The sequence below is a fragment of the Hydrogenophaga sp. L99 genome (assembly GCF_058731905.1).
Genome location: NZ_CM178972.1, coordinates 2,283,872 through 2,397,325 on the forward strand (window position 1 = coordinate 2,283,872; position 113,454 = coordinate 2,397,325).

Annotated in this window: 102 protein-coding genes and 1 pseudogene (2 of these 103 only partly in view); 66 read left to right on the plus strand and 37 right to left on the minus strand. The window is 64.9% G+C overall.

Annotated features, from left to right (window positions below; translation table 11 throughout):
* The 4 genes in view from eno to AC4QBL_RS10970 are tightly spaced (at most 29 nt apart) and all read left to right on the plus strand, a layout consistent with a single transcriptional unit that may run on beyond the window.
* Window positions 1-439 carry the end of a phosphopyruvate hydratase gene (eno, locus tag AC4QBL_RS10955; protein WP_472906909.1) on the plus strand. Its footprint begins 848 nt before the window's first position, so the window shows 439 of its 1,287 coding nt (coding positions 849-1,287); its start codon lies beyond the left edge, outside the window; it ends in the stop codon at window positions 437-439.
* A 29-nt stretch (window positions 440-468) separates the two neighbouring features.
* A complete protein-coding gene (locus AC4QBL_RS10960; RefSeq protein WP_472906910.1) occupies window positions 469-753 on the plus strand; it encodes an FtsB family cell division protein in 285 nt (94 codons plus the stop codon).
* Between the two features lie 5 nt (window positions 754-758).
* The gene (locus AC4QBL_RS10965) at window positions 759-1,430 is read left to right on the plus strand and encodes an AAA family ATPase (protein WP_472906911.1); all 672 of its coding nucleotides are present in this window, start codon (window positions 759-761) and stop codon (window positions 1,428-1,430) included.
* Window positions 1,373-2,644, plus strand: a complete 1,272-nt coding sequence (locus tag AC4QBL_RS10970; RefSeq protein ID WP_472906912.1) for an AGE family epimerase/isomerase — start codon at window positions 1,373-1,375, stop codon at window positions 2,642-2,644. The genes AC4QBL_RS10965 and AC4QBL_RS10970 overlap by 58 nt, the downstream gene beginning before the upstream one ends.
* A gap of 186 nt (window positions 2,645-2,830) precedes the next feature.
* On the opposite strand, the gene hslO is transcribed toward AC4QBL_RS10970, so the two are convergent.
* Both hslO and AC4QBL_RS10980 read right to left on the minus strand, forming a co-directional pair.
* Window positions 2,831-3,811, minus strand: coding sequence for an Hsp33 family molecular chaperone HslO (gene hslO / locus AC4QBL_RS10975; protein ID WP_472906913.1), 981 nt, complete (start codon window positions 3,809-3,811; stop codon window positions 2,831-2,833).
* 51 nt (window positions 3,812-3,862) lie between these two features.
* Window positions 3,863-4,387: a gamma carbonic anhydrase family protein gene (locus AC4QBL_RS10980; RefSeq protein ID WP_472906914.1), complete on the minus strand. Its 525-nt coding sequence runs from the start codon at window positions 4,385-4,387 to the stop codon at window positions 3,863-3,865.
* A 71-nt stretch (window positions 4,388-4,458) separates the two neighbouring features.
* On the opposite strand from AC4QBL_RS10980, the gene AC4QBL_RS10985 reads away from it, so the two are divergent.
* Window positions 4,459-5,334, plus strand: coding sequence for a ferritin-like domain-containing protein (locus AC4QBL_RS10985; RefSeq protein ID WP_472906915.1), 876 nt, complete (start codon window positions 4,459-4,461; stop codon window positions 5,332-5,334).
* A 39-nt stretch (window positions 5,335-5,373) separates the two neighbouring features.
* Here AC4QBL_RS10985 and AC4QBL_RS10990 read toward each other — a convergent pair whose 3' ends face one another.
* The 3 genes from AC4QBL_RS10990 to AC4QBL_RS11000 form a co-directional block, all read right to left on the minus strand.
* A complete protein-coding gene (locus tag AC4QBL_RS10990) occupies window positions 5,374-5,805 on the minus strand; it encodes a CBS domain-containing protein (protein ID WP_472902218.1) in 432 nt (143 codons plus the stop codon).
* A gap of 250 nt (window positions 5,806-6,055) precedes the next feature.
* On the minus strand, window positions 6,056-6,865 hold the full coding sequence (locus AC4QBL_RS10995; RefSeq protein WP_472906916.1) for an HTH domain-containing protein: 810 nt from the start codon (window positions 6,863-6,865) through the stop codon (window positions 6,056-6,058).
* A gap of 78 nt (window positions 6,866-6,943) precedes the next feature.
* A complete protein-coding gene (locus AC4QBL_RS11000) occupies window positions 6,944-7,447 on the minus strand; it encodes a hypothetical protein (RefSeq protein ID WP_472906917.1) in 504 nt (167 codons plus the stop codon).
* A gap of 215 nt (window positions 7,448-7,662) precedes the next feature.
* Here AC4QBL_RS11000 and AC4QBL_RS11005 point away from each other — a divergent pair.
* Window positions 7,663-7,917 (plus strand): annotated as a pseudogene (locus AC4QBL_RS11005) (site-specific integrase).
* Window positions 7,918-7,923: 6 nt separating this feature from the next.
* Entirely contained in the window at window positions 7,924-9,345 is a 1,422-nt protein-coding gene (gene dbpA, locus AC4QBL_RS11010) for an ATP-dependent RNA helicase DbpA (RefSeq protein ID WP_472906918.1), read from the plus strand.
* A 37-nt stretch (window positions 9,346-9,382) separates the two neighbouring features.
* Here dbpA and AC4QBL_RS11015 read toward each other — a convergent pair whose 3' ends face one another.
* On the minus strand, window positions 9,383-9,598 hold the full coding sequence (locus AC4QBL_RS11015; RefSeq protein WP_472901150.1) for a heavy-metal-associated domain-containing protein: 216 nt from the start codon (window positions 9,596-9,598) through the stop codon (window positions 9,383-9,385).
* A gap of 285 nt (window positions 9,599-9,883) precedes the next feature.
* Here AC4QBL_RS11015 and AC4QBL_RS11020 point away from each other — a divergent pair, with 285 nt between their 5' ends.
* The 4 genes from AC4QBL_RS11020 to msrA all read left to right on the plus strand — a co-directional run bounded on the left by AC4QBL_RS11020 (window position 9,884) and on the right by msrA (window position 12,206).
* Entirely contained in the window at window positions 9,884-10,135 is a 252-nt protein-coding gene (locus AC4QBL_RS11020; RefSeq protein ID WP_472906919.1) for a hypothetical protein, read from the plus strand.
* Window positions 10,136-10,151: 16 nt separating this feature from the next.
* Entirely contained in the window at window positions 10,152-11,030 is an 879-nt protein-coding gene (locus AC4QBL_RS11025) for a PA4780 family RIO1-like protein kinase (RefSeq protein WP_472906920.1), read from the plus strand.
* 70 nt (window positions 11,031-11,100) lie between these two features.
* Complete coding sequence (gene msrB, locus AC4QBL_RS11030) at window positions 11,101-11,598, plus strand: peptide-methionine (R)-S-oxide reductase MsrB (protein WP_472906921.1); 498 nt, start codon at window positions 11,101-11,103, stop codon at window positions 11,596-11,598.
* On the plus strand, window positions 11,595-12,206 hold the full coding sequence (gene msrA / locus AC4QBL_RS11035; protein WP_492131585.1) for a peptide-methionine (S)-S-oxide reductase MsrA: 612 nt from the start codon (window positions 11,595-11,597) through the stop codon (window positions 12,204-12,206). Before msrB ends, msrA begins: the two co-directional genes overlap by 4 nt.
* A 111-nt stretch (window positions 12,207-12,317) precedes the next feature.
* Here the strand turns inward: msrA and AC4QBL_RS11040 are convergent, their stop codons facing one another.
* From AC4QBL_RS11040 to xerD, 4 genes are all read right to left on the minus strand, one after another.
* Window positions 12,318-15,338 carry a DEAD/DEAH box helicase family protein gene (locus AC4QBL_RS11040; protein WP_472906923.1) on the minus strand — a complete coding sequence of 1,007 codons (3,021 nt, stop codon included), beginning with the start codon at window positions 15,336-15,338 and terminating at the stop codon, window positions 12,318-12,320.
* Entirely contained in the window at window positions 15,338-15,730 is a 393-nt protein-coding gene (locus tag AC4QBL_RS11045; protein ID WP_472906924.1) for an HI0074 family nucleotidyltransferase substrate-binding subunit, read from the minus strand. The genes AC4QBL_RS11040 and AC4QBL_RS11045 overlap by 1 nt, the downstream gene beginning before the upstream one ends.
* Window positions 15,731-15,741: 11 nt before the next feature.
* Entirely contained in the window at window positions 15,742-17,667 is a 1,926-nt protein-coding gene (locus AC4QBL_RS11050; protein WP_472906925.1) for a site-specific DNA-methyltransferase, read from the minus strand.
* Window positions 17,668-17,733: 66 nt separating this feature from the next.
* A complete protein-coding gene (gene xerD / locus AC4QBL_RS11055; RefSeq protein WP_472906926.1) occupies window positions 17,734-18,684 on the minus strand; it encodes a site-specific tyrosine recombinase XerD in 951 nt (316 codons plus the stop codon).
* 173 nt (window positions 18,685-18,857) lie between these two features.
* Between xerD and AC4QBL_RS11060 the strand changes: the two genes are divergently transcribed.
* From AC4QBL_RS11060 to AC4QBL_RS11075, 4 genes are all read left to right on the plus strand, one after another.
* Window positions 18,858-19,814, plus strand: a complete 957-nt coding sequence (locus AC4QBL_RS11060) for a TAXI family TRAP transporter solute-binding subunit (RefSeq protein ID WP_472901154.1) — start codon at window positions 18,858-18,860, stop codon at window positions 19,812-19,814.
* Between the two features lie 94 nt (window positions 19,815-19,908).
* Complete coding sequence (locus tag AC4QBL_RS11065) at window positions 19,909-21,969, plus strand: TRAP transporter permease (protein WP_472906927.1); 2,061 nt, start codon at window positions 19,909-19,911, stop codon at window positions 21,967-21,969.
* A gap of 9 nt (window positions 21,970-21,978) precedes the next feature.
* Window positions 21,979-22,377, plus strand: a complete 399-nt coding sequence (locus AC4QBL_RS11070; RefSeq protein WP_472906928.1) for a DUF1850 domain-containing protein — start codon at window positions 21,979-21,981, stop codon at window positions 22,375-22,377.
* A gap of 37 nt (window positions 22,378-22,414) precedes the next feature.
* A complete protein-coding gene (locus AC4QBL_RS11075) occupies window positions 22,415-23,332 on the plus strand; it encodes an AEC family transporter (RefSeq protein WP_472906929.1) in 918 nt (305 codons plus the stop codon).
* Between the two features lie 51 nt (window positions 23,333-23,383).
* Here the strand turns inward: AC4QBL_RS11075 and AC4QBL_RS11080 are convergent, their stop codons facing one another.
* Genes AC4QBL_RS11080 through AC4QBL_RS11090 form a run of 3 tightly spaced genes read right to left on the minus strand, consistent with a single transcriptional unit; the run spans window position 23,384 to window position 25,897 of the window.
* Entirely contained in the window at window positions 23,384-24,037 is a 654-nt protein-coding gene (locus tag AC4QBL_RS11080) for a hypothetical protein (protein WP_472906930.1), read from the minus strand.
* Window positions 24,034-25,086 (minus strand): MlaD family protein, encoded by a 1,053-nt coding sequence (locus AC4QBL_RS11085; RefSeq protein ID WP_472906931.1) that lies wholly within the window; start codon window positions 25,084-25,086, stop codon window positions 24,034-24,036. The genes AC4QBL_RS11080 and AC4QBL_RS11085 overlap by 4 nt, the downstream gene beginning before the upstream one ends.
* 4 nt (window positions 25,087-25,090) lie before the next feature.
* Window positions 25,091-25,897, minus strand: a complete 807-nt coding sequence (locus AC4QBL_RS11090; RefSeq protein ID WP_472906932.1) for an MlaE family ABC transporter permease — start codon at window positions 25,895-25,897, stop codon at window positions 25,091-25,093.
* Window positions 25,898-26,118: 221 nt separating this feature from the next.
* Here AC4QBL_RS11090 and AC4QBL_RS11095 point away from each other — a divergent pair, with 221 nt between their 5' ends.
* From AC4QBL_RS11095 to AC4QBL_RS11105, 3 genes are read left to right on the plus strand one after another with little or no spacing between them, the layout of a single operon-like run.
* Window positions 26,119-27,717, plus strand: coding sequence for an acyl-CoA synthetase (locus AC4QBL_RS11095; RefSeq protein WP_472906933.1), 1,599 nt, complete (start codon window positions 26,119-26,121; stop codon window positions 27,715-27,717).
* A gap of 38 nt (window positions 27,718-27,755) precedes the next feature.
* Window positions 27,756-28,010 (plus strand): type II toxin-antitoxin system Phd/YefM family antitoxin, encoded by a 255-nt coding sequence (locus tag AC4QBL_RS11100; protein WP_472901163.1) that lies wholly within the window; start codon window positions 27,756-27,758, stop codon window positions 28,008-28,010.
* A 13-nt stretch (window positions 28,011-28,023) separates the two neighbouring features.
* Window positions 28,024-28,290, plus strand: a complete 267-nt coding sequence (locus AC4QBL_RS11105) for a Txe/YoeB family addiction module toxin (protein ID WP_472906934.1) — start codon at window positions 28,024-28,026, stop codon at window positions 28,288-28,290.
* Between the two features lie 122 nt (window positions 28,291-28,412).
* On the opposite strand, the gene queG is transcribed toward AC4QBL_RS11105, so the two are convergent.
* Window positions 28,413-29,510, minus strand: coding sequence for a tRNA epoxyqueuosine(34) reductase QueG (gene queG, locus AC4QBL_RS11110; RefSeq protein ID WP_472906935.1), 1,098 nt, complete (start codon window positions 29,508-29,510; stop codon window positions 28,413-28,415).
* Here queG and tsaE point away from each other — a divergent pair.
* On the plus strand, window positions 29,493-30,071 hold the full coding sequence (gene tsaE, locus AC4QBL_RS11115; protein WP_472906999.1) for a tRNA (adenosine(37)-N6)-threonylcarbamoyltransferase complex ATPase subunit type 1 TsaE: 579 nt from the start codon (window positions 29,493-29,495) through the stop codon (window positions 30,069-30,071). The genes queG and tsaE overlap by 18 nt on opposite strands.
* Window positions 30,068-31,552 (plus strand): N-acetylmuramoyl-L-alanine amidase, encoded by a 1,485-nt coding sequence (locus tag AC4QBL_RS11120; RefSeq protein WP_472906936.1) that lies wholly within the window; start codon window positions 30,068-30,070, stop codon window positions 31,550-31,552. The genes tsaE and AC4QBL_RS11120 overlap by 4 nt, the downstream gene beginning before the upstream one ends.
* Window positions 31,553-31,842: 290 nt before the next feature.
* On the opposite strand, the gene AC4QBL_RS11125 is transcribed toward AC4QBL_RS11120, so the two are convergent.
* The 3 genes from AC4QBL_RS11125 to AC4QBL_RS11135 form a co-directional block, all read right to left on the minus strand.
* Window positions 31,843-32,361 (minus strand): aromatic-ring-hydroxylating dioxygenase subunit beta, encoded by a 519-nt coding sequence (locus AC4QBL_RS11125; RefSeq protein WP_472901167.1) that lies wholly within the window; start codon window positions 32,359-32,361, stop codon window positions 31,843-31,845.
* Window positions 32,358-33,701: an aromatic ring-hydroxylating dioxygenase subunit alpha gene (locus AC4QBL_RS11130; RefSeq protein WP_472906937.1), complete on the minus strand. Its 1,344-nt coding sequence runs from the start codon at window positions 33,699-33,701 to the stop codon at window positions 32,358-32,360. The genes AC4QBL_RS11125 and AC4QBL_RS11130 overlap by 4 nt, the downstream gene beginning before the upstream one ends.
* 90 nt (window positions 33,702-33,791) lie before the next feature.
* Entirely contained in the window at window positions 33,792-34,367 is a 576-nt protein-coding gene (locus AC4QBL_RS11135) for a YqaA family protein (protein WP_472901169.1), read from the minus strand.
* Between the two features lie 117 nt (window positions 34,368-34,484).
* Here AC4QBL_RS11135 and mutL point away from each other — a divergent pair, with 117 nt between their 5' ends.
* Both mutL and gdhA read left to right on the plus strand, forming a co-directional pair.
* A complete protein-coding gene (gene mutL / locus AC4QBL_RS11140; protein WP_472906938.1) occupies window positions 34,485-36,416 on the plus strand; it encodes a DNA mismatch repair endonuclease MutL in 1,932 nt (643 codons plus the stop codon).
* 143 nt (window positions 36,417-36,559) lie between these two features.
* Window positions 36,560-37,903, plus strand: coding sequence for an NADP-specific glutamate dehydrogenase (gene gdhA, locus AC4QBL_RS11145; RefSeq protein ID WP_472901171.1), 1,344 nt, complete (start codon window positions 36,560-36,562; stop codon window positions 37,901-37,903).
* A gap of 249 nt (window positions 37,904-38,152) precedes the next feature.
* On the opposite strand, the gene AC4QBL_RS11150 is transcribed toward gdhA, so the two are convergent.
* Complete coding sequence (locus AC4QBL_RS11150; protein ID WP_472906939.1) at window positions 38,153-38,560, minus strand: HIT family protein; 408 nt, start codon at window positions 38,558-38,560, stop codon at window positions 38,153-38,155.
* 74 nt (window positions 38,561-38,634) lie between these two features.
* On the opposite strand from AC4QBL_RS11150, the gene AC4QBL_RS11155 reads away from it, so the two are divergent.
* The 17 genes from AC4QBL_RS11155 (at window position 38,635) to AC4QBL_RS11235 (ending at window position 62,619) form a co-directional block, all read left to right on the plus strand.
* Window positions 38,635-39,477: an alpha/beta hydrolase gene (locus AC4QBL_RS11155; protein ID WP_472906940.1), complete on the plus strand. Its 843-nt coding sequence runs from the start codon at window positions 38,635-38,637 to the stop codon at window positions 39,475-39,477.
* A gap of 157 nt (window positions 39,478-39,634) precedes the next feature.
* Window positions 39,635-40,894 (plus strand): multidrug effflux MFS transporter, encoded by a 1,260-nt coding sequence (locus AC4QBL_RS11160; RefSeq protein WP_472906941.1) that lies wholly within the window; start codon window positions 39,635-39,637, stop codon window positions 40,892-40,894.
* Entirely contained in the window at window positions 40,891-41,871 is a 981-nt protein-coding gene (miaA, locus tag AC4QBL_RS11165; protein ID WP_472901175.1) for a tRNA (adenosine(37)-N6)-dimethylallyltransferase MiaA, read from the plus strand. The genes AC4QBL_RS11160 and miaA overlap by 4 nt, the downstream gene beginning before the upstream one ends.
* Window positions 41,868-42,578 (plus strand): ABC transporter ATP-binding protein, encoded by a 711-nt coding sequence (locus tag AC4QBL_RS11170; RefSeq protein WP_472906942.1) that lies wholly within the window; start codon window positions 41,868-41,870, stop codon window positions 42,576-42,578. Before miaA ends, AC4QBL_RS11170 begins: the two co-directional genes overlap by 4 nt.
* 386 nt (window positions 42,579-42,964) lie before the next feature.
* Window positions 42,965-43,882, plus strand: coding sequence for a carbohydrate porin (locus AC4QBL_RS11175; RefSeq protein WP_472906943.1), 918 nt, complete (start codon window positions 42,965-42,967; stop codon window positions 43,880-43,882).
* Window positions 43,883-44,133: 251 nt separating this feature from the next.
* A complete protein-coding gene (locus tag AC4QBL_RS11180; protein WP_472901178.1) occupies window positions 44,134-45,117 on the plus strand; it encodes a LacI family DNA-binding transcriptional regulator in 984 nt (327 codons plus the stop codon).
* 209 nt (window positions 45,118-45,326) lie between these two features.
* Window positions 45,327-46,607, plus strand: coding sequence for an ABC transporter substrate-binding protein (locus AC4QBL_RS11185; RefSeq protein ID WP_472906944.1), 1,281 nt, complete (start codon window positions 45,327-45,329; stop codon window positions 46,605-46,607).
* 81 nt (window positions 46,608-46,688) lie between these two features.
* Window positions 46,689-47,597, plus strand: a complete 909-nt coding sequence (locus AC4QBL_RS11190; protein WP_472901180.1) for a carbohydrate ABC transporter permease — start codon at window positions 46,689-46,691, stop codon at window positions 47,595-47,597.
* A gap of 2 nt (window positions 47,598-47,599) precedes the next feature.
* On the plus strand, window positions 47,600-48,436 hold the full coding sequence (locus AC4QBL_RS11195; RefSeq protein ID WP_472906945.1) for a carbohydrate ABC transporter permease: 837 nt from the start codon (window positions 47,600-47,602) through the stop codon (window positions 48,434-48,436).
* Between the two features lie 70 nt (window positions 48,437-48,506).
* Window positions 48,507-50,150 carry an alpha-glucosidase gene (locus AC4QBL_RS11200; RefSeq protein ID WP_472906946.1) on the plus strand — a complete coding sequence of 548 codons (1,644 nt, stop codon included), beginning with the start codon at window positions 48,507-48,509 and terminating at the stop codon, window positions 50,148-50,150.
* A 27-nt stretch (window positions 50,151-50,177) separates the two neighbouring features.
* Window positions 50,178-51,317 carry an ABC transporter ATP-binding protein gene (locus AC4QBL_RS11205; RefSeq protein ID WP_472906947.1) on the plus strand — a complete coding sequence of 380 codons (1,140 nt, stop codon included), beginning with the start codon at window positions 50,178-50,180 and terminating at the stop codon, window positions 51,315-51,317.
* A gap of 53 nt (window positions 51,318-51,370) precedes the next feature.
* On the plus strand, window positions 51,371-53,578 hold the full coding sequence (gene glgB, locus AC4QBL_RS11210; protein ID WP_472906948.1) for a 1,4-alpha-glucan branching protein GlgB: 2,208 nt from the start codon (window positions 51,371-51,373) through the stop codon (window positions 53,576-53,578).
* Window positions 53,575-55,620 (plus strand): glycogen debranching protein GlgX, encoded by a 2,046-nt coding sequence (gene glgX / locus AC4QBL_RS11215; RefSeq protein WP_472906949.1) that lies wholly within the window; start codon window positions 53,575-53,577, stop codon window positions 55,618-55,620. Before glgB ends, glgX begins: the two co-directional genes overlap by 4 nt.
* A complete protein-coding gene (locus AC4QBL_RS11220) occupies window positions 55,617-57,260 on the plus strand; it encodes an alpha-D-glucose phosphate-specific phosphoglucomutase (protein WP_472906950.1) in 1,644 nt (547 codons plus the stop codon). Before glgX ends, AC4QBL_RS11220 begins: the two co-directional genes overlap by 4 nt.
* A 63-nt stretch (window positions 57,261-57,323) precedes the next feature.
* Window positions 57,324-58,631: a glucose-1-phosphate adenylyltransferase gene (gene glgC, locus AC4QBL_RS11225; RefSeq protein WP_472906951.1), complete on the plus strand. Its 1,308-nt coding sequence runs from the start codon at window positions 57,324-57,326 to the stop codon at window positions 58,629-58,631.
* 25 nt (window positions 58,632-58,656) lie between these two features.
* Window positions 58,657-60,111 carry a glycogen synthase GlgA gene (gene glgA / locus AC4QBL_RS11230; protein ID WP_472901188.1) on the plus strand — a complete coding sequence of 485 codons (1,455 nt, stop codon included), beginning with the start codon at window positions 58,657-58,659 and terminating at the stop codon, window positions 60,109-60,111.
* A 24-nt stretch (window positions 60,112-60,135) separates the two neighbouring features.
* The gene (locus tag AC4QBL_RS11235) at window positions 60,136-62,619 is read left to right on the plus strand and encodes a glycogen/starch/alpha-glucan phosphorylase (protein WP_472906952.1); all 2,484 of its coding nucleotides are present in this window, start codon (window positions 60,136-60,138) and stop codon (window positions 62,617-62,619) included.
* Window positions 62,620-62,637: 18 nt separating this feature from the next.
* Here the strand turns inward: AC4QBL_RS11235 and AC4QBL_RS11240 are convergent, their stop codons facing one another.
* The 5 genes from AC4QBL_RS11240 to AC4QBL_RS11260 form a co-directional block, all read right to left on the minus strand.
* On the minus strand, window positions 62,638-63,789 hold the full coding sequence (locus AC4QBL_RS11240) for an ROK family protein (RefSeq protein WP_472901224.1): 1,152 nt from the start codon (window positions 63,787-63,789) through the stop codon (window positions 62,638-62,640).
* 140 nt (window positions 63,790-63,929) lie between these two features.
* Window positions 63,930-64,382, minus strand: a complete 453-nt coding sequence (locus tag AC4QBL_RS11245) for an RbsD/FucU family protein (RefSeq protein ID WP_472901190.1) — start codon at window positions 64,380-64,382, stop codon at window positions 63,930-63,932.
* Between the two features lie 150 nt (window positions 64,383-64,532).
* Window positions 64,533-65,336 carry an ATP-binding cassette domain-containing protein gene (locus tag AC4QBL_RS11250; RefSeq protein ID WP_472906953.1) on the minus strand — a complete coding sequence of 268 codons (804 nt, stop codon included), beginning with the start codon at window positions 65,334-65,336 and terminating at the stop codon, window positions 64,533-64,535.
* Window position 65,337: 1 nt separating this feature from the next.
* Window positions 65,338-66,267 carry an ABC transporter permease gene (locus AC4QBL_RS11255; RefSeq protein ID WP_472901225.1) on the minus strand — a complete coding sequence of 310 codons (930 nt, stop codon included), beginning with the start codon at window positions 66,265-66,267 and terminating at the stop codon, window positions 65,338-65,340.
* Window positions 66,268-66,554: 287 nt separating this feature from the next.
* Window positions 66,555-67,502 (minus strand): sugar ABC transporter substrate-binding protein, encoded by a 948-nt coding sequence (locus AC4QBL_RS11260; RefSeq protein WP_472901226.1) that lies wholly within the window; start codon window positions 67,500-67,502, stop codon window positions 66,555-66,557.
* Window positions 67,503-67,704: 202 nt separating this feature from the next.
* Between AC4QBL_RS11260 and AC4QBL_RS11265 the strand changes: the two genes are divergently transcribed.
* The 8 genes from AC4QBL_RS11265 to AC4QBL_RS11300 all read left to right on the plus strand — a co-directional run bounded on the left by AC4QBL_RS11265 (window position 67,705) and on the right by AC4QBL_RS11300 (window position 76,589).
* Window positions 67,705-68,730 (plus strand): PfkB family carbohydrate kinase, encoded by a 1,026-nt coding sequence (locus AC4QBL_RS11265; protein WP_472906954.1) that lies wholly within the window; start codon window positions 67,705-67,707, stop codon window positions 68,728-68,730.
* A gap of 113 nt (window positions 68,731-68,843) precedes the next feature.
* Window positions 68,844-70,319 (plus strand): glucose-6-phosphate dehydrogenase, encoded by a 1,476-nt coding sequence (zwf, locus tag AC4QBL_RS11270; protein ID WP_472906955.1) that lies wholly within the window; start codon window positions 68,844-68,846, stop codon window positions 70,317-70,319.
* Window positions 70,320-70,430: 111 nt separating this feature from the next.
* Entirely contained in the window at window positions 70,431-71,120 is a 690-nt protein-coding gene (gene pgl, locus AC4QBL_RS11275; protein WP_472906956.1) for a 6-phosphogluconolactonase, read from the plus strand.
* Between the two features lie 14 nt (window positions 71,121-71,134).
* On the plus strand, window positions 71,135-72,961 hold the full coding sequence (gene edd / locus AC4QBL_RS11280; RefSeq protein WP_472906957.1) for a phosphogluconate dehydratase: 1,827 nt from the start codon (window positions 71,135-71,137) through the stop codon (window positions 72,959-72,961).
* Window positions 72,962-73,099: 138 nt separating this feature from the next.
* Window positions 73,100-73,735, plus strand: a complete 636-nt coding sequence (locus AC4QBL_RS11285; RefSeq protein ID WP_472906958.1) for a bifunctional 4-hydroxy-2-oxoglutarate aldolase/2-dehydro-3-deoxy-phosphogluconate aldolase — start codon at window positions 73,100-73,102, stop codon at window positions 73,733-73,735.
* Between the two features lie 129 nt (window positions 73,736-73,864).
* Window positions 73,865-75,451 (plus strand): glucose-6-phosphate isomerase, encoded by a 1,587-nt coding sequence (pgi, locus tag AC4QBL_RS11290; protein ID WP_472906959.1) that lies wholly within the window; start codon window positions 73,865-73,867, stop codon window positions 75,449-75,451.
* Between the two features lie 94 nt (window positions 75,452-75,545).
* Window positions 75,546-75,920, plus strand: a complete 375-nt coding sequence (locus tag AC4QBL_RS11295; RefSeq protein WP_472906960.1) for a methylglyoxal synthase — start codon at window positions 75,546-75,548, stop codon at window positions 75,918-75,920.
* 186 nt (window positions 75,921-76,106) lie between these two features.
* Window positions 76,107-76,589 carry a GreA/GreB family elongation factor gene (locus AC4QBL_RS11300; RefSeq protein ID WP_472906961.1) on the plus strand — a complete coding sequence of 161 codons (483 nt, stop codon included), beginning with the start codon at window positions 76,107-76,109 and terminating at the stop codon, window positions 76,587-76,589.
* Window positions 76,590-76,798: 209 nt separating this feature from the next.
* Here AC4QBL_RS11300 and AC4QBL_RS11305 read toward each other — a convergent pair whose 3' ends face one another.
* The 5 genes from AC4QBL_RS11305 to AC4QBL_RS11325 form a co-directional block, all read right to left on the minus strand.
* Complete coding sequence (locus tag AC4QBL_RS11305) at window positions 76,799-77,539, minus strand: hypothetical protein (RefSeq protein WP_472906962.1); 741 nt, start codon at window positions 77,537-77,539, stop codon at window positions 76,799-76,801.
* 52 nt (window positions 77,540-77,591) lie between these two features.
* Window positions 77,592-78,605, minus strand: coding sequence for a TRAP transporter substrate-binding protein (locus AC4QBL_RS11310; RefSeq protein ID WP_472901200.1), 1,014 nt, complete (start codon window positions 78,603-78,605; stop codon window positions 77,592-77,594).
* Window positions 78,606-78,678: 73 nt separating this feature from the next.
* The gene (locus tag AC4QBL_RS11315; protein ID WP_472901201.1) at window positions 78,679-79,956 is read right to left on the minus strand and encodes a TRAP transporter large permease; all 1,278 of its coding nucleotides are present in this window, start codon (window positions 79,954-79,956) and stop codon (window positions 78,679-78,681) included.
* Window positions 79,953-80,453, minus strand: a complete 501-nt coding sequence (locus tag AC4QBL_RS11320) for a TRAP transporter small permease (protein ID WP_472906963.1) — start codon at window positions 80,451-80,453, stop codon at window positions 79,953-79,955. Before AC4QBL_RS11320 ends, AC4QBL_RS11315 begins: the two co-directional genes overlap by 4 nt.
* A 3-nt stretch (window positions 80,454-80,456) precedes the next feature.
* On the minus strand, window positions 80,457-81,002 hold the full coding sequence (locus AC4QBL_RS11325; protein WP_472906964.1) for a gluconokinase: 546 nt from the start codon (window positions 81,000-81,002) through the stop codon (window positions 80,457-80,459).
* A 159-nt stretch (window positions 81,003-81,161) separates the two neighbouring features.
* On the opposite strand from AC4QBL_RS11325, the gene gntR reads away from it, so the two are divergent.
* The 9 genes from gntR (at window position 81,162) to xylB (ending at window position 91,517) form a co-directional block, all read left to right on the plus strand.
* The gene (gene gntR / locus AC4QBL_RS11330) at window positions 81,162-82,187 is read left to right on the plus strand and encodes an HTH-type transcriptional regulator GntR (RefSeq protein WP_472901204.1); all 1,026 of its coding nucleotides are present in this window, start codon (window positions 81,162-81,164) and stop codon (window positions 82,185-82,187) included.
* A gap of 204 nt (window positions 82,188-82,391) precedes the next feature.
* Window positions 82,392-83,741: an ABC transporter substrate-binding protein gene (locus tag AC4QBL_RS11335; protein WP_472901205.1), complete on the plus strand. Its 1,350-nt coding sequence runs from the start codon at window positions 82,392-82,394 to the stop codon at window positions 83,739-83,741.
* Window positions 83,742-83,823: 82 nt separating this feature from the next.
* Window positions 83,824-84,684, plus strand: coding sequence for a carbohydrate ABC transporter permease (locus AC4QBL_RS11340; RefSeq protein WP_472906965.1), 861 nt, complete (start codon window positions 83,824-83,826; stop codon window positions 84,682-84,684).
* Window positions 84,685-84,694: 10 nt separating this feature from the next.
* Complete coding sequence (locus AC4QBL_RS11345; RefSeq protein ID WP_472901207.1) at window positions 84,695-85,525, plus strand: carbohydrate ABC transporter permease; 831 nt, start codon at window positions 84,695-84,697, stop codon at window positions 85,523-85,525.
* 141 nt (window positions 85,526-85,666) lie between these two features.
* On the plus strand, window positions 85,667-86,710 hold the full coding sequence (locus AC4QBL_RS11350) for an ABC transporter ATP-binding protein (protein ID WP_472906966.1): 1,044 nt from the start codon (window positions 85,667-85,669) through the stop codon (window positions 86,708-86,710).
* 35 nt (window positions 86,711-86,745) lie between these two features.
* Window positions 86,746-87,480, plus strand: coding sequence for an SDR family oxidoreductase (locus AC4QBL_RS11355; RefSeq protein WP_472906967.1), 735 nt, complete (start codon window positions 86,746-86,748; stop codon window positions 87,478-87,480).
* A 25-nt stretch (window positions 87,481-87,505) separates the two neighbouring features.
* The gene (dalD, locus tag AC4QBL_RS11360; RefSeq protein ID WP_472906968.1) at window positions 87,506-88,924 is read left to right on the plus strand and encodes a D-arabinitol 4-dehydrogenase; all 1,419 of its coding nucleotides are present in this window, start codon (window positions 87,506-87,508) and stop codon (window positions 88,922-88,924) included.
* Between the two features lie 25 nt (window positions 88,925-88,949).
* Window positions 88,950-89,885 carry an AraC family transcriptional regulator gene (locus AC4QBL_RS11365; RefSeq protein WP_472901211.1) on the plus strand — a complete coding sequence of 312 codons (936 nt, stop codon included), beginning with the start codon at window positions 88,950-88,952 and terminating at the stop codon, window positions 89,883-89,885.
* A gap of 180 nt (window positions 89,886-90,065) precedes the next feature.
* Window positions 90,066-91,517 carry a xylulokinase gene (gene xylB, locus AC4QBL_RS11370; protein ID WP_472906969.1) on the plus strand — a complete coding sequence of 484 codons (1,452 nt, stop codon included), beginning with the start codon at window positions 90,066-90,068 and terminating at the stop codon, window positions 91,515-91,517.
* A 48-nt stretch (window positions 91,518-91,565) separates the two neighbouring features.
* Here xylB and AC4QBL_RS11375 read toward each other — a convergent pair whose 3' ends face one another.
* The gene (locus AC4QBL_RS11375) at window positions 91,566-92,027 is read right to left on the minus strand and encodes a MerR family transcriptional regulator (protein ID WP_472906970.1); all 462 of its coding nucleotides are present in this window, start codon (window positions 92,025-92,027) and stop codon (window positions 91,566-91,568) included.
* 179 nt (window positions 92,028-92,206) lie between these two features.
* On the opposite strand from AC4QBL_RS11375, the gene AC4QBL_RS11380 reads away from it, so the two are divergent.
* Entirely contained in the window at window positions 92,207-93,004 is a 798-nt protein-coding gene (locus tag AC4QBL_RS11380; RefSeq protein WP_472906971.1) for an SDR family NAD(P)-dependent oxidoreductase, read from the plus strand.
* A 10-nt stretch (window positions 93,005-93,014) separates the two neighbouring features.
* Window positions 93,015-93,503, plus strand: coding sequence for a hypothetical protein (locus tag AC4QBL_RS11385; protein ID WP_472906972.1), 489 nt, complete (start codon window positions 93,015-93,017; stop codon window positions 93,501-93,503).
* Between the two features lie 113 nt (window positions 93,504-93,616).
* Here the strand turns inward: AC4QBL_RS11385 and AC4QBL_RS11390 are convergent, their stop codons facing one another.
* Window positions 93,617-93,835, minus strand: coding sequence for a hypothetical protein (locus AC4QBL_RS11390; protein WP_472901216.1), 219 nt, complete (start codon window positions 93,833-93,835; stop codon window positions 93,617-93,619).
* Between the two features lie 233 nt (window positions 93,836-94,068).
* Between AC4QBL_RS11390 and AC4QBL_RS11395 the strand changes: the two genes are divergently transcribed.
* Both AC4QBL_RS11395 and AC4QBL_RS11400 read left to right on the plus strand, forming a co-directional pair.
* On the plus strand, window positions 94,069-95,841 hold the full coding sequence (locus AC4QBL_RS11395; protein ID WP_472906973.1) for a sensor domain-containing diguanylate cyclase: 1,773 nt from the start codon (window positions 94,069-94,071) through the stop codon (window positions 95,839-95,841).
* 119 nt (window positions 95,842-95,960) lie between these two features.
* Window positions 95,961-98,258, plus strand: a complete 2,298-nt coding sequence (locus AC4QBL_RS11400) for a penicillin-binding protein 1A (protein ID WP_472906974.1) — start codon at window positions 95,961-95,963, stop codon at window positions 98,256-98,258.
* Window positions 98,259-98,324: 66 nt separating this feature from the next.
* On the opposite strand, the gene AC4QBL_RS11405 is transcribed toward AC4QBL_RS11400, so the two are convergent.
* From AC4QBL_RS11405 to AC4QBL_RS11420, 4 genes are all read right to left on the minus strand, one after another.
* Complete coding sequence (locus tag AC4QBL_RS11405; protein WP_472906975.1) at window positions 98,325-99,305, minus strand: NAD(P)H-dependent flavin oxidoreductase; 981 nt, start codon at window positions 99,303-99,305, stop codon at window positions 98,325-98,327.
* Between the two features lie 109 nt (window positions 99,306-99,414).
* Window positions 99,415-101,205 carry an acyl-CoA dehydrogenase gene (locus tag AC4QBL_RS11410; protein WP_472906976.1) on the minus strand — a complete coding sequence of 597 codons (1,791 nt, stop codon included), beginning with the start codon at window positions 101,203-101,205 and terminating at the stop codon, window positions 99,415-99,417.
* Between the two features lie 76 nt (window positions 101,206-101,281).
* Window positions 101,282-102,214, minus strand: coding sequence for an electron transfer flavoprotein subunit alpha/FixB family protein (locus AC4QBL_RS11415; RefSeq protein WP_472906977.1), 933 nt, complete (start codon window positions 102,212-102,214; stop codon window positions 101,282-101,284).
* Between the two features lie 11 nt (window positions 102,215-102,225).
* Complete coding sequence (locus tag AC4QBL_RS11420; protein ID WP_472902152.1) at window positions 102,226-102,975, minus strand: electron transfer flavoprotein subunit beta/FixA family protein; 750 nt, start codon at window positions 102,973-102,975, stop codon at window positions 102,226-102,228.
* 356 nt (window positions 102,976-103,331) lie between these two features.
* Here AC4QBL_RS11420 and AC4QBL_RS11425 point away from each other — a divergent pair, with 356 nt between their 5' ends.
* The 3 genes from AC4QBL_RS11425 (at window position 103,332) to AC4QBL_RS11435 (ending at window position 106,254) form a co-directional block, all read left to right on the plus strand.
* Window positions 103,332-104,345: a TRAP transporter substrate-binding protein gene (locus tag AC4QBL_RS11425; RefSeq protein WP_472902151.1), complete on the plus strand. Its 1,014-nt coding sequence runs from the start codon at window positions 103,332-103,334 to the stop codon at window positions 104,343-104,345.
* Window positions 104,346-104,452: 107 nt separating this feature from the next.
* Window positions 104,453-104,962, plus strand: a complete 510-nt coding sequence (locus AC4QBL_RS11430; protein ID WP_472902150.1) for a TRAP transporter small permease — start codon at window positions 104,453-104,455, stop codon at window positions 104,960-104,962.
* A complete protein-coding gene (locus AC4QBL_RS11435) occupies window positions 104,959-106,254 on the plus strand; it encodes a TRAP transporter large permease (RefSeq protein ID WP_472902149.1) in 1,296 nt (431 codons plus the stop codon). The genes AC4QBL_RS11430 and AC4QBL_RS11435 overlap by 4 nt, the downstream gene beginning before the upstream one ends.
* Here the strand turns inward: AC4QBL_RS11435 and AC4QBL_RS11440 are convergent.
* The 3 genes from AC4QBL_RS11440 to AC4QBL_RS11450 form a co-directional block, all read right to left on the minus strand.
* On the minus strand, window positions 106,231-107,595 hold the full coding sequence (locus tag AC4QBL_RS11440; RefSeq protein ID WP_472906978.1) for a mechanosensitive ion channel family protein: 1,365 nt from the start codon (window positions 107,593-107,595) through the stop codon (window positions 106,231-106,233). The genes AC4QBL_RS11435 and AC4QBL_RS11440 overlap by 24 nt on opposite strands.
* 68 nt (window positions 107,596-107,663) lie before the next feature.
* Window positions 107,664-108,437: an enoyl-CoA hydratase gene (locus AC4QBL_RS11445; protein ID WP_472906979.1), complete on the minus strand. Its 774-nt coding sequence runs from the start codon at window positions 108,435-108,437 to the stop codon at window positions 107,664-107,666.
* A 132-nt stretch (window positions 108,438-108,569) separates the two neighbouring features.
* A complete protein-coding gene (locus tag AC4QBL_RS11450) occupies window positions 108,570-109,523 on the minus strand; it encodes a histone deacetylase family protein (RefSeq protein WP_472906980.1) in 954 nt (317 codons plus the stop codon).
* A gap of 26 nt (window positions 109,524-109,549) precedes the next feature.
* On the opposite strand from AC4QBL_RS11450, the gene AC4QBL_RS11455 reads away from it, so the two are divergent.
* The 3 genes from AC4QBL_RS11455 to AC4QBL_RS11465 all read left to right on the plus strand — a co-directional run.
* Window positions 109,550-110,470: an AAA family ATPase gene (locus AC4QBL_RS11455; protein WP_472906981.1), complete on the plus strand. Its 921-nt coding sequence runs from the start codon at window positions 109,550-109,552 to the stop codon at window positions 110,468-110,470.
* Window positions 110,471-110,582: 112 nt separating this feature from the next.
* Window positions 110,583-111,629: a DUF58 domain-containing protein gene (locus AC4QBL_RS11460; RefSeq protein ID WP_472906982.1), complete on the plus strand. Its 1,047-nt coding sequence runs from the start codon at window positions 110,583-110,585 to the stop codon at window positions 111,627-111,629.
* Window positions 111,630-111,756: 127 nt separating this feature from the next.
* Window positions 111,757-113,454: the 5' portion of a transglutaminase TgpA family protein gene (locus AC4QBL_RS11465; protein ID WP_472906983.1), read on the plus strand. It continues 318 nt past the right edge of the window; 1,698 of the gene's 2,016 nt are visible here — the first part of the coding sequence; its start codon is at window positions 111,757-111,759; its stop codon lies off the right edge, out of view.

A 113,454-nucleotide genomic window follows, 5' to 3' on the forward strand; every position in this document is an offset into this window, starting at 1 on the left:
TTCGATTGAAGACGGCATGGCCGAAGGCGACTGGGATGGCTGGAAGCTGATGACCGACCGCCTGGGCAAAAAGGTGCAGATCGTGGGCGACGACCTGTTCGTCACCAACACCAAGATCTTGAAGGAAGGTATCGACAAAGGCATTGCCAACTCGATCCTGATCAAGATCAACCAGATCGGCACGCTGACCGAAACGTTTGCCGCCATTGAAATGGCCAAGCGCGCCGGCTACACCGCCGTTATTTCGCACCGCTCGGGCGAAACCGAGGACAGCACCATTGCCGACATCGCCGTGGGCACCAACGCGGGCCAGATCAAGACCGGCTCGCTCTCGCGCTCAGACCGCATGGCCAAGTACAACCAGTTGCTGCGCATTGAAGAAGACCTGGGCGAAGTGGCCTACTACCCCGGCCGTGCCGCGTTTTACAACCTGAAGTAAGCACAGCCGCCTGACACGCTGGACGCACCATGGGTTCGCGCTTGATATCCCCCCTGCTGATCGGCTTGCTGCTTGTGCTGCATGCCCAGCTGTGGTTTGGGCGTGGCAGCGTGACCCAGGTGGCCAGCATGAAACAGCAGCTGGCCGAGCTGGACCGCAACAACCGCGAAGCCCAGCAGCGCAACCACAGCCTGAGCGCCGAGGTGCGCGACCTGCAAGAGGGCATGGACATGGTGGAAGAACTGGCCCGCCAGGAACTGGGCATGGTCAAGCCCAACGAAATTTTTGTTCAGATCGCCCAGGGCAAGCGCTGAGCCCCATGGTGCTGACCATCACCTTGCTGGGCGGCGAGTCCACCGGCAAGTCCACCCTGGCCCAGGCGCTGCAGCGCCACTTGAATGACACCCTGGGTATCGCCGCTGTGCGGGTGCCAGAGCACCTGCGCAGCTGGTGTGAAACCATGGGCCGCGCGCCCCAAAGCCACGAACAGGCCGAACGCGCACAAGCGCAAACCCGCCTGATCGACCAGGCCAGCGCCCAACCGGGCGTGCGCGTGGTGGTGGCCGACACCACCGCCCTCATGGTGGCGGCCTATAGCGAGCTGTATTTCAACGACCGCAGCCTGTACCCGGCCGCGCTGGCTCAGCAGCAGCGCTACAGCCTGAGCCTGCTCATGGGGCTTGACCTGCCCTGGGTGGCCGACGGCCTGTTTCGCGACAGCCCCGCCGTGCGCGAAGCGACCGACACTGTGTTGCGCCGGGAACTGCACGCGGCCGGCATTCAATTTCAAACCGTGCACGGCCAGGGCGATGCCCGGCTGCAGCAGGCGCTGCGCGCCATTGGGCCGCTGCTGGGCGAAACACTGGTGGCCAACGACCGCAGCCTGAGCGAAGGGCGCGTGGCATGGAACTGCGAAAAATGCAGCGACCCGGCTTGCGAACACCGCTTGTTCAGCCAATTGATTGCACAAAAAGCGCCCTCGCCTATATGACCCCGGCCAGCCCCACGCCTGACTTTCGCTCGCCCGCCTTTCTGCGCGCCCACGTGCAAGACACGCTGGCGTTTTACCTGCCCCGCGCCATCGACCCGGTGGGTGGCCTGTTTCACTTTTTGCGCGACGACGGCAGCGTGTATGACCGCCACACCCGCCACCTGGTGAGCAGCACACGCTACGTCGTCACGCTCGCCATGGCGGTGCGCGCCGGCCTGGGCGGCACCACAGCGCGCCAGGCGCTGCAAGTGGCGTTTGACTTTTTGCCCCACCACCTCAGCCCAGCCACCGGCGGCTACGCCTGGTTGCTGGACTGGCGCGATCGTCAGGCCCGGGTGCTGGACGGCACCAACCACGCCTACGGCCTGGCCTTTGTGCTGCTGGCCCATGCCCACGCCCACATGGCGGGCCTGAGCGAAGCCCATGCCGGCATCACCGAAACCTTCAACCTGCTGGAACAGCGCTTCTGGGAACCCGCCCACGGCCTGTATGCCGACGAAGCCACCGCCGACTGGCAGCTGCAGCCCTACCGCGGCCAAAACGCCAACATGCACCTGTGCGAAGCCCTGCTGGCCGCGTTTGACGCCACCGGCGAAGCCCGCTACCTGGACCGCGCCGCGCTGCTGGCCGAGCACATCACCGTGCGCCAGGCCGCGCTGGCCGGTGGCCTGGTGTGGGAACACCACCGCGCCGACTGGTCGGTGGACTGGGACTACAACCGCGACGACAAAACCAACATCTTTCGCCCCTGGGGCTTTCAGCCCGGCCACCTCACCGAATGGGCCAAGCTGCTGCTGTTGCTCAACGAGCGCCGCCCGCAAGCGGGCCTGGTGGAGCGCGCCCAACTTTTCTTTGACACCGCCATGGCAAAGGCCTGGGACGGCGAACACGGCGGCCTGTTTTACGGCTTCGCGCCCGACGGCAGCGTGTGCGACACCGACAAATACTTCTGGGTACAAGCCGAGTCGTTTGCCGCCGCGGCGCGCCTGGCGGTGGCCACAGGCGAAGCCCGTTACTGGGCCGACTACGACCGCCTATGGGCCTACGCCTGGACGCACTTTGTGGACCACACGCACGGCGCTTGGTGGCGCATTTTGCGGGCCGACAACAGCAAGATCAGCGACGAAAAAAGCCCCGCCGGCAAGGTGGACTACCACACCATGGGCGCTTGCCACGACGTTCTTGAACTGTTGGGATGCCCGCTGCGCCGCTGAGCGAGGGCCAGATCAGCGGCACGGCAAAGCCCCAGGAACGCTCGTTTTGGAGCGTGCGCAAAGCCCTCACCCCAACGCTCCCCCAGAGGGGAGGGGGTTCAGAAACTCCCGTTCGAAAGCGCTTCATTGGGGGCTTGGCTCCTTCCCCCACTGGGGGAAGGCTGGGATGGGGGCGCGGTTACCGGGTCAGTGCACGCCGGGTGAGCCCGGCGCTTGCTTGAGCGGCTGCAAAAACACCTGCGCTGCGTCCACCGGGTCAAACCGGTACTGCGCGCCACAAAACTCGCAGCCCACTTCCACCTGACCCTGCTCGGCCAAGATCGATTCCACCTCTTCGCGCCCCAGGCTGCGCAGCATGCTGCTCACGCGCTCTTGCGAACAGGTGCAGGCAAATTTCGGCCCCTGCTCACCGGCCATGGGCTCAAACCGGCGCACGTCTTCTTCCCAAAACAGGCGGTGCAAAATCGTTTCTGCGTCCAGCTCCAGCAGCTCTTCGCGCTTCAGGCTCGACGCCAGAATCGCAATGCGGTTGTAGTCTTCGTTACGGCCGATCTGGTCTTCGTCCGAGCGCACCACGCCGCTGCCGTCCAGATTGGCCTGGCCCTGCATGGGCAGGCGCTGAATCAGCAGGCCGGCGGCCACCTGGTCGTTCGCGGCCAGCACCAGGCAGGTGTCCAGCTGTTCGCTCTGCAGCATGTAGTGCTCAATTACCTCGCTCAGCTTTTCCAGCTTTTCGTGGCGGTCGCCAAACAGCGGCACCACGCCCTGGTAAGGCGCCTGGCCGGGCAGGCGGTCTTTCGGGTCGAGCGTGATGGCGCAGCGGCCCTGGTTGTTCACGTTGACCATGTGAGAAAGCGGCGCATCGGCTGCCACCTCGCCCACCACCGTGGCGGTGGCGCGCAAGCTCAGGTCGGGCTGCACCTCGGCCACGGCCAGCTTCACCGGCCCGTCACCCATGATCTGCATCACCAGCGCGCCGTTGAACTTGATGTTGGCCTGCATCAGCGTGGCCGCTGCGGTCATTTCGCCCAGCAACTCGGTCACGGCTGCGGGGTAGCCACCGCCCTCGCGGCGGCGCTGCAAGATGTCTTGCCAGGCGTCGGTCAGGCGCACCAGCATGCCGCGCACCGGCAGGCCTTCAAACATGAATTTGTGGAGTTCGGACAAAAGGTTCTTTCAGAAATTCAACGCTGGCAGGTCGGGGTCAAGCCAGCAAAATCAAGCAATCTTTTTCAAGCCCGCACGAAAACGCTGCGCGTTCTCGATGTAATGTTTGGCGCTCTGGCGCAGGCCTTCCATTTGCTCGGGCGACAGGCCTTTGACCACGCGCGCCGGGCTACCCATGATCATGGAGCCATCAGGAAATTCTTTGCCCTCGGTCACCAAAGAGCCCGCACCCACCAGGCAGTTTTTGCCAATCTTCGCGCCATTGAGCACGATGGCACCAATGCCGATCAGTGACTCGTCGCCCACCGTGCAGCCGTGCAGCATCACCTGGTGGCCCACGGTCACAAAGTCGCCAACGGTCAGCGGCATGCCCACGTCGGCGTGCAACACGCTGCCGTCTTGTATGTTGCTGCCGCGCCCGATGGTGATGGTTTCCGTGTCGCCGCGCACCGTGGTGCCAAACCACACGCTGCTGTCTTCCCCCATCACCACATTGCCCATCACCTGCGCGTTGTCGGCCACCCAGGCCGATGCGGCCATGCGCGGTGCGCTGCCGTCGAGTTCGTAAATTGCCATGAAACGTGTCTCCTGTTGTGGGGTTCAAGTGCGCCGAGCCAGCAGCCGGCGCAAAACCTAGAATTGTAGGGATGCAAGCCCCCGCCTCCCAGACACCGCCCGCACCACAGCCCACCGTTTCGTGGCGCCAGCAGGCCCTGCAGGTGCTGTGCCTGGCAGACCCAGCCGCCAAAGTGGCCGCCACCCACGCGCTGTTTGCCGCCGCGCAGGCCCAGCCGGCCGGGCTGCCTGACCGGTTTGACACCACCACCGACCTGCACCCCGACCCAGCCGGCCCCCTGCCCGGCCGCCCAACCAAGCCCGTGCTGCTGGCGCCCATGCAGGTGCCCCACCGCTCGCCCTTCACCCCCGAAGGCCTGGCCGCGCTGGTGCACGCGGTGTGCCACATTGAATTCAACGCCATCAACCTTGCGCTGGACGCGGTGTGGCGCTTCCCCGGCATGCCGCCCGCGTTTTACAGCGACTGGCTGCGCGTGGCCGACGAAGAAGCCACCCACTTTGGCCTGCTGCACACCCACCTGCAGAGCCTGGGCCACACCTACGGCGACTTTCCCGCCCACGACGGCCTGTGGGAAATGTGCATCAAAACGCAAGACGACATCACCTCCCGCATGGCGCTGGTGCCCCGCACTTTAGAGGCGCGCGGGCTCGACGCCACCCCGCTCATTCAAGCGCGCCTGCGCAAGGTCAACACGCCCGCAGCCCTGCGCGCCATCGAGATTCTGGACGTGATCTTGCGCGACGAAATTGGCCATGTGGCCGTGGGCAACCGCTGGTACGGCTGGCTGTGCGCCCAGCAAGGCCTGGAGCCGCTGGCCCACTACCGCGCACTGGCCCGGCAACACAACGCCCCCCGCTTAAAACCGCCGTTCAACGACGCGGCCCGGCGAGCGGCAGGGTTTACGCAGGCAGAACTGGACGCGCTGGAGAACCCGCAAGCGGTGTGAAGCGCTTGGGCTGGCAGAGGGCGCGGCCCCCGGCCCGGTCTAACCGCTCACGTAGGTTTCAAGCTGGTTGATGGTGAACTCGTGATCGGCAATCACGTCGGCCATGATGTCGCGCATGGAAATAAGACCCAACACCTTGTCGCCGTCCACCACAGGCAGGTGGCGGAAATGTTTTTCGTTCATCAGCGCCATGCAGACGCGCGTGCCGGTGGACGAAGGCACGGTGAACACCTCGGCGGTCATGATGTCCGCCACGGTGGTTTCTTTGGAGTTGCGGCCTTTCAGGGCCACCTTGCGGCAATAGTCACGCTCCGAAAAAATCCCGATCAGCCGGTCGCCATCCATCACCATCAGGGCACCCACGCCCAAGTTGGACAGCAGCTCCAGCGCACCAAACACGCTTACGTCGGGGGCAACGCGCAAAAACTTGCTCTGGTCGTTGGCTTTGAGCAATTGGGCAACGGGCTTCATGGGGACTCTCCTGGGTAAAAAGGTGGCGTCATGGGTAGCTTACAGACAAGCCTTGAGCCGCGACACCACAAGAAACCCATTTTGGCAAGTTTCAGGGAAAGTACCCATGTGTGGCAAGTACGCTGTGCTCCGCAGGTTCAACTTGGGTACGCGAGGCGATGCGGTTTCTCAAAGCGAAAACCTGCATCAAGACTGAAGCCATTCATTTGGGACTGGGAGAAATTGGGATCTGACTCCATTTTTCGATTTTTCACACACCACCCCGCATTTTTTGCTCGATTGAGCGCAGGGTGTTTTGAATTTCCCGCTCTTTAAGTTCGGGATCAATATCTTGGATATATTCGATGGCAGAGAAGTCATCTCCGCGCTTTCTGTTTTGCGGCGGTTCGAGTGCTTCAATCAGAAGCGCTTCCAGTGTTGCGACCAACGCCGCAAGCGAAGAATTGAATGGGGTTTTGCGAAGATTGCCTTCTTGAGTTACATCGAGAAGGCCAAACCAAGAAAATCGATTCCATCTGCTACCAAGCCGGTCCACCGTGTGCTCATGCAACCGTTTTCCCAATGGTCGGTCAATTGCGCGTCCAACGTAAACTACCGTGTGGTGATCATAGAGAATGTAAATTCCCTTTTGTTTTCCGAAGTCCACCGGTTTGGAAAGTGCCTGCTGCTTGCCATACATTTTCAGGTCGTTGCGCCAAACCACAAGATCTCGCTGCCAGTACATACCAAAAGAATGAATGATTGAATCAGATGCCTCAATATCCGATTCGGCAAGGGATTCAACCTTTTTCTGCATGGGCGTAGGGAGCGAAATTGCAACTGATGCAGCTGGTGAGTTTTTTAAAGCGAAAATGCCTTTACCAACTCGCATAAATGGTGATCTCTCACCATCATGCTTTATCGATGATGCCAGTTGCGCATTTACTGTTGCTGCCGGGGTTGCGCCATCAGTCTCATAATATCCATGAGATAAGATTTGTGCGGATATTTCTGTGTAATGCAACGGTGTCGATGACTCTGCAAGCACTCTTTTTATGGCTTCTTTCCATGATTTTTCCACACGATTCTCCAAAATTCTAATGTTTGACATGAGCGGAGATCACCCGGCTTGCAGGTTGATCTCCTTTCAATAGAGGGGTTAAACCTCGCCTTTGAGTCGAGCAATTTTCTCCCGGGCAAGCTTTTCTGCTTGTTCCGACGAAAAGCCATGTCCAGCGCAGAATGCCTCTGTTTCTGCCATTACTTTTCTCTTGAGGTGCAAGGTCTTTTGCATCAGGGCTTCGAGTCTGGAGAAGACTGCATTTCTTCCTTCGTCGGTGTAGAGCGAATCGCCATCTTGATGCATCGAACGATGAACAAGCCAATCTCGCTCATCTTTCAACATACGCAAATCGGCAAGCAATTCTGGTCGCAGCGCACCGTGCTTCTCGGCTGCTCCCAAAGCTGTGCCTAGACTTGCCCGCCGTTGCTTGGCTAGTAGTTGATTTGCTTCTGCTGCCGTGACGCGACCTGGCTCACAAATCTCGATTTTCATTGTGAGGAGCGTGTGCAGAACGTCTTCCAGATACTGGATGTGCCAGATGCAGCGGCCAACGCTGCTGTAGAGCGATTCAAGTTCATCGGATGTGAGTTGGCGGCGCATATGCTTTCGCGATGTCTAAAATAATGTGGGCGAGCGCCTAACTTTGCCATCCCAAGCTGGACGACAAAACAATCTGGACGGACGGATCAAGACAGCGGCGCCCCATGGGTCGCCGAACCGTTTGCCTCCCCGCCGCGCAGCTCATCATTTGTATAAATCTTCAGCATCGGCGTCCTCCATGAAACCCGCTTCCTGTATTCCCCGGTCAGCCGCTTGTGAAATCGGTTGCGTCAGGGCTACGGTGCAAACACTATAGCTTGCGCACTGAAGAGGCCTACCTGTATTGGGTGAAATACTTCGTGCGTTGGCATAGGCTCAACGGGTAAGGGCGACATCCGCGCGTCATGGGCGACGCAGAGGTTCAGCAATTTCTGTCCATGTTCACCACCAAGTGCAATGTGTCCGCGTCCACCCACCATCAGGCCCTTGGTAGCTTGCTGTTCTTGTGCCGCAGGCGGCAACCCGGATAATCCGGCATGACCACTGTTTCCCCGAACCCCACCGCTGCGGCGTCTGCCGCCCCCTCTTTCAGCCAGTTGCCGCTCAGCCCGGCCATGCTGGCCAACCTGCAGCAGCTGGGCTACCTCAGCATGACGCCCATCCAGGCGGCCAGCCTGCCGGCGGCTTTGCTGGGCAAAGACATCATTGCGCAGGCCAAAACGGGCAGCGGCAAAACGGCCGCTTTTGCCCTCACGCTGCTTTCCAACCTGAATCCGCGCCGCTTTGCGGTGCAAACGCTGGTGCTGTGCCCCACGCGCGAGTTGGCCGACCAGGTGACGACCGAAATACGCCGGCTGGCGCGGGCTGAAGACAACATCAAGGTGGTGACGCTGTGTGGCGGTGTGCCGCTGCGCGGGCAAACGGCCACGCTGGAGCACGGCGCGCACATTGTGGTGGGCACGCCCGGGCGGCTGATGGACCACCTGGAGCGCGGCAGCCTGCAGCTGGAAGCGCTGAACACGCTGGTGCTGGACGAGGCCGACCGCATGCTGGACATGGGCTTTTTTGACGACATTGTGAAAGTGGCGCGGCAGTGCCCCAAAACGCGGCAGACCCTGCTGTTTTCGGCCACCTACCCCGAAGGCATTGCCAAGCTGGGCGCGCAGTTCATGCGCGAGCCGGTCACGGTGACGGTAGAGGCGCAGCACGCGGGCGGACAGATTGAGCAGCGCTGGTACCAGGTGAGCGAAAACGAGCGGCTGGACGCGGTGAGCAAACTGCTGCTGCACTTTCGCCCGGCGAGCACGCTGGCGTTTTGCAACACCAAGGCGCAGTGCCGCGACCTGGTGGCCGTATTGCAGGCGCAGGGTTTCAGCGCGCTGGCGCTGTTTGGCGAGTTGGAGCAGCGCGAGCGCGACCAGGTGCTGGTGCGCTTTGCCAACAAAAGCTGTTCGGTGCTGGTGGCCACCGACGTGGCCGCGCGCGGGCTGGACATTGCCAGCCTGGCGGCGGTGATCAACGTGGACGTGACACCCGACGCCGAGGTGCACATTCACCGCATTGGGCGCACCGGGCGCGCAGGCGAAAGCGGCCTGGCGCTGAACCTGGCGAGCATGAACGAGATGGGTTCGGTGGGCAAAATTGAGCTGCTGCAAGGTCGCGAGTCGGAATGGCACGAGCTGAGCGAGCTGACGCCCACCGGCAAAGGCCCGCTGGTGCCGCCCATGGCAACGCTGCACATTCAGGGCGGGCGCAAAGAAAAGATTCGCCCCGGCGACGTGTTGGGCGCGCTCACCGCCGACCTGGGCTACACCCGCGAGCAGGTGGGCAAGATCAATGTGAACGAGTGGTCTACCTATGTTGCGGTGGACCGCGCCATTGCCCAGCAAGTGGCCAGCCGCCTGAACGACGGCCGCATCAAGGGCAAGAGCGTGAAGGTGCGGGTGCTGGAAGACTGAAGACGCCCGGCTTTCAGCCTTTCAGCCGATCGGCGCCTTAGCCTTCAATCAACACGGCGCTGAAGCCGGCCTCTTCCAGTTTGGCCGCAATGTCTTCGGCGGCAATCATGTTGGTGTGGCTCACCCAGGCCTGGCGCTTGGGCAGGTCCACGTCGGCCATGTTGACGCAGGGCAGGTCTTGCAGTTCAAACATGACGGCATCGGCGTCGTCTTGCGTCTGCATCTGGGCAATTTCAAACCGGGTTTCGGGCATGGGGTTCCTAAGGTGGGTGCAGGGCACGGCCGTGCTGGTTGCTTATTCTCCCGGCAATGGCCGGCCAGCGCTTATTGATCCGACCCTGTGAAGTCAGAAGACCCTCACCCCAACCCTCTCCCGCAAGCGGGAGAGGGCGTGAAGACAAAATCGGGCCGGATCAAACAAACCGAGATTGTCCAGGGGCTTGATGGGCCCGCAAACCAGCCTGGCACAGGGCGCACAATCTCCCTATTCAAAAACAGCGCGCCCCGGCGCGCGCACAGCCCCTCTAAAGCTCCCGCCATGACAACAGAAACCCAGGCCGCCACCCCATCCGAACCGACGCCGCTGTGCAAGCCTTGCCAGGGCATTCAGCGCAACTGGCGCGGCGCACCCGGCCACGCCGAACTGCAGCAAGGCAACCACCGCAAAGAACTGCGCGGCACCGTGCAGGTCACCGTGACCGGTTATTTTTGCGACCGCTGCGGCACCCACTGGCACTACACCAACGACAAGACCAACCAGCGCGCGGGCTGGTCGGTGGTGGTCGACTGAACCGGCGCCGCCCCGCATGAAAGCCCCACCCCGGCTGCAAGCGCTGGTTGAAGAAGGCCTGATCGACTCGGTGGTGCGCCAGCTCATGAGCGGCAAAGAAGCCATGGTGTTTGTGGTGCGCTGCGGTGACGAAACCCGCTGCGCCAAGATTTACAAAGAAGCCAACAACCGCAGTTTTCGGCAGGCGGTGGACTACACCGAAAACCGCAAGGTGAAAAACTCGCGCCAGGCCCGAGCCATGGCCAAGGGCACCAAGTTTGGCCGCGAAGCGCAAGAAGCAGCCTGGCAAAGCGCCGAGGTGGACGCGCTCTACCGCCTGGCCGCCGCTGGCGTGCGCGTGCCCACGCCCTACAACTTTTTTGACGGCGTGCTGCTGATGGAGCTGGTGACCGACGCGAGCGGCGACGCCGCGCCGCGGCTGAACGATGTGCGTTTCACGCCCGAGCAGGCGCGCCAGCACCACGCCACCCTGGTGGCCGAGGTGGTACGCATGCTGTGTGCGGGCGTGGTGCACGGCGACTTGTCGGAATTCAACATCTTGCTGGCGCATTCAGGCCCGGGTGAAGGCGACGGCGAGGGCGGCACCGACTTCCCGGTGATCATTGACCTGCCGCAGGCGGTGGACGCCGCCGGGAACAACCACGCCCCGCGCATGCTGCTGCGCGACGTGGCCAACCTGCGCGACTTCTTCGGCCAGTTTGCGCCCGAGCTGCGCCGCACCCAATACGGCCCCGAAATTTGGAGCCTGTACCAGAGCGGTTTGCTGAGCAACGACACCGTGCTCACCGGCCGCTACACGCCCACCCACGCCGACGTGGACCTGGCCAGCGTGATGCGGGAAATTGACGATGCGCGCGACGAAGACGCGGCGCGGCGGCTGCGCATGGCGCAGTGACCTGACCCGCCCTGCGCTCGATTCCCCGTTGGGCCGTGTAAGGAATGCAGGCTGTGTTCGACTCACAGCCATGAACATCCGTCCCAACCTCAACCGCCGCCAGACCATGAAGCTGCTGTCTCTGCTCGGCCTGGGCTCACAGGCCATCACGCCCCTTGCCCAAGCGGTGGCCGCCACCGACCCCTGGAAGCTCAGCGCTGCCGAGTGGAAAAAACGCCTGACGCCCGCCCAGTTCGACGTACTGCGCGAGGAAGGCACCGAGCGCCCCGGCAGCAGCCCGCTTAATGCCGAGAAGCGCAAGGGCACCTACCACTGCGCCGGCTGCGATCTGCCGCTGTTTTCGTCAGACACCAAGTACGAGAGCGGCACCGGCTGGCCGAGCTTTCACACGCCGCTGGCCGGCGCACTGGGCACCAAAACCGACTACAAGGCGATCTTTCCACGCACCGAATACCACTGCGTGCGCTGCGATGGCCACCAGGGCCACGTGTTCAACGACGGACCCAAGCCCAGCGGCAAGCGCTACTGCAACAACGGCGTGGCGCTCACCTTCAAGGCGGCCGCATGATGGCGCGCTGGCAAAGCAACCTGCTGGCCGTGTTCACGGGCGCGGCCCTGCTAAGCGGCGCAGCCCACACCCAGGCGGCGCCCGCCACGGCCAAAGCCACTTTCGCCGGCGGCTGCTTCTGGTGCGTGGAGGCCGACTTCGACAAGGTCCCCGGCGTCATCTCCACCACCTCGGGCTACATCGGCGGCACACTGGCCAACCCCACCTACAAGCAGGTCACCCGCAACAACACCGGCCACGCCGAGGCGGTCGAGATCGTGTTTGACCCAGCCAAGGTGAGCTACGCCAGCCTGGTGGAGAAGTTCTGGCGCACCATCGACCCGACCACCAAAGACCGCCAGTTCTGCGACTCTGGCAACCCTTACCGCTCGGCGATCTTCACCCACGACGCCGCGCAGGCAGAGGTGGTTAAACGTTCACTGGCCGCGTTGCAGACGAGCAAGCTCTTCAAGGAACCGATCGTCACCGAGGTCGCCACCGCCACCCAGTTTTATGTGGCCGAGGAATACCACCAGGACTACTACCTGAAGAACCCGATCCGGTACAACCACTACCGCACCCGTTGCGGACGCGATGCGCGGTTGGAGCAGCTGTGGGGGAAGCAATAGAGCCCCCACGCACCTGCACTGCGGCCCGCTTAACCACGACACCCCGCTCACCGTGCGCCGGCTGCTGATGGGGGATGAGCTCCCAAGAACTGGGCGCCCAGCGATTGGCGGTCAGACTGCAGCCGAAAAATAGCGGTGCTCCAGGGTCCCGCGCCAATCGCCCTCAAAAACCAGATCGCAGACAACCTCGGTGCGGTCCTGCCCCTCCAGCTTCAACTCACCTGCACGCTCAAACCGCTCGTCTTTGAACGCTTGTGTCAAGCGGGCCAGCAAAGCCTGCTTGTAACTGGTGTCGGCGTTGCCTTCAAACTGCAAGCCCTTGGTTTCCATCACCACGGTGCGCGTGTGTCCATTTTGGTTGACCACACCAAACACGAAGTCGGGGTAGACCTTGTGGCGCTTCCAGCCTTGTAGGCCATACTGAGTTCGCGCCACGTTGCGATGCCACCAGCGCAGCGCCGCCTTTTGATCCAGATAGCCCGCAAACGCCACTTCCAGTTCGTTCATGTCTGGCGTGTGCAAAGCCGGCTCCAGCAGGCTTTTTTCCACCGCTCGCGCATCAGGCCGCTGCAATACCGGCGGCTGACTCGCCAACAACAGCTCTGCCGAATCTGGAAGCTCGTAGTCCATCGCATCCGCGCGCAGGGAAAACTGCACCAAGCCCTCATCAACAAGACGGTTGAACACAACCTGAGCAAGGCGGTCACGCTCCTTCTCAATGTCGATGCGCAAACGCTCGGTCAGCGACGACACGGAACGCGCCAGCACAGACTCCGCCATGCCCTGTTTCATCAGGCGCTTCACCACCTGATCCACCCAATCCCAGACCAGCCAAGCATTGGGCGCAAGGTCCAGCAAAGACCTCACCATGCGCGCGCGGTCCAGCGTTTCCGTCTGCGCCGCATCTTGGGTTTGCTGAGCATGCCCATAGCGGGAAAGAATGGACAGATCAATCGTCAAATGCTGATCACCACCCTGCTGCAGATCGGGCGCCCAGGCCATGGCCAGTGCGTCCACATTCAATGAAGCCCAATCCAGCCGCGCTAGCACGTCGCTTTCGTACACCAGTTCGCGCCGCGGCTCGCCCGCCTCAGCCCACGTCACCTTGGGCACAAAAATGCGCAGCGCCGCCAGCTCGGCTCGGCGTTTCAGGGGGATGCGTCGCTCCGTTTTCTCCGTCGCAGTCGCATCGCCATGCACCGCAACGGCCAGGTCGCCCATGCCCTCACCTTCCAGCGATTTCTTGATGGACTTCACCACGTCCGAGGTCTTGGCATCAAAACATTGCACGTAGCAGGCGTCCAGCGCTTCGCGCCCCGTCTTGGTCACATGCGGCAAACGCAAAATGCGCCCCACCAGCTGCGTCATCGCCGCCGGGTTGCGGCCCGCTGCCAGTGCGCTGAGTACATACGCAAACGGGCAATCCCAGCCCTCTTGTAGCGCCTGTTTGGTGATGATGGCCCTGATCTCACACTGAGGCGACATCAGATCGATGTTCTCGGGTTGCTTCAGTTCGTCTTTCTCAGACGTCTTGATCGCAATCTGGCGTTCGTTCAACCCCAGTTGCAGCAAATAGGCCTTGGCGTCTTCGGCGTGGATGAAGCCCGCATCGCGCATGTCCGCACCGGTGCGCTCTACCTGCACCAGCAAAATGGGCCGGATGTAGCGCGCCGTCTCGGCCTGCAGCGTCTCGGCCTCGCGCTGCAAGGCATCCAGCTGGTGCAGAGATGCCGCCAGACAAGCCTGCCAGTCGGCCCAGCGCCGCACCTCCACATGGATCGGCAGCTTGATCATCTCGGCCTCATCCAGGTCGGTGCCGCGCACATCCACCAGAATGTTCGACCCCCGCCCCTTGGCTGACGCCACGCGTGGCGTGGCCGACAGCTCCAGCATGAAACAAGGGTTGAAACCGTCCAGGGTGGACAGCGCGTTTTCCGAATACGCGTGGTGCCCTTCGTCAATCACCACCATCGGCCGCAGCAGCCGCATCACATTGCCCAGCGAGCTTTTGACAATCGACCCCTTCTGAGCCCGGGCTTCTGCGGCGCTCTGCCAGGGGCTGCCATAGGCATCCAGATTGGGCACCTCGCGCAGCAGTTCCCAGTGCGCCTCGATGTCGTCCTCTCGCGGCAGAAAGCCCAGCACATTGCCCCGGTCGCGGAAAAAGCGCAGCGTCTCTTTGCTCTGCCGCGCGGCGGACTGCAGCATCAGCACCATCACGCACAGGTGCGATTCCACATCCAGGCGCGACAGCGGCGAGTTCTTCTCCAGAATCTTCACCCGCCCGGCCCCTGCCACGTTGAGCATCTGGCGGTAGGGGTGGTCGCGGTCGCTCAGGGTCTTGAGCGTCTGGCGGTAAATTGCTTCATTGGGTACCACCCACAGCACCAGCCCGTTGTGCTGGTTCAGGTAGGCGCTGAACACGCGCGCGACGCTGGCCGCGGCCAGCAGCGTCTTGCCGCCACCGGTGGGCACCTTCAGGCACACATTGGGAATCGCGCGGCCCGCGCCGTCGAAGCGACTGGAATACGGCTGGTCCTTGAAGGCTGGCGGCAACACATGGGCTTTGTCGAGGGCAGCCCAGGCCTTCTTGGGAAAGTCCGCCGCCTCGCGGGCCAGGTCTTCCATGCCCTCCATCGCGCGCAGCGCCGCAGCAGCCTGAACCGCCTGCGCCTGGTGCTTCCTCAACTCGTCCAGGTACCGCGCCAACTGCTGCAGCACCGTGGACTGAAAACCCTTCATCTGGGTGCCCGCCAGTTCTTCCACCTTGGCCACGTGCCGCACCGGCGACCACAGCAGCCGCTTGTGTCGCTCAATCTGCTGGCGGAACTCGTCATTTTTGACGTGCTCCAGCCGCACCAGATCCACACCGTACAACAAGCCCAGGTCGTCAATGCGTTGCCACAGCGCCGTTTCTTCGGCGGGCGACATGTCGGGCGCTTCCACAGCAATGTCCACATCCGACTGCGGGCGGTGCGTGCCTGCCGCCCTGGAACCAAACAACCACGCGGCCTCCAGGCGCGGCGTGCTCTCCAGCACCTGCAACAAGCGGGCCAGCGAAGCCGCCGCCACGCCGCTGTCCCTGCGGGTCAGCGCTTCATCCCGCCTTTGCAGCGGTGTCAGCTCCACCATCAGCGAGCCTCCAGAGTGGCCAGCAAGGCCTCAAATGCCGCCACCGCACGGGCGCGGACGAAACCCACGATTTCCAGCGCCTTGGTCTTGTCGTACTCGTGCGTCGAATCGTTGCGTGCGACGGCGATTTCGGCCCACAGGTCCGCATCGCTCACCAGCGCGGTCTTGAAGGCGGCCTCCATCACAGCCTTTTTGGTCGCCTCGTAGGGAATCTCCTCCTGGTCCACCAGCCATTGGTGCATGGCCTTGCGCGCGGTTTCAAAACTCAGCTCAAAGCGCTTGATGATCGAGTCGCGCATGAACTCGTCTTCGGGCTGCTCCAGCGCCAGTTTCAACGCGGCCAATGCGTCGCGATACTGGGCCAGCCTTTGGTCGAAACGGTCTTCACTCATGGCGGCTTCCTTCAGGCTTCGCGGTACAGCGCAAACGGCAGTGGCGCGTAGTCCACACCGTGCTCTTGCAACTGGCGGTTGCTCAGGTACTTGGCCGGTGCAAACACCAGGTGGCGCAGCGGCTTGCGCTCGCGCGCCGCATCGTGTTCTTTGCCCCAATGCTGGAACTGTTTGGCCAGGCTCAGCGTGAGCGCCGCCTCGGGGCTCTTCAAGAAATTCAACTCCGGCTTGTAGACAAGCCACACATGGCTGTCTTTCGCTTCGCCCAGGTACCAGGCCGGGGCTTTCTTGGGCGCAGGCGGCAGCACGCCGCCGGTGGCGGTGTAGAACAGCCAGGCGCCCAGCGCTTCAAACGCGGGCAGCTTCTCGCCGCTCAGCAACTTGTCCAGGTCCACCGGCTCGCCCAGCGTGCAATAGGTGAAGCTGCCGCCCAGGCCCAGCGCCATCTCGGAAATGCGGCGCACACCCTCCACGCGCAATACACCGTCGTCGATCTTGGTTTCGATCTTGTCGAAGCGTTTGCGTTTGCGTTTGCGTTTGGCAGATTTTCCCCCCTCGCCCTCAGGGAGAGGGCTGGGGTGAGGGCTCTGCGCACCCAACTCCATCTGCTCATCACCGCCCAGCAGCCCCTCGGCGCGTTTGATCGCGTCCACCTTGGCCAGCCACTCGCCCGCCTTCTTGAACTGCGTGAGCGTGATCTTTTCTTCCAGCAGCGTCTCGCGCTGCGTACCTTCCCATGCGTAACCCTTGATGGCGCGGCGCACGCGCTCGGCGGTCAACGTGTCGGCGTAGGCCTCGCCTTCGACCAGGATGAACTTGCGGTGGCCGCCGTCCTTGGCGTTGGCCTTGAGCACGGCGTGGGCCGTGGTGCCGGAGCCGGCGAAGCTGTCGAGGATGAGGGCGTTTTCGTGTGCACCGATCTCCAAAACACGCTCAACCAGAGACACCGGCTTGGGTGTGATCGTGTTGGTCTTCTCGTCACTGAGCATGCCCATTTCGATGAGCGTCTTCTTGGCATCCTGGGTGTGACCAACGTCTTCATAGAACCACAGGGTTTGGGGAACTCGTCCCTGCTTCACTTCACTCAAGAAGCGCTTCACCGAAGGCATGCTGTTGCCGTCGACGCCCCACCAAATCCTCTTGTCGGCATCGAGTTCCAACAGCTTGGATTTCTTTACGGTCCAGTACCGCCCGGGCGGGGGTCCTTCAATCACTCGTCCCCCGGGACACTCGATGGAGTAAGTGCCTTCGCTGTAAAAGTTACGCGCCGAAAGATCGCTAGGCTTCCACGCCTTCCGATGATCGTTGTCGGGGTTGCTGTACGCAGCGTCTTGTTCCGCTGTTCTTGCGAGCAAACCCGGGCGCCAAAGGCTCTTGTTCTTTGCGACCACCAGCAAATGATCGTGGTCTTCACTGAAGAACTGCGCGGTGTTTTTCGGTGAATAATTTTTCTGCCAAATCACATTCGCGATGAAAGCATCTTCCCCAAAAATCTCATCCAACACCATCCGCGCCCGATGCACCTCGTTGTCGTCCAGCGTGATCCAGATCGATCCCGACTCGCTCAGTAGCTCGCGCAGCAGCACCAGCCGCGGCCACATCATGCAGAGCCACTTGTCGTGCCGCAGCATGTCTTCACCGTCCACCGGATTGGTGTTCAGCCACTCCTTCATGATGGGCGAGTTCACACCGTCGCTGTAGCACCAGCCTTCATTGCCGGTGTTGTAAGGCGGGTCGATGAAGATCAGGTCCACGGCGCCCGCGCAACGCGGCAGCAGGCTCTTGAGCGCATGCAGGTTGTCGCCGTGGATCACCAGGTTGCCGCTCAGATCTGGCGCGCCCACTCCCTTGTCGGCCTGTGCCTGTAGCGGGCGGTAAGGCACCGTCAAGTGGTGGTTGTAAACGTATTCTTTGCCTTTGAAGACGATTTCTGGCATGGCGCTGGTGGCTTCCCTGGCCCGGGCTGGGCGAATCCGCTCATTATCAACGCGCAGCGCGCCACATCACCCGCGTGGATGGTGCTGCGCCACGATCGTCTTGAGGCGTTCGCGGGCGACGTGGGTGTAAATGGTGGTGGTGGAAATGTCGGCATGGCCCAGCAGCATTTGCACCGCGCGCAAATCCGCGCCGTGGTTGAGCAAGTGGGTGGCAAACGCGTGGCGCAGCGTGTGCGGCGACAGCGGGCTGGTTATACCCGCGAGCAACGCGTATTTTTTCACCAGCTGCCAAAACATGGCGCGCGTCATGGCCTCGCCGGCGCGGGAGCCGCGCGCGGTGACAAACAGGTCTTCGGTTTGTTGCCCGGCCAAAATGTCCACCCGCCCCTGCCCCAGGTAGCGCTGCAGCCACTGCGCGGCAAGCTGGCCAAACGGCACCAGGCGTTCTTTGTTGCCCTTGCCGGTGATGCGCAGCACGTGTTCGTTCAGCCCCACATGCCAGGTTTTCAGGCTCACCAGCTCGCTCACGCGCAGGCCGCTGGCGTACATCAGCTCCAGCATGGCGCGGTCGCGCAGGCCCAGCGGTGTGCTGGTGTCGGGCGCGTTCAGCAGCGCTTCCACCTGCGCTTCGCTCATGGTCTTGGGCACGCGCAGCGGCTGGCGTGCGGCCACCAGGCGCAGGGTGGGGTCGGCGGTGATGAAGCGTTCGCGCAGCGCCCACCGAAAGTAGCGCTTGAACACCGTGAGCCGCCGGTTGGCGGTGGTGGCCCGGGTCTGGCTGTGCTTGTCGGCAAAGTACTGGTTCAGGTCGTGCTCGCGCACGTCCACCAGGGTTTTGCCGTGCCCCGCCAGCCACTGGCCCAGCAGCACCAGGTCGCGGCGGTAGGCGTCGAGCGTGTTGCGCGAAAGGCCCTCTTCGAGCCACAGCGCGTCGGCAAAGGCGTCGGCCGCAGCGCGGCTGGCCAGCGCTTGGGGCGACAGGGCAGCGGCTGGCGGTGGTGCAAGGGTGTCGGCCATGGTTGCGCAGTGTGGTTGGTTCAGCAGTGTGAACGTTGAGAAAAAAGCCGCCCAAAAAGACAGCTACACCCGGGAAAACCCGCCCTTGGCGGTACGCGTTTCCCCCATCGAGATGCGGCCAAGTTGCTGTATTCTGCCCCTTTGATTTCATCCAACGACAGGAGACTCACAGCATGCGTTTGATTCACAAAATCGGTCTGGGTTTGAGCTTGGGCGCCGCCCTCGTGACGGGCGCCGCCAATGCCCAGCAGCAGTTCGTCAACGTGCTCACCGGCGGCCAGAGCGGCGTGTATTACCCCATGGGTGTGGCGCTGTCGCAAATCTTTGCCAAAGACATTCCCAACGCACGCTCCACCGCGCAGGTGACCAAGGCGTCGGCCGAAAACCTGAACCTGCTGCAAGCCGGCCGCGGTGAGCTGGCGCTGTCCCTGGCCGACTCCGTGTCTGACGCCTGGAAGGGCGAGGCCGAAGCGGGCTTCCCCAAAAAGCTGGACAAGCTGCGTGGCCTCTCGGGCACCTACAACAACTACATCCAGATCGTGGCCAACGCGGACTCGGGCATCAAGACCCTGGCCGACCTGAAAGGCAAACGCATTTCGGTGGGTGCCGCCAAGTCGGGTACCGAGCTGAATGCACGCGCCATTTTCAAGGCCGCCGGCCTGGCCTACAGCGACATGGCCAAGGTGGAATACCTGCCGTTTGGCGAGTCGGTGGAACTGATGAAGAACCGCCAGCTCGACGCGACCTTGCAGTCCGCCGGCTTGGGCGTGGCGTCCATCCGCGACCTGGCCACGGCTGTGAAGATTGTGGTGATTCCGGTACCCGCTGATGTGGTGGCCAAAGTGGGCGACGCAGCCTACCAGCCCGCCATGATTCCCGCCAACACCTACGGCGGCCAGACCGAAGCCGTGGCCACCGCCGCCATTCCCAACTTCCTGATCACGCACAGCGGTGTGTCGGATGATTTGGCCTACCGCATGGCCAAGGCCATGTACGAGAACATCGACACCTTGTACGCCGCACACAATGCAGCCAAGAGCATCAAGCGCGACAACGCCATCAAGGGCATGCCCGTGCCACTGCACCCCGGTGCCGAGCGTTATTACAAAGAGGTGGGCCTGATCAAGTAAGCAGGCCCTGAAAGGCGGTGCCGCACCGGCACCCGCCTTTTGCGACGCGGCCCCTACCCGGGGCCGTTTCCATTTCTGTCGATCCCAGCACCCCATGAACGACCACACCAGCACCCCAACCCACGACAACTCCGGCGATCAAGGCGGCCACGGCAGTGCCCTGACCGGCGCGATCTTCTGGGTCGCCATCGCGTTTTCGGCCTACCAGCTCTGGATGGCCTCGTTTCACCCGCTTTCCAGCCAGGTGATCCGCGCCATCCACGTCGGCTTTGTGCTGCTGATGATTTTTGCGCTGTTTCCGCCCATGGGCGGGCGCTCGGGCCTGTGGCGCGCCTTGGGCTGGGTGCTGGGCATCGCCGGCTTTGCCACCGGCTTGTACCAGTGGTTTTTTGAAGCCGACCTGACCCAGCGCGCGGGCACATTAACGCCCGCCGACTGGGTGGTGGGCGTGGCGCTGATTGCGCTGGTGTTTGAAGCCGCCCGCCGCGTGATGGGCTGGGGCCTGCCGCTGGTGTGTTTGACGTTCCTGCTTTACGCCCTGTTTGGCGAACACCTGCCGGGCAACATGGCGCACCGCGGCTACGGGCTCGACCAGATCGTGAGCACGCTGGGCTTTGGCACCGAGGGCCTGTACGGCACGCCCACGTACGTGTCGTCCACCTACATTTTTCTGTTCATTTTGTTTGGTGCGTTTCTGGAGCAGGCCGGCATGATCCGCCTGTTCAACGACTTCGCCATGGGCACCGTGGGCCACACGCGCGGCGGCCCGGCCAAGGTGTCGGTCATTTCGTCGGGCCTCATGGGCACCATCAACGGCTCGGGCGTGGCCAACGTGGTCACCACCGGGCAGTTCACCATTCCGCTGATGAAGCGTTTTGGCTACAGCCCGGCGTTTGCTGGCGGCGTGGAAGCCACGGCCAGCATGGGCGGGCAGATCATGCCGCCGGTGATGGGGGCTGTGGCCTTCATCATGGCCGAGACCATCAACGTGCCCTACATCGAGATCGTCAAGGCGGCGCTGATTCCGGCCATTTTGTATTTCGTCACCGCATTCTGGATGGTGCACCTGGAAGCCGGGCGCAAAGGCCTCATGGGCCTGCCCAAAGAAGAATGCCCTAACCCCTGGACGGCGGTGCGCGAGCGCTGGTACCTGCTGCTGCCGCTGGCGGGCCTGGTGGCGCTGCTGTTCTCAGGCTACACGCCGCTGTTTTCGGGCACCGTGGGTCTGGGGTTGACCGTCATTTTGATTTTTGGCGCGGCGGTCATCAGTGGCGTGAAACCCATGGTGCTGCGCGGCCTGGCCTGGGTGCTGCTGGGTTTTGCCTGCGCGGGTTTCTTCCAGTTCGGCGTGGGCACCTTCTTTGTGTTGAGCGCGCTGCTGGTGGCGCTCACCTTCATCTTGCGCACCGGAGGCGACGCCCGCGCGCTGGCGGTGAAGGCGCTGGTAGACGGCGCCCGCCATGCGCTGCCCGTGGCCATTGCCTGCGCGCTGGTGGGCGTGATCATTGGCGTGATCAACCTCACCGGCGTGGCCGCTGAACTGGGCGGGCACATCATCGCCATCGGCCGCGAAAGCCTGTTTCTGGCCCTGCTGCTGACCATGATCACCTGCCTGGTGCTGGGCATGGGCATTCCCACCATTCCCAACTACATCATCACCAGCTCGCTCGCCGCGCCGGTGCTGCTGGAACTGGGCGTGCCGCTGATCGTCTCGCACATGTTCGTGTTCTATTTCGGCATCATGGCCGACCTGACGCCGCCGGTGGCGCTGGCCTGTTTTGCGGCGGCGCCCATTGCCCGCGAATCGGGGTTGAAGATCAGCATGCAGGCTATCCGCGTGGCCATTGCCGGCTTCATCGTGCCCTTCATGGCCGTGTACAGCCCGGCGCTCATGCTGCAAAGCGGCGACTGGATGGACACCACCTGGATCGTTTTCAAGGCGCTGGTGGCCATTGCCATGTGGGGCGCGGCGGCCATTGGCTTCTTGTTTGGCCGCCTGAACGTGGTGGAACGCATCGTCGCCTTTGGGTCGGCCAGCTTCCTGGTGGTGGCCTTGCCGCTGACCGACGAAATTGGCTTGGGCGCCGTGGCCGTTTTCCTGGCCTGGCACTTCTGGCGCACGCGCCAGGAGCGCGCCCAGGCTGCGGCACGCTGAGGGCACGCGGTGGCACTGGTGGGCATTTGTCTGGCGCTGGCGGCCACGGCCGCCGCGCCGGTGTTTGTGCCCGCCGAGCGCTTCACGCTGGCCTGGACCCACTCCATTGAAAAAGTGCGCTGGGAAGAAGACTACGCCGTCACGCCACAGCCACCCACGCTGCAGGCGCTGGCCGCCCGGGTGCGCGGCTCGGCTGCGGGCATGGAGCCGCCCGACGACGCGCGCCTGGTGAACGGCTGGTACACCTACACCCCACACCTGCGCAACCCCTCCGAACTGCGCCTGACCCGCTCAGAGTTCACACCCGACTACGAGCTGTGTTTGAGCGGCCAGTGCCAGCCCATGTCGGCCTGGCTGCCGTCTGACGGCGGCGTCACCCGGCTGACCGCTTGCCGCGATCCCGGCTGATCGCGCTTGCCCTTGTGGCCATTGCTATGCTCCCCGCGTGAACTTCGCCCAACTCCTCTTCCCCGACTTCTCGCTCATCCTCATTGGCTACCTGCTGTGCCGCTTCACCGCGCTCAACCGCGGCGTGTGGTCGCAGGTGGAAAGCCTGGTCTATTACTTCCTGTTTCCGGTGCTGCTGTTTCACTCCATTGTGAAAAGCCCGCTGGACTTGTCTGCCGCCTCCAGCCTCATGGGGGCTGGCCTGTCGCTGGGCGTGGCGGCCATTGCGCTCAGCTACTCATTGCCCTATTGGCCGTGGCTGGGCAACAAGCTGGACGTGCGGCTGCACGCGGCCAGCGCCCAGGTGGGGTTCCGGTTCAACTCGTTCATTGCGCTGGCGCTGGCCGACAAGGTGGCCGGGCCGCAAGGGCTGCTGATGATTGCGGTGCTGATTGGCGTGTGCGTGCCGCTGTTCAACGTGGGCGCCGTGTGGCCCATGGCGCGCCACGCCGGCAAGGGCTTTGTGCGCGAGCTGGTGCGCAACCCGCTGATCATTGGCACCGCCAGCGGCCTCGTGGCCAACCTGCTCGGGTTTTCCATGCCGGTGTGGCTGGAACCCACGGTGAACCGCATTGGTCAGGCGTCGCTGGCGCTGGGCCTCATGGCCGCCGGCGCCGGCATGCAGTTTGGCACCCTCGCATCGGCCAAAACGCTGGGTGTGATGGTGCTGTCGGTGAAACACTTGGGCATGCCCCTCATGGCGTTTGGCCTGGCCCTGCTGTTCAAGCTGGACGCCACCCAGACCACCGTGTTGCTCATGTTTTCGGCCGTGCCCACCGCGTCCAGCTGCTACGTGCTGGCGGCACGTATGGGCTACAACGGCCCTTATGTGGCGGGGCTGGTCACGCTGTCCACCCTGTTGGGCATGGCCAGTCTGCCGTTTGCGCTGGGGGTGCTGGGGCCGCTGAGGGGCTGAGCCTCAGCAACCGCAGCTTTGAGCCCTTTGCGAAGTTCCCACCGTACCCGCTTACTTTTTGGCGGGCGACACCAGGTCGATACGCCGCTGAAGCCGAGCGGCTTCTTCCACCGCACCGCCCGCCTGTGCCCGCGCCTGCTGCACCTGCAGCCAGGCCAGCAGCGGTCGGCGCCAGCCTTGGGCTGAAGCGGTATCCACCGCCACCGCAACCACGGCTGGGCTGGCGGCGCCGCGCTGCAACAGCACGCCCGCAGCCACCAGGAGCGAGAGCGGGTCTTTGATGTTGGCCAGAGCGCTCTCTGGCGCGGTGGCCACCGTCAATGAGCGATGGGCATCGGGCAGCAGGGGCGCGTCAGCCGCCCGCGCTTGGCCGGCCAGGTAGCGAGCGTAGGCCTGCTCGGCGGGCGCGGCGTCGGTGGCCAACGCCTCAAAACCGGTGCAGGGTTCAAACACCAGCGAGGCCGCCCGCGTGGCGCAGCGCAGCAGCTCCACACGGGCCACCCGCTCGGGCTGGCCGGTGCGCGCCACTTCGCTGCGGGCGCGGGCAAATTCCACCGCTTCAATGGCGCTGTTGCCGCTGAGCCAGGCGTCTGCGGCGCGCTCCAGGCTGCTCTTGGCGTTCATCTGCCAGTCGGGCGGCGGCGGTGTGTTGCTGCAGGCGGCCAAACCCAGCGCCAGGCACAGAGTCAACAAACGTGTGTTCATGGCAAACGGATCTCGGTGTCGCGGGCAAACGGCCACTTGCGGTTGACTTCGTTGACCAGGCTGTCCACTTTGCGCAGGCTGGCTTCCACCTCGGCGCGCAGCGCGCCCAGGTCCACCGTGGCTTCGCGGGTGTTGCTGGCAATGGCCTGGGCTTCCACCAGCACCGCGTCCACCCGCTGCAAGCTGCCGCGGGCTTCGCCCAGCAGGCCGTTGAGCTGCTGCACCGTGGCGCGCGCGTCGGTCACCAGACCGCCCTGGCCGGGGGCGGCGCCTTCGCCAAACACCTGGCGGTCGGCGTTTTTCAACAGCCCGTCCAACCGCGCTACCAGGGTGTCGGCGCGGGCCAGCAGGGCGTTGCTGCGGGTCAGCGCCTCGCTGATCTTTTTCGCGTCAGCTTCGTTGCCCAGCAGCACACCCATGGCACCTTGCGGTCCATTAAGTTTTTCTGTGGTCTGCTGCAGGTTGGTCAGGCTCTGGGCCAGGGCGGCGTCGGACTTGGTGAGCGCATTCAGGTTGTCCAGCAGGTCTCTGATGGACGCCGTGAGCTTGGGTATTTCAGCCGCCGCGTCGCCGCGCAGCACGGTGCGCTCTGCGCCATCTTCCAGCGGCGGGTCTTCCAGCACGCCGCTGTAGGCGCGTATGCGGGTGCTGCCCACCAGGCTGCGTTCCATGGTGAAGATGCTGGACGTGCGCAGCCAGCGCGCGTCTTTGCTGGGTACGTCCACTAAGATGCGGGCGTTGCCGTCGTCGCCCAGCTCCACCCGGGCCACGCGGCCAATGGCAAAGCCGGCAAAGGTCATGTCCATACCCACCACCACGCCTTCAATATCGTCGGACACCAGCACCAGCCGCTGGGTGCGCTCAAAGGCACCGCGCGCGTACAGCACATACAGCGCCGAGCCCACCACCAGCACCAGCATGAGCAACAACAGCAGCGCCGCCTTGACCTCCAGGTTCTTCACCGGCGGTGGCGGCTCTGGTGGCTCGGGCGTCAAACGCAGCGGCGGGTCGGGCTCGGGCACGGGCACGGGTGGGTTTGTGGCGTTCATGGGGTCAGTAATAGTTGCCAACCAGCGACAGCACTTCAATCAGCAGCACCACCGAAAACAGGCGGGCAAATTCCGAAATGTCACTGCGCCGGCTGTAGCGGCCTTGTGCGTCGCGCTGGGCGCTGGCGGCCAGCGGCACCACCGCCACGGCGAGACTGAAAAACAGGGTCTTGAGGGTGAAGATGAGCGTGACGGCGGGCGTGAACACGCTGCCCACGCTGCGCGTGTAAGACGGAAAGCCCCAGGGCGAAAAACCATAGACCGTGAGGTAGGCCAGCACGAGCGCCACCACGCAGCTCACCGCCGCCAGCAACAGCACCGAAAACACCGTGGCCAGCGCGCGCGGCAGCAGCTCGGTGCGCAGCAGGGTCTGGTCGCTGGTTTCAACGCCGTTGCGCTGCTGCTCGGCCAGCAGCTTGCGTATGCGCTGCGCACCCGGCATGGCGTAGCGCACCGCCACAAACATGGCGGCGTAGAGCGGAATCAGCTCCAGCACCAGGGTGCGCACCAGCACCTCCAGCGCGTATTGCGACAGGCCGTAGCTGAAGGCGGTGGCCACCACAATGCGGATCAGCACCACGCTGATGAGCGCCGAGAGCACCAGAAACCAGGTCAGCAGCGGCGCGGTGGCCTGGTACAGGTTGCGCAACACCGCCGCACGCTGCGCGCCGCGCTGGTAGCTCGACGGCATAAACGCCAGCACCACGATTTGCGCGCCCAGCAGCAACACCTGCCACCAGTTGGTCCAGGTGGCGCGCACCCGTTGGCCCCACTGGTTGAGCGTTTTCTGGGTGGTTGAGACAGGGTCCATGGCGGCATGATAGCCCCCGCACCACACGCCCTGTTGTGGCGCGTCAATGCGTGCGCACGCACCGGCTCCGTCTGCGCGCAGGTGACAGCACGCTGGTGTAAACCAGCATGGCGGTTGGGGGCATTTCGTTTTCAATCGTGGCCTGACAACACCCCCACAAACCATTCAACCAACCACCGCCAGCGCGCGGGTGGTTGCGCCGCCCAAAGAGGACGTTTCACATGCCACACAGCCTTCACCCCGTGGTGCGCCGCCAGACCATTGCCGACGCCCTGCACCGCACCGCCGTTCGCCTGCCGGCCAAAACCGCCATCGTCTGCGGCACCACCCGCTGGACCTATGCCGAGTTTGACGCGCTGGTCACCCGGCTCGCCGCCGGGCTGCACACCATCGGTGTGATGGCCGGCGACAAGGTGGCCGTGCTGGCGCGCAACTCGCACGGCTTTGCCGCCTTGCGCTTTGCGCTGGCCCGCCGGGGCGCGGTGATGGTGCCCATCAACTTCATGCTCAAGGCCGACGAGGTGGCGTACATCTTGCGCCACGCGGGTGCCAAAACGCTGGCCACCGACAGCGGCCTGGCCGCGCTGGCACGCGAAGCCTCGGCGCTGGACACGCAGGTGCAGCAGTTCATCTGGCTGCCCAGCGAAGACCCGAGTGAGCCCGCGCCCGGCATGCACGCGTTCGACGCACTGGCCGCGTGCCATGAGCCTATGCCCGACGTGGCGCTGGGCAGCTTTGACCTGGCCCAGATTGTTTACACCAGCGGCACCGAGTCCACCCCCAAAGGCGCCATGCTTACGCACGACGCGGTGCTGTGGCAGTACGTGAGCTGCGTGATCAATGCCGAAATTGCCGAGTCCGACCGCACCCTGCACGCCCTGCCGCTGTACCACTGCGCCCAGCTCGACGTGTTCTTCGGCCCGGCCATTTACATCGGCAGCAGCAACGCGATCACCAGCAAACCGGTGCCCGACAACTTGCTGGCGCTGATTGAACAGCACCAGATCACCAGCTTTTTTGCGCCACCCACGGTGTGGATTGCGCTGTTGCGCTCACCGCTGTTTGACGCCACCAAACTGGGCAGCCTGACCAAGGGCTACTACGGCGCGTCCATCATGCCGGTGGAGGTGCTGAAAGAGCTGGCCACGCGCCTGCCGAACGTGCGGCTGTGGAACCTGTATGGCCAGACCGAAATTGCCCCGCTGGCCACCATGCTCGGCCCAGACGACCAGCTGCGCAAACCCGGCTCGTGCGGCAAGGCCGTGCTCAACGTGGAAACGCGCGTGGTGAACGACGCCATGCAGGACGTGGCTGTGGGCGAGGTCGGTGAAATCGTGCACCGCTCGCCGCACCTGATGCTGGGCTATTTCAACGACCCCGAGCGCACCGCCGCCAGTTTTGAAGGCGACTGGTTCCACAGCGGCGACCTGGCCGTGATCGACGACGAGGGCTTCATCACCGTGGTGGATCGCAAGAAGGACATGATCAAAACCGGCGGCGAAAACGTGGCCAGCCGGGAAGTGGAAGAAATGATTTACCGCCTGCCGGCCGTGAGCGAGGTGGCGGTGATTGGCCTGCCCGATCCGAAGTGGGTGGAGGCCGTGACGGCGGTGATTGTGGTGAAAGCGGGCCAGGCGCTGAGCGAAGCCGAGGTGCTGGCGCACTGCAACGCACACATGGCGCACTTCAAGTGCCCCAAACGCGTGGTGTTTACCGACACGCTGCCCAAAAACCCGAGCGGCAAGCTGCTGAAACGGGAGCTGCGTAAAAGCCATGGGCTGGAAATACAGTCACTCCACTCCACCCATAACCGCCTATAATTGCACAATTTTTTGTACAAGTGTGATGGGCTTTTATCATGAAAATCGTGACCTATTCCGAAGCACGCAGCGCATTGAAAACGGTGCTGGATCGTGTGCACGAAGACGCTGATGTGACGGTGATCAGCCGTCGGGATGGGGCCGATGCCGTGGTGATGTCGCTGGACCATTACGAGAGCATCATGGAAACCATGCACCTGCTCTCCACCCCGGCCAATGCCGCGCACTTGGCCAAATCGATTGCGCAGCACAAGGCGGGCAAAGCCAGCCGGCGCGAGCTGGCCAAAGACTGACTTGTCACCGACCATGGCGCGCTCCATTCGTTTCACCCCGGCGGCCTGGGACGATTACACCCACTGGCAAGGCCAGGACAGAAAGACGCTCAAGCGCATCAACACCTTGATTGAAGCGACTGCGCGAGACCCATTTGTTGGCATCGGCAAGCCCGAGCCTTTGCTGGGCAACCTGAGCGGGTACTGGTCCAGGCGGATTGATGAAACGCACCGGCTGGTCTATGCGGCAGACGATGCCGACCTGGACGTGATTGCGTGCCGAGGCCATTACGACGATTGAGCGCCGCACGGGCTGCGCGGATCGCTCAACGGGTTTCGCCGATCGTGCAAACAAGCGATCAGATCAGCCTGGTTTGAATCGGTCGATTTGGCTGCTAGCGTTTTTATCGAGCCGCACGGGCGTCATGCTTCAACCCGGACCGAAGCGGCCTGCGCCAGCGCCCACACCACATGTTCGCGCACCGTGGCGCTGGGGTGCTGCAGGTGCTGGGCCAGCGCAGACCGCACCGCCGGGTCGTCCGCCACCCGCAGCGCATTCCCCATCGCTACGGCCATATTTCGCAACCAGCGCTCGTGCCCGATGCGGCGAATGGGACTGCCTTCGGTGCGGCGCAGAAATTCGTCTTCGCTCCAGGCAAACAGCTCGGTGAGTGTTGAGCCCGCCAGGCCTTCGCGCGGGTCGAAGTCGGGCAAGGGGCTGCGCTGCGCGAACTTGTTCCACGGGCACACCAGCTGGCAGTCGTCGCAGCCGTAAATGCGGTTGCCGATCAGTGGGCGCAGTTCCTCGGGGATGGGCCCTGCGTGCTCGATCGTGAGATACGAAATGCAACGCCGCGCGTCCAGCCGTTGTGGGCCCAGGATGGCCTGGGTGGGGCACACGGCGATGCACGCGGTGCAGGCGCCGCAGTGGTCGGTTACCGGCTCGCTGGGCGGCAGGGCGATGTCCAGGTAGATCTCGCCCAGGAAGAACATCGAGCCGCCCTCGCGGTTGAGCACCAGCGTGTGTTTGCCGCGCCAGCCCTGGCCGCTGCGCTGCGCCAGTTCGGCTTCGAGCACGGGGGCCGAGTCGGTGAACACGCGGTGGCCCATCGGGCCCACTTCCAAAGCGATGCGCTCGGCCAGTTTTTGCAAGCGGCTGCGCAAGACCTTGTGGTAGTCGCGGCCCCGGGCGTAGAGGGACACCACCGCTTCGCCAGGGCGTTGCAGGCGCGCCAGTTCGGTGGTTTGCCAGCCTTCGGGTGTGGCTTGCGGCAGGTAGTCCATGCGGGCGGTGATCACGCTCACGGTGCCCGGCACCAGCTCGGCCGGGCGGGCCCGTTTCATGCCGTGGCTGGCCATGTAGGCCATGTCGCCATGGAAACCCGCGTCCAGCCAGGCCTGCAAACCGGGTTCGGCTGCCGAAAGGTCGACACCGGCCACGCCAATTTGGGAAAATGCGAGTTCCCGGCCCCAGGCCTGTATCTGTGAGACGAGTTGAGCAGCATCAAAACCGGACTTCATGTTCCGTCCATTGTAGAAACGCCCGAAACCCCTGGCCTGGCCTGGCAAGGGCGCTGGGCTACCGAGGCCGACACCGAGGCCTTTGCCCGCCAGCTGGCCGCCTGCCCCGCCCTGGCGCACGCCACGCTGGCGCTGCACGGTGATCTGGGCGCCGGCAAGACCACCTTTGTGCGCCACCTGCTGCGGGCGCTGGGCGTGCGCGGGCGCATCAAAAGCCCGACCTATGCGGTGGTGGAACCGCACAGCGCCATCGACTGTCCGCTGATGCCGCCGGGCGAGCCGCTGCTGATCTGGCACTTTGACTTCTACCGCTTCAACGACCCGCGAGAATGGGAAGATGCGGGTTTTCGCGAACTTTTCGCCACGCCGGGTCTCAAGCTGGTGGAGTGGCCCGAACGCGCAGGCGCCTTTCTGCCCGTGGTCGACCTCGACATCGACATCCAACCCGACGACATGAGCCACACCCACCCGACCGACGCCGAACCCGACGAAGCCCGCCTGGTGCGGCTGAGCGCACGCACGCCAGCGGGCCGTTGTTTGCTGGCCGCTGTAACAGCATGAGCAACATCGAACGCCGCACGCTGCTGCGCGCCGGCACGCTGGTGCTGCTGCTGGGCGTGCAGCACATTGCGCACGGCGCCAGCGTGGTGGCGGTGCGGCTGTGGCCGGCCGAAGACTACACCCGCGTCACCATCGAGTCGGACGGTGCGCTCAAAGTGCGCCAGACCCTGAGCAGCGACCCAAGCCGCTTGGCGGTGGACCTGGAAGGCATTGACCTGGTGGCCGGCCTGAGCGAGCTGGTGGGCCAACTGAAAACCAACGACCCCAACATTGCGGGTATCCGCGTGGCGCAGGGCGCGGGCAACACCGTGCGGCTGGTGCTGGAACTGAAACAGCCCATTCGCCCACAGGTGTTCAGCCTGGAGCCGGTAGCGGCTTACCAGCACCGCCTGGTGTTTGACCTTTACCCGCTGAACGCACCCGACCCGCTGGAACAACTGATCAGCCAGCGCGTGAAAGAACTGGACGAGGCCAGCGAACGCGCAGCGCGCTTGCTGGGCCTGGAAACGGGTGCCATGGCCAGCGCACAGGCGCCCGGCCCTGCGCCGGTGCCCGACACCACGGTGGACCCGCTGGGCGCCCTGATTGCGCTGCGCGAGCGCCCCGGTGTGGCCCCCGGCCGCATACCCGCGCCCACCGTGACGGCCAGCACCCCGCGCACACGCCCCGGCACCGACCGCGCCGGGGTGGGCGCCACCGTGAGCGCCAACCCCGGTGGCAGCCCGGCCAAACAGGCGGTGCAGACCGGCCGCACCACCGAGCGCCTGATCATCGTGGCGCTGGACCCCGGCCACGGCGGCGAAGATCCGGGCGCCATTGGGCCCGGCGGTACGTATGAAAAAGACGTGGTGCTGCAAATTGCCTTGCGCCTGCGCGACCGCATCAACGCCACCCGGGTGAACGGCAACCCCATGCGCGCCTACCTCACCCGCGACGCCGACTTCTTCGTGCCACTGCATGTGCGGGTGCAAAAGGCGCAGCGGGTGCAGGCCGACCTGTTCATCAGCTTGCATGCCGACGCTTTCTATACCCCGCGCCCACAAGGCGCCAGCGTTTACGCTCTGAGCACACGGGGTGCCAGCAGCGCCTCGGCGCGCTGGATGGCCAACAAGGAAAACGCCGCCGACCTGGTGGGCGGGCTGAACGTGAAGGCCAAAGACGCCACCGTGCAGCGCGCCATGCTCGACATGAGCACCACCGCGCAAATCAACGACAGCCTGAAGCTCGGCAGCGCCATGCTGGGCGAGGTGGGCCGCGTGGGCAAACTGCACAAGCCGCGCGTGGAACAGGCCGGGTTTGCGGTGCTGAAAGCGCCCGACATTCCCAGCGTGCTGGTGGAAACGGCGTTCATCAGCAACCCGGAAGAAGAGCTGCGCCTGAAGAGCGTGGCCTACCAGACCGAGCTGTCCGATGCCCTGTTGAAAGGCATCGTGCGCTACTTTTCGCAAAACCCGCCGCTGGCGCGCACCCGGCAGATGTGACGCTGGCACCTGCGGTAGGCCTGTGCGAGCCCTTCGACAAGCTCAGGGCGAACGGAGGTTGTTGCAGGCGCAAAGCACCCGCCCACCGTTCGGGCTGAACCTGTCGAAGCCTTTGCCCGGGCCGTTGGGCGGGCCCTTCGACAGGCTCTGGGCTAACGGAGGTTGTTGCGGGCGCAGGGCACCCGCCCACCGTTCGGGCTGAGCCTGTCGAAGCCTTTGCCCGGGCCGTTGGGCGAGCCCTTCGACAAGCTCAGGGCGAACGGATATTGAGGGGTCAGCGGGCTGCGGGCTCAGATCGGGTAGATCAGCGAGTTCAACACCATTTCGCTGTCGTACACACAGCGGCGCTCTTGCAGCTTCAGCCCCGCGCTGGTGTGCACAAAAGCGTCGATGTAGCGGCCCACGTTGTAGACCTCGCTCACACTGCCCGGTTTGGTGCGAAACACCGCGTAGTGCGCTTCGGCGCGCACCGGGTCTGCCGCTGTGCCGGCGCCCGCTGCGGTCACGCGCGCCGGGCTCACCACATGGCGCGTGTAGTAGGGGCCGTGGTAAATGGTGTGGCTGGTGCCGTAAATGCGGTCGCGCAGCATGCCCTGGCTTTCCAGCGCCAGCAGGGCCAGGGGCAAACCACGGTCGAAGTTTTCACGCGCTTGCACCCAGTACCGGGCGTCTTCCGTGAAGCACTCGGGCCAGGCGTCGAAGCGGCGCTGGTCCAGCGCGGCGGCGTAGTCGGCGTTGAAGCGGTCAATGGCGTGGTGCAGCAGCAGGCTCTGCAGGTCGGCCTGGCCGACAAGCTCGGTCGTGTTCACAGGTCCATCGCTTTCTTCCAGTAGGCGTACATGCCGCGGATCAGGGTTTCGGTCACCATGTGCTCGGTGGGCGGCTCGCCAATGCCGTTGGCGGTGCCGCCCAGCTCCACCAGCGTGGCGCCGTCTTCGCCCCATTGTTTGAAGCCGTCTTGGCTGAACTCGATCACCTCGCCGTCGTCGGCGCTCACAAAACCGGCCGGACCAAACAGGTTGGCCTGGCGCAGCCGGCGCTGGGTCATCTCGGGCGTGTCGTCGGCAAAGCCGATGTGCGTCCACACAAAGTCAAACTCGCCGGCGCCGCGCGGCACGATGTGGCGGGTGCTCAGCGAATTCACCTGCTGCTGCACGATCACGCTGGGGAACAGCGTGATCATGGTCACCGTGGGCGTGATGGTCTGGCCGGGGTTCTGCGGGTCGTCGATGGTCCACCAGGGCTCGGGCACCACGTCGAGCAGGCGCGCGTCGTGCAACGTCATGTCGGCCTTGAAGCTGGTCACGCCCTCGGTCACGGCGCTCTGGCCGCCGTCGTTGCGGCGCGAGATCATCACCGCGTGGCGGCCTTGCGCGTCCATCACCATGCGGCTTTTCTGGTCGGCGCGCCACAGGCCGAAGGTGACAAACCAGGTGTGCAGCAGCCCTGGGTGGTAGGGGTCTTTGATGTTCTCCATCATCAGCTTCCAGTTGCCCGGAATACGCTGGCGGTTGTAGCCCAGCAGCTGCAGCTGGCGGCCTTTGAACAGGCGGTCGAGCCAGGGCATGACGGCCGGGCCCAGGTAGTCCTCAAGCGGCTCGGCTTCCTCGCTGAAGGTGGCAAACACCAGCCCGTGCAGCACGGCCACACGCAGTTTGGTCAGGCCGTTTTGCTTGATGTCAAAGCCTTCGGGCATGCCGCCGTGCACGCATTCGCCTGCGGGTCCCTGCGCTTTCACGCCGTCTTTGAAGGGCAGGCCGGCGAGGTCGCCGTTGAGCTTGTAGGTCCACTGGTGGTAGGGGCACACAAAGCTGCGCGCGTTGCCCACCTGCCCGTCCATGGGCGGCTGGCAAAAGCGCACGCCGCGGTGGGCGCAGCGGTTTTCCACCACCCGAATGCCAGGATCGGTTTCGCGATCTTTGGGGGCCACGCGGTCGCGCACCATGATCACCTGGCGCTCGCCCACCCAGCTCAGCTTGTAGTCGCCGGTGTTGGGGATCTCCACCGCCAGGCCCACGTAGCACCAGTGCGGGCCGTAAAACAGGCGTTCCAGCTCGCGCTGGTACAAGGATGGGTCAGTGTAGGCCCAGAAGGGCACGCGGCTGGTGCCGGGCTCGCTCCAGCGAGCGGTTTCGTTCGATGTGTTCATGTCTCCTCACGCACAGGTGTCGAAGAGAAAATGATACGCCTACTTAGCAATAAGGCCAGCCCCGCAGCGCGGGCCCGCGCTGGGCAGGCTTCAGCGCAGCACCAGGTAAGCAATTGCTGCGAGAGCCACCGTACCCCAGCCCAACCATTCGATGGCGGGTTTGAGCTTGGCTTCAGCCGCCGGGCCAAAGCGGGCCATCAGAAACGCCACCAGAAAGAAGCGCCCGCCACGCCCAATGAACGAGGCCAGCGTGAACGGCAGCAGCGCCATGCCCAGGCCACCGGCGGTGATGGTGAAGGCTTTGTAGGGAATGGGCGAAAACCCCGCCAGCAGCACCGCCCAGAAGCCCCACTGCTCAAACCACAGCTGTGCGTGCGCCAGTTTGGGCGCGTAGCCCATGCGTTCGACCCAGGGCATGACAGCGTCCATGGCCGCCCAGCCGATCAGGTAGCCCAAGAGCCCGCCGAGCACCGACGTCAAGGTGGTGAGCAGCGCCAGCCGGAACCACGATTTCGGTCGCGCCAACGCCATCGGGGCCAGCATCACATCGGGCGGAATGGGAAAAAAGGAAGACTCCGCAAAGCTCAGAAAACCCAGAAACCAGGGCGCTTTGGGGTGGCGGCTCCAGGCGAGCACGCGGTCGTAGAGGGGGCCAAACAGTTTCATGAAGCGTGCAGTGGAGACAAAACCTGCCAATTATGGGGCTGCAGGGGTTCTGGCCTGCAGCGGCCGAAACAGCCGGTGGGGGCAAAGGTCACAGGCGCTAAACCTACAATTCCGCGCATGACCACGCCCCCACGCCGCCCCATACGGGAATTGCCCGACGAACTCATCAGCCAGATTGCTGCGGGCGAGGTGGTGGAACGCCCCGCTTCGGTGGTGCGCGAGTTGCTGGACAACGCGCTCGACGCCGGTGCCACCCAGATCACCGTGCGGCTGCAGGCCGGCGGCGTACGGCTGATCAGCGTGGAAGACAACGGTTGCGGCATTTTGCGCAGCGAACTGCCCACCGCGCTCAAGCGCCACGCCACCAGCAAAATTGCCAGCCTGGCCGACCTGGAGTCGGTGGGCACCATGGGTTTTCGGGGTGAGGCGCTGGCCGCCATTTGCTCGATTGCCGAAGTGTCGTTGCTGACCCGGGTGGACACCGCCGACGAACCCCACGGCTGGCTGCTGGACGGGCGCAGCGGTGAACTGCAACCCACAGCGCGCAACGTGGGCACCACGGTGGAAGTGCGCGAGCTGTTTTTTGCCACACCCGCCCGGCGCAAGTTTCTGAAAACCGACGCCACCGAGTTGGCCCACTGTGTGGAGGCGGTGCGCCGCCACGCGCTGGCCCACCCCGAGGTGGGCTTTGCCATCTGGCACGACGGCAAGCTGGTGGCGCAGTGGCGCGCGGTGGACGGTGGCGGCACCGGCGCCCTGCGCCAGCGCCTGGCCGATGTGCTGGGCGAAGATTTTGTAGAACAAGCCGTGCCGCTGGACTGGCCGCTGGACCTGCCCGCCGAGCCCGACGACGGAGACGGCGACATGCCGCAGCGCCTGCGCGTGTGGGGGTTTGCCGGCGTGCCCGACGCGGCCCGCTCGCGCAGCGACTGGCAGTTTGCGTATGTGAACGGCCGCTATGTGCGCGACAAGGTGATCACCCACGCCGCCCGCAGCGCATATGAGGACGTGCTGCACGGACACCGCCAGCCGGTGTATGCGCTGTTTGTGTCGCTCGACCCGACCCGGGTGGACGTGAACGTGCACCCGACCAAGATTGAGGTGCGTTTTCGCGACAGCCGCGAGGTGCACCAAGGCGTGCGCCGTGCGGTGGAGTCGGCCCTGGCCGCACCGCGCTCATCGGCTGGCGCAGTGGCCGCAACGGGCCATACGGCCCCAGCCGCACCCGCCGGTGAGCAAGCTGCCTGGCAGCCGCCCCGAGACCAGCAAGCCCTGGCATGGCAGCACCGCGAACCCGAGGTGGGTCACCGCGTGAGCGATCTCGGCGCGCTGTGGGGCGCCCAGCCAGGGCCGCTTGCAGCGCGCGGGGCAGAGGCCCCCCGCGGCACTGAGGACGCAGCGTTGACCCAAGCTGCGCCCGCTGGCGCCCCGGCACCCGCCACACCGCAAGCCCTGCCCGCCGGTGAATGGCCGCTGGGCCGGGCCATTGCGCAGTTGCAGGGCGTTTACATATTGGCCGAAAACACGCAGGGCCTGGTGGTGGTGGACATGCACGCTGCACACGAGCGCATCGTTTACGAGCGCCTGAAGCAGCAACTGGACGACGAGCAGCTGGCCAGCCAGCCGCTGCTGATACCGGCCACCTTTGCCGCCACGCCACAAGAAGTGGCCACCGCCGAGGACAGCGGCGTGGTGCTGGCCATGCTGGGCCTGGAGGTGGTGCCGTTTTCACCCAAAACACTGGCGGTGCGGGCCGTGCCCACCACGCTGGCGCAAGGCGACCCGGTGGAACTGGCGCGCAGCGTGCTGGCCGAGCTGGCCCAGCACGAAGCGAGCACCGTGGTGCAACGCGCCCGCAACGAGCTGCTGGCCACCATGGCCTGCCACGGCGCGGTGCGCGCCAACCGCCGCCTCACGCTGGACGAGATGAACGCCCTGCTGCGCCAGATGGAAACCACCGAGCGCTCAGACCAATGCAACCACGGGCGCCCGACTTGGCGCCAGGTGGGCATGAAGGAACTGGACGCGCTGTTTTTGCGCGGGCGCTGAAACCGCACCAAACCATGGCAACACCCGGGTTTACCCACCCACTTCACGCACCATAAGCAAGTCTTTCGCACCATTCGCGAGCGTTTTACTTGGCGAAATGCCAGTTTTGCATAATGTCATGCACTTATTTGGAGCACGACACTATGAAGTACGCATCGGTTCACGATTTCCTCGCCCACGTTGAGCAGCGCAACCCCGGCCAACCCGAATTCCTGCAAGCCGTCACGGAAGTGATGGAAAGCCTGTGGCCCTTCATTGCGGCCCACCCCAAATACGCAGAGCAAGGGCTGCTGGACCGCTTGGTCGAGCCCGAGCGCGTGGTGATGTTCCGCGTCTCGTGGGTCAACGACCACGGCGACGTGCAGGTCAACAAGGGCTACCGCATCCAGCACAGCATGGCCATTGGCCCGTACAAGGGCGGCCTGCGCTTTCACCCCTCGGTCAACCTGTCGGTGCTGAAGTTTCTGGCGTTTGAACAGACCTTCAAAAACGCCCTCACCACCCTGCCCATGGGCGGCGGCAAAGGCGGCTCCGACTTCGACCCCAAAGGCAAGAGCCCGGCCGAAGTGATGCGCTTCTGCCAGGCGTTTGTGAGCGAACTGTTCCGCCATGTGGGCGCCGACACCGATGTGCCCGCGGGCGACATTGGCGTGGGTGGCCGCGAAGTGGGCTACATGGCCGGCATGTACAAAAAACTGAGCAACCGCGCCGACTGTGTGTTCACCGGCAAGGGCATGAGCTTTGGCGGCTCGCTGATCCGCCCCGAAGCCACGGGCTACGGCACGGTGTATTTCGCCGACGAAATGCTCAAGGCCAAGGGCCGCTCGTTTGACGGCCTGCGCGTGAGCGTGTCGGGCTCGGGCAACGTTGCACAGTACGCGGTGGAAAAAGCCATGGCGCTGGGCGCCAAGGTCATCACCGTGTCCGACTCCAGCGGCACCATCGTGGACGAAGACGGCTTCACGCCCGAAAAGCTGGCGATCTTGATGGACGTGAAAAACCACCTGTACGGCCGCGTGGGCGATTACGCCGCCCGCACCGGTGTGAAGTTTGAAGCCGGCGTGACGCCATGGCATGTGCCGGTGGACGTGGCCTTGCCCTGCGCCACGCAGAACGAACTGAACGCGGCGGACGCTGCGCTGCTGATCAAAAACGGCGTGATCTGCGTGGCCGAAGGTGCCAACATGCCGTCCACCATTGAAGCGGCCAAAGCGTTTGAGGCAGCGGGTGTGTTGTATGCACCGGGCAAAGCGAGCAACGCCGGTGGCGTGGCCACCTCGGGCCTGGAAATGAGCCAAAACGCGCTGCGCCTGTCATGGCCGCGCGAAGAAGTGGACGCCCGCCTGCTGCAGATCATGCAAGGCATTCACGCCGCCTGCCTGAAGCACGGCACCCGCGCCGACGGCTCGGTGAGCTACATCGACGGCGCCAACATCGCTGGCTTCGTCAAGGTGGCCGACGCCATGCTGGCGCAAGGCGTTATCTAACGATCCCCCCGCGCCGCGCCTGGGGGCGCGTCACCCCCCAGGGGGCGGCACTGGCCGTCTGGCGAAGCCAGCCCGGCGGTGCCCTGGGTGGGGCACTTCACGCCGGAAATACTGGCTTCCCCCCGCGCCGCTTCGCGTCCCCCCCCAAGGGGGCGACACTGGCCGTCTGGCAAAGCCAGCCCGGCGGTGCCCTGAGGTGGGAACTCTGCACTCCGGACAGGTTTCAGGCTCCAGCCGAAGTGGCGTACTTCAAAGCTGGATGCGCGCCGCCAGCGCCTGCAGCTCCGCCAGCGGCGGGTCTTTGCGCGGCCATTCCAGGCCCACGCCGTCGTTGGCGTGGCGGGGCAACACGTGCACGTGCACATGGGGCACGGTTTGCCAGCCGTCGGGTTTGTTGGTTTGCAGCAGCGTCATGCCAGTGGGCTGAAACGCGGCCTGCACGGCTTTGGCTACCCGGGTGGCGATGGCAAACAGGTGCCCGGCCTCGGCCTCGCTCAGCTCCATCACCGTTTCAACCCGGCGCTTGGTGGCCACCAACACGTGGCCCGGGTTGACCTGGCCAGCATCCATGAAGGCAATGACCTGCTCGTCTTCAAACACGATGGCGGCGGGGATTTCTCGGCGGACGATGCGGGTAAAGACGGTATCGGTCATCATGGAATGTGTGTTGGAAAGCCCATACGGCCATTCTGCCCTGAACTTTCCCCCGCCTGATCACCTCCACCCTCCCCATGAAACGCCTGTTCCTTGCCGCCATCGTTGCCCTGGGTCTGCTCGCCGGCTGTGCCACGCTGGACGAGCGCCAGCGCGAGTGGATCTTTCAGCCGTCCGACCGAAGCTGGTCGCGCGGCGCCGAAGCCGCAGCGGGCATGGCCGATGTGTGGATCGACTTCCAGTCCGAAGAAACCGGCCAGCCGGTGAAATTGCACGGCCTGTGGGTGCCGCACGAAAACTTCGATGCCCAGGCCGACGCGCCCGTGTTGCTCTACCTGCACGGCGCGCGCTGGAACGTCACCGGCTCGGCCTTTCGCATGCGGCGCATGCAAGAGCTGGGGTTTTCGGTGCTGGGGGTGGACTACCGGGGCTTTGGCAAGAGCACCAACGAGCTGCCCTCTGAAACCCTGGCCGCCGAAGACGCGCGTGCCGCCTGGGACTGGCTGGGCCAGCAATACCCCGGGCGCCCGCGCTACATTTTTGGCCATTCGCTGGGCGGCGCCATCGCCATTGAACTGGCCGCGCAGGTGAGCGACGAAGCGGGCACCCTGGTCGAAGGCACGTTCACCTCCATCCCCGATGTGGTGAGCACCTTCAAATGGGGCTGGCTGCCGGTGTCGCCGCTGATCACCCAGCGCTTTGAAGCGGTGAAACGGGTGCCCGACATTGGCTCGCCGCTGCTGGTGGTGCACGGCGGGCAAGACCGCCTGATCAACCCCGAACTGGGGCGCCGCCTGTATGAAGCAGCCACCGGGCGCAAGGCGTTTGTGCTGGTGGAAGGTGGCTCGCACCACAACACCAACTCGGTGGGGCAGGCGCAGTACCGGGTGGCGCTGGCCGAGCTGTTTGGACTGAAATAAAACGCCCCCCGCGCCGCTTCGCGTCACCCCCCAAGGGGCGGCACTGGCCGTCTGGCAAAGCCAGCCCGGCGGTGCCCTGGGTCGGACCGCTTCATGCGTTGGGGGTGGCGCTCCGCGCAGCCCGCCCGCCCGGGGCGCTTCTGCTAACCTCGACCGGATGCCTTCCAAGCTCTCTTCCATGTCGCCCGGCTTGATCGTGCTGGTGCTGTCGCTGCTGCTGGGTTTGCAGCCCATTGCCACCGATCTGTACCTGCCCGCCCTGCCCGCCCTGACCGCCGGATTTGGCGCGCCGATGGCGCAAGCCCAGCTCACGCTCACCTCCCTGCTGCTGTCGTTTGGCCTGTCGCAGCTGGTGTGGGGCCCGCTGTCTGACCGCTTTGGTCGCCGCCCCATTTTGTTGCTGGGCATGGGCGCGTTTGTGGTGGCGTCCATCGGCAGCAGCTTTTCGCCGTCCATGGAACACCTGATTGCCTGGCGTGCACTGCAAGGCATGGCCATGGGCGCGGGTGTCATGTGCGCGCGGGCCATCGTGCGCGACCTGTACGCCCCCACCGAGGGCGCCCGCATCATGTCCAAAGGGCTCACCGGGCTGGGCGTGATCGCCTGCGGCAGTGCGCCGCTGGGCGGCCTGCTGTCCGACCTGTTTGGCTGGCGCACCGCGCTGCTGGCGCTGGCTGTGTTTGGCGCGCTCACGCTGGCGCTGCTGGTGTGGCGCTTTGAAGAAACCCTGCAACAGAAAAACCCGCGTGCCCTGCAGCCGCTCACACTGCTGCGCACCTGGGCTCAAATTGCGAAGCACCCCACTTTCATCGCGTTTGCGCTGCTGGCCACCACGTCTTACGGCGGCCTGTTCACGTTCCTGGCTGCGTCGTCGTTTGTGTTCATCCAGCTGCTGGGGCTGAGCAAAACCAGCTACGGCCTGGTGATGATGTCGATGTCGCTCAGCTACATCTTGGGCACGTTTGCCTGCCGCCGCCTGCTGCTGCGCTTTGGCGTGCGCCGCACCGTGGCCATTGCCGGCCTTTTCACGCTCACCGGCGGTACTGCCATGGGGGTCATGGCGCTCATGGGGGTTCAAAACCTGTGGGCCATCATGGTGCCGTTTTACCTGTTCATGATGGGCCACGGCGTGCACCAGCCCTGCGGCCAGAGCGGTGCGGTGAGCCCGTTCCCGCAGGCGGCGGGCGCGGCTTCGGCGCTGAGCGGTTTTCTGATGATGGTGGCGGCCTTTTTCATGGGCGGCTGGCTGGGTAAAAGTTTGGCCGCCATTGGCGAGGGCAGCGGTAGCGTGCTGCCGCTCACCAACGGCATCTGGTTCTGGAGCGTGCTGATTGCTGCCACCGCCTGGACGCTGGTGCAGCGCCACGGCGAGGTGCCCACACCGGCGGCTCGAATGACCGCGGAATCCACCCCATGATGGCCACACACGAAGCGCGGCCAGCGTGCATCGCCCTCGCAGGCCCCACGGCCAGCGGCAAAAGTGCGGCGTCGCTCGCCATTGCCCAGCGCTGGCCGGTGGAGATCATCAGCGTCGACTCGGCGCTGGTGTACCGCGGCATGGACATTGGCACCGCTAAGCCCACGCCCGCCGAGCTGGCGCAAGCACCGCACCACCTGATCGACATACGCGACCCGCTGCAGGCCTACAGCGCTGCCGAATTCGTGGCCGACGCAACCCGCCTCATGGTCGACATTCGCGCCCGTGGGCGCACCCCGCTGCTGGTGGGCGGCACCATGCTGTATTTCAAGGCGCTCATGCAAGGCATGGACGACATGCCCCGCGCCGACGCCGCCGTGCGCGAGCGCATCGAAGCCCGCGCCCGCGCGCTGGGCTGGCCCGCGCTGCACGCCGAACTGGCGCGGGTGGACGCCCCCACCGCGGCGCGGCTCTCGCCCAACGACTCGCAACGCATCCAACGCGCCCTGGAGGTGTTTGAGGTCTCAGGGCAACCCATCTCAGCGCTCCAGACCCGCCAGACCGCCACCCACCCCAACCCGATTGCACCCGGCGCGCTGCTCTCGCTGGAGCCGCTCGACCGCACCTGGCTGCACGCGCGCATTGCCCAGCGCTTTGACGCCATGCTGGCGGCCGGCTTCCTGAACGAAGTGCGCCAGCTGCGCGCCCGGGGCGACCTGCACCCCGACCTGCCTTCGATGCGCTGCGTGGGCTACCGCCAGGCCTGGGAAGCGCTGGACGCTGCGGGCGACACACCCCACGCGGCCCAGCTGGCCAACCTGCGCGACCGCGGTATTTTTGCCACCCGCCAGCTGGCCAAGCGCCAGATCACCTGGCTGCGCGCCATGCCCGAGCGTGTAGCGGTTGCCTGCGACGCACCCGACGCGCTGGCCCAGGTGCTGCGGCACACCGAAGCGCTGCTGGGGCCACCCGCATGAGCGCAGAGCCGGGCCGTTCCCAGGCCAGCTCGCATTACAGCCCGCAGGGCGAAGGTACACCCGTGAGCCTGAACATTTGCGATCTGAGCAAGCGCTACGGCAGCACGCCGGTGTTCAGCCATGTGAACCTGCAGGTGGCGCCCGGGGAATTCGTGGCCATCGTGGGTGAGTCGGGTGTGGGCAAGTCCAGCCTGCTCAACTGCATGGCGGCGCTGGACGACTGGAGCAGCGGCACCATCACCCACGACGGCGTGGACCTGGGTGCGCTGAACGAAACCCAGCGCGCCCACTGGCGGCGCGAGAAGCTGGGCTTTGTGTTTCAGGCCTTTCATGTGCTACCGCACCTGGATGTGGCCCAAAACGTGGGCCTGCCACTGCTGCTGCTGAAGCGGCCCGACCCAGCCCGCGTGGCGCACATGCTGCACGCCGTGGGCCTGGGCGAGCTGGGTGAGCGCCTGCCGGCGCAGTTGTCTGGCGGCCAGTTGCAGCGCGTGGCCATCGCCCGCGCGCTGGTGCACCGCCCGAGCCTGCTGCTGGCCGACGAGCCCACCGGCAACCTAGACCCCACCACCGCCGCGCAGGTGATGGATGTGTTGCAGCAACAGGCCAAGCAAACCGGCGCTGCCCTGGTGCTGGTCACGCACTCCGAAGCGGCCGCCGCGCGGGCCCAGCGCCAGCTGCGGCTGAGCGCCACCGGCTGCAACTGATCCGGTCAACGCGGCAGGCGCCGGCGCTCCTGCGACCCCGTGCAGCGCAACGGCGCAGCGACGTCTTGGACGTGCCGCACCCCCTCACGCCAGAGCCCGTCTTTTGCCGCGTTGAGCAGTCCGGCGCTGCTTTTAAATCAATTTTATTGATGTACCTTTATTACTTTGCAATCCTTTGCACCATATGGGTTTTCCCTGCGTGTTGCATGGGCATCAAATTTTCAGTTACGTAACCGGTACATCCGATAACTCAAGGGTTTACACCAAGAGCAAACGTTTGCACCAATGATCGAATAGCGCCACTTTCTTGCTGCCGAATTTCAGTCGCTTTGAAACTTACGCACCCTGAAGGTTCCTCAAAATCAATCCATCATTGGAGCAATCTCATGCAAAACGTCTTCAAACTGGCCGCTGTGGCCGCCCTGTGTGCCTCAGCCGCTGCCGCCCATGCCCAGTTGGCGCTGGACGCCAACCTGGAACTGGACACCACCTACATCAACAAGATCGACGCCCCCGCCACCAATGATCGCAAGAGCGATTTGTCGCTGGGTGGCCGTGTGGAATTCAACGTGGGTGCCAAGGCCACCAACGGCGACGCTTTTGTGGCCGCCCGCGCCAGCCTGCTGCTGAAAAAAGACGGCGACACCGGCATGGACGACCTGTGGGTGCAGGCTGGCAATGCCACCGCCGACGTGAAGCTGGGCCGCTTTGAAGCCATGGACCTGTTCCCGGTGGGCAAAGACACCGTGGTGGAATACGCGGGCTACACGCCCTACCAGGCCAATGCCCTGCGCGGGCGCAAGGGCAGCGACGTGTTCCATGGCGCCCTGGGCCTGAATGCAGCGCCTGGCCTGCGGGTGGAACTGGGCTTGGTTTTCAGCAAGGAGGCTGAACAGGCCAAAGGTTTCCGCCCCGCCGTGATGTACTCCGCCGGCCCACTGACGCTGCGGGCCGGTCTGGAATCGGTCAAAGTGGTGGGCACCGCCACCGACTCTGAAACCGGCCTGGGCCTCTCGGCTGGCTACCAGCTGAACAAAGACACCAACGTCAACGTGAACTTCGCCAAGAAGGAAGACGACAAGTCCTTCGGCGTGAACGCCATCATCGGCGCGGCCGGCGTGGGCCTCGTGTACGGCAAAGGCGACACCGCCGCTGAGAAAGCCACCACCGTCTACGCGGCCTACACGCTGCCATTGATGGGCGTGAAGGGTGCCAGCATCACCCCGGCCATCAGCTTCGCCAAGGGCGGCACGGGCACCAAGGGCCAGACGGCTGCCCGCGTGCGCATCAACTACGCTTTCTGATCGGTTTGATCAGGCGGGGCATCCCCTGAAAAAGGGTGCCCCCACCGTTTCTTCAAGGTTTTTCATGTTGCCCGGTATCGCAAGGTACCGGGCTTTTTTGTGTGCCGTCGCTCAGCCCCTGCCGGCTCAACACAGTGGTCTTTACCGGGTGGAATAATGGTGCGATGCAGCGCACAAAACCCGTTCAATCCGCAACACCACCCACCGACAAAAGCGCAGCGGCCCCCGCAGAGGGCCGCCGCCGGATGCAGATGACGGACATAGCCCGCCTGGCAGGCGTGTCCACCTCCACGGTTTCGCGCGCACTCAGTGGCAGCTCCCTGATTCCAGAGGCCACGCGCACCCGCATCACCGAGCTGGCGCGCTCGCTGAATTACCGTGTCAACGTGGGGGCCGCCAACCTGCGCAAGCGCGACGTGCAGTCGATTGGCGTGGTGATTCTGGGTGACAGCATGCAGGCCATTTCCGACCCCTTTTTGCTGAGCGTGGTGGGCACGGTGGCCGATGCCCTGGACGAGCGCGGCATGAGCCTGTTGCTCTCGCGCATGAAAGAAGGCGCCCCCCAGCAGCTCGCTGCCATTGTCGACAGCGGGCAGGTGGCCGGGCTGGTGGTGATTGGCCAGCTCACCTGGCACGAACGCCTGAACCAGCTGGCCAAAATGGATGTGCCCATGGCGGTGTGGGGGGCCAACCTGCCCGACGCCATGTACCCCACGGTGGGCAGCGACAACCTACAGGGCGGGTATCTGGCCACGCGCCACCTGATTGAGCGCGGCTGCCGCCACATTGCGTTTTTTGGCGATGTGAACCACCCCGAGGCCGGCCTGCGTTACCAGGGCTATCTGAAGGCCCTGCAAGAGGCCGGACTCACCCCCGATCCCCGGCTGCACCAGTCTTTTTTGTTCAGCGACTCTCGCATCCGGGCCGTGATCGACCAATGGCTTGACCAGCAACTGGAGTTCGACGCCATTTTTGCCAGCAGCGATGTGTGCGCGGTGTCCATCCTGGGCGCCCTGAGCGAGCGCGGCATTGCCGTGCCCACGCAGGTGAAGCTGGTGGGCTACGACGACATTGCGCTGGCCGAACACATGCACCCCTCGCTGAGTTCGGTGCGCCAGCCCTACGCCCTGGCCGGGCGCGCCCTGGTGGACCTGCTGTTTGAGGCCATCGCCGGCCAGCCGCGACGCAACGTGGTGCTGCCCACCGAGCTGATCGAGCGCGAAAGCAGCCGCTAAAAGCTGGCGCCAAACCCGTCCGCGCACACAGCCGCGGCTGGCGTGCAAAAGGCCCGTTACGAAATTTCGTTCGCGTTACGTTCACCTGGGTAGGTGAAAACCCCATCATGCAATCGTTTGCACCAATGATTCAATCCATGCACTGCCCCACCCTGAGCAACAGACGCTTGGCAGTTCATCGGACCAACCAACACCCAAGAGGCAAACGAATGAAACCAAACCCAACCGCCCTGATGGCCAAGGCGGCCGCCCTGGCACTGAGCGCCCCGCTGTGGATCGCGGGCGCCAACGCCGCCACCATCACCATCTCTTGCGGATCGGTGGGCCAGGACTTCGAGTTCTGCAAGCAAACCACGTCCGAGTGGGCCAAGAAAACCGGCCACGAAGTCAAGCTGTTCACCATCCCCAACAGCACCACCGACATCCTGGCGCTGTTTCGCCAGATGTTCGCTGCCAAGTCGTCCGACCTGGACGTGATCAACGTGGACGTGGTGTGGCCCGGCGTGATCAAAGACCACCTGCTGGACCTGAAGCCCTACAGCAAAGGTATCGAGAAGGAACACTTCCCAGCCATCGTGGCCAACAACACCGTGGACGGCAAACTGCTGGCCATGCCCTGGTTCACCGACGCCGGCCTGCTGTTCTACCGCAAGGACCTGGTTGAAAAATACGGTGCCAAGCCGCCCACCACCTGGGACGAAATGGCCGCTACAGCCAAGAAAATCCAGGACGGCGAGCGCGCCGCCGGCAACCGCGATTTCCAGGGGTTTGTGTTTCAGGCCAAGGCCTACGAAGGTCTTTCCTGCAATGCGGTGGAATGGATTCACAGCTTCGGCGGCGGCAACATCGTCAACGCCAAGGGCGAGGTCACCGTCAACAACCCCAATGCCGTGGCCGCGCTCAAGACCGCTGCGTCCTGGATCGGCACCATCGCGCCCCAGGGCGTGCTGAACTACGCCGAGGAAGAAGCCCGCGGCGTGTTCCAAAACGGCAACGCCGCCTTCATGCGCAACTGGCCTTACGCCTGGTCGCTGGGCAATGCCAAGGACTCCAAGATCTCCGGCAAGATCGGTGTCTCGGCCTTGCCCAAGGGCGGCGCCAATGGCCAGAACGCCGCCACCCTGGGTGGCTGGCAGCTCGCGGTGAGCAAATACTCCAAAAACCAGGCGGCAGCGGCCGATCTGGTGATGTACATGACCAGCCCCGAGGTGCAGAAAATGCGCGCCATCAAGGGCTCGTACAACCCGACGATTGCCGCCCTGTACCAGGACAAAGACGTGTTGGCCGCCAACCCCTTCTTTGGCAGCCTCTACAGCGTGTTCACCAGCGCCGTGCCGCGCCCTGCCACCGCCACCGGCGCGAAATACCCCGAGGTCAGCTCGGCGTTCTGGAACGCCACGCACGACGTGCTGTCGGGCAAGTCCACGGCCGAAGACAGCCTCAAGCGCCTGGAAGGCCGCCTGAACCAGGTCAAGCGCGGCAAGTGGTGATCTGACCCGCGGGTTACGCAGGGCCCGGGGCTTGCCGCCCCGGGGCCCCGTTCCTCGGTCTGAACCGGAGACACACCGATCATGAACAACAAGACACGCACCGCCTGGACCTTCATGGCCCCCATGCTGCTGGTGCTGGTGCTGGTGGCCCTGTGGCCGCTGGGTCGTACCATCTGGTTCAGCTTCACCGACGCCAATATCAACGACCTGTCGGTCACGAAATTTGTCGGATTTGAAAACTACTTTGGCGAATACGGGCTGTTCGCCAACCCCAACAACACCGACGGCTTTTTTGCCAGCGACTGGGGCGTTGCCATTCTGAACACGCTGAAGTTTTCCGTCGTATCGGTCACGCTCGAAACCCTGATGGGCCTGGGTGTGGCGATGCTGCTGAACCAGAACTTCAAGGGCCGCACCTTTGTGCGCACCGCCGTGCTGGTGCCCTGGGCCATCCCCACGATTGTGTCGGCCAAGATGTGGGGCTGGATGCTGCACGACCAGTTTGGCGTGATCAACCAGTGGCTGGTGGACGCCAGCATCATCACCGACAAGATCGCCTGGACAGCCCAGCCCGAGTACGCGCTGTGGACCGTGGTGGCGGTGGACGTGTGGAAGACCACACCGTTCATGGCGCTGCTGATTTTGGCCGCGCTTCAAACCCTGCCCAAAGACTGCTACGAGGCCGCCGAGGTCGATGGTGTGCACCCGCTGCGCGTGTTCTGGAAGGTGACCCTGCCGCTGATCAAGCCGGCGCTGATGGTGGCCGTGATCTTCCGCCTGCTCGACGCCCTGCGCGTGTTCGACCTGATCTATGTACTGACCTCCAACAACAACAGCACCATTTCCATGTCCGGCTTCGTGCGGCGCGAAATGATCGACAACGGCTACATGGGCTACGGCTCGGCCGCGTCCACCGCGCTGTTCCTCATCATTGGCCTGTGCACGGTTGCAGCCATCAAGCTGAGCCGCATGAAACTTGGAGAGGACTGATCATGAAATCCGCTTGGTACTGGCGCGTGGCGCTCTATTTCGCCGCCACGGTGGTGGTGATCATTTCGGTGTTCCCGTTCATTTACGCGGTGTCCACCTCGCTCAAAACCGGCTCGGCGCTGTTTGAGTCGACGCTCTGGCCCAACACGGTGACGCTGGACAACTACATCTCGCTGTTCACCCTGGCCGAACAGCCCTTTGGCCGCCACATCCTGAACTCGATCATGGTCTCGGTGCTGGTGGTTTCGCTGTCGCTGTTCATTGGCGTGACCGCGTCTTACGCGCTGGGCCGCATCAACTTCAAGGGCCGCGGCCTGCTGCTCACCGCAGTGCTGGCCGTGTCCATGTTTCCGCAGGTGGCGGTGCTGGCCGGCATGTTTGAGCTGATCCGTTTTCTGGGTCTTTACAACAAAGCCATTGGCCTGGTGCTGCCTTACATGATCTTCACCCTGCCGTTTACCGTGTGGGTGCTCACCACCTTCATGAAGCAGCTACCCAAAGAACTGGAAGAGGCCGCCATCATGGACGGCTGCGGCCCCGGCCGCATCATCTGGGACGTGTTCATGCCGCTGCTGTGGCCCGCCCTGGTGTCCACCGGCCTGCTGGCGTTCATTGCGGCCTGGAACGAGTTTTTGTTTGCCCTTACCTTTGTGCTGGACAACAACGAGCGCACGGTGCCGGTGTCCATCTCGCTGATTTCGGGCGCCAGCAAATACGACATACCCTGGGGCAACATCATGGCTGCCTCGGTACTGGTGACCATTCCCTTGCTCGGTTTGGTGCTGGCGTTCCAGAAAAAGATCGTCTCGGGCCTCACGGCAGGCGCGGTCAAGGGCTGAGCGCTGCCTGAGCACAATGGCCCAAATACTGCATATCCCTTTTGAATCCAACCCCCAAGACCCCTACACCATGACACCAAAAGCACCCAACAACGGCTGGTGGCGCGGCGGCGTGATCTACCAGATCTACCCGCGCTCTTACCAGGACAGCAACGGCGACGGCATTGGCGACCTGCCCGGCATCACCCAGCGGCTGGAACACATTGCCGCGCTCGGTGCCGACGGCGTCTGGCTCTCGCCCTTCTTCAAGAGCCCCATGAAGGACTTCGGTTACGACGTCAGCGACTACTGCGACGTGGACCCGATGTTTGGCACGCTGGACGACTTCAAGGTGCTGGTGCAACGCGCTCACGACCTGGGCCTGAAGGTCATGATCGACCAGGTGCTTTCGCACACCAGCGACCAGCACCCCTGGTTTGCCGAGAGCCGCGCCACCCGCCACAACCCCAAGGCCGACTGGTATGTGTGGGCCAACGCCCAAGACGACGGCACACCGCCCAACAACTGGCTGTCCATCTTTGGCGGCAGTGCCTGGCAGTGGGACACGCGCCGCTGCCAGTACTACCTGCACAACTTCCTGACCAGCCAGCCCGACCTGAACTTCCACAACCCGCAGGTGCAGGACGCGCTGCTGGACACGGTGAAGTTCTGGCTCGACCTGGGGGTGGACGGCTACCGCCTGGACACCGCCAACTTCTACTTTCACGATGCCGAGTTGCGCAGCAACCCCGGCCGTGGCGCCCCCGACCCGGACAAGCCCGACCCGGCGGTGAACCCTTTCAACCCCTATGGCTGGCAGTGGCACGTGTACGACAAGAGCCGCCCGGAAAACCTGGCGTTCATGCAGCGCCTGCGCGCCCTGCTTGACCAGTACCCCGACACCACCATGGTGGGTGAAATTGGCGACGACGACGGCCTGGCCCGCGTGGCCGAATACACCGCTGGCGGCGACAAGCTGCACATGGCGTATTGCTTTGACTTGCTGGGCGAGCAGCACAGCACCGCGTTTTTGCACGGCACGCTGGAGCGTTTCAACACCGTGGTGGGCGACGGCTGGCCGTGCTGGGCACTGTCCAACCACGACTGCGAGCGCTCGGCCTCGCGCTGGGGTGGCACGCCGCCCAACCCGCAGCTGCTGCGTCTGGCCGCGGCCTTTCAGGCCAGCCTGCGGGGCACGGTTTGCCTGTACCAGGGCGAAGAGCTGGGTCTGCCCGAAGCGCAGCTGGCCTTTGAAGACCTGCAAGACCCCTACGGCATCACCATGTGGCCCGAATTCAAAGGGCGCGATGGCTGCCGCACGCCCATGCCCTGGGTGGCCGACGCACCCCACGCCGGTTTCACCACCGGCGCCAAGCCCTGGCTGCCGGTGGCCGCGACCCACACCGCGCTGGCGGTGGACCAACAAGCCGGGCGGGCAGACAGCCTGCTGAGCTATTTCACCCAGCTGCTGCACTGGCGCCGCCAACAACCGGCCCTGCTGCACGGCAGCATGGCTCTGCTGCCGCTGCACCCGCAGGTGCTGGGCATCGTGCGCGAAGAAGGCCCGCAGCGCCTGCTGTGCGTGTTCAATTTCAGCGACCAGGCCGCCAGCCTGGCGCTGCCGTCGCCATGGGCTGGTGCCGCCACCCTGGCCGGCAGTGGCCTGGCCGGCGCACGGCTGGACGCCGGCACGGTCCATTTCGAGCCTTGGGGCGGTCTGTTTCTACAGGCCTGAACCCACCACCCCCCGACGGAGAAACCCATGTCCCGGATCGATTTCAAAAACGTCTGCAAGCGCTACGCGCCGCAGTCGCCGCTCACCATCAACAACGCCAACCTCACCATCGAAAACGGTGAGTTCTGCGTGTTCGTGGGTCCATCGGGCTGCGGCAAATCCACGCTGCTGCGCATGGTGGCCGGACTGGAAGACATCAGTTCGGGCGACCTCTCCATTGGCGGTGAGCGGGTAAACGACCTGCCACCGGCACGCCGCGGCGTGGCCATGGTGTTTCAAAGTTACGCGCTCTACCCGCACATGACGGTGCGCGACAACATGGGCTTTGGCCTCAAGGTGTTTGGCTCCAATGCGGCCGACATCGACAAAAAGGTGCGCGAAGCGGCCGACATATTGCAGCTCACCCACCTGCTGGACCGGCTGCCCAAAGAGCTTTCGGGCGGCCAGCGACAGCGCGTGGCCATTGGCCGCGCCATTGTGAAAGAGCCGCGGGTGTTTCTGTTTGATGAACCGCTGTCTAACCTGGACGCTGCCCTGCGCGTGCAGACCCGCCTGGAAATTGCGAAGCTGCACCGCGAAATTGGCACGGCCAGCATGATCTATGTGACGCACGACCAGGTCGAAGCCATGACCCTGGCCGACAAGATCGTGCTGCTGCGCGCCGGTGACGACGTGCAGACCAAAGGCTCCATCGCCCAGATCGGCACGCCGATGGACCTGTACCACCGGCCCAACAGCCTGTTCGTGGCCGAATTCATTGGCTCGCCCAAGATGAACATCTTGCCCGCCACCTTCCAGTCGGCAGACCAGGGCCGCGCCCACATCACGGTCGCCGGGCACGCCTTTGAGGTGGCGGTGCAGGCCGACCACCTCGCGCCCAACCAGCCGGTGAGCATGGGCCTGCGGCCCGAACACATGCGCCTGGCCGACGCGGACAACAGCCCCAACAGCCTGCCGGCCCGGGTGGCCCACATCGAAAAGCTGGGAGAAGCCTCGCTGCTGTATCTGGACCTCGGTGGCGGCGCACCCACCATCACCCTCAAGCTGGAAGGCACCACCGCCCACAAAATGGGCGATGCCATCCGGCTGCAGGTGAACGCCCAAGACCTTCACCTGTTTGACAGCACTGGCGAAGCCCTCACGCGCACCGTATCCTTGCCTACTTGAAAGGCTCAGCCGCCCATTCCATTCACACACACCTTCGGGCGGGAGTTCCGGTCATGCTGACAACCCAAGACCTTCACGCCATCCAGTCTGGCCAACACCCGGACCCTTACGCCACACTGGGCATGCACAGCGTGGGCGGCGCCCTGTGGGTGCATGCTTTTTTGCCGGGTGCGGCCCAGGTGGGCTTGCTCGAACGCAGCAGCGGCGACCACCGGGGGGCGATGCTGCGCGCGCCCGGGACCGACGTTTTTTCACTCAGCCTGGGCGCTGACACCGTGCCTTTTGCCCACCAGTTTGTGGTGCAGTGGGCCGACGGCCACACCACCCGCTTGGACGACCCGTTTGCCTTTGGTGCGGTGCTGGGCGAGCTGGACGTGTGGCTGCTGTCCGAGGGCACACACCAACGTCCCTACGAATGCCTGGGCGCCCACCCCCGCACGCTTGAAGGTGTGGAGGGCGTGAGCTTTGCCGTGTGGGCGCCTAGCGCGGCCCGCGTCTCGGTGGTGGGCGGCTTCAACCAGTGGGACGGCCGGCGGCTACCCATGCGCCTGCGCCGCGAATGCGGCATCTGGGAAACGTTTGTGCCGGGCCTGGCGGCGGGTGAGCTGTACAAGTTCGAGATCGTCACCACCAGCGGCGAGCGGCTGCTGAAAAGCGACCCCTACGCCTTTCGCTGCCAGCACCGGCCCGACACCGCCAGCGTGGTGCAGGCCCTGCCGCCGGTGCGGCCCATGGCGCCCGAGCGCCAGCGTGCCAACCGGTTTGACCAGCCCATCAGCGTCTACGAGGTGCACCTGGGCTCGTGGCGCAAGCAAGACGGCTGGCGCTGGCTGAACTACCGCGAGCTGGCCGACACGCTGGTGCCCTACGTGCGCGACATGGGCTTCACCCACATCGAGCTGCTGCCAGTGTCAGAACACCCGTTTGACGGCTCCTGGGGTTACCAGCCGGTGGGTCTGTACGCGCCCACTTCGCGCTTTGGCACACCCGAAGACTTTCAACATTTGGTGGACGCCGCGCACGCAGCCGGGCTGGGCGTGTTGCTGGACTGGGTGCCCGCCCACTTCCCCACCGACAGCCACGGCCTGGCCCAGTTTGACGGCACCCACCTGTACGAGCACGCCGACCCCAAAGAAGGTTTCCACCAGGACTGGAACACCCTCATTTACAACTACGGCCGGCGCGAGGTGCGCAACTTCCTGATTGGCAACGCGCTGTATTGGCTGGAGCGTTTCGGCATCGACGGCCTGCGCGTGGACGCGGTGGCGTCCATGCTGTACCGCGACTACAGCCGCGCCGAAGGCGAGTGGGTGCCCAACCAATACGGCGGGCGTGAAAACCTGGAAGCGATCGACTTCTTGCGCCGCCTCAACCACACGGTGGGTGTGGAGCGCGACGGCGCGCTGATGGTGGCCGAAGAGTCCACCTCGTTCCCCGGCGTGAGCCGCCCACCCAGCGATGACCTGCAAAGTGGCGGCCTGGGCTTTCACTACAAATGGAACATGGGCTGGATGCACGACAGCCTGGACTATTTCGCCCGCGACCCGATCCACCGCCGGCACCACCAGAACGAACTCACCTTTGGCCTGGTGTACGCGTTCAGCGAAAATTTCATGCTGCCGTTTTCGCACGACGAGGTGGTGCACGGCAAAGGTTCGCTGCTGCAGCGCATGCCCGGTGACGACTGGCAGCGCTTTGCTGGCCTACGCGCGCTGTACGGCTATATGTGGGCCTACCCCGGCAAAAAACTGCTGTTCATGGGCTGCGAATTCGCCCAGCCCAGCGAGTGGTCTGCCGACGGCCAGCTGCCCTGGCACCTGCTGGACGACCCGCGCCACGCGGGCGTGCAACGCCTGGTGCGCGACCTCAACCGCGTCTACCAGCACCACACGCCGCTGCACCAGCTCGACACCAGCCCGGCCGGCTTTGCCTGGATCGCGCACGACGACGCCGACCAGTCGGTGCTGTCGTGGCTGCGGCTGGACACCGAGGGCAATACCCTGGCAGTGGTGTGCAACCTCACCCCGGTACCGCGCGCCGGCTACCGCATCGGTCTGCCGCTGGCCGGCGCCTGGCAAGAACTCATCAACACCGACGACGCCGTGTACGGTGGCAGCGGCCAGCACAGTGGCGCCGGCCACACCAGCGCGTTTGCAGCGCACGGGCACGCCCAGTCGGTGGTGCTCAACCTGCCGCCGCTGGCGTGCGTGATCCTGGCCCCGGTGGCGCCCGCGCCCGTTGCACCGCCGCTCAACCCATGAACGCGCTCGGCGCCACCGTCACACAGCAAGGGGGGCATTTCGCCCTGGCGGCACCCCACGCGCACGGTGTGGAACTGTGCCTGTTTGACCACGCTGGCCTGGCCTGCACGGCGCGGCAGCCCCTGGCCATCGACGCGCAAGGCATCTGGCGCGGCTTCGTCCCAGGCCTCGCGGTCGGGGCGGTGTACGGCTACCGGGTGCATGGCCCCTGGAACCCTGCCGAGGGCCAGCGTTTCAACCCCGCCAAGCTGCTGCTGGACCCGTATGCCTGCGAGGTGCTGGGCCGCTACGACGGCCACGACATCCACAACGGCCACCGCCCCGACGACCCCACGCAACCCGACCCGCGCGACAACGCCGCCACCGCGCTCAAAGCCCTTGCGCTGGCCGGCCCGCCCGCGCTGCAAGCCCCGAGACCGCAGATCGACCCCGCCCGCCGTGTGCTGTACGAACTGCACCTGAAGGCCTTCACCGCGCTGCACCCGGGGGTGCCCGAGGCGCTGCGCGGCACCTACGCCGGCCTGGCGCACCCCGCGGCCATCGCCCACCTGAAGCGCCTGGGCATCACCACCGTGTGCCTCATGCCGCTGGCGCAGCGCGCTGACGAAACGCGCCTGCTGCAGCTGGGCCTGAGCAACCACTGGGGCTACAACACCGTGGGCTGGGCCGCGCCTGAAAACCGCTACGCCAGCGCCCCCGGGCAAGCGCGCGACGAATGCCGCGCCATGGTGGACGCGCTGCACGCGGCCGGCCTTGAAGTGGTGCTGGACGTGGTGTTCAACCACTCGGCCGAGTCCGACGAAACCGGCCCCACGCTGTCGCTGCGCGGCATCGACAACGCGCTGTATTACCACCTGCTGCCTCACGACCGCTCGCGCTACGTCAACTGGGCCGGCTGCGGCAATGTGCTCAACCTGAACCAGCCGCTGGTGTTGCGCCTGGTGATGGACAGCCTGCGCCGCTGGGTCACCGACTTTGGCATCGACGGTTTCCGCTTTGACCTCGCCCCCATCCTGGCGCGCGGCGAGCCGCCACACATGGGCTTTCAAGGGCGTGCGCCGTTTCTCATGGCCCTGGCCCAAGACCCGCTGCTGAGCGATCGCCTGATGATCGCCGAGCCCTGGGACATAGGGCACGGTGGCTACCAGCTGGGCGCCTTCCCCTCTGGCTGGCTGGAATGGAACGACCGCTACCGCGACACCCAGCGCAGCGCCTGGCTGCGCCACACCGGCACACCCGGCGCGCTGGCCCATACGCTGGCCGGCTCCAGCACGGTGTTTGGCCACCGTCCCGCCCACAGCAGCGTGAACATCCTCACCGCCCACGACGGCTTCACCCTGATGGACCTGGTGAGCTACGTGCACCGCCACAACGAAGCCAACGGCGAAGACAACCGCGACGGCCATGGCCACAACCTGAGCGTGAACCACGGCGTGGAAGGCCCCAGCGACGACCCCGCCGTGGTGGTCGCCCGCCTGCGCCAGCGCCGCGCCCTGCTGGCGGTGCTGCTGCTGTCGCTGGGCACGCCCATGCTGCTGGCCGGCGACGAGCTCGGCCACAGCCAGCGCGGCAACAACAACGCCTATTGCCAGGACAACCCCAGCACCTGGCTGCACTGGGACACCGCCGACCAAGGCCTCACCGACTTCGTGGCCCACCTGATCGGTTGGCGCCATTCGCTCACCCCGCTGCTGGCCCACTGGTGGCACAGCGGACCGGCCACAAGCCTTACAAGCCCCACGAGCGCCAGCGCCCAGTGGTTTCAAGCCAGTGGTGGCCCCCTGGGCCCCGGTGAATGGGAGCAAACCCACGCCGCGCCGCTGGTGCTTCAGCTCAGTGGGCACCGCATGGCGTGCTTGTTGCTCTTGAACCCCACAAACCAGCCCCACTGCGTAGCGCTGCCGCCCGGCCCCTGGCAGCGCCGGTTGTGCACCCACAGCGGATACACCGACCCCATGCCGCTCGCGGCTACCGCCGAACTGCCCGCCGGCAGCGTCTGGCTGGTGGTGCAACCCGGCGGCCCTTTTCAGGAATCAACATGACCCTCCACACCCTGCCCACCACCCCGTTCAGCGGCCAGCGCCCCGGCACCTCCGGCCTGCGCAAAAAGGTCGCGGTGTTCCAGCAAGCCCATTACCTGGAAAACTTTGTCCAGGCGCTGTTTGACGTGTTGCACGGCACCGACCAGCCGGCCACCGGCCTCACCCTGGTGCTGGGCGGCGACGGCCGCTTTCACAACCGCAGCGCCGTGCAAACCATCTTGCGCATGGCGGCCGCGCGGGGCTATGCCCGGGTGCTGGTGGGCCAGGGCGGCATCTTGTCCACACCCGCGGTGAGTGCGGTGATTCGCCGCCACGGCGCCAGCGGCGGCATCGTGCTTTCGGCCAGCCACAACCCGGGCGGACCCGATGGCGACTTTGGCATCAAATACAACAGCGCCAACGGCGGGCCAGCCCCCGAAAAGCTGACCGAAGCGGTGTACGCGCGCACCCAGGCGCTGCAGCACATTCGCACCAGCGACAGCGCCGACATCGCACTCGACACGCTGGGCCGGCAGAAGCTGGAGGCCACCGACGTGGAGGTGATCGACCCCGTGGCCGACCACGCCGCGCTGATGCGCGAGCTGTTTGACTTTGACGCCATCCGCGCGCTGTTTGCACGGGGTTTCCGGCTGCGCTTTGACGCCATGTGGGCCGTGGGCGGCCCCTACGCCAAAGCCATCATCGAAGGCGAGCTGGGCGCGCCAGCGGGCACGGTGGTGCACGCCGAACCGCTGGAAGACTTTGGCGGCCTGCACCCCGACCCCAACCCGGCCTACGCCGACGACCTGATCGACCACCTGATGGGCGCCGACGCGCCCGACATGGGTGCGGCCACCGACGGCGACGCCGACCGCAACATGGTGCTGGGCCGGGGGTTTCTGGTCTCGCCGTCCGACAGCCTGGCCGTGCTGGCCGCCCACGCCACGAAGGTGCCCGGCTACCGCGCCGGGCTGGCCGGCATGGCCCGCTCCATGCCCACGTCCACCGCGGTGGACCGGGTGGCCAAGGCGCTGGACATCCCGTGTTTTGAAACCCCCACCGGCTGGAAGTTTTTCGGCAACCTGCTCGACGCCGGCCAGGTCACGCTGTGCGGCGAAGAAAGCTACGGCACCGGCTCCAACCACGTGCGTGAAAAAGACGGCCTGTGGGCCATTCTGTTCTGGCTCAACCTGGTGGCCGTGACCGGCGAATCGGTGGAAGCGCTGGTGCGCCAACTGTGGCGCGAGCACGGCCGCTGCGTGTATTCGCGCCACGACTACGACGGCATTGCCACCGAACAGGCCAACACGCTCATGGCCGAGCTGCGGGCCCAGTTGCCTGCGCTGGCGGGCGCCACCGTGGCGGGTCAGCGCATTGCCTGGGCCGACGATTTCGCCTACACCGACCCGGTGGACGGCTCGCTGAGCCAGCAGCAAGGCGTGCGCGTGGTGCTGGAAGATTCGTCGCGGGTGGTGTTTCGCCTCTCAGGCACCGGCACCGAGGGCGCCACCCTGCGCGTTTACCTGGAACGCCACGAGCCCGACGCCAGCCGCCACGACCTGCCCGCCCAGGAGGCCCTGGCTCCGCTGATCGGGCTGGCCCAGGCCCTGTCCCGCATCACCCACCACACCGGCATGCACACCCCCACCGTGATCACCTGAACACCCGAGCGAAGACTCGGACGCAGGCCACCGCGACCTTCAACCCCGCAGGAGACAAACCCCATGAGCCCCAGCCGCCAATCCGCGCCCCTGAACACCGACCGCCACATGCAGCCCCACATGCTGGTGCGCCGCTCCATCGCCCTGGTGCTGGCGGGCGGGCGCGGCTCGCGCCTGAAGCAGCTCACCGACAAGCGCGCCAAGCCCGCCGTGTATTTCGGTGGCAAGTTCCGCATCGTGGATTTCGCGCTGTCCAACTGCGTGAACTCGGGCATTCGCCGCATTGGCGTGATCACGCAATACAAGTCGCATTCGCTGCTGCGGCACCTGCAGCGCGGCTGGAGCTTTCTGCGCGCCGAACTCAATGAAATGGTGGACCTGCTGCCCGCCCAGCAGCGGGTGGACGAAGAGCACTGGTACCGCGGCACGGCCGATGCGATCTACCAGAACGTGGACATCATCCAGTCCAGCAACCCCGAATACGTGGTGGTGCTGGCTGGCGACCACGTCTACAAGATGGACTACTCCATCATGTTGCAAGACCACGTGGCTTCGGGCGCGGGCTGCACCGTGGGCTGCATTGAAGTGCCGCGCGAAGAAGCCTCGGCGTTTGGCGTGATGGCGGTGGACGCCGAACGCCGCATCACCGACTTTGTGGAAAAACCCGAGCACCCGCCCACCATGCCCGGCAGCGACACGGTGTCGCTCGCCAGCATGGGCATCTACATCTTCAACGCTGCCTACCTTTACCGCCTGCTCGAAGAAGACCTGGCCAACCCCTCCTCCAGCCACGACTTCGGCAAAGACGTGATCCCCTGCGTGGTGCGTGAGGGCCGCGCCGTGGCCCACCCGTTTTCCATGTCTTGCGTGTCGTCCACCCCCGAGGCCAAGCCTTACTGGCGCGACGTGGGCACCATCGACGCCTTCTGGGAAGCCAACCTCGACCTCGCCTCGGTCACGCCCGAGCTCGACATCTACGACACCGAATGGCCCATCTGGACCAGCCAGCGCCAGCTGCCCCCGGCCAAGTTTGTGCAAGACGCCGACGGCAAACACGGCCTCACCATCAACACCATGGTCTCGGGCGGCTGCATCGTTTCGGGCTCGGTGGTCAGCAACTCGGTTCTGTTTTCCAACGTGCGCGTCCACTCCTTTTGCCAGGTCGACCAGGCGGTGCTGCTGCCCGAGGTGACCGTGGGCCGCCACTGCCGCCTGAGCCGCGTGGTGGTGGACCGCGGCTGCAAGCTGCCCGAAGGCCTGGTGATTGGTGAAGACGCCGAACAGGACGCCCAGCGCTTTGAACGCAGCCCGGGCGGCGTGGTGCTCGTTACCCGCGACATGCTCAACCGGCTCCCCGTTGCACAGCCCTGAAGCCCGCCCCAACACCACCCGCACCATGAAGATTCTGCAAGTCAGTGCCGAATACCACCCCCTGCTGAAAACCGGGGGCCTGGCCGATGTGACCGGCGCCCTGCCCCAGGCGCTGCGCGCCCACGGGTGCGACGTGCGCGTGCTGCTGCCCGGCTTTCCGGCGGTGCTGGCGGGCTTGCAGCAGCCGGCCGAGCTGCTGCGGTTCAACGCACCGTGGGGCGCCGAGCTGCGGCTGTTGCACGGCACCCTGCCCGGCACGCCCGCCGTGCACGCCTATGTGCTGGACGCGCCCGGCCTGCTGGACCGCCCCGGCAACCCCTACGAAGACGCCCACAAACAGCCCTACGCCGACAACCACCGCCGCTTTGCCGCGCTGGCCTGGGCGGCGGTGCAGCTGGCCCGAGGCGGTGACGCCGGCTGGAAACCCCAGCTCGTGCACGGCCACGACTGGCACGCCGGCCTGGTGCCCGCCTGCCTGGTGCAAGCGGGCGGCGACCAGCCGCTGCTGCCCAGCGTGTTCACGGTGCACAACCTGGCCTACCAGGGCCTGTTTGATGCCGCGCGGTTTCCCGACATCGGCCTGCCGTGGTCGTTCTTCCAGCTCGAAGGCCTGGAATTCTGGGGCCAGGTCTCGTTCATGAAAGCCGGCCTGCACTACGCCAACCGCCTCACCACCGTGAGCCCCACCTATGCGCGCGAAATACAAAGCGCCGAACACGGCTGCGGACTCGACGGCCTGCTGCGCCGCCGCCAGGCCGATCTGAGCGGCATCCTCAACGGCGTGGACGACACGCTCTGGAACCCCGCCACCGACCACCTGCTGCCCCACCCGTTCAGCAGCAACCAGCTGCTGGGCAAAGCCCGCTGCAAAGCCGCTCTGCAAATCGAAACCGGCCTGCACACCCACCCCGACGCGCCGCTGTTCACCGTGGTCAGCCGCCTGACCGAGCAAAAGGGCCTGCCCCTGGTGCTGGACGCGGTGGACACCCTGGTGGCCAGCGGCGCGCAGCTGATGCTGCTGGGCAATGGCGACGCGCACCTGGAAGCCGCCTTTGTAGCCAAAGCGCAGCAACATGCCGGGCGGGTGGCCGTGCACATTGGCTTTGACGAAGCGTTTTCCCACCGGGTGTTTGGCGGCAGCGACGTGACCCTGGTGCCCTCGCGCTTCGAGCCCTGCGGCCTGACGCAGCTGTACGCCCTGAAATACGGCAGCGTACCGCTGGTGCGCCGCGTGGGTGGCCTGGCCGATTCCGTCACCGACACCCGGCCCGACACCCTGGCCAGCGACACGGCCACCGGCATCGTGTTTGACCACATGGACTCCGCCGAATTTGCCCACGCGCTGCAGCGCGCCCTGGCCCTTTACCGGCACCCCACCCACTGGCAACGGGTGCAGCGCGCCGGCATGCGCCAACGCTTTTCCTGGGACGAGGCCGCCCGGGAATACGCCGCGCTCTACCGTGAACTCGTCGCACCCTGAAATTTCACCTGCTTGAACGCCCCCATGACACAAACCGCCGCCTTTTCCTACGACAGCCCGCGCAACGACCTCGCCTCGCTCAAACAGTCCATCGCCAACAAACTCGTGTTCACAGTGGGCAAAGACCCGTCGGCCGCCCGCCCCGAAGACTGGCTGCACGCGGCGGCCTATGCCGTGCGCGACCGCCTGGTGGAACGCTGGATGCGCACCACCCACGCCCAGTACGACCAGGACGCCAAGCGCGTGTACTACATGTCCATGGAATTCCTCATGGGCCGCGCGTTTGACAACGCCATGCTGGCGCTGGAGCTGCGCGACACCCTCAAACAAGCGCTGAGCGAGCTGGGGGCCGACATCGACGTGCTGGCATCGCTGGAGCCCGACGCCGCGCTGGGCAACGGCGGCTTGGGCCGGCTGGCGGCCTGCTTTCTCGACGCCATGGCCACGCTGGGCATTGCCGGCTACGGCTACGGCATCCGCTACGACTACGGCATGTTTCGCCAGACCATCGTGGACGGCCAGCAGGTGGAGGTGCCCGACTACTGGCTCACCCACGGCAACCCCTGGGAATTTGCGCGCCCCGAGGTGGTGTACCGCGTGCAGTTTGGGGGCCATGTGGCCCGTGAAGGCACCGGCGACGCCGCCCGCCACCGTTGGGTGGACTCGCACGACGTGCTGGCCATGGCGTACGACACCATCGTGCCCGGCTACGGCACCGACGCCACCAACACGCTGCGGCTGTGGTCGGCCAAAGCCACCGAAGAGATCGACCTCAGCGCCTTCAACCGCGGCAACTACTTTGCCGCCGTGGAAAGCAAGAACCACTCGGAAAACGTCTCGCGCGTGCTCTACCCGGACGACTCCACCCCGTCGGGCCGCGAACTGCGCTTGCACCAGGAATACTTCTTTGTCAGTGCCAGCGTGCAAGACCTGTTGCGCCGCTACCTCAAAACCCACACCGGCTTTGAAGAGCTGCCGCACAAGGTCAGCATCCACCTGAACGACACCCACCCGGTGCTGGCCATCCCTGAGCTGATGCGCCTGCTGCTGGACGAACACCACCTGCCCTGGACTGATGCCTGGCGCCTGTGCCAGGGCGTTTTTTCGTACACCAACCACACGCTCATGCACGAGGCTCTGGAAACTTGGCCGGTAGACATGATGGGCCGCGTGCTGCCGCGCCACCTGCAAATCATTTACGACATCAACAGCCACTTCCTGGCCGAACTGGCGCGCACCGGCGTGCACGACCCCGAGCGCATTCGGCGGCTCTCGCTGATCGACGAGTCGGGCGAACGCCGCGTGCGCATGGCCTACCTGGCGGTGGTCACCAGCCATTCGGTCAACGGCGTGTCGGCCCTGCATTCGGACCTGATGCAGCAGTCCATCTTTGCCGACTTCGCCCACCTGTGGCCGCAGCGCTTCAACAACAAAACCAACGGCATCACCCCGCGGCGCTGGCTGGCCCAGGCCAACCCGGCGCTGTCCAGCCTGATCGACAGCCGCCTGGGCACCGGCTGGCGGCGCGACCTGACCCAGCTCCAAGCCCTGCGCCCGCTCGCCAGCGACGCCGATTTTGCGCAAGCCTTTCGCGAAGCCAAGCAGGCCAACAAACAACGCCTGGCCGACTGGCTGCAGCAGCACATGGGCCTGCAGGTCAGCCCGCAGGCGCTGTTTGACGTGCAGGTCAAACGCATCCACGAATACAAGCGCCAGCTGCTCAACCTGCTGCACGTGGTGGGGCGCTACCAACGCATCCTGGCGCAGCCCGATGCCGAGCACACGCCCCGTGTGGTGATCTTTGCGGGCAAGGCCGCCTCGGCGTACCACACGGCCAAGCTCATCATCCGGCTCATCAACGACGTGGCCACCACCATCAACGCCGACCCGCGCGTGGGCGACCGCCTCAAGGTGGTGTTTGTGCCCAACTACAGCGTGAGCCTGGCCGAAATCATCATCCCGGCGGCCGACCTGTCGGAGCAAATTTCCACCGCCGGCACCGAAGCCTCGGGCACCGGCAACATGAAATTGGCCCTGAACGGCGCGCTCACCATCGGCACGCTGGACGGCGCCAACGTCGAGATCCGCGACAACGTGGGCGAAGACAACATCTTCATCTTCGGCCACACCACGCCCGAGGTGCAGGCGCTGCGCAGCGCGGGCTACCAGCCACGCCGCTTCCTGGAAGAACAGCCCGCGCTGCAAAGCGTGCTGGAAGCCATTCGCGACGGCACCTTCAGCCCGGGTGAGCCCGCACGCTACCAGGCGGTTTACGACATGCTGGTGAACTGGGGCGACCACTACCTGCTGCTGGCCGACTACGCCAGCTACGTGGCCACCCAAGACCGCGTGGACCAGGCCTACCGCGACACCGAAGCCTGGACGCGGCAGACCATCCACAACGTGGCGGGCATGGGACCGTTTTCAGCCGACCGCACCATCGCCGAATACGCCCAGACCATCTGGCACAGCCCACCCCTGGCCAACCTCACACCCAGCGAGCGCTGACCCCGCTGGCGCAGGCGCTCAGCTTTTCAAAAAGCTGCCATGGTCGGGCGCAAAGCAGGCGTGCAGGGGCAGCAAGGCGCCGCCCAGCGCGCGGGCGTCAGAGCCCATGCTGCCCAGCTCCAGCCGGGGCATGGGCTGCAGGCCTTCCCAGTTGTAGGTTTTTAAGGCTTCGCTGGTGCGCGCCAGCAGGTTGTGCAGCAGCTCGGGCGCCACGGCGCCGTCCATCACCACCGCTTCCACGTCCAGAAAGGCGGTGCCAGCCACGATGCAATGCGCCAGCGCCCGCGCGGCCCGCTCCAGCCATTCCTGGGTGTAAGCCAGCCAGGGCGCCTGCAGCGCCCGCGTGTCGTAAGCGGCCATCGGGTCCAGCGCGTGCTCGCGAAAGCGCTGCTCCAGGTCCCACAACGACGCCTGGCTGACCAGCTGCGGCGGAACATCACCGCCTTGCGACACCTGAAGCGGCAACGACGCCACGGCACCGGCGTTGCCGTGGACACCGCGGTGCAGGTGCGAATGGATCACCAGACCACCGCCGACGAAGGTGTCCATGAACAAATACAGAAAGCTGCCAATGTCGCGCCCGCGCCCCTGAAACAGCTCGGCCACGCAAGCGGCCGATGTGTCTTTGGCAAAGCTCACCGGCAAGTCGGTGAGCGCCTGCACTTCGGCGGCCAGATCCATGTCGTTCCAGGCCCGGGACTGCGCCTCGGTCAAGCCCAGCATGCGGTGCCAGCCGCCGAGCTGAAACGGCGCCGCCACGCCCACGCCCACCACGCGGTCGCGCAAAGGGCCCAGGTCTTCCAGCAGCCGGTTCAGGTTGGCCTTGATGGCGGGCAGCAGCACCGGAATGTCGGGAAACGGGTAGTTCAGCACCAGGCGCTGGCGCACCCGGCCGGTGAAGTCCACCAGCAACCAGTCGGCGCTGCGCCGGCCAATCTTGATGCCCACCGCAAAAGCGCCGTCGGGGTTCAGCCCGATGGGCACCGAAGGCTGGCCCACACGGCCGCGCACCGGGGCTTCACGGGTGAGCAGCTGGTCTTCGTCGAGCCGGGCCGTGATGAGGCCAATGGTCTGCGCCGTGAGGCCGGTGAGGCGGGCCAGGTCGGCCTTGGGCAAGCTGCCGTGGGCGCGCAGCGCTTGCAGCACCACCCGTTCGTTGAACTGGCGCATGCCCACCTGGTTGGAGCCTCGCGGGCGCAGCCGGGGTGCATCGTTGGCGGCATCCGGCGGTGCAGGCGCCGCCACGGGTTCGTTGGGGTGGGTGTTGGTTTCGGTCACGGTGGCCAAGTTTGACACGTCCGGCACCCCGCTCATTCGCGCAGGGCTTCGCCCACCACGCCCTTGCGCAAAATGAAGTTGGCCCAGGGCTGGCGCTCGCCCGTGACCACAATCGCGTAGGCGGTTTTTACCCGTTCGTAAAAGGCGTAGCGCTCCAGCGCCTCGGCCTGGCCTTCGGCCAGCCCCTCTTGCGCCAGCACGGCCAGGGTTTCGCGCTGCAAAGCCGAGCGGTAGCCCGGCGCGCTGCCGCACACCTGCATGTAGGCCACGGGCTGCGGCACATCGGCCGCCAGCGGCAACACACTGGCCACCGCCTGCACCGTGCGCGCCATGCCCACACCGGGCAGGCGCAACACCGGCTTGCCTGCGCCCAGGCTCATGGCGGTGAAGTTGGCGTCGGCGAGCACCAGGGCATCGTCGTGCCCCATTTCGGCCAGCAATTTCAACAGCTCGGGGCTGAGCAAGGGATCAATGCCTTTGAGCATTTTGGTCTTTCAAACAAACTAACAACGGCCCAGAACGCCACACATGCCAACCCAGAACACCGCGGAACTGGCTTTGCCAGGCCGCTGGTGTTCCCCCTTTAGGGGCGGAGCGGCTACACGCAGTGAGCAAGCGATGGGGGTGGGCACAGTTCAGGCAAGGGCTTCGGCAGGCAGATCGTCGACCGACTTCGCGCCGGTCATCACCGCCACGGTGTCGCTCATGCTGATGTGCTTGGGATCCACAATGGCAGCGCGCTTGCCCAGGCGGGCAATGTGGATGCGGTCGGCAATTTCAAACACATGCGGCATGTTGTGGCTGATCAAAATGACCGGCAGGCCCTTGTCGCGCACACGGCGAATGAGCTCCAGCACCATGTTGCCTTCCTTCACGCCCAGCGCAGCGGTGGGTTCGTCCATGATCACCACGTGCTGCGCAAACGCCGCTGCACGGGCCACGGCCACGCACTGGCGCTGTCCGCCCGACAGCGTTTCCACCGCCTGCGTCATGGAACGGATGCCAACCTTCAGGTCGTTCATGCGCGAAATGCTCTCTTCCAGCATCTTGCGTTTGTCCATCATGCGCAGCACCCGGCCCATGAAGCCGGGGCGCAGAATTTCACGGCCCAGAAACAGGTTTTCGGCAATCGTCATGGCCGGCGCCACGGCAAGGTCCTGGTACACGGTCTCAATGCCGGCACGGCGCGCGTCAATGGGGCTGCGGAATTTGGCCTCCTGGCCGTCCAGAAAAATCTCGCCTTCATCGGGAATGGTGGCGCCCGCCAGGCACTTGATGAGCGACGACTTGCCGGCGCCGTTGTCACCGATCACAGCCATGATTTCACCAGCGCGCAATTCGAAGTCGGCACCGTCGAGCGCGGTCACCTGGCCGTAGCGCTTGACAAGGCCTTTGGCCTGGATCACAAGCGGGCTTTGAGCGTTGGGAGCGGTAGACATATCAGCGGACTCCTTTGCGGGACATCTGGTCGGTCATCACCGCCAGGATCACCAGAATGCCGGTGACCAGAATCTGATAGACGGAGGACACGCCCATGAGCGTGAGACCGTTGCGGAACACGCCCACAATCAGCGCGCCCACCAGCGTGCCGATGATGATGCCGCGGCCGCCAAACAGGCTGGTGCCGCCCAGCACCACGGCGGTGATGGCGTCGAGGTTTTCGGTCTGCCCGGCGTTGGGGTCACCGGCGCCAATGCGGGCCACGCTCAGCAGCGAGGCAATGCCGTAAAACACGCCCGCCAGCACATACACGCCAATCAACACTTTGTCGGTGGAAATACCGGTGAGGCGGGTGGCTTCGGGGCTGTTGCCCACGGCGTAGATGTGGCGCCCAGGCGCGGTTTCGCGCAGGAACAGCCAAGTGATCAGGTACAGCGCCAACATCAACACCACGCCGTAGAGCACGTTGGTCTGGCCAATGCGGAACGAGTTGCCCAGCCAGGTCATGCCTTCGGACACATCGGTGATGGTCTGCGAGCCCGAATACAGTTGGGTGATGGCGAACGCGATGTTCAGCGTGCCCAGCGTGACGATGAAAGGCGGCAACTTCGCTTTGGTGACCAGCAGGCCGTTGACCAGGCCAAAGCCTGCCGTGGCGGCAATGCCCAGCGTGATGGCGACCGGGGCGCTCAGGCCAAAGTCGGCGGCCATTTTGGTCATGACGATGCTGCCCAGCGCCATGATCATGCCGCACGACAAGTCAATGCCCGCGGTGAGGATGATGAGCGTCTGGCCAATGGCGATGGTGCCCACCACCATGACCTGCTGCAAGATCAGCGAGAAGTTTTGCAGCGTCAGAAAACGGTCGCTTTGGGACGCAAAAAAGGCACAGGCCACCAGCAGGGCAATAAAAGGCCCCAGGGTGCCCATGGGCGGGAGTTTGGCTGCGAGGGTTTTCAAGGGAGTTCTCCCAACAAAGATTCAATAACTGCTCCGGAGAGCGAGATGCCCCCGACCAGGGGCACCAAGGGTCCGGCTCCGCCGACCCGAGGTGTCGTCCCTCCTCCAAGCGCCGTGGGCGCGCCAGAGAGGGGGGAAGCCGCGCAGCGGCGCAGGGGGGTGTGCCGAATGCTCGGCTTTGCCGGCCCAAGGTGCCGCCCCCCTCCAAGCCGAAGGCGCCAGAGAGGGGGAAGCCGCGCTAGCGGCGCAGGGGGGAGTTACTTATTCCCCCAGCACAGATCCATGCCGGTCTTCACGTCTTTGCTGTCCACACCCGCTACCGCTTTGGCAGCAATCAGGGTCACACCGGTGTCGGTGTAACCGCTGACTTTTTTGCCGGTCTTCGCGTATTCCACGCCAGCGGCCACGCCCATCGAGGCCATGCGCAGCGGGTACTGCTGGCTGGTGGCGGTGATCACGCCAGCGCCCACGTCCTTGATGCCCGCGCAACCGCCGTCCACCGACACAATGACCACGCCTTTTTCCTTGCCTGCGGCCTTCAGTGCCTTGTAGGCACCGGCGGCTGCGGGTTCGTTGATGGTGTACACGAGGTTGATGTTGGGGTTTTTCTGCAGGCAGTTTTCCATGCCGGTCTGGCCCTTGGCGGCGTCACCGAAGCTGTCGGCCATGCAAGCCACGCCAGCGGCGGCACCACCCAGGTTGTTGCTGGACGCGTCAGGCGCGGCCAGGCCAAAACCCTTCAGGAAACCGTTGTGGCGCTGGGCGCCCACCGGGTGGCCGGGGAACAGGTCGAGCGTGGCGATCACGGCTGGCTTGCCGCCCAGTGCCACTTTGGCGTACTGGCCAATCAGCACACCGGCCTTGTAGTTGTCGGTGGCAAACAGGCCGTCCACGGCGCTCACCGGGTCGGTGGGGCTGTCCAGGGCGATCACTTGCACACCCTGGGCCTGCGCACGCTTGATGGCGGGGATGATGGCTTTCGCGTCGCTGGGTGTGATCAGAATGGTCTTGGCGCCCGCGGCAATCATGTTTTCCATGGCGGTCACCTGGCCGGCGTTGTCACCGTCGGTCTTGCCGGCAGCGGACAACAGCTTGGCGCCCAGCTTCTTGGCCTCGGCGGTGGCACCTTCCTTCATCTTCACAAAGAAGGGGTTGGACTCGGTCTTGGTGATCAGGCCAATCACCGGCTCAGCAGCGGAGGCCATGCCCACGGCCAGGGCCAGGGCGGAAAACACAAAAGCGGGGGCGATTTTTTTCACAGAGGTCTCCTCAAAGGGGTAGATGGTGGTCAACAAAAGCAATGGAACACAAACCTCAGCAGCCCGCCTCTTGGGGTTTTCACGCTGTGCGCTGCGGAGTGGGTGAACTATATTTGAGATCTGGTTAATAAATCAATTGGATTTAATTATGGTTTTCCCTACCCAAAATCATCTTGCACAGGTTCCCGTTCAAGTCGCCACCGCTGGCGAAGCCCTGATCGACCTGATCCAGGAGGCCGACGGCCGCCTGCGCCCCTGCGACGGTGGCGCGGTCTACAACCTGACCCGCGCACTCGGCCTGCAAGGCGTGGGCACGCTCTACCTCAACCCCTTGTCAGCAGACCGCTTTGGCCGTGGGCTGGCCCACGGCATTCGCCAGGCTGGCGTGACGCTGGCGCACAGCGAGCCGGTGCACCAACCCACGTCGCTGGCGGTGGTGGCCCTTGATGCCCAGGGCAAGGCCAGCTACAGCTTTTACCGCGACGGCGTGGCCGACCGGCAGGTGAACGCCGCCGAGATGACCCGCCAATGCGCCGAGCAACCCCGGCTGTCCACCGTGGCCACCGGCTGCCTGGCGCTGGTGGCCGACGACAGCGACAAATACCTGCCGTGGCTGCAGGCGCAGCGCGCTGCGGGCCGCCTGGTGGTGGTGGACGCCAACCTGCGCCCGGCCATCGTGCCCGACATGGCGGCCTACCAGGCCAGCGTGATGGCCGCGCTGGGCGAGGCCGACATTGTGAAGGTGAGCGACGACGACCTCGCCACGCTGGGCTTCACGCACCCCGACCCGCTGGTGGCAGCCCGCGAACTGATGGCAAAAACGCCCGCGCGCTGGCTCGCGCTCACGCTGGGCGCCAAAGGCGCGGCGATTTTGAACCGCGACGGCAGCGGCTGGCACGGCGCCGAGCCGTTGCCGGTCCAGGTGGCCGACACCGTGGGGGCGGGCGACAGCTTTCTGGCCGGCATGCTGGTCGCGCTGCTCCAGCGCCCTTCCATGCAGGCCGCGCGCAACGCCAGCGAGCTGTCGCTTGACGCGGCCGACGTGCAGCACATCCTGGGCCACGCCATCGCCAGCGCCAGCCTGTGCGTGATGGAAACCGGCTGCGTGCCGCCCAGCCTGGCCCAGGCCCAGGCCCGTGTGGCGAGCGCGCAACCGGTCTTCAAGGCACTCTGAACCGACCCGCGCCAGGGCGCGCACGGCGCTAGCATGTGGCCCACGCAATTTGGGAACCCACTTGTAACTTGATTACAATAAAATACCGACCTTCAAGTAACTAAATTAGAGACATGACCGCATCAACCTCCCGCCCTGCGCCTGCTGGCCCGCTCGATCTGGTGATCTTTGGCGGGGTGGGCGACCTCTCGGTGCGCAAGCTGCTGCCCGCGCTGTACATGGCCCACCTGCACAACAACCTGCCGGCCGCCACGCGCATCCACGCGCTGGGCCGCCAGAGCTGGGACCGCGCCGCCTTTGTCGCGTTCATACAAGACAAGGTGCGGGGTTTCATTGAAGACAAAGCCTTTGCCGAAGCCACCTGGGCCAGCTTTCTGGAGCGGCTGAACTACGTCAGCGTGGACGCCACCCAGGCACAGGATTTCACCGCCCTTGCCGCCGCCATGCAAAGCGGCTCGGACCGCGTGTACTACCTGGCCACCGCACCCAGCCTGTTTGTGGGCATTTGCGCCAACCTGCACGGCGCCGGCCTGATCGACGAGCGTGCCCGCGTGGTGCTGGAGAAGCCACTGGGTCACGACCTGGCTTCCGCCCGCCAGATCAACGACGACGTGGGTCAGTACTTCCAGGAACAGCAGATCTTCCGCATCGACCATTACCTGGGCAAAGAGACGGTTCAAAACCTGATGGTGCTGCGCTTTGGCAACACCATTTTTGAGCCGCTGTGGCGCAGCCCTTACATCAAGAGCGTGCAGATCACGGTGGCTGAAGCCGTGGGCGTGGGCAGCCGCGCGGGTTTTTACGACGGCACCGGCGCCATGCGCGACATGGTGCAAAACCACCTGCTGCAGCTGCTGTGCATCGTGGCCATGGAGCCGCCGGTGTCGCTCGACCCCGACGCCGTGCGCGACGAAAAGCTCAAGGTGTTGCGCTCGCTGCGGCCCATGACCATGGCCGACGTGGCCCGCGACACGGTGCGCGGCCAGTACAGCGCCGGCGCCTCCAACGGCGACGCCGCGGCAGGCTACCTGCAAGAAGCCAACATTCCCGAAGGCAGCACCACCGAAACCTTTGTGGCGCTCAAGGCCCACATCAACAACTGGCGCTGGGCCAACGTGCCCATTTTCCTGCGCACTGGCAAGCGCATGGCCGCGCGCCAGTCCGAAATCGTGATCGAGTTTGCCGACCTGCCATTCACCATCTTCGGGGACTCGGCGCACAAGTCGGTCAACCGCCTCATGATCCGCCTGCAGCCGGAAGAACACATCCAGCTCCAGATGATGGCCAAGGAGCCCGGCAGCGGTATGAAGCTGCGCCCGGTGAACCTGAACCTGGACCTGGAAACCGCGTTTTCCGAGCGCCGCGCCGAAGCCTACGAGCGCCTGCTGATCGACGTCATCAAAGGCCGCCTCACCCACTTCATGCGCCGCGACGAACTGGAAGCCGCCTGGAGCTGGGTCGAACCGATCATCAACGGCTGGCAGCAGCTGAACGAAAAACCCAAGGCCTACACCGCCGGCAGCTGGGGGCCGGCGGCGTCGTCGGCGCTCATGGCGCGCGAGGGCAGCTCCTGGGTGGAGGAGTCTTGAATATGGCCCCCCTGCGCCGCTTCGCGTCCTCCCCCTTGGGGGACAACACCAGTGGCCCGGCAAAGCCGGTTCCACGGTGTTCTTGAACGAGGACACCACATGCCACCACCCATGATCACTGAACACACCGGCGCGACGCCGGCTGCCATCGCGGCACACGTGGCCGATGCGCTGCGCGCCGCCATCGCCGCGCGCGGCCAGGCCAGCCTGGCGGTCTCGGGCGGCAAGTCGCCCATTCCGATGTTTGAAGCCCTGCGCGAGCAAGCCCTGGACTGGGCCCAAGTGACCGTGGTGCTGGTGGACGAGCGCGTGGTGCCACGCGACCACGCCGACAGCAACACCGCTCTGGTGGCCCGCCACCTGCTGCAAGGGAAGGCGGCAGAAGCCCGCTTCCTGCCGTTCTTTCGCGAAGTCGCGCCGCAGTTCAACGCCGAGGTGCTGGACGCGCTGGTGATCGACGCCAGCGACCGCACCGCCGACCTGCCCTGGCCGCTGGACGTGGTGGTGCTCGGCATGGGCGAAGACGCCCACACCGCTTCACTGTTTCCCGGCGCGCCGGGCTACGCCCGCGCCATCGCCACCGACCAGCGCCTGGCCTGGGTGGTGCCCGACACAGCGCCCCACGCCCGCATCAGCTTCACGCTCAGCGCACTGCTCGCCGCACGCGCGCTGGTGCTGTCCATCGCGGGCACATCCAAGCTCGCTGTGTACCGCCGCGCCGCTGAAAAGGCCGACGAAACGCTCCCCATTTCTCTCGTACTGAACCAGTCCATCACGCCCATCAGCGTCTGGATTGGCTGAACCGGAACACCGCCATGTCCACACCGCTGAACGCCACCCTGGCCTCTGTCACCCAACGCATCATTGAGCGCAGCGCCGGCCCCCGCGCCGACTACCTGAATACCATGGCCGCCAACGCCAAAGCCGGCACCCAGCGCGCCGGTATGGGCTGCGCCAACATGGCCCACACCACGGCCGCGCTGCCGGCTGCCGACAAGCTGAAGATTCACGCCGAGCGCACGCCGCATGTGGGCATCGTCAGCGCCTACAACGACATGCTGTCGGCCCACCAGCCCTACGAGCACTACCCCGAGCTGTTGCGCAGCCACGCCCGCCACCTCAACGCCACCGCCCAGATGGCCGGCGGCGTGCCCGCCATGTGCGACGGCATCACCCAGGGCGCCGCCGGCATGGAACTCTCGCTGTTCTCGCGCGACGTGATCGCACTCAGCACCGCCGTGGCGCTTTCGCACAACGTGTTCGACGCGGCGCTGATGCTCGGCGTGTGCGACAAGATCGTGCCCGGGCTGTTCATGGGTGCGGTGCAGTTCGGCCACCTGTCCACGGTGTTTGTGCCCGCCGGGCCCATGACCACCGGCTTGTCCAACGACGCCAAAGCCAAAGTGCGCCAGCAATACGCGCAGGGCCTGGTGGGCCGCGACGCGCTGCTGGACAGCGAAGCCCAGGCCTACCACTCGCCCGGCACCTGCACCTTTTACGGCACCGCCAACAGCAACCAGATGCTGATGGAAATCATGGGCCTGCACCTGCCGGGCTCGTCGTTTGTGAACCCCGGTGTGGCGCTGCGTGAAGCACTCAGCAAAGCCGCGCTGGAACGCGCCCTGATCAACACCGGGCGCGTCGGGCAGCCGCACATTCGCCTGGCCGACATCGTGACCGAAAAATCGGTGGTCAACGGCATCGTGGGCCTGCTGGCCACCGGCGGCAGCACCAACCACACCATCCACCTGGTGGCCATGGCGCGCGCCGCGGGGGTGCTGATCGACTGGGACGACTTCGCCGAACTCTCGGCCGTGGTGCCGCTGCTGGCCCGCGTCTACCCCAACGGCAGCGCCGACGTGAACCACTTCCATGCCGCTGGCGGCATGGGCTTTTTGATGCGCGAGCTGCTGGCCAACGGCTTGCTGCACGGCGACGTGAACACGGTGATGGGCTTTGGCCTGAGCGCCTACACCCAGGAACCCTGGCTGGACGGCGACACCCTGGCCTGGCGCGACCTGCCCGCGCTCAGCGGCGACACCGCCGTGCTGCGCACCGTGGCCGAGCCCTTCAGCGCCGACGGCGGCCTGCGCCTGCTCAAAGGCAACCTGGGCCGCAGCGTCGTCAAGGTGTCGGCGGTGAAACCCGAGCACCGCTTTGTGCGGGCCCAAGCTGTGGTGGTGAGCGACCAGCAAGACCTGCTGGCCCTGTTCAACGCCGGCGAGCTGGAAAAAGACCTGATCGCCGTGGTGCGCTACCAGGGCCCACGCGCCAACGGCATGCCCGAGCTGCACAAGCTCACGCCGCCGCTGGCGGTATTGCAAGACAAGGGTTTCAAAGTGGCGCTGGTCACCGACGGCCGCATGAGCGGCGCGTCGGGCAAGGTGCCCGCCGCCATCCATCTCAGCCCCGAAGCCCTGGCCGACGGCCCGATTGCCCGCGTGATGGACGGCGACTGGATCACCCTGGACTGCGAGCGCGGCGTGTTGCAACTGGAGGTGGACGCCGCCACATTGGCCGCTCGCAGCGTGAGCCACCCCGACCTGAGCCACAACGCGCACGGCACCGGCCGCGAGCTGTTTGGTTTGTTTCGCGCGCAGGCGAGCACGGCAGAGTCGGGCGCCTCGCCACTGTTCACTTGATGTTCACTTGATTCCCCCCCCCGCGCCGCGCTGCGCGCGTCACCCCCCAGGGTGCGCCAGCAGCGGCCCGGCAAAGCCGGTTCCGCGCTGACCCCGGTTGGCTCCACCTCTTTCGATCCGCTCCGCACAGACGACACCATGACCACCACCTGCTTCACCCGCCCCGCCTTCACCTCCCGCGTTGTGCCCGTCATCGTGCTCACCGACCCGGCCCACGCCGTGCCGCTGGCGCATGCTCTGCTGGAAGGCGGCATCGACGTGATGGAAATCACCCTGCGTTCTGCTGCCGCGCTGGCCAGCATCGAAGCCGTGGCCAAGGCCGTGCCACAAATGCACCTGGGCGCGGGCACCGTGACCCGCGTGGCCGAGGTGCAGCGCGTGATCGACGCGGGCGCCACGTTCGCCCTGTCGCCCGGTTGCACCGACGCACTGGTGGACGCCGTGCGCGCCGCCAACCTGCCTTTTATTCCGGGTGTGATGACGCCGGGCGAAGTGATGCACCGCCGCGAACAAGGCTTCAGCCTCATGAAACTCTTTCCCGCGCAACAGGCCGGCGGCCTGGGCATGCTCAAGGCGCTGGGCGCGCCCATCCCGGACGTGATGTTTTGCCCGACCGGTGGCGTGAGCCCCGAGAACCTGAAAGACTTTTTGAAGCTGCCCAACGTGGCCATGGCCGGTGGCAGCTGGCTCACACCGGCCGACGCGCTGGCCGCCGGTGACTGGAAGCGCATCACGCAGCTGGCCAAAGAAGCCACCGAACTGGCGGCAAGCTGATTTCCCCCCGCGCCGCTGCGCGGCAGAAGACACAATACCGTTCGGGCTGAGCCTGTCGAAGCCCTCGTACAGACACACCGCGCCAGCCCTTCGACAGGCTCAGGGCGAACGGGAAGAAAGCCCCGTCACATGACCAGCCCCACCACCCTCCCCGCCTGGCAGACCCTCACCCAGTTCGCCGCCCTGCCGCAGCCCCATCTGCGCGAGCGCCTGGCACAACCGGGCCGCGATGCGATGCAGGCCAGCGCCGACGGCACCGGCATCCAGATCGACTTCACACGCCAGGCGCTGGACAGCACGGTGTGGAACGCCTTGCTGCAACTGGCCCGCGAAGCCAACGTCGAAGCCCAGCGCGACGCGATGTTTGGTGGCGAGATCATCAACACCAGCGAGCAGCGCGCGGTGCTCCACACCGCTCTGCGCGGCACACCCGGTGCCACCGGCGAGGCAGCCCCATGGGGCGACGAGATTCAGCAGCTGGTGCAGGCCGAGCTGCAACGCGTCTGCGGCTTCGCCGACCGCGTACGCTCGGGTGATGTCAAAGGCAGCACCGGCCTGGCCATCACCGACGTGGTGAACATCGGCATCGGCGGCTCCGACCTGGGGCCGCGCATGGCGGCCGACGCCCTGGCCCCGCTGTGCATCGACGGCAAAACTGGCGTGCGCGTGCACTTCGTTAGCAACCCCGACGCCTGGGCGCTGCACAGCACGCTGCGCAGCCTGAACCCGCTGACCACGCTCATCATCGTGGCCAGCAAAACCTTCACCACACAAGAAACCATGACCAACGCCGCCTCCGCTCGGCGGTGGCTGCAAGACGGCGGCATCACCGGCAGCGCGCAAAGCGCCCACCTGGTGGCCATCACCGCCGCGCCGCAGAAATCCGGAGCCGCCGGCTACCCGGCAGAGCACACTTTCACCTTCTGGGACTGGGTCGGTGGCCGCTACTCCCTCTGGTCCGCGCTCGGCCTACCGCTGGCCGTGGCCATCGGTTCACAAGCCTTCCGCGAATTTCTGGCTGGCGGCCAGGCCATGGACGCACACTTTCGCAGCGCCCCGCTGGCGCACAACCTGCCCTTCGTCCTGGCGCTGAGCGGCGTGTGGAACCGCAACTTTTTGCACTGCCCCACCCAGCTGCTGTCCACCTACCCCAGCCGCCTGGTGCGCTTTGCGCCGTTCGTGCAACAGATGGACATGGAGAGCAACGGCAAGCGCATCCGCAAAGACGGTCAGCCGTGCGACACCGACACCGGCCCCATCGTCTGGGGTGGCCTGGGTATTGACGGGCAACACGCCTACTTTCAGCTGCTGCACCAAGGCACGCACCGCGTGCCGGTGGAATTCATCGGCGTTGAAACCGAAGACACACCCCTGCCGCTGGCCGCCGAGCACCACCGCGTCGTCAACCTCAACTTGCGCGCCCAAGCCCAGGCGCTTGCACTGGGCCGCAACGAAGCCGACACCCTGCACGCGCTGATGACTGAGGGCCTGAGCGCCAAGCAAGCCGAGGTGTTTGTCAGCCAGCGCAGCTTCAAAGGCGACGTGCCCAGCAGCACCATTTGGCTCGACGCCCTCACCCCGCACCGCCTGGGCGCGCTGATTGCGCTGTACGAACACAAGGTGTTTGTGCAAGCCGCCATCTGGGGCATCAACGCCTACGACCAGTGGGGCGTGGAGCTTGGGAAAACCATGGCGAAACAGATGGAGGCCGAATGACCCCCACACTCCACTGCTGCGCGGGTCGTTGCCCCCCAAGGGGGCTGATCCGGCTTGGGGCGGCCCGGCGCCGGATCGCCGCAGGATGAACCCCATGCGCATCGCCCTCATTGCCCACGACAAGAAGAAAGACGACATGGTGGCCCTGGCCACCGAGTTCGCGCCGCTGCTGCGCCAACACTCTCTCATGGCCACCGGCACCACCGGCGGGCGGCTTCAATCCGAGGTGGGGTTGAGCGTGGAACGCCTGCTCAGCGGCCCGCTGGGCGGCGACCTTCAAATAGGCGCCCGCTTGTCCATGGGCGAGGTGGACTGCGTGATCTTCCTGCGCGACCCCATGACCGCCCAACCGCACGAACCCGACATCAGCGCCCTGCTGCGGGCGTGCGATGTTCACAACGTGCCGTGTGCCACGAATGTGGCGACGGCGCGGGTGTTGCTGGGCGAGATAGGTCTGCTGCGGTTGTAAACCAGCTGTGGCTGGAGGGGCGCCTGTGGTTGGCAAGCGCCTGCAGTTCGATGCACCGAAATGGGCGACAGGGCAGTGCCCGTAGCTGAAGTTCGCCTGCAGCCAACAGACGTGCAGAGGGCTGGTGGAGCCCTTCATAATCGAGACCCGCCCCCCCCCGCTTGTTCGAGATGCCTACCTTTGATCATGGATAAATTCTGGCTGCAGCAGCAGGTACTGAAACGGCTCGCCGAAGACCTGCTGCAAGCCGAACAGGCCGTGCGAGCGGCCCATGAAACGGCGACCCACGAAGAAAACGTCGCCGAAAACAAATACGACACGCTGGGACTTGAAGCCGCCTACCTGGCCACCGGCCAGGCCCGTCGCGCCGAAGCCATCCGCCAGGCAATGGCCCAATGGCGCCAATTTCGCCCGCGCCCCTACGACCCCAGCAAAGGCATACAGCTTGGCGCGCTGGTCTGCCTGGTCGATTCCGACGACCAGCAGCAGCAGCTCTTTCTCGGTCCAAATGGGGGCAGCATGCGGTTGGTCAGCGGCACTAAGCTCGTTCAGGTCATCAGCAGCGAAGCCCCTTTGGGCAGGGCCATGCTGGGCAAATGCGAGGGTGATGCGGTGTCGATACAGGTCGCTCCCATCCGGCAGCAGTTTGAGGTGCTGCGGGTTCATTGAGCAGCAAGCGCCGAAGGTCAGCCGTACTTTGAAACCGGCCATCGGGTCCGAGATACCAGGGGTGCCTGGATGCCCGCTAGGAAGCCAAGACCGTGAATTCACGTGACGATATCACCGGCAGCCACTGCCGCACTGCCGCCGTACAAGTCAGGGATAGAACGTCAAGACGGATCAAACCAGGCGTTGAACCCAAGCACGCACCAACCCCATCAGGACAACAACGCTTTGGCCGCGTCAATGCGCAGCGCCAGCGCAACGGCGGGATCGTTCATCACATCCCGCAAAAATTGGCGGGGGTCCTGGTAGGGGCCGGCCAGAGCGACGGGGTGCGGAGATGATTCAATTGCTGTAACTGGCGCAACAGGCTTTGAAGCGGCCAAGTGGGTGTCGGGCACCTTAACCTGTAGCTGCCGCAGCGCCGCCTGCCAGTCGTCCGGCTGTATGCAGTGCAGCCGGCTGAGCAGCTCGGCCTGCGCGTCTTCACCGGGTTGAAAGTCGAGCGACGGGTCGTCACCGCCAAACACGGCGGCCAGATCGGGTGCAACAAAGGCAGACCAGCGCTCGGGGGCGTGCTGCGCAGGAATGGTGGGTGCGGGCCACGGCGTGGCGTCTGCGGTGGGCCACAGTTTCACGCGGTCGGGCTTCAGGCCGGCCAGGTAGCGCTGGTGCAGGCCCTGGAGGAACACCACCGCTTCGGTCACCACAACGGGTTGGGCGAGCGAAAACCACAGCTCAAACGCATCAACACCGTTCACCGCAATGGCGGGCGCCGGCAAGGCCAGGTCGGCCTGCACGCCGCGCCACACAGGAGAAAGCGCTGCCCAGTCGGCAGGCTTGCCCAGCGCCAGCACCAGGGCGCGTACCTCGCCGCCAAGTCCGATGAGGCCGGCTGTGCTGTCAGTTGCAGGCAGTTGGTAAAGGCGTTGGTACTGGGTTTGCAGTCGGGTCATGCGGGCATGTTACCCGTCAGCACGGGGGCTGACGGGGCCGCACCGGCGGGGCTTACTTGCTGCGCACCTGGGCCACAGCGCCCTGCACCTCTTTCCACAGGGCCTCGCCCACGTTGGCGGAAATACTGGCGTTGATGGCGCCCAGCTTGTCGCGCATGCGGTTGGCCTCAGCGGGTGACAGCTCGTTGATCTGCATGCCTTTGCCTTTCAGGTCGGCCAGCGCTTTGTCGGCTTCTGCGCGGGTGTCTTTGCGCTCAAAGTCCCGGCTCTTCTTGGCGGCGTCGAGCAACACTTTCTGCTCGTCTTTGCTCAGGCCGTCCCAATACTTCTTGCTCACCAGCACGATCCAGGGGCTGTAGACGTGGTTGGTCACGGTCAGGTACTTTTGCACCTCGTAGAACTTGCTCGACAGGATGGTGTTGTATGGGTTTTCCTGGCCGTCAACGGTTTTGGTTTCCAGCGCGGTGAACAGCTCGGAAAACGGCAACGGCACGGCGTTGGCGCCCAGGGTCTTGAAGCTGTCGATGAACACGTTGTTCTGCATCACGCGCAGCTTGATGCCGTCCATGTCTTCCAGCTTGGTGACGGCGCGCTTGTTGTTGGTGAGGTTGCGAAAGCCGTTCTCCCAGTACACCAGACCAACCAGGCCTTTTTCCTGCAGCTTGTCCATCACCTTCTGGCCCACCGGGCCGTCGAGCACGGCGTCGGCTTCTTTGGTGTTGTTGAACAGGAAAGGCGTGTCCCAGATCGCCATTTCCTTGGTGATGCCCACCAGGGTGGCGGTGGAACCGACCATCATTTCTTGTGCGCCACCAATCAGTGCTTGCTGCATCTGCACGTCCGAGCCCAGCGCGGCAGCGCCAATGGCGCGCAGCTTCATCTTGCCGCCCGAGGCTTTTTCCACCTCGTCGGCAAACACCTTGGCGGCGCGGCCTTGGTTGGACACCTCGTTCAGGCCGTAGCCGAAGCGAATGATGCGGTTCTTGATGTCTTGTGCCTGGGCCAGGCCAGCGCCCAGTGTGGCCAAAGTGACCGCAGCGGCCACGGCAAGTTGTTTGAGTTTCATGGTTTGTCTCCTGAGGATTAAAGCGGCCGCGGCCGCGGGGGGAACGAAAAGGTGCGGTGCGTGGGCACAGCGGCTAAAACATCAACTTCAAAGGCCACAGCACGATGGCGGGGAACAGAATCAGCAGCACCAGCATGGCGAAGTAAACGGCCAGAAACGGCATCACGCCTTTGATGACCGGCTCCATGCGCAGGCCACCCACACCGGCCACCACGTTGAGCACCGTGCCCACCGGCGGGGTGAGCAGGCCGAGGCAGCCCACAAAGATGAACACGAAGCCGAAATACACCGGGTCGATACCAGCCTTGGCGGCCAGCGGCGCCAGCACCGGCGCCAAGATCAAGATGGTGGGCGTGAGGTCCATCACCATGCCCACAGCCAGCAAAAACAGGCAGACCACGGCCATGAACAGCATCGGGCTTTGCAGCAGCGGTCCCATGTTGGCGGCCAGCTGGCTGGGCAGGTCGGCCAGCGTGATCATGTAAGACGCGGCCGTGGCCGCACCACACAGAAACATCACCACGCCGGTGGTGCGCGATGCGTCCACCAGCACGCGGTACAGGCGCTGCAGGTTGAGTTCGCGGTAAATCAGCGTGGCCACCAGCAAGGCGTACACCGCAGCCACCACGGCAGCTTCGGTGGGCGTAAAGAAGCCAAAGCGCAAACCGCCAATGATGATCACCGGCATCATCAGCGCCCAGGCGCTGTCGCCCAGCACGCCGCGGCGCTCTGACCAGCTGGTTTTTTCAGCCACGGGCAATTGCTTTTTGCGGGCGATGCCGCGCCACACGAGCACCAGCGCACACGCCATCAGAATGCCCGGCACGATGCCCGCCAGAAACAGCTTGCTGATAGAGGTGTTGGTGGTCACACCGTAGATCACCATGGGCATTGACGGCGGTACGATGGGCGCGATGATGCCGCCCGAAGCGATGAGGCCGGCGCTCGACCCGTCGGGGTAGTTCTGCTTGCGCATCATGGGCAGCAGCAGTGTGGCCAGGGCTGCGGTGTCGGCAATGGCCGAGCCGCTCATGGACGCGAGCATGAGCGAAGCGGCAATGGCCACGTAACCCAGGCCGCCCGGAATGTGCCCCACCATGGAGCGGGCCAGGTCGATGATGCGGCGGCTCAGGCCGCCGGCGTTCATGAGCTCGCCCGCCAGGATGAAAAAGGGCACGGCCAGCAGCGGAAAGCTGTCAAACCCGGCTTGCACGTTTTGCGCCAGCAACTGCGCGTCAAAGAAGTCCAGGTGCACCATCAGCGCCAGCGCGGTCAGCATGAGCGCAAACGCAATGGGAACGCCCACCGTCATGGTGGCAAACAGCACGGCCAGAAAGATGGCAATGGTCATGCTTGCGCTCCTTCGCTCGGGGCCGCGTCGGGTGGCGTGTGGCCTCGCAGCTCGTTCCAGCTTTGCAGCAAGAGCAACACCGCCATGCACACACCCATCACCAGCGTGCCCGCAGCACCCACCGCCAGGGGGTAGTTCATCACCGGACTGCGGCTGTCCATGCCCACCAGCACCTGAGACCAGGAACCGTCGATCAGGTAATACAAAGCCAACGCGATCAGCCCCCGGGACAACCAGCGCAGCACCGCTGCTTTGGCACCGCTCAGGCGAGCCGTCACCAGGTCAAAGCCCAGGTGCTTGCCCTCCCCAAACGCCAGCGTGGCCGACAGACACACCAGCCACACAAACAGCAGCCGCGACAACTCTTCAGACACCACCCAGCCGGTGCCCCAAAAGTAGCGTTGCACCACGTTGCCAAACACCGCCAGCACCATGCCCAGCATGCACAAGGCCATCAGGCCTTCCACCACATTTTTCAGAAATTTGCCCAGAGCCATGGTTCACACCTCCATCGGATTGACAGGAACCGCCACCTGCGCCCAGGACACCACCTCGGGCAGCAGCTGGTCCAGCGGGCGGCAGGCATCGAGCCGCAGCACACCGGGCTCCAGACTCGGGTCTTCAAGCGCGGCGAACTGGCTGGCCACCAAGCTCACCGGGAACAGGTGCGAGGCACGGGCCGCCACGCGCTCACGCGCCTGCTCTTGCGTGAGGTCGAGAAACACAAACCGCAAACCTGGCACGGCAGTGCGCAGGCGGTTGCGGTAGCGCTGTCTCAGCGCAGAACACGTCAAAACCACCCCACCGGGGTGCTTTTGCAATTGCTGCGCCAGCAGGTCGAGCCAGACTTCGCGGTCGGCATCGTCCAGCGGGGTGCCGCTGCGCATCTTGTTGATGTTGGTAGCTGAATGGAAGTCATCCCCCTCCAACAGAGGAATGCTCAGGGCGTCAGCGCAACGCTGGCCAAGGCTGGACTTGCCACAACCGGCCACACCCATGACCACCAGAAACGGCCTTGAAGCAAGATTTTTCAACACGGAAGGCATTTGGATAGCGCTGTCCCATAAGAATCAAAAAAATCAGACATCGGCAGGTTCAAGTTTAAAAAACGGGCCTCTGTCTGATCGTTCAAACTGCGGTTGCAGGCCGAACTGGATAGCGCTATCCTATGCAAAAGACCCACCCATAAAAATCAGGGAAAACCCTTGAATTCTGCCGACCGCAAGCGCCGTCCCAGTGGCCGCACCACCCTCAGCGACGTGGCCCGTGCTGCGGAAGTGAGCCCCATCACCGCCTCGCGTGCGCTGCGCGGCGAACGCAGTGTGGCGCCCGAGTTGGTCGAGCGTGTGAAGCTGGCCGCCGATCAGCTGGGCTATGTGCCCGACCCGGCCGCCCGCGCGCTGGCATCGCAGCGCAGCAACCAGGTGCCGGTGCTGGTGCCGCTGCTGTCCAACGCCCTGTTTGTCGACGTGCTGGAGGCCGTGCACAACACCCTGCTGCCGCAGGGTTTTCAAACGCTGATTGGCGTCACGCACTACAGCCCCGAGCAAGAAGAGCAGTTGCTGCGCTCGTACCTGGCGCACCGACCCGCCGGCCTGCTGCTCACCGGCTTTGACCGCACCGAAGCGGCCCGCCAGCTGATTGCAGGCAGTGGTGTGCCCTGTGTGCACCTGATGGAACTGACCAGCGCCACGGGCGTGTATTGCGTGGGCTTTTCGCAGGTGGACGCTGGCCACGCCATCACCCAGCACCTGCTGCAGCGTGGGCGCCGGCGCATCGCGTTTGTGGCCGCACAACTGGACCCACGCACCATGCAACGCGCCGAAGGCTATCGCCGCTGCCTGCGCGAACAGGGTGTGTACGACGCCCGGCTGGAGCTGCTGAGCCCCCAACCCTCGTCCATGCGCTTGGGTGGTGAACTGCTGCAAGACCTGCTGCGCACCCGGCCCGATGTGGACGCTGTTTTCTTCTGCAACGACGACCTGGCACAAGGCGCGTTGCTGGCTGCGCTGCGGCTGGGTGTTGACGTGCCGGGCCAACTGGCCGTGGCCGGTTTCAACGACCTGTCGGGCAGCGACCAGATGGTGCCGCCACTCACCACCGTGCGCACCCCGCGCGGCACCATCGGTGAGGCCAGCGCCCGCATGCTGCTGAGCCTGATGCGTGGCGAGTTGCCCGCCCAGCACTCGCTGGACCTGGGTTTCGAGCTGGTGGTGCGCGGCAGCAGCTGAGCGCACTGCGACCCGCCTCCACGACGCGAAGTGGCCCGCACGGTGCAAAACCGCGCCTGCACCCACCCGCCACGCCGCAAAACACAAACTTTGCGCCACAAACTAGGGTAATTCCCAGCCTAGAGATGCAAGAGCGTACAAGAAATGCCATTTTCCGTACAAATGGCGCCGGGCTTCGTCTTCACAATTCCCCCACGGTCCAAGATGACCGTCGCATGGCAACACACCCCCCAACAGGAGACAACCGTGAAACTTCGCTTCGCCACCGCCCTCACCGCAGCGCTGTTCAGCGCCGGCCTGGCCCACGCCAACACAGAACTCGTGATTGCCACCGTGAACAACGGCCACATGATCGAAATGCAAAAGCTCGGCAAGAACTTTGAAGCCGCCAACCCGGACATCAAGCTGAAGTGGGTCACGCTGGAGGAAGGCGTGCTGCGCCAGCGCGTCACCACCGACATTGCCACCAAAGGCGGTCAGTTCGACGTGATGACCATCGGCATGTACGAGACGCCGATCTGGGGCAAAAAAGGCTGGCTGCAAGCACTCAAAACCGACGCCGCCTACGACGTGGACGACCTGCTGCCTGCCATGCGCAATGGCCTGAGCGTGGACGGCAAGCTGTTCGCGGCACCCTTCTACGGTGAAAGCTCCATGCTGATGTACCGCAAGGACCTGGCCGACAAAGCCGGTGTGACCGTACCCGACCGCCCTACCTGGCCTCAGATCAAAGACCTGGCTGCCAAGATGCACGACCCGAAGGCGGGCGTGTACGGCATCTGCCTGCGCGGCAAGCCGGGCTGGGGTGACAACATGGCTTTCCTGAGCACCCTGGTGAACACCTTTGGCGGCCAGTGGTTTGACATGCAGTGGAAGCCCCAGCTGGAAAGCAAGCCCTGGAAAGACGCGATCACCTTTTACGTGGACTTGCTGAAGAACTACGGCCCTCCCGGCTCGTCGGCCAACAGCTTCAACGAGATCCTGGCGCTGACCAACTCGGGCAAGTGCGGCATGTGGATCGACGCGACCATTGCGGCCTCGTTCGTGAGCGACCCCAAGCAGTCATCGGTGGCCGACAAGATGGCTTTTGCCCAGGCGCCCACGCAAGTGACACCAAAGGGTGCGAACTGGTTGTGGGCCTGGTCGCTGGCGATTCCAGCAGGCTCCAAGAAAGTGGACGCCGCGCAAAAGTTCATCAGCTGGGCCACGTCCAAGGAATACATCCAGCTGGTGGGCAAAACCAACGGCTGGGGCACCGTGCCCACGGGCACCCGCAAGAGCACCTACGCCAACGCCGACTTCCTGAAGGCTGCCCGTTTCGCCGCGGCTGAAAAGATGGCCATCGACTCGGCCAACCCGAACGACTCGACCCTGCCCAAGAGCCCGTATGTGGGCGTGCAGTTCGCGGCCATTCCCGAGTTCCAGTCGATCGGCATCGCCGTAGGCCAGCAAATGAGCGCCGCACTCGCTGGCAGGATCTCGGTCGATGCCGCGCTCAAAGCCAGCCAAGTGGCCGCTGACCGCGAAATGAAGCGGGCCGGTTACTACAAGTAAGCCAGGGAGCCGCGCCGCGGCTCTTCTCCCCCTCTCCCGCCAGCGGGAGAGGGTGTTGCCCCTCAAGCCCCCGAGGCAAGCCATGAACCGCCTTCTCCCCCGCCTGCTGCTCACGCCCGCCGTGGCCACGCTCTTCCTCTGGATGATCGTGCCGTTGGTGATGACGATTTATTTTTCGCTCATCCGCTTCAACCTGCTCGCGCCCGAGCAAACCGGCTTCATTGGGCTGGAAAACTTCGAGTATTTCGTCACCGACCCGTCCTTTGGCGCGGCGGTGCTCAACACGGTGCTCCTGCTGGGCAGCGTCATTTTGATCACCGTGGTGCTGGGCATTGCGCTGGCACTGCTGATTAACGAACCCTTTGCCGGCCGCGGGCTGGTGCGGGTGTTGCTCATCTCGCCCTTCTTCGTCATGCCCACCGTCAATGCCCTGATGTGGAAAAACATGATGATGAATCCGATCTACGGCGTGCTGGCCCAAGTCTGGATCTTCTTTGGTATGGAGCCCGTGGACTGGCTCACCGACCACCCGCTGTTCTCCATCATCATCATGGTGTCGTGGCAGTGGCTGCCCTTTGCCACGCTGATCTTCATGACCGCGCTGCAGAGCATGAACCGCGAACAGCTCGAAGCCTCGCGCATGGACGGCGCCACCTACCTACAGCAACTGCGCTACCTCTACATCCCCCACCTGGGCCGTTCGGTGGCGGTGGTGGTGATGATCGAACTGATCTTTTTGCTCAGCGTATTTGCCGAGATCTACACCACCACCGGCGGTGGCCCGGGCGACGCGAGCACCAACGTGGCCTTCCTGATCTTCAAACAGGCGCTGCTCAATTTCGACGCCGGCGTGGCTTCGGCGGGTGCGCTGTTTGCGGTCGTACTGGCCAACATTGCCGCCATTTTCATGATCCGCATGGTCGGCAAAAACCTGGACAAGTGAGGACACAAACATGGCACGTCAATCTACCTACACACCGGCCTACGCCGTGCGCACCCTGGGCGCCTGGGGCGTGGCACTGCTGCTGTTCTTTCCGCTGGGCTGGCTGCTGCTGACCGCGTTCAAAACCGAGCTGCAAGCCATTGCGGTGCCGCCCGAGCTGATCTTTGCGCCCACGCTGGAAAACTTCCACGAAGTGCAGGAGCGCAGCGACTACTTGCTCTACGCCAAGAACTCGGTCATCACCAGCGTGCTGTCCACGCTCATCGGCCTGCTGATCGCGGCACCGGCGGCCTACTCCATGGCCTTCATCAAGGGCAAGTACACCAAAGACATTTTGATGTGGATGCTCTCCACCAAGATGATGCCCGCGGTGGGTGCACTGGTGCCCATTTATGTGCTGGCACAGAAAAGCCACCTGCTGGACACCCAGCTCGCGCTGATCATCGTGTTCACGCTGTCCAACCTGCCCATCATGGTCTGGATGCTGTATTCGCACTTCAAGGACATTCCCCACGAGATCCTGGAAGCCGCCCGCATGGACGGCGCCACGCTGTGGCAAGAGGCGCGCCTGGTGCTGCTGCCGCTGGCCATGGGCGGGTTTGCGTCCACCGGTTTGCTGTGCCTGGTGCTCAGCTGGAACGAAGCCTTCTGGAGCCTGAACCTGACCGCGGCCAAGGGCGGCACGCTGGCCACCCTGATCGCCAGTTACTCCAGCCCCGAAGGGCTGTTCTGGGCCAAGCTCTCTGCCGCTTCGCTGATGGCCATTGCGCCCATTGTGATCTTCGGATGGTTCAGCCAGAAGCAGCTCGTCCAGGGCTTGACTTTCGGCGCTGTCAAGTGACGGCCACCCCCGCCGCGCTGCGCGCGACCCCCTCCAGGAGGCAACGCTGGCGGCCCGGCAGAGCCGGTTCCGCGGCGTTCTGGTCTTGTGCTTCCCATCTGACTCGTGGATTGCCTTCTATAGATTTTGAGGACAACTGAAATGGCTTACCTGCAACTCAAAGGCATCGAAAAATTCTTCGGTGAACACCGCGCCATCAAAGGCATCGACCTGGACATCCAGCCGGGCGAGTTCATCGTTTTCGTGGGCCCGTCGGGCTGCGGCAAGTCCACCTTGCTGCGGCTGATTGCCGGTCTGGAGCACATTGACGGCGGCACGCTCAGCCTGGAAGGGCGCGACATCACGCACCTGCCTTCGAGCAAGCGCGACCTGGCCATGGTGTTCCAGAGCTACGCGCTGTACCCCCACATGAGCGTGTTTGAAAACATGAGCTTCGCGCTCAAGCTCGCCAAGGAAGATCCGGCGGTCATCAAAGACAAGGTGGAGCGCGCAGCGAAGATCCTGAACCTCACGCCCTACCTGCAGCGCACGCCCAAAGACCTCTCGGGCGGCCAGCGCCAGCGCGTGGCCATTGGCCGCGCCATTGTGCGCGCGCCCAAGGTGTTCCTGTTTGACGAACCGCTGTCCAACCTGGACGCGGCGCTGCGCGGCCAGACCCGCGTGGAAATTGCCAAGCTGCACCGTGATCTGGGTGCCACCACCATCTACGTGACGCACGATCAGGTGGAAGCCATGACGCTGGCCGACCGCGTGGTGGTGCTGCGCGACGGCCTGATTGAGCAAGTGGGCACGCCACTGGAACTGTACGACCACCCGGCCAACCAGTTCGTGGCCCAGTTCATTGGCACGCCCCAAATGAACGTGGTGCCGCTCGCTCAATTGCCGGTGGCTGTGCAGCAACTGGCCCCGGCAGGTGCTGCGGGCGGCTCCATGGGTTTGCGCCCCGAAAACGTGGTGCTGCACCCCACCGGGCAAGGCGCCATTCAAGGCCAGGTGGACCTGGTGGAGGCGCTGGGCGCCGAAACACTGGTGTATGTGAGCACGACCGAAGGCGCCCAGCTGGTGGCCCGCCTGAGCGAGCGCACACACCTGGTGGCCGGCCACCCGGTCACGCTGGACGTGGCCACCGAACACGCCCACTGGTTTGACGCCAGCGGCCGCGTGGTGCGCCCTGAAGCCGCCTGAAAACACCCCCTGTCTCCACCCTAACAAGCAAGCACATGAGCGCTACACACCCCTTGAACGGCCAGGTGGCCGCCGTGACCGGCGCCGCATCGGGCATCGGTTTTGCCAGCGCCCAGGCCCTGGTGGAAGCCGGTGCACAGGTCGTGCTGATCGACCGCGATACCCAAGCCCTGGCCAAAGCCTGCGCCACCCTGGGCCCGGCCGCGATGCCGCTGACGCTGGACCTGCTGGACGCTGCGCAATGCGCCGCCATGCCCGCGCGCATTTTGGCGCTGGCTGGCCGGCTTGACATTTTTCATGCCAACGCTGGCCTTTACGTGGGCGGTGACCTGATCGACGCCCAGGACGACGCCATCGACCGCATGCTCAACCTGAACATCAACGTGGTGATGAAAAACGTGCGCGGCGTGCTGCCGCACATGATCGAGCGGGGCAGCGGCGACATCATCGTCACCAGCTCGCTCGCCGCGCACTTCCCCACGCCCTGGGAGCCGGTCTACGCGTCGAGCAAATGGGCCATCGACTGTTTTGTGCAGACCGTGCGCCGCCAGGTGTTCAAGCACGGCATCCGCGTCGGCGCTATTTCGCCTGGCCCGGTGATCACATCGCTGCTGGCCGACTGGCCGGCCGACAAGCTGGCTGAAGCCAAGGCCAGCGGCAGCCTGCTGGATGCGGCTGAGGTGGCCGACGTTGTGCTGTTCATGCTCACCCGCCCGCGCGGCATGACGATCCGCGACGTCGTGATGATGCCGACGAACTTCGACCTCTGACTCTTTTCCATCTGCCATACGAACCATGAACACCATCCTGCACCTGGGCCTGGGCTCGTTCCACCGCGCGCACCAGGCCGTTTATGTGCACCAGCTGCGCCAGCTGGGAGACACACGCTGGAGCATCGCTGCGGGCAACTTGCGCCCCGACATGCTTGACACCATCTCCGCCCTGCAGGCGCAAGGCGGTGCCTACACGCTGGAAACGGTCACCCCGCAAGGCGAGCGCAGCTACACGCGCATCACGTCCATTCAGCGCGTGCTGCCCTACCAGGACGACCTGGCCCCACTGGTGGCCGTGGGTGCAGACCCGGCCACGCGCATCATCAGTTTCACCGTCACCGAAGCCGGCTACTACCTGGACGCGGCCAACCAGCTCGACTGGGCCAGCTTCCTCGACCTGCGCGCCGACCTGGCCACGGTGCAGGCCGGCGGCGCTGGCCACACGCTTTATGGCAGCCTCGTCACGCTGCTGCGGGCCCGCATGCAGGCCGGTGCCGGCCCGGTCACGCTGATGAACTGCGACAACCTGCGCCACAACGGCGAGCGCTCACGCAGCGGCCTGCTGCAGTTCATCGAAGCGGTGGGCGACACCCCCCTACTGGCCTGGGTGCAAGCCCACACCAGCAGCCCCAACGCCATGGTGGACCGCATCACACCCCGCCCCACGCCCGACGTGGCCCAGCGCGTGAAAGCCGCCACCGGGCTGGACGACCCGACCGCTCTCATGGGCGAAAGCTTCATTCAGTGGGTGATCGAGGACAACTTCATCGCCGGGCGGCCGGAATGGGAAAAGGTCGGCGTCGAGATGGTGGGCTCGGTGGACGCCTACGAAGAGGCCAAGATCCGCTTGCTCAATGCCACACACTCTTGCATCGCCTGGGCGGGCACGCTGGTGGGCTACCGCTACATCCACGAGGGCACACAGCACGCGGTGATCCGCCGATTCGCCTACGATTACGTGACCGACGACGTGATTCCGGTGCTGGACACGCCATCCCAACCCTGCCCGATCAACCTGCCCCAATACCGCGATGTGGTGCTCGACCGCTTCAGCAACCCCGCCATTGCCGACACCAACCAGCGTGTCGCCATGGACGGATTCAGCAAGATCCCGGGGTTCATCGCGCCCACCATCCGCGAGCGGCTGGCGCGCGGCGAAACGATGGACAGCGTGGCCATGCTGCCTGCGCTGTTCCTGGCCTACCTGCAGCGCTGGCACGCCGGGCAGATTCCTTACACCTACCAGGACCAGGCCATGAACCCCGACACCGCCCACGCCCTGTGCGAAGCGCCCGATCCGGTGGCCGCCTTCTGCGCCGACGCCACGCTGTGGGGTGAGCTGGCCGCAGACCCGCGGCTGGTTGACGCCATGCGCCGAGCACGCGAGCGCGTGAGCCGCTTTGTGACGGCCCACACGGGTGTTAGCGCCGCGCTCGTCTGAGCCGACCAACTGAACAGGCAACCCCATGACCGTTCGCAGCCGCACCGTCCCGCGCCAGATCAAGCCCGAGCTGGAGCTGGAGCTGGCCCGCTCGCCCAACCTGGGCTACGAGTCGTCCACCGACGTGGGCTTTGTGCGCTGCCTGGCGCACGGTTTTCCCACGCCGCTGGCGCGCTGGCATTACCACGACGAGTACGAACTGCACCTGATCACCAGCACCAGCGGCAAGCTGTTTGTGGGCGACTGGATCGGCCCCTTCCAGGCCGGCCAGCTCGTGCTCACCGGCCCGCGCCTGCCGCACAACTGGGTCAGCATGGACATTCCTGAAGGCGGTGTGGCCCAACGCGACCTGGTGATCCAGTTTTCTCATGAGCCGCTGGTGCGCGCGAGCGACACCATCCCGGAGCTGGCCGAGGTGCTGCCGCTGCTGGAGCGCGCCAAACACGGCATCGAATTTTTCGGCATGTCCGAGTCTGCCGAAGCCCACTGGCACAAGGTCAAAAGCACGCGCGGCCTCAAGCGCTTCACCGCGTTTTGCGATTTTCTGAGCGACCTGGCCGCCTGCACCGACTACCGCCTGCTGTCCAGCGTGCAGCTACAAAGCACCGACGACGACGCCTCGCTCGACCAGATCAACGCCCTCGTCAGCCGCATCACCGAACACCTGGCCGACGAACACTCGGCCGCCGCACTCGCCGCCGAGCTGGGCATGAGCGAGAGCAAGTTCAGCCGCTTCTTTCGAAAAGCCACGGGCAACACCTTCACCGACTTCGTCAACCGCGTCCGCATCAGCCGCGCCTGCCAGCTGTTGATGGACACCGACCAGCAAGTGACCAACATCTGCTTTGACGTGGGATTCAACAACGTGGCCAACTTCAACCGCCGGTTCCTGGAAATAAAAGGCATGACGCCCAGTGAATTCCGCAAACAGTCTTTGACCCGCTTTCGTGGCGCCGCCTGACGTGACCCCCCCCGCGCCGCTTCGCGTCACCCCCCCAAGGGGGGCGGCACTGGCCGTCCGGCAAAGCCGGCCCGGCGGTGCCCTGGGTTGGACATTGCGCTCCGGTCGCACCCCAGATACGGCTGATCCACCTTCGAGCGGTCCGGAACCGGGTCGTTCTCTTCCCCCATCACCCCCACCATGTACCTCGGCCTCGACCTCGGCACCTCCGAACTCAAAGCGCTGCTGCTGTCTGACCGGCACCAGGTGATCGCCACCGCCCGCTCGCCGCTCACCGTGCAGCGCCCGCAGGCCCTGTGGTCGGAACAAGACCCTGCCGCCTGGTGGCATGCGCTGGAGGCCGTGATGGACCAATTGCAGCGCGAGCACCCACATGCGCTGAATGCATTGCGCGGCATCGGCCTTTCGGGCCAGATGCACGGTGCCACCCTGCTGGACGAAAACGATGCCGTGCTGCGCCCCGCCATGTTGTGGAACGATGGCCGCAGCGGCGCGCAGTGCGAACAACTCACGCGCGACGTGCCCAACCTCGCCGCCATCACCGGCAACCTGGCCATGCCCGGCTTCACCGCGCCCAAACTGCAATGGGTGCGCGAACACGAACCCGCCGTGTTCGCCAGAACCCGGCGCGTGCTGCTGCCCAAAGACTGGCTGCGCCTGAAGCTCACCGGCGAGGCCGTGAGCGACATGTCCGACGCCGCTGGCACCCTGTGGCTGGACGTGGGCCGGCGCGACTGGTCCGACGCGATGCTCGCCGCGACCGGCCTCGGCCGCGCACACATGCCACGTTTGGTGGAAGGCAGCGACGTGTCAGCCCAGCTGTTGCCTGCGCTGTGCAAGCGCTGGGGCCTGCCGGACCAAGTGCCGGTAGCCGGCGGCGCGGGCGACAACGCGGCGAGCGCCGTGGGCATGGGACTGGTGCGCCCGGGGCAGGGCTTCGTCTCGCTCGGCACCTCGGGCGTGGTCTTCGTCAGCGGCGCGGCCTTCGAGCCCAACCCGGCCCAGGCCCTGCACGCCTTCTGCCACGCCCTGCCCAGCCGCTGGCACGTGATGAGCGTGATGCTGAGCGCCGCCAGCGCCGTGACCTGGGCCACCCAAATGCTGGGCTTTGAAAACGAAGCCGCCCTGCTCGCCGCCGCCGCCACGCTGAGCGCTGACGAACAGCCAAGCGCCCCGATCTTCCTGCCCTACCTGAGCGGCGAACGCTCACCTCACAACAACCCGCTCGCCAGTGGCGCGTGGACCGGCCTGCGCGCCCAGCACAGCCGCGCGCACCTGGCCTACGCGGTGGCCGAAGGCGTGGGCTTCGGCCTGCTCGACGGCCTGCGCACCATCCCCGCCACCCAACCACCGCTGCACACGCTGTCGCTGGTCGGCGGCGGCTCGCGCAGCGCCTGGTGGGCACAGCAGTTGGCCGACACCTTCGGCCTAACGCTCACCGTGCACCAGGATTCAGAGAGCGGCGGCGCCATGGGCGCAGCCCGCTTGGCCTGGCTGGCCACCGGCGGCGCGCTGGACGCGGTGTGCACCACCCCACCCGTGCTGCAGAGCTTCACGCCCAATGCGGCGCGGCATGCGGCGCTGCAAGCCCGGCATGCGCACTTTGTGGCGCTGTACCCGGCACTGGCCTGAGCCCCACTGCGCTTCCAACAGCGGCCCGCTGAGCGCTCATGTGCTGTGTCAGGCGCGCCGCCTGGTTTTCTCAGCCGACAAAGCGGTCATGAATTCGACAACGAAATGGCAGTCTTCATCCTGCAACACGCTCATGTCGCCCACGGCAACCGGCGCCACGTAACCGCGAATGACTTGCAGACCGGCGATGCGCTCGTCGATTTTTGACAGGACGTCGCCAGCAATTTGCTGAATGGCGCGCTCGTCCAGTTCACCGTGATCGCGCTCGGCGAGCAGCAGTGCGATCTCGGCCAGCGTGAAGCCGAGTTCCTTCAAATGCATGATGGCCTTGAGCCGGTCCAGCGTGTCGGCGCCGTATTGCCGATAGCCGGCTTCGGTGCGGCTCTGTGGCGTGATCAACCCTTCGTCTTCATACAGGCGCAATTGGCCGCGCGTGACGTTGGCCGCTTTGCACAAGGCGCTGGTGGTCTGCAAGGAATGAAAAGCCTTGACGGTGATGACGGTTTTCATGGGGGGGTGTCCGGTGGCCAGGTGGGGTCTTCACAAAGTGATGGCCCATGCTAAACCCGGCACCCAGGTGCCAGGTCAAGCCCTTTCAACGGCCTTGCTTGAAAACAAAACCCTTGACATGGCACCTGGGTACCGGGTTTTAAATCTCTCCACCAACACAAACACTTTGGAGATCCGTCTTGCCCCTACACCCCCCACACACCAAAACAGCACTCATCACCGGCGCGTCGTCGGGCATCGGCAAAGCGCTGGCCCATCAGTTTGCGCAAGACGGCTACCAGCTCGTGCTGGCCGCCCGCAGCGTGGCCAAGATGCAGGCAGTGGCCGATGCGCTGCAAAAGCAATTCAAGGTGGTCGTCACCGTCATCGGTGCAGACCTCGAAACCAACGGGGGTGCAGCGCAACTGCAAGCCGACATCCAGGCGCGCGGCATCGTCTTGAGCGCCCTGGTCAACAACGCCGGGTACGGCGCTTTTGGCGAATTCAAAGACTCCGCGCTCCGCTCAGAGCTGGCCATGATGCAGCTCAACATGAACACGGTCGTGGTGCTGACCAAGCTCTTTTTGCCCGACCTGCTGGCCACACGCGGCAAGATTTTGAACACCGCATCGACGGCGGCATTTCAACCTGGCCCCTACATGGCGGTGTACTACGCCACCAAGTCGTTTGTGTTGAGCTTTTCGGAGGCCATTGCATCCGAACTGGAAGACACCGGCGTGACGGTGACGGCACTGTGCCCCGGCCCCACGGCCTCGGGCTTTCAAGACAAGGCCGAGCAGGGCAACTCGGCGCTGGTGAAGGGCAAAAAATTGCCCACTGCCGAAGAAGTGGCCGCATTGGGTTACCGCGCCATGCAACGCGGGCAGCGGGTCTACATACCCGGCTTCATGAATTGGGCCATGGCGCAAAGCATGCGCTTCACGCCCCGCAACCTGGCCACCAAGGTGGTCAAGACCCTGACTCGACCCATCGCCTGAGACCCACACCATGATCAACCACATGAGCAGCTACTTCAGCGCAGAGAAGCAGGAAAGCTTGATATTTCTGGCCGTTGGCCTGGCGGCCATTGGCCTCAGCGTGTGGCTCTGGATGAACGGTCATCGCCTGAAGTCCATGGCCTACCCGCTGGTGGCCATTGCGCTGATGCAGATGGTCGTGGGTGGTTCCATCTACCTGCGCACCGACACCCAGCTGTCCACCTTGAGCGCTCAGCTGCAGGCCAACCCGGCGGCACTCAAGGCCGAAGAAACCACCCGCATGCAGACGGTCATGAGCAATTTTTCGATCTACAAGGCGGTCGAAATGGTGTTGCTGATCGTCGGGGTGGGCATGATTGCTTTTTTGCAGCGCCACGACGTGGCAGCCGGTATTGGCGTGGGCCTGGTCTTGCAGGCCGCCTTCACGCTCACGCTGGACATCTTTGCCGAGGCCAGGGGTGCCGATTACCTGACGGCGCTCCATGCCATGCCCGCCTGAAGCCCTGAAGCCAGCCGCCAGTCGGTGCCTGGTGGTTCGACTCCGTGATGTTTGGAAGTCTGCAGCCCGAGCCTTGCGCAGGCAGGCGCGGCCGCCCATAAAACCGGATCAGATCACTGGAGCGCCAGGCCGTCTGCGTCCAGGGCCGGCGGCCGCACCAGGTCGTCGTCGATGCCCATGATGGCACTGGCCCGCTCGACGGCCTTCCACAGCGGGGCGGGCATTTTCAAAATCTCGTCGGGCGAGTCGGCTCGCGCAATCCACTCGCTGATTTGCTGGTGCTGATCGGGGGTCAGCAAGGCCAGGTTGAGCATCTCGTCAATGGTTTTCATGGCGTTGTCGGGTCGGTCGTGGCACAGAAGGCCCCTTGATCGAACCAAAAGGGCGCCGCTCACTGGACGTTGAAAATAGAAGCTAGGTTAAGGCATTTGCGGTGATCGGGCGGCTGGGCCCAACCGCAGAAGACCATTTGAAGCAGCGCGGGGGGTCACCCGTTCGGCCGGGCACCGCTGGCCAATAAAAAACGCGGTGCACGCCAGCGCAACACGACGCTAACATAGCGACGATGCCCTCTCAAACCGCCGTCCTTCGCGCGCTGGCGCGTACCCTGCTGCTGCTCGCGCTGGCCGCGGGCTTGCTGGGTACCGCGTGGTCGGCCACAACCCAACAAGACGTCACCACCCAATACCGTTACTGGATCGACACCACCGGCGAAGCAGGCCCGGACGATGTGGCCCAGCTGCCGGCCGACCAGTTGCAGGCCCTGGTGCAGCAGCGCAGCTTTTCGCTGGGCAGCGGCGCGCTGTGGCTGCGGCTGGAACTGCCCCCGCTGGACACGGAGCAGCGCTGGTTTCTCATGCTTGACGGCTCAGCCTTCACCGACCGGGCGAGTCTGTTCCAGCCCGATGGGGCGGGTGGCTGGCAGGCGCAGCATGCGGGCGACCGGCTGGCGGTGGCGCAGTGGTCTATACCCGACCGCTCGCCAGTGTTTGCCTTGCACGACACGGCCGCGCCGCGCACCGTGTGGCTGCGGATGGCGAACCAACCCGCGCCGCTGAGCCCGCGCACCTATTTGCTGAACGCTGAAGAGCTGCAACACAAGCGCTCCTGGACTTTTCTCCTGGTGGGCGGCTACCTGGGCTTTGGCCTGCTGGTGCTGTTTCTGGGCTGGGTCCACGCCCGGCTGTACCGCGACCGCGCCTTTACCGCCTACATGGTCTACGTGGCCTGCATGCTCGGTTTCCAGGCGGCCTTCACCGGTATCGGTGGCCTGTTTTTCTGGCCCAACTCGGCCAGCTGGAACAACGCCGCGCCCGCCGTTTTCATGCTTTGGTTGACCGGTTCGGGCATCTGGTTTGTGCGTGAGGTGTGCGCGCTTTCGCGCTACCACCGGGGGCTCGACCGTTTTGTGATGGGCTGGTCGGTGTTTGGCCTGCTGTACCCGGCGGCCTACCTGGCGCTGCAAAGTGCGCCGGCCTTGTTGGTGCTCAACCTGTATGGCCTGCTTTCGGTGCTGCTGAGCATCGCGGTGTGCGTGTGGGCCTGGCGCCAGGGTGACCGTTACGCGGGCTGGATGGCGCTGGGCTTTTTGCCGGTGCACCTGGGCTACCCGTTTGCAGCGTTGCGTGCGGCCGGCCTGGCTCCCGACAGCTGGAGCACGCAATACGCGGTGCTCATCGGGTCGGCCATCGAAATCCCGTTGCTGCTCTACATCTTGCACCAGCGTGCCAAGGAGTTCAGCGAAAACAGGGCGCGGCTGCGCGCCATTGACAGCACCGACCCGCTGACCGGGTTGACCATCACCCCGGTCTTGCACCTGCGCCTGCGCGACACCATTCGCCGCGCCCGGCGCTACCGCCAACACAGCGGCCTGCTGCTGGTGGACCTGTCCAACCACGCCGACATTGCCCTGCGCGCGGGGCGCGAAACCGCTGACCGCGCCTTGGTGGTGGCCGCCGCACGGCTCACCCGCGTGGTGCGCGAGGTGGACACGGTCTGCCGCATCGCCGACCGGCGTTTTGCCGTGCTGATTGAAGGACCGATTGAGTCCGCGCAGATCAAATTGCTGGCCCAGCACCTGGTCGCCAAAGGGCTGGAACAAGCTTCCACGCTGCCCGAAGACCTGAGCCTGCGGTTTCGTCTCGTGTCCATCTTGCTGCCGGCAGAGCAGTCTGATGGCGCTGAGGAAGACGAACGGGCGGAAGTGAGGCGCACGCTGGAGCGCTTGAACGAGGCACTGGACCAACTGGCTGACGACCCCCGCAAGGTGGTGGTGCACCTGCCCCAGCTCAGCGCACCCGCGCTGGCGACCAGCGCAACACCGCCTGCTGCCGTTTGAAATGGCCCCCGCTCAGAAGCGCCAAGGCCCTTGGGTCGCCTTGCGCCACTGACATGCCGTTACAGCCTTTGCGCACCACTTCACCCCCGGTTCACACGCGCCCCGGATAATTCGGCCCCATGTTCCTGTTATCCCTTCGCCCTGCGGTTGTCGCCCTGGCCTTGGCGCCTGCCGCCTTGTGGCTCGGCCCACCGCCAGCGGCCGCGGCCACGTTTGACCTGCCGCCCATCGACCGCATCGTCAACTACCAACCCAAACTGCCGTTGCAGGTGTTCACCGCCGATGGCGTGGAGATTGCGCAGTTTGGCGCCGAGCGGCGCGACTATGTGCCGCTGGCCCGCACGCCCAAGCTGCTGCAAGACGCCGTGCTGGCGGTGGAAGACGCGCGCTTTCGCGAGCACTCGGGTGTGGACCCCAAGGGCATGGCACGCGCCGCGTTCGCCATGTTGACCGGCGGACGCAAGCAGGGTGCCAGCACCATCACGCAGCAGCTGGTGCGCACCATGCTGCTCACGCGTGAGCTGACGGTGGAGCGCAAGGCGAAAGAAATTTTGCTGGCCTTCAAGGTAGAGGAAGCCTTGTCCAAAGACCGCATCCTGGAGATTTACCTCAACGAGATTTTTCTGGGCCAGCGGGCCTATGGCTTCGCCGCCGCAGCGCGCACCTATTTCGGCAAGCCCATGGACCAGCTCACCCTGGCCGAAGCCGCCATGCTGGCTGGCCTGCCGCAAAACCCGTACTACGCCAACCCGGTGGCCAACTTCGAGCGAGCCGTGCAGCGCCAGCGCGTGGTGCTCGAACGCATGCGCGCCACCGGCGCCATCACCGAGCAACAGCTGGCGGCTGCACGCGCTGAAAAGCTGCGCATTCGCACGCCCGGCCAGCGCAGCGTGAACGCCGAACACGTCGCCGAAATGGCCCGCCGCGCGGTGGTCGAACGCTTTGGCACCGGGGCCTACACCACGGGGTTGCGGGTCACCACCTCGCTGCGCGCGGCCGAGCAACGCGCCGCGTTTGATGCGGTGCAAAGCGGTGTGCTGGCCTTTGACCGCCGGGGCACCTGGCGCGGCCCGGAAGGCTTTGAGGCGCTGCCCGCCAGCAACGGCCCGGAGCTGGAGAGCGCCGCGGCGCTGGCACTGAAAGACCACCGCGACGACGAGACCCTGCGCGTGGCGGTGGTGCTCTCCGCGTCACCCAAAGAACTGCGCGTGCAACTCGCCAGCGGCGAACGGGTGAGCGTGAAGGGCGAAGGCCTGCGCTGGGCACAGCCCGGGCTGAGCGCCAAGGCCAAGCCCGCGCTGAAACTCACCCGGGGCGCGGTGGTGCGGATGCTCAGCAAAGGCAACGCCAAAACCGGTGAAACCTGGGCCATCGCCCAGTGGCCCGAGGCCGAAGCCGCGTTGGTGGCGCTGGACACGCAAAGTGGCCGGGTGCGTGCGCTGGTGGGCGGCTTTGACTTCACGCGCCAGCCGTTCAACCACGTCACGCAAAGCTGGCGCCAGCCCGGCTCGGCCTTCAAGCCGCTGCTGTATTCGGCGGCGCTGGAAGCCCGCGTGATGCCGGCCACGCTGGTGGACGACCTGCCCTTCACAGCGCCCAACGGCTGGAGCCCCGGCAACAGCAGCGGCGCACACAGCGGCCCTATCTCGCTGCGCACAGCGCTCACCCAATCCAGCAACCTTGCCAGCGTGCGCGTGCTGCAGCACGTGGGCACCCAGCGCGCCCGCGAATGGAGCACCCGCTTTGGCATGGACGCACAGCGCCACCCCGACAACCTCACGCTGGCGCTGGGCACCGGCCTGGTGACGCCGCTGCAAATGGCCGGTGCGTATGCCACGCTGGCCAACGGCGGCTGGCGCGTGGCGCCGGTGGTCATTGAAAAGATCACCGACGCCCAAGGCAAGGTGCTGTTTGAAGCACCCCCCGCCGCCGCCCTGACGGAAGACAACCGCGCCCTGCCCGAACGCAACGCGTATGTGATGAGCAGCCTGCTGAACGACGTGACCCGCTCGGGCACCGCCGCCCAGGCGCAAGCGCGGTTGAAGCGCACCGACATTTACGGCAAAACCGGCACCACCAACGACGCGGTGGACGCGTGGTTCACCGGCTACCACCCCAGCCTGGCCACGGCCGTGTGGATGGGCTACGACAAGCCGCGCAGCCTCGGTGGTGGGGCTTCGGGCGGTGGGCTGGCGCTGCCCATCTGGATCGACTTCATGGGTGCGGCCCTGAAAGGTGTGCCCGTGGCGCCACCACCGGCGCCACCCGCTGGCCTGAGCCGGGTCAACGACGAATGGCTCTACAGCGAATGGGTGGACGGCGGCGGCTGGGTCAGCAGCATTTCAGACGCGGGCGGCACGCAATACGCCGGCCCACCCACCCTGCTGGACGCGTTGAAAGACCTGTTCAAACCCTGAAGCTGGAAACGACCAGCGCAAAAAAGCCGACCCAAGGGTCGGCTTTTTTGATGAGCCGGCGCGGTTTCAGGCGCCGCAGATGCGGGCTTTGGCCTCGGCGTATTCGCGCTTGAAACGCGCCACCAGATCGGCCGCAGGCACCACTTCGCGGATGGCACCAATGCCCTGGCCGCAACCCCAGATGTCTTTCCAGGCCTTGGCGGCGTTGGCACCCTCGCCAGTGGAAAAGTTCATCTTGCTCGGGTCGCTCTCGGGCAGGTGGTCCGGGTCCATGCCAGCGTTTTTGATGCTGCCCTTGAGGTAATTGCCGTGGATGCCGGTGTAGAAGTTGCTGTAAACGATGTCGTCCGAATTGCTCTCGGTGATCATCTGCTTGTAGCCGTCCACCGCGCGCGCTTCTTCGGTGGCAATGAAGGCCGAACCGATGTAGGCAAAGTCGGCGCCCATGGCCTGCGCGGCCAGCACGGCACCGCCCGAAGCGATAGAACCCGACAGGGCCACCGGGCCGTCGAACCATTCGCGGATTTCCTGCACCATGGCAAATGGGCTCTTCACGCTGGCATGACCGCCGGCACCGGCCGCCACGGGAATCAGGCCATCAGCGCCCTTTTCAATCGCCTTGTGGGCAAACACGTTGTTGATCACGTCGTGCAGCACCACGCCGCCCCAGCTGTGCACGCCCTGGTTCACGTCTTCGCGCGCGCCCAGGCTGGTGATGATGATCGGCACCTTGTATTTGGCGCACAGCGCCATGTCTTGCTCCAGCCGGTCGTTGCTCTTGTGCACGATCTGGTTGATGGCAAACGGTGCCGCCGGGTTGTCCGGGTTGGCGGCGTCGTGCGCGGCCAGGGCTTCGGTGATTTCGGCCAGCCACTCGTCCAGCTGCGAGGCCGGGCGTGCGTTGAGCGCGGGCATGGAGCCCACCACGCCAGCCTTGCACTGGGCAATGACGAGCTTGGGGTTGCTGATGATGAACAGCGGCGAGCCGATCACCGGGAAGCGGATCTTCTGCAGCACCGGGGGCAGGTAGCGTTGGCGAGTGGTCATGGAGTCTCCGTTGTGGTTTTGGGTTCGCTGAAATGGACCGGTTGAATTCTGGGTCACGCCCGTGCAGCGGTCTGTAGCTGGTGCGACAGACCCCAGCCCAGCAGGTGTGTCAGAACGCGTCCACCGCCATCGCGGTCACAGCGTCCGAGCCTTCCACGATGCTGTCGCGCACGCCCGGGGCACGGCTCAGGATGTGGTCGGCATAAAAGCGCGCGGTGGTGATCTTGGCCTGCATGAACCCCGCGTCGGTGCCCGCGGCCAGCTGGTCTTCGGCCACCATCAGCGAGCGCGCCAGCTGCCAGCCGGCCATGAGGTTGCCGGCCAGCATCAAGTAGGGCACGCTGCCGGCAAAGGCGGCGTTGGGGTTGCTGCGGGTGTTGGCCGCAATGAACTCCACCACGTCCACAAAGGCTTCGCGCGCGGCCTTCAGGCGCTTGAGCACGGCCTTGGCGTTGGCGCTGTCTCGCTGGGCGAGTTCGATTTCGGTTTGTTCGATCTGCGCTGCGATCGCCTTGGCGCCGGTGCCGCCATCGCGCGCGGTCTTGCGGCCCACCAGGTCGTTGGCCTGAATGGCCGTGGTGCCTTCGTAGATGGTCAGAATCTTCGCGTCGCGGTAGTACTGCGCAGCGCCGGTTTCTTCAATGAAACCCATGCCGCCGTGCACCTGCACACCCAGGCTGGTGATTTCCAGGCTCATCTCGGTGCTGTAGCCCTTGACCAGCGGCACCAGGAATTCGTAGAAGGCTGCGTTTTGCTTGCGCGTATCGGCATCGGGGTGGTGGTGCGCGGCGTCGTAGGCCGCAGCGGCCACAGCGGCCATGGCGCGGCAGCCTTCGGTGCTGGCGCGCATGGTCATCAGCATGCGCTTCACGTCGGGGTGGTGAATGATGGGCGCGGCCGCGCTCAGCGAGCCGTCCACCGGGCGGCTTTGCACACGGTCTTTGGCGTAACCCACGGCCTTCTGGTAAGCCCGCTCGGCAATGGCGATGCCCTGCACGCCCACGGCGTAACGCGCGGCGTTCATCATGATGAACATGTATTCCAGGCCGCGGTTTTCCTGGCCCACCAGATAACCTACCGCACCGCCGTGGTCGCCATACTGCAGCACGGCGGTAGGCGATGCCTTGATGCCCATCTTGTGTTCGATGCTGACGCAGTGCACGTCGTTGCGCGCGCCCAGCGAGCCATCGGCATTCACCATGAATTTGGGCACCACGAACAGGCTGATGCCCTTCACGCCCTCGGGCGCGCCTGTGACGCGGGCGAGCACCAGATGCACGATGTTCTCGGCCATGTCGTGCTCACCGTAGGTGATGTAGATCTTGGTGCCAAACACCTTGTAGGTGCCGTCGGGCTGCGGCTCGGCGCGGCTGCGCACCGCCGCCAGATCAGACCCGGCCTGTGGCTCGGTCAGGTTCATGGTGCCGGTCCACTCGCCGCTCACCAGCTTTTCCAGGTAGGTGGCTTTCAGCTCATCGCTGCCCGCGGTCAGCAGCGCTTCAATGGCGCCGTCGGTCAGCAGCGGGCACAGCGCAAAGCTCATGTTGGCGCTGTTCAAAATTTCACCGCAGGCCGCACCAATGGTCTTGGGCAAGCCCTGACCGCCGAAGTCGGTGGGGTGCTGCAGACCCTGCCAGCCACCTTCGGCGTACTGCTTGAAAGCCTGCTTGAAACCGGGCGTCGTGGTGACTTTGCCGTCGTGGAAAGAAGACGGGTACTTGTCGCCTTCCCAGTTCAGCGGCGCGATCACACCTTCGTTGAGCTTGGCACACTCCTCCAGCACCGCCTGCGCGGTTTCCAGACCCGCGTCTTCAAACCCGGGCATTTGCGACACCGCCGCGATACCGGCGATGTGCTCCATGTTGAACAGCATGTCTTTGAGGGGTGCGGTGTAGCTCATGGGTGTGTCTCTTTGGAAATGTCAGCAGATACAACAAGGGCATCGCGAACGATGCCCTGACAGGGTTGGCAACGGTTTAGAGTTTTGAGATCAGCTCAGGCACAGCGGCGAACAAATCAGCCTCCAGGCCGTAGTCGGCCACGCTGAAGATTGGCGCCTCAGGGTCCTTGTTGATGGCCACGATCACCTTGCTGTCCTTCATGCCGGCCAGGTGCTGGATGGCGCCTGAGATACCGGCGGCAATGTACAGCTGCGGCGCCACGATCTTGCCGGTCTGGCCCACTTGCCAGTCGTTCGGGGCGTAGCCCGCGTCCACCGCAGCGCGGCTGGCACCCAGTGCAGCGCCCAGCTTGTCGGCCAGCGGCGTCATCACTTCGTTGAACTTCTCGGCGCTGCCCAGTGCCCGGCCACCGCTGACGATGATCTTGGCGGCGGTGAGTTCGGGGCGGTCGCTCTTGGCGATTTCGCTGCCCAGGAAGGTGCTCTTGCCGCTGTCGGCTTGGGCGGCGCTGGTTTCCACCGCTGCGATGCCACCGGTGGCGGCGGCTGGGTCAAAGCCCGTGGTGCGAACGGTGATGACCTTGGTCGCATCCAGGCTCTGCACCGTGGCCATGGCGTTGCCGGCGTAAATCGGGCGCTCGAAGGTGTCGGCAGCCATCACCTTGGTGATGTCGCTGATCTGGCCCACGTCGAGCTTGGCGGCCACGCGCGGGGCGATGTTTTTGCCGCTGGCCGTGGCCGGGAACAGGATGTGGCTGTAGTTGGCGGCGATGGCCAGCACCTGAGCGGCCATGTTTTCGGCCAGGCCGTGGGCCAGGTACTCGGCGTCGGCGTGGATGACCTTGGACACGCCGGCGATCTGGGCGGCTGCTGCGGCAGCGCCTGCGGCGTTGTGTCCAGCGATGAGCACGTGCACGTCACCCCCGCAGGCTGCGGCGGCGGTCACGGTGTTGAGCGTGGCGCCTTTGACGGCGGCGTTGTCGTGTTCGGCAATAACGAGTGCGGTCATGTTGTTGGTCCTCAGATCACTTTGGCTTCGTTCTTGAGCTTGTCCACCAGGGCGGCCACGTCGGCCACCTTGATACCGGCACCGCGCTTGGGCGGCTCGCTGACCGTCAGGGTCTTGATGCGTGGGCTCACGTCCACACCCAGGTCTTCGGGCTTGACGATGTCCATCTGCTTTTTCTTGGCCTTCATGATGTTGGGCAGCGTCACGTAGCGCGGCTCGTTCAGGCGCAAATCCGTGGTGACGATGGCGGGCAGGCTCAGCGCCAGCGTTTCCAGGCCACCGTCCACTTCGCGGGTCACATGCACTTTGCCGTCCACCACCTCGACCTTGCTGGCGAAGGTGCCCTGGGGCAAATCAGCCAGCGCGGCCAGCATCTGGCCGGTCTGGTTGCAGTCGTCGTCAATGGCTTGCTTGCCCAGAATCACCAGGCCGGGCTGTTCTTTGTCCATCAGCGCCTTGAGCAGCTTGGCCACGGCCAGTGGCTGCAGTTCTTCGGCGGTTTCCACCAGGATGGCGCGGTCAGCACCGATGGCCATGGCCGTGCGCAGGGTTTCCTGACACTGGGTCACGCCGCAAGACACGGCGATCACCTCGGTGGCCACGCCCTTTTCTTTCAGGCGCACCGCCTCTTCCACGGCGATCTCGTCAAACGGGTTCATGCTCATCTTGACGTTGGCAATGTCCACACCGCTGCCGTCGCTCTTGACGCGCACCTTGACGTTGTAGTCCACCACGCGTTTGACGGGGACGAGAATCTTCATGCTGGGATGCTCCTGATGGTTGTGAGTGGGTGATCTCAATTGACGTGTACGTCAACTTGCGCATTGTAAGCCGGGCCATTTGCGAACCGCCATCTGACAGGTTGTTTGCCCGACTTGGCCGGAACGTCAATAAAAACGAACGACCGTGCTTTTTATGAATTATAGGTGAAGGCTCTCAGCGCACCAAGCCAAATCCCCCAGACCGCCCAACACTGTCATTTGGGCGACCATTAACCAACCCATCGGTCGGCTAATTCGGGTAAGTCTGGAGACGCTGGCAGCGACTATTCGCCTATAGTCAGAAAGGGCATTTTATTTATATTCAGTAACCATATTTACCCGCCAGGAGATACCGCATGAAACTTCGTCACGTCTTCGCTGCCGCCCTGTCCACCACCGTGCTGTCCAGCGGACTTGTATCCGCCCAGACGGTTTTCACGGTGTCGAGCTGGCTGGCGCCCACCCACACCGCGAGCATGGCCCAGAAAAACTGGTGCGACCTGCTGGAGAAGGAAAGCACCGGCCGCATGAAGTGCAACATCTTGCCCAAGGGCGTGGTGGCAGCACCGGGCACCTTTGACGCCGTGCGCGATGGCCTGGCAGACATTTCCTACACCGTGGACGGCTACACCCCCGGCCGCTTCATCAACACGCAAGTGGCCGAGTTCCCCTTCCTGGGCAACAGCGCCACCGCCACCTCGGTGGCGTACCAGCGCATTTACAGCAAGTACTTCGCTCCTCTGAACGAGCACCGCGGCGTGAAGGTGCTGGCCGTGTTCACGCACGGCCCCGGCATCATCTTCAACAGCAAGAAGCCGGTGACCTCGGCCGCTGATGCCGCGTCGCTCAAGTTCCGCATTGGTGGCGGCAACATCAACGAGCTGTCCAAAGCCATGGGCTGGAACACCACCCTCAAGGCAGCGCCCGAGTCGTTCGAGCTGATGTCCACCGGCGTGATGGACGGCACCTTCTTCCCCGACGAGTCGGTCGCCTCGTTCAAGCTGAGCATGGTCAAGCACGCCACCACCTTCCCGGGCGGCCTCTACAACACCAGCTTTGTGTTCATGATGAACCCCGCCAAGTACAACGCCCTGGCGCCACAAGACAAAGCCGTGGTGGACAAGCTGTCAGGCGAAGTGGCTGCGCGCATGTTCGGCGAAGGCTGGGACAAAGTGGACGCCGCCAGCCGCGAAGTGCAAAAAGCCCAGGGCGTGGCGCGCATCATGGCCAACCCCGCCTTCGTGAAAGCCGTGGCCGACAAGCAGGACTACCTGGAAACCAAGTGGGCAGCGAGCGCACAGGTCAAGGGCTTGAAAGACCCACGCAAAGTGCTGGCCGAGTTCCGCGCTGAAATCGCCAAGGTAAAGTAAGGCGTCCGTCCGGTTTTCACACACCGTACGCAGCCTGTCAGGCCGGAAGGGCAGTGACCCGCGTTACTGCCCTTCCGGCCTTTTTTTGACTTCCTGACATCCAGACCATGCTCAAGAACCTAGAAAAACTGCTGACCTGGTCCACCGGGCTGATGGCAGCCATGGCCTTGTTTTCCATCATGTGGCTGACGCTGGTGGACGTGACCGGCCGAAAATTTTTCAGCCATTCGGTGCCCGGCGGCCTGGAACTGACCGAAATCCTGATGGTGATCGTGATCTTTGGCGCCATGCCACTGGTGTCCTGGCGCAGCGAACATGTGGTGTTCGACTCACTGGACGCCTTCATCCCCGACTGGCTCAAAGGTTTTCAAGCGCGCCTGGTGCACCTGGTGTGTGCGGGCGTGTTTAGTTTTCTGGCGCGGCTCATGGTCATGCGGGCTGAGCGGTTTGCCGAATACGGCGACACCACCGTTCACCTGCAGCTGGCCATTGCGCCGGTGGCCTGGCTCATGGCGGCCCTGCTGTTGCTGACCGCCCTGGTGCACTTGTTGTTTGTTTTTGTTCCGCCGGCACCTGTGGTGCATGGCGGCGCCCAAGGCGCAGGAGCCTCCTCATGATCGAAGCCACCCTGGGCTTTCTGGCCGTTTTCATCCTCGCTTTTTTGCGGGTACCACTGGCCGTGGCCATGACCATTGCCGGCGTGGTGGGGCTGGGCCTCATGCGCGGCTGGATGCCGGCCTACGCCAGCACCAGCCAGGTCATCTTTGAGACCGGTTTTCACTACGTGCTCTCGGTCATTCCGTTGTTTGTGCTGATGGGCAACTTTGTGGCACGTGCCGGCATGGCCAAAGAACTGTTCACCGCCGCCAACGCCTTTGTGGGCCACCGCCGCGGCGGGCTGGCCATGGCGAGCATCATCGCGTCGGGCGGCTTTGGCTCCATCTGCGGCTCGTCCATTGCCACGGCGGCCACCATGTCGCGGGTGGCTTACCCAGAAATGAAGGCGCATGGCTACAAGGACACGCTGGCCACCGGCTCCATCGCTGCGGGCGGCACGCTGGGCATTCTGATCCCGCCGTCCACCATTTTGGTCATCTACGGGATCATCACCGAGACCGACATTGGCAAGCTCTTTGTGGCGGGCATTTTGCCGGGCATCGTGGCCATCACCTGCCTGTGCATGGCGGTGGTTTTTGTCACCTGGCGCGACCCCGAAGCGGGCCCACCGGCCAAGCGTTTCACTTGGTCTCAGCGTCTGGCCGCGATCCGTGGCATCTGGGGCGTGGCGGTGCTGTTTGCGCTGGTGATCGGCGGCATCTATGGCGGTGTGTTCACCGCCACCGAGGGCGCCGGCGTGGGTGCAGCCGGTGCATTCCTTTTCGCGCTGGCGCGCCGCTCGCTGACGCCCCGGGTGCTGATGGACATCCTGATCGAGAGCACCCGCACCACGGCGATGCTGTTCACGATCCTGATCGGCGCGATGATCTTCACCAACTTCATCAACTTCACCACCATGCCGGGTGACCTGCGCGACTTTGTGCTGCAGTTCAGCCCCAACCCGATCATGGTGGTGGTGATGATGATGGGCATTTACCTCGCGCTGGGCATGGTGATGGAGGAACTGGCCATCGTGCTGCTGACCATTCCGGTGTTTTTCCCGGTCATCACCGGCCTGGGTTTTGACCCGATCTGGTTTGGCATTTTGATCGTGACGATTGTGGAAATCGGCATGATTTCACCGCCCGTGGGGTTGAACCTCTTTGTGCTCAACTCGCTGTTGCCCAACGTCAAGCTGGGCACCATTTACAAAGGCGTCTGGCCGTTTGTGATGGCCGATATCGTTCGCCTGGGCATTTTGATCGCTGTTCCGGCCATTGCCCTGTGGCTACCCAGCCTCATGAGCCGCTGACGGCGGGAGCGCCTCGGGTGCGTGCTTCATGTGGAGCACGCGCTGCGGGTACGGTATTTCAATGCCGTGCTCGCGCAAGGCGCTCAAGATAGCCATGTTGATGTCTGAGCGCAGGTTGAGCTGCCCATTTTCCGGGTCGGCGATCCAGTAACCCAGCGTGAACTCCAGCCCGTCGGCACCGAAGGCGGAAAGCGCCGCGTTGGGGCCCGGGTCTTTCAGCACCCGGTCCTGCATCAAGGCAGCATCTGCCAACAGGCTGCGAACCAGCGCCACGTCGCTCTCGTAGGCCACCCCCACCACGGTGGACTGCCAGACCTTGGCGTCGGCCAACGACAGATTTTCCACCCGGCTGGTGATCAGAATCTCGTTGGGCACGATGGACTCGCGCCCGGTGGGCGAGCGAATCACGGTGTAGCGGGCGTTGATGTCGGTGATGCGGCCTTCAAAGTTGTCCACCCGCACGTTGTCGCCAATGCGCATGCTGCGCTCAGCCAAAATCACAAAACCGCTCACGTAGTTGGCGGCCAGCTTTTGCAGGCCAAAGCCAATGCCCACGCCAATGGCACCGCCCAGCACCGAAAGCGCTGTGAGGTCGATGCCCACGGCAGAGAGCGCCATGATCAGGCCCACAAACATGAGCAGTGCCCGCGTGGCGTTGCTCACCGCCTTGCGTACCGACAGTTCGCCCCCCACGGCCGACTTCAACAGCCGGGTTTCAATGGCAGCCGACACCCACAGGGCCAAAATCAACACAGCACCGGCCGTCAAAGCACCTTCAATCAACGTGCGCACACTGATGGTGGATGCCCCCATCTTCCAGGTGATCTGGTCCAGCTCGTGCAGCACCACTGGCAGCAGGCCACTGACCCACAACACCATGGCCAGCCAGGCCACCCACGAGATGGTGCGCTCCAGCACACGCACCCACGGCGCGCTGGCAAATGCCACCTGCAGCACCTTGACGCCCACCCGGATCACCACCAGCGAAACCAGCACCGGGATGGCCACCTTGAACACCGCCAACGGCACAAATTTCAGCAGCGCAGCACGGGCCAGGTACGCCAGGGCCAGCAGCAGCAAAGGAAACATCACGCCGTCCACCACGCGGCGGCCAAACATGACGGACAGTTTTTCTTCCCGCATGCCCAGACCCCGGCGCAGCAAGGCCGTGAAACCCCAGGCGACGAGCACACACAGCACCAGCGCCAACAGCTCGACCCAGACGGTGGGCTGAAGGAAGCCGGCCAACCACGCGTCCAGTTCTTCAATGGGCGGCGGCGCGCTGGCGGCGGTGGCTGTGGACGTGGGTACGGAGGTGGCGATGGAAACGGTGGGTGTCATGGAAAACCACGCAAGGAAGACAGATTTCTGGAATTCAGACCGCACGGCAGCGCTGCGGCCCGGCGGCTTTACCAATTCGGCGGGCGTTTTTCGATGAACGCCTGCACGCCTTCCTGCGCCACGTCATGGGCCATGTTGCAGGCCATGGTCTGCCCGGCCAACTGGTAGGCCGACTCCATGCCCGTTTCCAGCTGGCGGTAAAACAGCGTCTTGCCCATGGCAATGGCCAGGCGCGGTTTGGCCACAATGCGGCCCACCATCCGGGCCACTTCAGCGTCCAACGCGTCGGGTGCCACCACCCGGTTCACCAGGCCACGTGCCTGCGCTTCGTCGGCCGAAATGAAATCGCCGGTGAGCAGCATTTCCATCGCCTGCTTTGGGCCCATGTTGCGCGACAAAGCCACGCTGGGCGTGGCACAAAACAGGCCCACGTCGATACCGTTGACGCCAAACGTGGCGCCCTGCACCGCCACCGCCAGGTCGCACTGCGCCACCAGCTGGCAGCCCGCTGCGGTGGCCAGGCCCTGCACGCGGGCAATCACCGGCACCTCCAGTTTGCGGATGCTCATCATCAGCTTGGAGCAGGTGGCAAACAGCGCCTGGTAGTAAGCCACCTGCGGTGTGGCCTTCATTTCTTTCAGGTCGTGCCCGGCACAAAACGCCCGGCCCTCGGCGGCGAGCACCACCACCCGGGCTTGCGGGTCGGCCGCCACGGCGTCCAGCGCCTGCTGCAGCGCCGCCATCATGGACTCGGACAGCACGTTGAAGCTGCGCGGCGCGTTCAGGGTGAGGGTGTAAACGCCGCGCTCATCGCGGCTGTGCAGCAGCAGGGCTTCGGTCATAACCATTCTCCAAAGACCACGCCGGCGGAGGAAGTATCTTCATCCAGGGCACCGAGGAACCGGCTCCGCCGAGCCTCAGATGCCGCCCCCCTTGAGGGGGGTGGCGCGAAGCGGCGCGGGGGGTGTTCAATGTCAAACATCGGCCAATACGCGGATGTGCGCCTCCACACTGCGGGCCAGCGAGCTCAGGTCGTAACCCCCTTCGAGGCAGCTCACGATGCGGCCCTGCGCGTGGCGCTGCGCCACTTCCTTGATGCGTTGGGTGATCCATGTGTAGTCTTGTTCCACCAGCCCGAGCTGGCCCATGTCGTCTTCGCGGTGGGCGTCAAACCCGGCGCTGATGAAGATCATTTGTGGCTTGTGGGCGTCCAGCCGGGGCATCCACATCATGTCGATCAGCTCGCGGATGTCCATGCCCTTGGTGTAGGCCGGCACCGGCAGGTTCACCAGGTTGGGCGCGGTCGCGTGGTCCCAGGCGGGGTAGTACGGGTGCTGGTAAAAGCTGCACATCAGGATGCGGTCGTCGCCGGCCACGATGTCTTCGGTGCCGTTGCCGTGGTGCACGTCAAAGTCGATGATCGCCACGCGTTTCAAGCCGTGGCGCTCCAGCGCGTATTTGGCGGCCACCGCCACGTTGTTCACAAAGCAGAAGCCCATGGCCTGGTTGCGTGTGGCATGGTGGCCCGGTGGGCGCACGGCGCAAAAAGCGTTCACCATTTCGCCGGCCATGATGGCGTCGGTGGCGTCAATGGCAGCGCCTGCCGCCATCAAAATCGCGTCCCAGCTGTGGATGTTGATGGACGTGTCGGGGTCGACCTGGGCGTGGCTGGGTCCGCCGGCGGCGATCTCGTCGCGCAGGCCGTCGCTCAGGCCCCGCAGTGAAGCCAGGTGCATGCGGCCGTGAGCCAGCTCCATGTCGGCCATGGAAGCCGGTGTGGCCTCGCGGCGCTCCAGCGCCTGGTCAAGCCCCGTGATGAGCAAACGGTCTTCAATGGCGTCGAGCCGTTGCGGGCATTCGGGGTGCCCATTGCCCATCTCGTGTCGCCAACAATCCTTGTGGGTGAAATATCCGGTGGCCTGGCTCATTTGGGTTTTACGGTATGGTTCACGGCATGCACGCCGACACAAAAATACACCAACTTTTAAATCAGCTTAACACGGTCATCGTGGGCAAATCACAGCAGGTTTCTGACTGCGTGGCCTGCCTTTTGGCAGGCGGCCACCTGTTGATCGAAGACGTACCCGGGGTGGGCAAAACCACCCTGGCCCATGCCCTTTCCCGCTCTTTCGGGCTTCAGTTTTCCCGCGTGCAGTTCACCGCCGACCTGATGCCCAGCGACCTGTCTGGCGTGTCCATCTACGAGCGGGGCCGCGAAGGCTTTGTGTTTCATCCTGGCCCGGTGTTTGCCCAGGTGCTGCTGGCCGACGAGATCAACCGCGCCAGCCCCAAAACGCAGAGCGCGTTGCTCGAAGCGATGGAAGAAAAACAAGTGACTGTGGAAGGCGAAACCCGCCCGCTGCCCAACCCGTTTTTCGTCATTGCCACGCAAAACCCGCACGACCAGCTGGGCACCTATGCCCTGCCCGAGTCGCAGCTGGACCGCTTTCACATGCGGCTGTCGCTGGGCTACCCCGACCGCGCCGCCGAACGCGCGCTGCTGCGCGGCGCCGACCGGCGCGACATGCTGGAGCACCTGCCCCCGGTGCTCACCCCCGCCGACCTGACGCGCCTGCAACAGACGGTGGCCGCCGTGCACACGGCCGAGCCGGTGCTGGACTACCTGCAAGACCTGGTGGCCGCCACCCGCTCGGGGCGCTGGTTTGCCCAAGGCCTCTCGCCCCGCGCGGCGCTGGCCGTGGTACGCGCGGCCAAAGCGCAGGCCTACCTGCAAGGGCGCGACTACGTGGCGCCCGACGACATTGCCGCCATCTTGCCGCAGACCGTGGCACACCGCCTGGTGCCGGTGAGCGACGCGGGCCGGGGCGCGGTGGAACAGGTGCGCGCCATGGTGGACGCCACGCAATTGCCATGACCCACCCCCGCCGCGCTGCGCGCGACCCCCTCGGGGGGGCAACACCAGCGGCCCGGCAAAGCCGGTTCCGCGGTGTTCCCGATCACAACCACCTCGCGCCAACATGGTGGTCATGACGGCGGCTTCAGCGCGCTCCCGCGAGCCGCAACCTTCTTCCCTGCCTGAAGCCGCTGGCTGGCGGCACCCCCTGCGCCACCTGCGCGGGCGCTTTCAGCGCTGGTTTCACAACCGCCTGCCCCGCACCGACACGCTCACGCTGACGCAGCGCAACGTTTACATCGTGCCCACGCGGGCGGGCGCCATGCTGGCGCTCACCTTACTGCTGTTGCTGGTGGCCAGCATCAACTACCAGCTGAACCTGGGCTACCTGCTCACGTTTTTGCTGGCAGGCAGCGCCGTGGTGGGCATGCACGTGTGCCACGGCAATCTGCGCGGTGTGACGCTGCACCTGAACCCGCCCACCCCGGTGCACGCCGGGCAGGCTGTGGCGCTGGACATTCGGCTGGCGAGCGAGCGCAAGCGCACGCGCTACGGCCTGGGCGCGGGCGTGATCGGGGTGGACGCAGCCCACACCCCCCTGGCCTGGAGCGATGTGCCCGCCCAAGGCAGCGCGACGGTGCAGGTGGCATGGCCTGCGCCGCACCGGGGCCTGCACGCGTTGCCCGCGCTGAAGGTGCAAACCCTGTTTCCGCTCGGTACCTTCCGGGTGTGGACCGTGTGGCGCCCCGCCGCACAGGTGCTGGTGTACCCCACGCCCGAAGCGCACCCGCCCGCCCTGCCTGCAGGCACGCCGCAGCCCGGCCATGCAGGCAGTTCCCGGGCGCAAAGCACCGGCGAGTTTGACGGTGTACGCGCCTACCGCCGTGGTGACCCGCTCAAAGCCGTGGTCTGGAAAAAGGCCGCCCAGGCGTTTGCCGCTGGCCGCAACGAATTGGTGAGCCGCGACGCCCTGTCGTCCCAGCGCCAACAGCTCTGGTTCGACCATGCCCAGTGCGGCCACAGCGCCCTGGAAGCCCGCCTGTCGCGCCTCACGGCGTGGGTGCTCATGGCCGACCGCCTGGGCCTCGACTACGGCCTGCGTCTGCCCGGGCGCGACATTGCGCCCGATCAGGGCCCGGGGCACCGCGCCCGTTGCCTGGAGGCATTGGCACTGGCATGAGATCCGCACACAGCGCTTTGCGCTACCAACAAAGGGGTGACACCCGCCGCCCGGCACAGCCAACCCAATGGTGTCCCCGGCTCAACCGCTCCCCGACCTCCCCCGTCCACCCAAGTCCGCGCATGCCATGGCATTGAAGTCGTTGCAATCCCTGCCCCGCGACACCCGCGACACGCTGTTCCTGCTGGCGGTCATTGCCTTGGTGGTCGCCATGCAAATCGGCCACATTCCGTGGTGGTGCACCGCGCTCACCGCCGGTGTGCTGGCATGGCGCACCGTGCTGGCGCTCAAAGGCCTGCCGCTGCCGGGCTGGGCCTGGCGCATGGGCTTGCTGGCGCTCACTTTAGGTGCCACCTGGGTCACCCACCGCACCCTTTTGGGGCGCGACGCGGGCGTAACGCTCATCGTGGTGCTGCTGGCCCTGAAAACGCTGGAGCTGCGCGCCCGGCGCGACGCCTTCGTGGTGTTCTTCCTGGCCTTCTTCACCCTGCTGACCCATTTCTTTTACTCGCAGTCGCTGCTCACGGCGGCTGGCATTCTCATCGCGCTGCTGGGCCTGCTGACCGCGCTGGTCAATGCCCACATGCCCGTGGGCCGGCCACCGCTGGCCCAGGCGGCGCGCATTGCGGGCGGCATGGCCTTGCTGGGCGCGCCCATCATGCTGGTGCTGTTCATGCTGTTCCCCCGCATGGCACCACTTTGGGGCCTGCCCAACGACGGCATGACCGGCCGCAGCGGCCTTTCAGGGCAAATGCGGGTGGGCCAGATTGCTGAACTGGTGCTCGACGACAGCATTGCCCTGCGGGTGCGCTTTGACGGCGAGCCCCCGCCACAGCGCGACCTGTACTTTCGTGGCCCGGTGCTGACCGACTTTGACGGCGTGGAGTGGCGCCCCTTGCGCTCGGGCTTCCCGGCCCACATGGAACTGCAAGCCAACCTGCAGGTGAGCGGCGAGCCGGTGCGCTACGAAGTCACCATGGAACCGCACCAGCGGCCCTGGCTGTTTCTGCTGGAAGCCGCCGCCAGCGCGCCCCAGCTGCCCAACACCCAGGCTTTCATGACGCCCGAACTGCAATGGCTCACCCGCCGCCCCATGAACGAGCTGGTGCGCTACCGCGCCGAGAGCCACCCGGTGTTCCAGCACGGCCCACTCACCACCGCCGTGGCCCTGCAAGACCAGATCGAGCTGCCCGCGGGCTACAACCCCCGCACCCTCATGCTGGCACAGCAACTGCGCCGCGAGGTGGGCGCTGGCCCTGCCTTCAGCGAAGCGCTGGTGAACGCTGCGCTGCAGCGCCTGCGCACCGGTGGCTACACCTACACGCTGGAGCCCGGCGTGTACGGCCAGCACACCGCCGACGAATTCTGGTTTGACAAGCGTGAAGGCTTCTGCGAACACATCGCCAGCAGCTTCGTCATCCTCATGCGCGCGCTGGACATCCCGGCCCGCATCGTCACCGGCTACCAGGGCGGCGAACTCAACGCGGTGGACGGCTTCTGGACCGTGCGCCAGCGCGACGCCCACGCCTGGGCCGAGGTGTGGCTGCAGGGCCAAGGCTGGGTGCGGGTGGACCCCACCTCGGCCGTGGCGCCCGGGCGCACCGGCTCGCTGGAGCGCTTGCGCGCCCCCGAAGGCGCGCTGGCAGGCGCCATCCGCACGCTCAACCCCAACCTGTCGGCCCAGCTGCGCGCCGTGTGGGACGCGGTGAACAACCGCTGGAACCAGTGGGTGCTGAACTACACCCAGGGCAAACAGCTCGACCTGCTCAAAAACCTGGGGTTTAAGAGCCCCAGCTGGACCGATCTGGCCTACGTGCTCATTGGC

Excerpts from the sequence above, each read along its gene's own strand:
- AC4QBL_RS11205 (WP_472906947.1), top strand. The coding sequence starts at position 50,178 with ATGTCCCGGATCGATTTCAAAAACGTCTGCAAGCGCTACGCGCCGCAG.
- AC4QBL_RS10980 (WP_472906914.1), bottom strand. The coding sequence starts at position 4,387 with ATGGCAATTTACGAACTCGACGGCAGCGCACCGCGCATGGCCGCATCG.
- AC4QBL_RS11090 (WP_472906932.1), bottom strand. The coding sequence starts at position 25,897 with ATGGACCCTGTCTCAACCACCCAGAAAACGCTCAACCAGTGGGGCCAA.
- AC4QBL_RS11060 (WP_472901154.1), top strand. The coding sequence starts at position 18,858 with ATGCGTTTGATTCACAAAATCGGTCTGGGTTTGAGCTTGGGCGCCGCC.
- AC4QBL_RS11105 (WP_472906934.1), top strand. The coding sequence starts at position 28,024 with ATGGCGCGCTCCATTCGTTTCACCCCGGCGGCCTGGGACGATTACACC.
- glgA (WP_472901188.1), top strand. The coding sequence starts at position 58,657 with ATGAAGATTCTGCAAGTCAGTGCCGAATACCACCCCCTGCTGAAAACC.
- edd (WP_472906957.1), top strand. The coding sequence starts at position 71,135 with ATGTCCACACCGCTGAACGCCACCCTGGCCTCTGTCACCCAACGCATC.
- AC4QBL_RS11155 (WP_472906940.1), top strand. The coding sequence starts at position 38,635 with ATGAAACGCCTGTTCCTTGCCGCCATCGTTGCCCTGGGTCTGCTCGCC.
- AC4QBL_RS11085 (WP_472906931.1), bottom strand. The coding sequence starts at position 25,086 with ATGAACGCCACAAACCCACCCGTGCCCGTGCCCGAGCCCGACCCGCCG.
- AC4QBL_RS11255 (WP_472901225.1), bottom strand. The coding sequence starts at position 66,267 with ATGGGCACCCTGGGGCCTTTTATTGCCCTGCTGGTGGCCTGTGCCTTT.
- AC4QBL_RS11430 (WP_472902150.1), top strand. The coding sequence starts at position 104,453 with ATGCTCAAGAACCTAGAAAAACTGCTGACCTGGTCCACCGGGCTGATG.
- AC4QBL_RS11315 (WP_472901201.1), bottom strand. The coding sequence starts at position 79,956 with ATGACCATTGCCATCTTTCTGGCCGTGCTGTTTGCCACCATGACGGTG.
- AC4QBL_RS11355 (WP_472906967.1), top strand. The coding sequence starts at position 86,746 with ATGAGCGCTACACACCCCTTGAACGGCCAGGTGGCCGCCGTGACCGGC.
- dbpA (WP_472906918.1), top strand. The coding sequence starts at position 7,924 with ATGACCACTGTTTCCCCGAACCCCACCGCTGCGGCGTCTGCCGCCCCC.
- AC4QBL_RS11220 (WP_472906950.1), top strand. The coding sequence starts at position 55,617 with ATGACCCTCCACACCCTGCCCACCACCCCGTTCAGCGGCCAGCGCCCC.
- AC4QBL_RS11450 (WP_472906980.1), bottom strand. The coding sequence starts at position 109,523 with ATGAGCCAGGCCACCGGATATTTCACCCACAAGGATTGTTGGCGACAC.
- AC4QBL_RS11365 (WP_472901211.1), top strand. The coding sequence starts at position 88,950 with ATGACCGTTCGCAGCCGCACCGTCCCGCGCCAGATCAAGCCCGAGCTG.
- dalD (WP_472906968.1), top strand. The coding sequence starts at position 87,506 with ATGAACACCATCCTGCACCTGGGCCTGGGCTCGTTCCACCGCGCGCAC.
- AC4QBL_RS11095 (WP_472906933.1), top strand. The coding sequence starts at position 26,119 with ATGCCACACAGCCTTCACCCCGTGGTGCGCCGCCAGACCATTGCCGAC.
- AC4QBL_RS11000 (WP_472906917.1), bottom strand. The coding sequence starts at position 7,447 with ATGCGCCGCCAACTCACATCCGATGAACTTGAATCGCTCTACAGCAGC.
- zwf (WP_472906955.1), top strand. The coding sequence starts at position 68,844 with ATGACCGCATCAACCTCCCGCCCTGCGCCTGCTGGCCCGCTCGATCTG.
- AC4QBL_RS11195 (WP_472906945.1), top strand. The coding sequence starts at position 47,600 with ATGAAATCCGCTTGGTACTGGCGCGTGGCGCTCTATTTCGCCGCCACG.
- AC4QBL_RS11455 (WP_472906981.1), top strand. The coding sequence starts at position 109,550 with ATGCACGCCGACACAAAAATACACCAACTTTTAAATCAGCTTAACACG.
- AC4QBL_RS11295 (WP_472906960.1), top strand. The coding sequence starts at position 75,546 with ATGCGCATCGCCCTCATTGCCCACGACAAGAAGAAAGACGACATGGTG.
- AC4QBL_RS11240 (WP_472901224.1), bottom strand. The coding sequence starts at position 63,789 with ATGCGCCAGTTCAACGAACGGGTGGTGCTGCAAGCGCTGCGCGCCCAC.
- AC4QBL_RS11350 (WP_472906966.1), top strand. The coding sequence starts at position 85,667 with ATGGCTTACCTGCAACTCAAAGGCATCGAAAAATTCTTCGGTGAACAC.
- AC4QBL_RS11100 (WP_472901163.1), top strand. The coding sequence starts at position 27,756 with ATGAAAATCGTGACCTATTCCGAAGCACGCAGCGCATTGAAAACGGTG.
- AC4QBL_RS11340 (WP_472906965.1), top strand. The coding sequence starts at position 83,824 with ATGAACCGCCTTCTCCCCCGCCTGCTGCTCACGCCCGCCGTGGCCACG.
- pgi (WP_472906959.1), top strand. The coding sequence starts at position 73,865 with ATGACCAGCCCCACCACCCTCCCCGCCTGGCAGACCCTCACCCAGTTC.
- glgC (WP_472906951.1), top strand. The coding sequence starts at position 57,324 with ATGAGCCCCAGCCGCCAATCCGCGCCCCTGAACACCGACCGCCACATG.
- AC4QBL_RS11345 (WP_472901207.1), top strand. The coding sequence starts at position 84,695 with ATGGCACGTCAATCTACCTACACACCGGCCTACGCCGTGCGCACCCTG.
- AC4QBL_RS11020 (WP_472906919.1), top strand. The coding sequence starts at position 9,884 with ATGACAACAGAAACCCAGGCCGCCACCCCATCCGAACCGACGCCGCTG.
- AC4QBL_RS11120 (WP_472906936.1), top strand. The coding sequence starts at position 30,068 with ATGAGCAACATCGAACGCCGCACGCTGCTGCGCGCCGGCACGCTGGTG.
- AC4QBL_RS11260 (WP_472901226.1), bottom strand. The coding sequence starts at position 67,502 with ATGGCCTCCGCTGCTGAGCCGGTGATTGGCCTGATCACCAAGACCGAG.
- AC4QBL_RS11150 (WP_472906939.1), bottom strand. The coding sequence starts at position 38,560 with ATGATGACCGATACCGTCTTTACCCGCATCGTCCGCCGAGAAATCCCC.
- AC4QBL_RS11405 (WP_472906975.1), bottom strand. The coding sequence starts at position 99,305 with ATGACCACTCGCCAACGCTACCTGCCCCCGGTGCTGCAGAAGATCCGC.
- AC4QBL_RS11250 (WP_472906953.1), bottom strand. The coding sequence starts at position 65,336 with ATGTCTACCGCTCCCAACGCTCAAAGCCCGCTTGTGATCCAGGCCAAA.
- AC4QBL_RS11065 (WP_472906927.1), top strand. The coding sequence starts at position 19,909 with ATGAACGACCACACCAGCACCCCAACCCACGACAACTCCGGCGATCAA.
- AC4QBL_RS11130 (WP_472906937.1), bottom strand. The coding sequence starts at position 33,701 with ATGAACACATCGAACGAAACCGCTCGCTGGAGCGAGCCCGGCACCAGC.
- glgB (WP_472906948.1), top strand. The coding sequence starts at position 51,371 with ATGCTGACAACCCAAGACCTTCACGCCATCCAGTCTGGCCAACACCCG.
- AC4QBL_RS11390 (WP_472901216.1), bottom strand. The coding sequence starts at position 93,835 with ATGAAAACCATTGACGAGATGCTCAACCTGGCCTTGCTGACCCCCGAT.
- AC4QBL_RS11395 (WP_472906973.1), top strand. The coding sequence starts at position 94,069 with ATGCCCTCTCAAACCGCCGTCCTTCGCGCGCTGGCGCGTACCCTGCTG.
- glgX (WP_472906949.1), top strand. The coding sequence starts at position 53,575 with ATGAACGCGCTCGGCGCCACCGTCACACAGCAAGGGGGGCATTTCGCC.
- AC4QBL_RS11325 (WP_472906964.1), bottom strand. The coding sequence starts at position 81,002 with ATGCCTTCCGTGTTGAAAAATCTTGCTTCAAGGCCGTTTCTGGTGGTC.
- msrA (WP_492131585.1), top strand. The coding sequence starts at position 11,595 with ATGATGGCGCGCTGGCAAAGCAACCTGCTGGCCGTGTTCACGGGCGCG.
- mutL (WP_472906938.1), top strand. The coding sequence starts at position 34,485 with ATGACCACGCCCCCACGCCGCCCCATACGGGAATTGCCCGACGAACTC.
- miaA (WP_472901175.1), top strand. The coding sequence starts at position 40,891 with ATGATGGCCACACACGAAGCGCGGCCAGCGTGCATCGCCCTCGCAGGC.
- AC4QBL_RS11080 (WP_472906930.1), bottom strand. The coding sequence starts at position 24,037 with ATGAACACACGTTTGTTGACTCTGTGCCTGGCGCTGGGTTTGGCCGCC.
- AC4QBL_RS11185 (WP_472906944.1), top strand. The coding sequence starts at position 45,327 with ATGAAACCAAACCCAACCGCCCTGATGGCCAAGGCGGCCGCCCTGGCA.
- AC4QBL_RS11415 (WP_472906977.1), bottom strand. The coding sequence starts at position 102,214 with ATGACCGCACTCGTTATTGCCGAACACGACAACGCCGCCGTCAAAGGC.
- xylB (WP_472906969.1), top strand. The coding sequence starts at position 90,066 with ATGTACCTCGGCCTCGACCTCGGCACCTCCGAACTCAAAGCGCTGCTG.
- AC4QBL_RS11440 (WP_472906978.1), bottom strand. The coding sequence starts at position 107,595 with ATGACACCCACCGTTTCCATCGCCACCTCCGTACCCACGTCCACAGCC.
- msrB (WP_472906921.1), top strand. The coding sequence starts at position 11,101 with ATGAACATCCGTCCCAACCTCAACCGCCGCCAGACCATGAAGCTGCTG.
- AC4QBL_RS10985 (WP_472906915.1), top strand. The coding sequence starts at position 4,459 with ATGCAAGCCCCCGCCTCCCAGACACCGCCCGCACCACAGCCCACCGTT.
- AC4QBL_RS11045 (WP_472906924.1), bottom strand. The coding sequence starts at position 15,730 with ATGAGTGAAGACCGTTTCGACCAAAGGCTGGCCCAGTATCGCGACGCA.
- AC4QBL_RS11235 (WP_472906952.1), top strand. The coding sequence starts at position 60,136 with ATGACACAAACCGCCGCCTTTTCCTACGACAGCCCGCGCAACGACCTC.
- AC4QBL_RS11180 (WP_472901178.1), top strand. The coding sequence starts at position 44,134 with ATGACGGACATAGCCCGCCTGGCAGGCGTGTCCACCTCCACGGTTTCG.
- AC4QBL_RS11025 (WP_472906920.1), top strand. The coding sequence starts at position 10,152 with ATGAAAGCCCCACCCCGGCTGCAAGCGCTGGTTGAAGAAGGCCTGATC.
- AC4QBL_RS11375 (WP_472906970.1), bottom strand. The coding sequence starts at position 92,027 with ATGAAAACCGTCATCACCGTCAAGGCTTTTCATTCCTTGCAGACCACC.
- AC4QBL_RS11400 (WP_472906974.1), top strand. The coding sequence starts at position 95,961 with ATGTTCCTGTTATCCCTTCGCCCTGCGGTTGTCGCCCTGGCCTTGGCG.
- AC4QBL_RS11245 (WP_472901190.1), bottom strand. The coding sequence starts at position 64,382 with ATGCTCAAAGGCATTGATCCCTTGCTCAGCCCCGAGCTGTTGAAATTG.
- AC4QBL_RS11305 (WP_472906962.1), bottom strand. The coding sequence starts at position 77,539 with ATGACCCGACTGCAAACCCAGTACCAACGCCTTTACCAACTGCCTGCA.
- AC4QBL_RS11040 (WP_472906923.1), bottom strand. The coding sequence starts at position 15,338 with ATGGTGGAGCTGACACCGCTGCAAAGGCGGGATGAAGCGCTGACCCGC.
- AC4QBL_RS11200 (WP_472906946.1), top strand. The coding sequence starts at position 48,507 with ATGACACCAAAAGCACCCAACAACGGCTGGTGGCGCGGCGGCGTGATC.
- AC4QBL_RS11335 (WP_472901205.1), top strand. The coding sequence starts at position 82,392 with ATGACCGTCGCATGGCAACACACCCCCCAACAGGAGACAACCGTGAAA.
- xerD (WP_472906926.1), bottom strand. The coding sequence starts at position 18,684 with ATGGCCGACACCCTTGCACCACCGCCAGCCGCTGCCCTGTCGCCCCAA.
- AC4QBL_RS11320 (WP_472906963.1), bottom strand. The coding sequence starts at position 80,453 with ATGGCTCTGGGCAAATTTCTGAAAAATGTGGTGGAAGGCCTGATGGCC.
- AC4QBL_RS11015 (WP_472901150.1), bottom strand. The coding sequence starts at position 9,598 with ATGCCCGAAACCCGGTTTGAAATTGCCCAGATGCAGACGCAAGACGAC.
- AC4QBL_RS11190 (WP_472901180.1), top strand. The coding sequence starts at position 46,689 with ATGAACAACAAGACACGCACCGCCTGGACCTTCATGGCCCCCATGCTG.
- AC4QBL_RS11050 (WP_472906925.1), bottom strand. The coding sequence starts at position 17,667 with ATGCCAGAAATCGTCTTCAAAGGCAAAGAATACGTTTACAACCACCAC.
- AC4QBL_RS11285 (WP_472906958.1), top strand. The coding sequence starts at position 73,100 with ATGACCACCACCTGCTTCACCCGCCCCGCCTTCACCTCCCGCGTTGTG.
- AC4QBL_RS11170 (WP_472906942.1), top strand. The coding sequence starts at position 41,868 with ATGAGCGCAGAGCCGGGCCGTTCCCAGGCCAGCTCGCATTACAGCCCG.
- AC4QBL_RS11420 (WP_472902152.1), bottom strand. The coding sequence starts at position 102,975 with ATGAAGATTCTCGTCCCCGTCAAACGCGTGGTGGACTACAACGTCAAG.
- AC4QBL_RS11175 (WP_472906943.1), top strand. The coding sequence starts at position 42,965 with ATGCAAAACGTCTTCAAACTGGCCGCTGTGGCCGCCCTGTGTGCCTCA.
- AC4QBL_RS11265 (WP_472906954.1), top strand. The coding sequence starts at position 67,705 with ATGGTTTTCCCTACCCAAAATCATCTTGCACAGGTTCCCGTTCAAGTC.
- AC4QBL_RS11460 (WP_472906982.1), top strand. The coding sequence starts at position 110,583 with ATGACGGCGGCTTCAGCGCGCTCCCGCGAGCCGCAACCTTCTTCCCTG.
- AC4QBL_RS11300 (WP_472906961.1), top strand. The coding sequence starts at position 76,107 with ATGGATAAATTCTGGCTGCAGCAGCAGGTACTGAAACGGCTCGCCGAA.
- queG (WP_472906935.1), bottom strand. The coding sequence starts at position 29,510 with ATGAAGTCCGGTTTTGATGCTGCTCAACTCGTCTCACAGATACAGGCC.
- AC4QBL_RS10990 (WP_472902218.1), bottom strand. The coding sequence starts at position 5,805 with ATGAAGCCCGTTGCCCAATTGCTCAAAGCCAACGACCAGAGCAAGTTT.
- AC4QBL_RS11425 (WP_472902151.1), top strand. The coding sequence starts at position 103,332 with ATGAAACTTCGTCACGTCTTCGCTGCCGCCCTGTCCACCACCGTGCTG.
- AC4QBL_RS11410 (WP_472906976.1), bottom strand. The coding sequence starts at position 101,205 with ATGAGCTACACCGCACCCCTCAAAGACATGCTGTTCAACATGGAGCAC.
- AC4QBL_RS11310 (WP_472901200.1), bottom strand. The coding sequence starts at position 78,605 with ATGAAACTCAAACAACTTGCCGTGGCCGCTGCGGTCACTTTGGCCACA.
- AC4QBL_RS11445 (WP_472906979.1), bottom strand. The coding sequence starts at position 108,437 with ATGACCGAAGCCCTGCTGCTGCACAGCCGCGATGAGCGCGGCGTTTAC.
- pgl (WP_472906956.1), top strand. The coding sequence starts at position 70,431 with ATGATCACTGAACACACCGGCGCGACGCCGGCTGCCATCGCGGCACAC.
- AC4QBL_RS11385 (WP_472906972.1), top strand. The coding sequence starts at position 93,015 with ATGATCAACCACATGAGCAGCTACTTCAGCGCAGAGAAGCAGGAAAGC.
- AC4QBL_RS10960 (WP_472906910.1), top strand. The coding sequence starts at position 469 with ATGGGTTCGCGCTTGATATCCCCCCTGCTGATCGGCTTGCTGCTTGTG.
- AC4QBL_RS11135 (WP_472901169.1), bottom strand. The coding sequence starts at position 34,367 with ATGAAACTGTTTGGCCCCCTCTACGACCGCGTGCTCGCCTGGAGCCGC.
- AC4QBL_RS10965 (WP_472906911.1), top strand. The coding sequence starts at position 759 with ATGGTGCTGACCATCACCTTGCTGGGCGGCGAGTCCACCGGCAAGTCC.
- AC4QBL_RS11160 (WP_472906941.1), top strand. The coding sequence starts at position 39,635 with ATGCCTTCCAAGCTCTCTTCCATGTCGCCCGGCTTGATCGTGCTGGTG.
- AC4QBL_RS11435 (WP_472902149.1), top strand. The coding sequence starts at position 104,959 with ATGATCGAAGCCACCCTGGGCTTTCTGGCCGTTTTCATCCTCGCTTTT.
- gdhA (WP_472901171.1), top strand. The coding sequence starts at position 36,560 with ATGAAGTACGCATCGGTTCACGATTTCCTCGCCCACGTTGAGCAGCGC.